Source organism: Leifsonia sp. PARNA 1/14, assembly GCF_055720965.1.
Genome location: NZ_JBVQSP010000001.1, coordinates 165,973 through 276,248 on the forward strand (window position 1 = coordinate 165,973; position 110,276 = coordinate 276,248).

General features: G+C 70.5%; 116 protein-coding genes, 2 tRNA genes and 1 riboswitch (1 of these 119 running past the window's edge). Of the genes, 60 read left to right on the top strand and 58 right to left on the bottom strand.

Annotated elements, in window-relative coordinates; genetic code table 11:
* Positions 1-180 precede the first annotated feature (180 nt).
* The 5 genes from AC0HS0_RS00850 to AC0HS0_RS00870 are packed head-to-tail and all read left to right on the top strand — an operon-like array spanning position 181 to position 5,323.
* Complete coding sequence (locus AC0HS0_RS00850; RefSeq protein ID WP_472960990.1) at positions 181-1,137, top strand: carbohydrate ABC transporter permease; 957 nt, start codon at positions 181-183, stop codon at positions 1,135-1,137.
* Positions 1,134-2,021 carry a carbohydrate ABC transporter permease gene (locus AC0HS0_RS00855; RefSeq protein WP_472960992.1) on the top strand — a complete coding sequence of 296 codons (888 nt, stop codon included), beginning with the start codon at positions 1,134-1,136 and terminating at the stop codon, positions 2,019-2,021. The genes AC0HS0_RS00850 and AC0HS0_RS00855 overlap by 4 nt, the downstream gene beginning before the upstream one ends.
* 5 nt (positions 2,022-2,026) lie before the next feature.
* Positions 2,027-3,646 carry a beta-N-acetylhexosaminidase gene (nagZ, locus tag AC0HS0_RS00860; protein ID WP_472960993.1) on the top strand — a complete coding sequence of 540 codons (1,620 nt, stop codon included), beginning with the start codon at positions 2,027-2,029 and terminating at the stop codon, positions 3,644-3,646.
* Positions 3,643-4,545: an ROK family protein gene (locus tag AC0HS0_RS00865; protein WP_472960994.1), complete on the top strand. Its 903-nt coding sequence runs from the start codon at positions 3,643-3,645 to the stop codon at positions 4,543-4,545. Before nagZ ends, AC0HS0_RS00865 begins: the two co-directional genes overlap by 4 nt.
* A complete protein-coding gene (locus tag AC0HS0_RS00870) occupies positions 4,538-5,323 on the top strand; it encodes a glucosamine-6-phosphate deaminase (RefSeq protein WP_472960995.1) in 786 nt (261 codons plus the stop codon). Before AC0HS0_RS00865 ends, AC0HS0_RS00870 begins: the two co-directional genes overlap by 8 nt.
* Before the next feature lie 90 nt (positions 5,324-5,413).
* Here AC0HS0_RS00870 and nagA (AC0HS0_RS00875) read toward each other — a convergent pair whose 3' ends face one another.
* The 3 genes from nagA (AC0HS0_RS00875) to purU are packed head-to-tail and all read right to left on the bottom strand — an operon-like array spanning position 5,414 to position 7,892.
* Positions 5,414-6,565 carry an N-acetylglucosamine-6-phosphate deacetylase gene (nagA, locus tag AC0HS0_RS00875; protein ID WP_472960996.1) on the bottom strand — a complete coding sequence of 384 codons (1,152 nt, stop codon included), beginning with the start codon at positions 6,563-6,565 and terminating at the stop codon, positions 5,414-5,416.
* On the bottom strand, positions 6,562-6,969 hold the full coding sequence (locus AC0HS0_RS00880; protein WP_472960997.1) for a YrdB family protein: 408 nt from the start codon (positions 6,967-6,969) through the stop codon (positions 6,562-6,564). The genes nagA (AC0HS0_RS00875) and AC0HS0_RS00880 overlap by 4 nt, the downstream gene beginning before the upstream one ends.
* Before the next feature lie 23 nt (positions 6,970-6,992).
* Positions 6,993-7,892, bottom strand: coding sequence for a formyltetrahydrofolate deformylase (gene purU, locus AC0HS0_RS00885; RefSeq protein ID WP_472960999.1), 900 nt, complete (start codon positions 7,890-7,892; stop codon positions 6,993-6,995).
* 70 nt (positions 7,893-7,962) lie between these two features.
* On the opposite strand from purU, the gene AC0HS0_RS00890 reads away from it, so the two are divergent.
* Together AC0HS0_RS00890 and AC0HS0_RS00895 are read left to right on the top strand one after the other, a co-directional pair.
* Complete coding sequence (locus tag AC0HS0_RS00890) at positions 7,963-9,432, top strand: purine-cytosine permease family protein (protein WP_472961000.1); 1,470 nt, start codon at positions 7,963-7,965, stop codon at positions 9,430-9,432.
* A complete protein-coding gene (locus AC0HS0_RS00895) occupies positions 9,429-9,971 on the top strand; it encodes a cysteine hydrolase family protein (RefSeq protein WP_472961002.1) in 543 nt (180 codons plus the stop codon). Before AC0HS0_RS00890 ends, AC0HS0_RS00895 begins: the two co-directional genes overlap by 4 nt.
* A 16-nt stretch (positions 9,972-9,987) precedes the next feature.
* Here AC0HS0_RS00895 and nagA (AC0HS0_RS00900) read toward each other — a convergent pair whose 3' ends face one another.
* From nagA (AC0HS0_RS00900) to AC0HS0_RS00920, 5 genes are read right to left on the bottom strand one after another with little or no spacing between them, the layout of a single operon-like run.
* A complete protein-coding gene (gene nagA / locus AC0HS0_RS00900; RefSeq protein ID WP_472961004.1) occupies positions 9,988-11,148 on the bottom strand; it encodes an N-acetylglucosamine-6-phosphate deacetylase in 1,161 nt (386 codons plus the stop codon).
* A gap of 10 nt (positions 11,149-11,158) precedes the next feature.
* Positions 11,159-11,944, bottom strand: a complete 786-nt coding sequence (locus AC0HS0_RS00905) for a DeoR/GlpR family DNA-binding transcription regulator (protein ID WP_472961005.1) — start codon at positions 11,942-11,944, stop codon at positions 11,159-11,161.
* Entirely contained in the window at positions 11,941-12,813 is an 873-nt protein-coding gene (locus tag AC0HS0_RS00910) for a class II fructose-bisphosphate aldolase (protein ID WP_472961006.1), read from the bottom strand. The genes AC0HS0_RS00905 and AC0HS0_RS00910 overlap by 4 nt, the downstream gene beginning before the upstream one ends.
* Positions 12,814-12,845: 32 nt before the next feature.
* Positions 12,846-13,754, bottom strand: coding sequence for a 1-phosphofructokinase family hexose kinase (locus tag AC0HS0_RS00915; protein WP_472961008.1), 909 nt, complete (start codon positions 13,752-13,754; stop codon positions 12,846-12,848).
* The gene (locus AC0HS0_RS00920; protein ID WP_472961010.1) at positions 13,751-14,749 is read right to left on the bottom strand and encodes an ROK family protein; all 999 of its coding nucleotides are present in this window, start codon (positions 14,747-14,749) and stop codon (positions 13,751-13,753) included. The genes AC0HS0_RS00915 and AC0HS0_RS00920 overlap by 4 nt, the downstream gene beginning before the upstream one ends.
* Before the next feature lie 313 nt (positions 14,750-15,062).
* Between AC0HS0_RS00920 and AC0HS0_RS00925 the strand changes: the two genes are divergently transcribed.
* The 4 genes from AC0HS0_RS00925 to AC0HS0_RS00940 all read left to right on the top strand — a co-directional run bounded on the left by AC0HS0_RS00925 (position 15,063) and on the right by AC0HS0_RS00940 (position 19,505).
* On the top strand, positions 15,063-16,304 hold the full coding sequence (locus AC0HS0_RS00925) for an extracellular solute-binding protein (RefSeq protein WP_472961011.1): 1,242 nt from the start codon (positions 15,063-15,065) through the stop codon (positions 16,302-16,304).
* 7 nt (positions 16,305-16,311) lie between these two features.
* Positions 16,312-17,268: a carbohydrate ABC transporter permease gene (locus AC0HS0_RS00930; protein WP_472961012.1), complete on the top strand. Its 957-nt coding sequence runs from the start codon at positions 16,312-16,314 to the stop codon at positions 17,266-17,268.
* Entirely contained in the window at positions 17,265-18,164 is a 900-nt protein-coding gene (locus AC0HS0_RS00935) for a carbohydrate ABC transporter permease (RefSeq protein WP_472961013.1), read from the top strand. Before AC0HS0_RS00930 ends, AC0HS0_RS00935 begins: the two co-directional genes overlap by 4 nt.
* 96 nt (positions 18,165-18,260) lie before the next feature.
* A complete protein-coding gene (locus AC0HS0_RS00940) occupies positions 18,261-19,505 on the top strand; it encodes a hypothetical protein (RefSeq protein ID WP_472961014.1) in 1,245 nt (414 codons plus the stop codon).
* Positions 19,506-19,523: 18 nt separating this feature from the next.
* Here the strand turns inward: AC0HS0_RS00940 and AC0HS0_RS00945 are convergent, their stop codons facing one another.
* A complete protein-coding gene (locus AC0HS0_RS00945; protein WP_472961016.1) occupies positions 19,524-21,035 on the bottom strand; it encodes a family 20 glycosylhydrolase in 1,512 nt (503 codons plus the stop codon).
* Between the two features lie 152 nt (positions 21,036-21,187).
* Positions 21,188-21,286, top strand: a riboswitch (ZMP/ZTP riboswitch).
* 30 nt (positions 21,287-21,316) lie between these two features.
* Between AC0HS0_RS00945 and glyA the strand changes: the two genes are divergently transcribed.
* The 3 genes from glyA (at position 21,317) to AC0HS0_RS00960 (ending at position 24,106) form a co-directional block, all read left to right on the top strand.
* Entirely contained in the window at positions 21,317-22,642 is a 1,326-nt protein-coding gene (glyA, locus tag AC0HS0_RS00950) for a serine hydroxymethyltransferase (protein ID WP_472961018.1), read from the top strand.
* Between the two features lie 100 nt (positions 22,643-22,742).
* Positions 22,743-23,624, top strand: a complete 882-nt coding sequence (locus AC0HS0_RS00955) for a bifunctional methylenetetrahydrofolate dehydrogenase/methenyltetrahydrofolate cyclohydrolase (protein WP_472961020.1) — start codon at positions 22,743-22,745, stop codon at positions 23,622-23,624.
* Entirely contained in the window at positions 23,621-24,106 is a 486-nt protein-coding gene (locus tag AC0HS0_RS00960) for a YbaK/EbsC family protein (RefSeq protein ID WP_472961023.1), read from the top strand. The genes AC0HS0_RS00955 and AC0HS0_RS00960 overlap by 4 nt, the downstream gene beginning before the upstream one ends.
* 29 nt (positions 24,107-24,135) lie before the next feature.
* On the opposite strand, the gene AC0HS0_RS00965 is transcribed toward AC0HS0_RS00960, so the two are convergent.
* From AC0HS0_RS00965 to galT, 4 genes are read right to left on the bottom strand one after another with little or no spacing between them, the layout of a single operon-like run.
* Entirely contained in the window at positions 24,136-24,651 is a 516-nt protein-coding gene (locus tag AC0HS0_RS00965) for a gamma carbonic anhydrase family protein (RefSeq protein WP_472961025.1), read from the bottom strand.
* A gap of 43 nt (positions 24,652-24,694) precedes the next feature.
* Positions 24,695-25,483, bottom strand: coding sequence for an MBL fold metallo-hydrolase (locus tag AC0HS0_RS00970; RefSeq protein ID WP_472961026.1), 789 nt, complete (start codon positions 25,481-25,483; stop codon positions 24,695-24,697).
* 44 nt (positions 25,484-25,527) lie between these two features.
* Positions 25,528-26,688: a galactokinase gene (galK, locus tag AC0HS0_RS00975; protein ID WP_472961028.1), complete on the bottom strand. Its 1,161-nt coding sequence runs from the start codon at positions 26,686-26,688 to the stop codon at positions 25,528-25,530.
* The gene (gene galT / locus AC0HS0_RS00980; protein ID WP_472961029.1) at positions 26,685-27,896 is read right to left on the bottom strand and encodes a galactose-1-phosphate uridylyltransferase; all 1,212 of its coding nucleotides are present in this window, start codon (positions 27,894-27,896) and stop codon (positions 26,685-26,687) included. Before galT ends, galK begins: the two co-directional genes overlap by 4 nt.
* 82 nt (positions 27,897-27,978) lie before the next feature.
* Between galT and AC0HS0_RS00985 the strand changes: the two genes are divergently transcribed.
* A complete protein-coding gene (locus AC0HS0_RS00985; RefSeq protein WP_472961030.1) occupies positions 27,979-28,764 on the top strand; it encodes a DeoR/GlpR family DNA-binding transcription regulator in 786 nt (261 codons plus the stop codon).
* A 16-nt stretch (positions 28,765-28,780) separates the two neighbouring features.
* Positions 28,781-29,716 (top strand): aldose 1-epimerase family protein, encoded by a 936-nt coding sequence (locus AC0HS0_RS00990; protein ID WP_472961031.1) that lies wholly within the window; start codon positions 28,781-28,783, stop codon positions 29,714-29,716.
* On the opposite strand, the gene AC0HS0_RS00995 is transcribed toward AC0HS0_RS00990, so the two are convergent.
* Complete coding sequence (locus AC0HS0_RS00995) at positions 29,695-30,399, bottom strand: SDR family oxidoreductase (protein ID WP_472961032.1); 705 nt, start codon at positions 30,397-30,399, stop codon at positions 29,695-29,697. The two genes, AC0HS0_RS00990 and AC0HS0_RS00995, sit on opposite strands and share 22 nt — an antisense overlap.
* 87 nt (positions 30,400-30,486) lie before the next feature.
* Between AC0HS0_RS00995 and AC0HS0_RS01000 the strand changes: the two genes are divergently transcribed.
* Positions 30,487-31,083, top strand: coding sequence for a TetR/AcrR family transcriptional regulator (locus AC0HS0_RS01000; protein WP_472961033.1), 597 nt, complete (start codon positions 30,487-30,489; stop codon positions 31,081-31,083).
* Here AC0HS0_RS01000 and AC0HS0_RS01005 read toward each other — a convergent pair.
* The gene (locus tag AC0HS0_RS01005) at positions 31,067-31,459 is read right to left on the bottom strand and encodes a DUF1801 domain-containing protein (protein WP_472961034.1); all 393 of its coding nucleotides are present in this window, start codon (positions 31,457-31,459) and stop codon (positions 31,067-31,069) included. The genes AC0HS0_RS01000 and AC0HS0_RS01005 overlap by 17 nt on opposite strands.
* Positions 31,460-31,497: 38 nt before the next feature.
* Entirely contained in the window at positions 31,498-32,601 is a 1,104-nt protein-coding gene (locus tag AC0HS0_RS01010; protein WP_472961036.1) for a calcium:cation antiporter, read from the bottom strand.
* A gap of 81 nt (positions 32,602-32,682) precedes the next feature.
* Between AC0HS0_RS01010 and AC0HS0_RS01015 the strand changes: the two genes are divergently transcribed.
* The 10 genes from AC0HS0_RS01015 to AC0HS0_RS01060 all read left to right on the top strand — a co-directional run bounded on the left by AC0HS0_RS01015 (position 32,683) and on the right by AC0HS0_RS01060 (position 41,017).
* The gene (locus AC0HS0_RS01015; RefSeq protein ID WP_472961037.1) at positions 32,683-33,303 is read left to right on the top strand and encodes a DUF4232 domain-containing protein; all 621 of its coding nucleotides are present in this window, start codon (positions 32,683-32,685) and stop codon (positions 33,301-33,303) included.
* Between the two features lie 32 nt (positions 33,304-33,335).
* Positions 33,336-34,613, top strand: coding sequence for a chloride channel protein (locus AC0HS0_RS01020; protein ID WP_472961038.1), 1,278 nt, complete (start codon positions 33,336-33,338; stop codon positions 34,611-34,613).
* A 119-nt stretch (positions 34,614-34,732) separates the two neighbouring features.
* Complete coding sequence (locus AC0HS0_RS01025; protein WP_472961039.1) at positions 34,733-35,089, top strand: VOC family protein; 357 nt, start codon at positions 34,733-34,735, stop codon at positions 35,087-35,089.
* A gap of 57 nt (positions 35,090-35,146) precedes the next feature.
* The gene (locus tag AC0HS0_RS01030) at positions 35,147-35,755 is read left to right on the top strand and encodes an SRPBCC family protein (RefSeq protein WP_472961041.1); all 609 of its coding nucleotides are present in this window, start codon (positions 35,147-35,149) and stop codon (positions 35,753-35,755) included.
* On the top strand, positions 35,752-36,423 hold the full coding sequence (locus tag AC0HS0_RS01035; RefSeq protein WP_472961043.1) for a DUF4166 domain-containing protein: 672 nt from the start codon (positions 35,752-35,754) through the stop codon (positions 36,421-36,423). Before AC0HS0_RS01030 ends, AC0HS0_RS01035 begins: the two co-directional genes overlap by 4 nt.
* Positions 36,420-37,205: a DUF4166 domain-containing protein gene (locus AC0HS0_RS01040; protein WP_472961044.1), complete on the top strand. Its 786-nt coding sequence runs from the start codon at positions 36,420-36,422 to the stop codon at positions 37,203-37,205. Before AC0HS0_RS01035 ends, AC0HS0_RS01040 begins: the two co-directional genes overlap by 4 nt.
* Before the next feature lie 191 nt (positions 37,206-37,396).
* Positions 37,397-38,641, top strand: a complete 1,245-nt coding sequence (locus tag AC0HS0_RS01045; RefSeq protein WP_472961046.1) for a S1C family serine protease — start codon at positions 37,397-37,399, stop codon at positions 38,639-38,641.
* A gap of 189 nt (positions 38,642-38,830) precedes the next feature.
* A complete protein-coding gene (locus AC0HS0_RS01050) occupies positions 38,831-40,051 on the top strand; it encodes an MFS transporter (protein ID WP_472961047.1) in 1,221 nt (406 codons plus the stop codon).
* Positions 40,052-40,233: 182 nt separating this feature from the next.
* Positions 40,234-40,551: a DUF4190 domain-containing protein gene (locus AC0HS0_RS01055; protein WP_472961049.1), complete on the top strand. Its 318-nt coding sequence runs from the start codon at positions 40,234-40,236 to the stop codon at positions 40,549-40,551.
* A gap of 43 nt (positions 40,552-40,594) precedes the next feature.
* The gene (locus AC0HS0_RS01060) at positions 40,595-41,017 is read left to right on the top strand and encodes a hypothetical protein (protein ID WP_472961051.1); all 423 of its coding nucleotides are present in this window, start codon (positions 40,595-40,597) and stop codon (positions 41,015-41,017) included.
* 45 nt (positions 41,018-41,062) lie between these two features.
* On the opposite strand, the gene AC0HS0_RS01065 is transcribed toward AC0HS0_RS01060, so the two are convergent.
* Positions 41,063-41,135, bottom strand: a tRNA-Lys gene (locus AC0HS0_RS01065).
* A gap of 57 nt (positions 41,136-41,192) precedes the next feature.
* Between AC0HS0_RS01065 and AC0HS0_RS01070 the strand changes: the two genes are divergently transcribed.
* From AC0HS0_RS01070 to AC0HS0_RS01080, 3 genes are all read left to right on the top strand, one after another.
* Positions 41,193-41,822, top strand: coding sequence for a hypothetical protein (locus AC0HS0_RS01070; RefSeq protein WP_055914306.1), 630 nt, complete (start codon positions 41,193-41,195; stop codon positions 41,820-41,822).
* Between the two features lie 259 nt (positions 41,823-42,081).
* Positions 42,082-42,654, top strand: a complete 573-nt coding sequence (sigK, locus tag AC0HS0_RS01075; RefSeq protein ID WP_472961052.1) for an ECF RNA polymerase sigma factor SigK — start codon at positions 42,082-42,084, stop codon at positions 42,652-42,654.
* Positions 42,651-43,406, top strand: a complete 756-nt coding sequence (locus AC0HS0_RS01080) for an anti-sigma factor (protein ID WP_472961053.1) — start codon at positions 42,651-42,653, stop codon at positions 43,404-43,406. The genes sigK and AC0HS0_RS01080 overlap by 4 nt, the downstream gene beginning before the upstream one ends.
* A 71-nt stretch (positions 43,407-43,477) precedes the next feature.
* Here the strand turns inward: AC0HS0_RS01080 and pstB are convergent, their stop codons facing one another.
* The 9 genes from pstB to AC0HS0_RS01125 form a co-directional block, all read right to left on the bottom strand.
* The gene (gene pstB, locus AC0HS0_RS01085) at positions 43,478-44,257 is read right to left on the bottom strand and encodes a phosphate ABC transporter ATP-binding protein PstB (protein WP_472961054.1); all 780 of its coding nucleotides are present in this window, start codon (positions 44,255-44,257) and stop codon (positions 43,478-43,480) included.
* A 46-nt stretch (positions 44,258-44,303) separates the two neighbouring features.
* Complete coding sequence (gene pstA, locus AC0HS0_RS01090) at positions 44,304-45,398, bottom strand: phosphate ABC transporter permease PstA (RefSeq protein ID WP_472961055.1); 1,095 nt, start codon at positions 45,396-45,398, stop codon at positions 44,304-44,306.
* On the bottom strand, positions 45,398-46,345 hold the full coding sequence (pstC, locus tag AC0HS0_RS01095; protein WP_472961057.1) for a phosphate ABC transporter permease subunit PstC: 948 nt from the start codon (positions 46,343-46,345) through the stop codon (positions 45,398-45,400). The genes pstA and pstC overlap by 1 nt, the downstream gene beginning before the upstream one ends.
* Before the next feature lie 93 nt (positions 46,346-46,438).
* Entirely contained in the window at positions 46,439-47,533 is a 1,095-nt protein-coding gene (gene pstS / locus AC0HS0_RS01100; protein ID WP_472961058.1) for a phosphate ABC transporter substrate-binding protein PstS, read from the bottom strand.
* A 164-nt stretch (positions 47,534-47,697) separates the two neighbouring features.
* Positions 47,698-48,585 (bottom strand): L,D-transpeptidase family protein, encoded by an 888-nt coding sequence (locus tag AC0HS0_RS01105; RefSeq protein ID WP_472961059.1) that lies wholly within the window; start codon positions 48,583-48,585, stop codon positions 47,698-47,700.
* Positions 48,586-48,649: 64 nt separating this feature from the next.
* The gene (locus AC0HS0_RS01110; protein WP_472961060.1) at positions 48,650-49,435 is read right to left on the bottom strand and encodes a hypothetical protein; all 786 of its coding nucleotides are present in this window, start codon (positions 49,433-49,435) and stop codon (positions 48,650-48,652) included.
* Between the two features lie 104 nt (positions 49,436-49,539).
* Complete coding sequence (locus AC0HS0_RS01115) at positions 49,540-50,478, bottom strand: NUDIX hydrolase (RefSeq protein WP_472961062.1); 939 nt, start codon at positions 50,476-50,478, stop codon at positions 49,540-49,542.
* Positions 50,475-52,688 carry an RNA degradosome polyphosphate kinase gene (locus AC0HS0_RS01120; RefSeq protein WP_472961063.1) on the bottom strand — a complete coding sequence of 738 codons (2,214 nt, stop codon included), beginning with the start codon at positions 52,686-52,688 and terminating at the stop codon, positions 50,475-50,477. Before AC0HS0_RS01120 ends, AC0HS0_RS01115 begins: the two co-directional genes overlap by 4 nt.
* Before the next feature lie 91 nt (positions 52,689-52,779).
* Positions 52,780-53,472: a response regulator transcription factor gene (locus tag AC0HS0_RS01125; RefSeq protein ID WP_472961065.1), complete on the bottom strand. Its 693-nt coding sequence runs from the start codon at positions 53,470-53,472 to the stop codon at positions 52,780-52,782.
* A gap of 131 nt (positions 53,473-53,603) precedes the next feature.
* Here AC0HS0_RS01125 and AC0HS0_RS01130 point away from each other — a divergent pair, with 131 nt between their 5' ends.
* From AC0HS0_RS01130 to ygfZ, 3 genes are all read left to right on the top strand, one after another.
* A complete protein-coding gene (locus AC0HS0_RS01130; RefSeq protein ID WP_472961067.1) occupies positions 53,604-53,945 on the top strand; it encodes a hypothetical protein in 342 nt (113 codons plus the stop codon).
* A 126-nt stretch (positions 53,946-54,071) separates the two neighbouring features.
* Positions 54,072-54,671 (top strand): heme-binding beta-barrel domain-containing protein, encoded by a 600-nt coding sequence (locus tag AC0HS0_RS01135; RefSeq protein WP_472961068.1) that lies wholly within the window; start codon positions 54,072-54,074, stop codon positions 54,669-54,671.
* A 1-nt stretch (position 54,672) separates the two neighbouring features.
* Positions 54,673-55,785: a CAF17-like 4Fe-4S cluster assembly/insertion protein YgfZ gene (gene ygfZ, locus AC0HS0_RS01140; protein ID WP_472961070.1), complete on the top strand. Its 1,113-nt coding sequence runs from the start codon at positions 54,673-54,675 to the stop codon at positions 55,783-55,785.
* Between the two features lie 28 nt (positions 55,786-55,813).
* Here the strand turns inward: ygfZ and AC0HS0_RS01145 are convergent, their stop codons facing one another.
* Positions 55,814-56,641, bottom strand: a complete 828-nt coding sequence (locus tag AC0HS0_RS01145) for a class I SAM-dependent methyltransferase (RefSeq protein ID WP_472961071.1) — start codon at positions 56,639-56,641, stop codon at positions 55,814-55,816.
* A gap of 17 nt (positions 56,642-56,658) precedes the next feature.
* Here AC0HS0_RS01145 and AC0HS0_RS01150 point away from each other — a divergent pair, with 17 nt between their 5' ends.
* Both AC0HS0_RS01150 and AC0HS0_RS01155 read left to right on the top strand, forming a co-directional pair.
* Positions 56,659-57,408 (top strand): phosphoglyceromutase, encoded by a 750-nt coding sequence (locus tag AC0HS0_RS01150; protein ID WP_472961073.1) that lies wholly within the window; start codon positions 56,659-56,661, stop codon positions 57,406-57,408.
* 98 nt (positions 57,409-57,506) lie between these two features.
* Complete coding sequence (locus AC0HS0_RS01155) at positions 57,507-57,887, top strand: 2'-5' RNA ligase family protein (protein ID WP_472961074.1); 381 nt, start codon at positions 57,507-57,509, stop codon at positions 57,885-57,887.
* A 92-nt stretch (positions 57,888-57,979) separates the two neighbouring features.
* Here AC0HS0_RS01155 and phoU read toward each other — a convergent pair whose 3' ends face one another.
* Positions 57,980-58,636 carry a phosphate signaling complex protein PhoU gene (phoU, locus tag AC0HS0_RS01160; RefSeq protein ID WP_472961075.1) on the bottom strand — a complete coding sequence of 219 codons (657 nt, stop codon included), beginning with the start codon at positions 58,634-58,636 and terminating at the stop codon, positions 57,980-57,982.
* Between the two features lie 191 nt (positions 58,637-58,827).
* Between phoU and AC0HS0_RS01165 the strand changes: the two genes are divergently transcribed.
* Both AC0HS0_RS01165 and AC0HS0_RS01170 read left to right on the top strand, forming a co-directional pair.
* Positions 58,828-59,979 (top strand): sensor histidine kinase, encoded by a 1,152-nt coding sequence (locus AC0HS0_RS01165; RefSeq protein WP_472961077.1) that lies wholly within the window; start codon positions 58,828-58,830, stop codon positions 59,977-59,979.
* Positions 59,976-60,659, top strand: a complete 684-nt coding sequence (locus AC0HS0_RS01170; RefSeq protein WP_472961078.1) for a response regulator — start codon at positions 59,976-59,978, stop codon at positions 60,657-60,659. The genes AC0HS0_RS01165 and AC0HS0_RS01170 overlap by 4 nt, the downstream gene beginning before the upstream one ends.
* Positions 60,660-60,751: 92 nt before the next feature.
* Here the strand turns inward: AC0HS0_RS01170 and AC0HS0_RS01175 are convergent, their stop codons facing one another.
* Positions 60,752-61,255 carry a hypothetical protein gene (locus AC0HS0_RS01175; RefSeq protein WP_472961079.1) on the bottom strand — a complete coding sequence of 168 codons (504 nt, stop codon included), beginning with the start codon at positions 61,253-61,255 and terminating at the stop codon, positions 60,752-60,754.
* Between the two features lie 179 nt (positions 61,256-61,434).
* Here AC0HS0_RS01175 and AC0HS0_RS01180 point away from each other — a divergent pair, with 179 nt between their 5' ends.
* The 5 genes from AC0HS0_RS01180 (at position 61,435) to rlmB (ending at position 66,084) form a co-directional block, all read left to right on the top strand.
* A complete protein-coding gene (locus tag AC0HS0_RS01180) occupies positions 61,435-61,917 on the top strand; it encodes a CarD family transcriptional regulator (RefSeq protein WP_021763858.1) in 483 nt (160 codons plus the stop codon).
* A gap of 99 nt (positions 61,918-62,016) precedes the next feature.
* A complete protein-coding gene (gene ispD / locus AC0HS0_RS01185) occupies positions 62,017-63,198 on the top strand; it encodes a 2-C-methyl-D-erythritol 4-phosphate cytidylyltransferase (RefSeq protein WP_472961081.1) in 1,182 nt (393 codons plus the stop codon).
* 40 nt (positions 63,199-63,238) lie between these two features.
* The gene (locus AC0HS0_RS01190) at positions 63,239-63,622 is read left to right on the top strand and encodes a nuclear transport factor 2 family protein (RefSeq protein ID WP_472961082.1); all 384 of its coding nucleotides are present in this window, start codon (positions 63,239-63,241) and stop codon (positions 63,620-63,622) included.
* Between the two features lie 9 nt (positions 63,623-63,631).
* A complete protein-coding gene (gene cysS / locus AC0HS0_RS01195) occupies positions 63,632-65,065 on the top strand; it encodes a cysteine--tRNA ligase (RefSeq protein ID WP_472961084.1) in 1,434 nt (477 codons plus the stop codon).
* Positions 65,062-66,084 carry a 23S rRNA (guanosine(2251)-2'-O)-methyltransferase RlmB gene (rlmB, locus tag AC0HS0_RS01200; RefSeq protein WP_472961085.1) on the top strand — a complete coding sequence of 341 codons (1,023 nt, stop codon included), beginning with the start codon at positions 65,062-65,064 and terminating at the stop codon, positions 66,082-66,084. Before cysS ends, rlmB begins: the two co-directional genes overlap by 4 nt.
* A 250-nt stretch (positions 66,085-66,334) precedes the next feature.
* Here the strand turns inward: rlmB and AC0HS0_RS01205 are convergent, their stop codons facing one another.
* From AC0HS0_RS01205 to AC0HS0_RS01215, 3 genes are all read right to left on the bottom strand, one after another.
* Positions 66,335-66,736 (bottom strand): DUF4190 domain-containing protein, encoded by a 402-nt coding sequence (locus AC0HS0_RS01205; protein ID WP_472961086.1) that lies wholly within the window; start codon positions 66,734-66,736, stop codon positions 66,335-66,337.
* Positions 66,737-66,822: 86 nt separating this feature from the next.
* On the bottom strand, positions 66,823-68,121 hold the full coding sequence (locus AC0HS0_RS01210) for a DUF4032 domain-containing protein (protein ID WP_472961087.1): 1,299 nt from the start codon (positions 68,119-68,121) through the stop codon (positions 66,823-66,825).
* Positions 68,122-68,214: 93 nt separating this feature from the next.
* On the bottom strand, positions 68,215-69,309 hold the full coding sequence (locus tag AC0HS0_RS01215) for an ABC transporter ATP-binding protein (RefSeq protein WP_472961089.1): 1,095 nt from the start codon (positions 69,307-69,309) through the stop codon (positions 68,215-68,217).
* Positions 69,310-69,647: 338 nt separating this feature from the next.
* Here AC0HS0_RS01215 and AC0HS0_RS01220 point away from each other — a divergent pair, with 338 nt between their 5' ends.
* Both AC0HS0_RS01220 and AC0HS0_RS01225 read left to right on the top strand, forming a co-directional pair.
* Positions 69,648-70,544 (top strand): DsbA family protein, encoded by an 897-nt coding sequence (locus tag AC0HS0_RS01220; RefSeq protein WP_472961090.1) that lies wholly within the window; start codon positions 69,648-69,650, stop codon positions 70,542-70,544.
* Positions 70,545-70,585: 41 nt separating this feature from the next.
* Positions 70,586-70,658 (top strand) — tRNA-Thr (locus AC0HS0_RS01225).
* A 79-nt stretch (positions 70,659-70,737) separates the two neighbouring features.
* On the opposite strand, the gene AC0HS0_RS01230 is transcribed toward AC0HS0_RS01225, so the two are convergent.
* Both AC0HS0_RS01230 and AC0HS0_RS01235 read right to left on the bottom strand, forming a co-directional pair.
* On the bottom strand, positions 70,738-72,744 hold the full coding sequence (locus AC0HS0_RS01230) for a cellulose binding domain-containing protein (protein WP_472961091.1): 2,007 nt from the start codon (positions 72,742-72,744) through the stop codon (positions 70,738-70,740).
* Positions 72,745-72,835: 91 nt separating this feature from the next.
* A complete protein-coding gene (locus AC0HS0_RS01235; RefSeq protein WP_472961092.1) occupies positions 72,836-74,488 on the bottom strand; it encodes a thiamine pyrophosphate-binding protein in 1,653 nt (550 codons plus the stop codon).
* Positions 74,489-74,697: 209 nt separating this feature from the next.
* Here AC0HS0_RS01235 and AC0HS0_RS01240 point away from each other — a divergent pair, with 209 nt between their 5' ends.
* Positions 74,698-75,054, top strand: a complete 357-nt coding sequence (locus AC0HS0_RS01240) for a YciI family protein (protein WP_472961093.1) — start codon at positions 74,698-74,700, stop codon at positions 75,052-75,054.
* Between the two features lie 92 nt (positions 75,055-75,146).
* Positions 75,147-75,524: a VOC family protein gene (locus AC0HS0_RS01245; RefSeq protein WP_472961094.1), complete on the top strand. Its 378-nt coding sequence runs from the start codon at positions 75,147-75,149 to the stop codon at positions 75,522-75,524.
* A 28-nt stretch (positions 75,525-75,552) separates the two neighbouring features.
* On the opposite strand, the gene AC0HS0_RS01250 is transcribed toward AC0HS0_RS01245, so the two are convergent.
* A complete protein-coding gene (locus AC0HS0_RS01250; protein WP_472961095.1) occupies positions 75,553-76,602 on the bottom strand; it encodes a LacI family DNA-binding transcriptional regulator in 1,050 nt (349 codons plus the stop codon).
* A 149-nt stretch (positions 76,603-76,751) separates the two neighbouring features.
* Between AC0HS0_RS01250 and AC0HS0_RS01255 the strand changes: the two genes are divergently transcribed.
* The 4 genes from AC0HS0_RS01255 to AC0HS0_RS01270 all read left to right on the top strand — a co-directional run bounded on the left by AC0HS0_RS01255 (position 76,752) and on the right by AC0HS0_RS01270 (position 81,863).
* Positions 76,752-77,681 carry a carbohydrate ABC transporter permease gene (locus AC0HS0_RS01255; protein WP_472961096.1) on the top strand — a complete coding sequence of 310 codons (930 nt, stop codon included), beginning with the start codon at positions 76,752-76,754 and terminating at the stop codon, positions 77,679-77,681.
* Positions 77,681-78,619: a carbohydrate ABC transporter permease gene (locus AC0HS0_RS01260; RefSeq protein ID WP_472961097.1), complete on the top strand. Its 939-nt coding sequence runs from the start codon at positions 77,681-77,683 to the stop codon at positions 78,617-78,619. The genes AC0HS0_RS01255 and AC0HS0_RS01260 overlap by 1 nt, the downstream gene beginning before the upstream one ends.
* A 54-nt stretch (positions 78,620-78,673) precedes the next feature.
* A complete protein-coding gene (locus AC0HS0_RS01265) occupies positions 78,674-80,023 on the top strand; it encodes an ABC transporter substrate-binding protein (RefSeq protein ID WP_472961098.1) in 1,350 nt (449 codons plus the stop codon).
* 67 nt (positions 80,024-80,090) lie between these two features.
* Positions 80,091-81,863, top strand: a complete 1,773-nt coding sequence (locus AC0HS0_RS01270; RefSeq protein ID WP_472961099.1) for a glycoside hydrolase family 35 protein — start codon at positions 80,091-80,093, stop codon at positions 81,861-81,863.
* A 24-nt stretch (positions 81,864-81,887) separates the two neighbouring features.
* On the opposite strand, the gene AC0HS0_RS01275 is transcribed toward AC0HS0_RS01270, so the two are convergent.
* The 3 genes from AC0HS0_RS01275 to AC0HS0_RS01285 form a co-directional block, all read right to left on the bottom strand.
* Positions 81,888-83,405 (bottom strand): carboxylesterase/lipase family protein, encoded by a 1,518-nt coding sequence (locus tag AC0HS0_RS01275; RefSeq protein ID WP_472961100.1) that lies wholly within the window; start codon positions 83,403-83,405, stop codon positions 81,888-81,890.
* A gap of 62 nt (positions 83,406-83,467) precedes the next feature.
* Entirely contained in the window at positions 83,468-83,797 is a 330-nt protein-coding gene (locus AC0HS0_RS01280) for a YciI family protein (RefSeq protein WP_472961101.1), read from the bottom strand.
* Positions 83,798-83,828: 31 nt separating this feature from the next.
* Positions 83,829-84,293, bottom strand: coding sequence for a hypothetical protein (locus tag AC0HS0_RS01285; RefSeq protein WP_472961102.1), 465 nt, complete (start codon positions 84,291-84,293; stop codon positions 83,829-83,831).
* 205 nt (positions 84,294-84,498) lie between these two features.
* On the opposite strand from AC0HS0_RS01285, the gene AC0HS0_RS01290 reads away from it, so the two are divergent.
* Complete coding sequence (locus tag AC0HS0_RS01290) at positions 84,499-85,359, top strand: siderophore-interacting protein (RefSeq protein ID WP_472961103.1); 861 nt, start codon at positions 84,499-84,501, stop codon at positions 85,357-85,359.
* A gap of 29 nt (positions 85,360-85,388) precedes the next feature.
* On the opposite strand, the gene lepB is transcribed toward AC0HS0_RS01290, so the two are convergent.
* On the bottom strand, positions 85,389-86,120 hold the full coding sequence (gene lepB, locus AC0HS0_RS01295; RefSeq protein ID WP_472961104.1) for a signal peptidase I: 732 nt from the start codon (positions 86,118-86,120) through the stop codon (positions 85,389-85,391).
* 207 nt (positions 86,121-86,327) lie between these two features.
* Entirely contained in the window at positions 86,328-86,783 is a 456-nt protein-coding gene (locus AC0HS0_RS01300; RefSeq protein ID WP_472961105.1) for a hypothetical protein, read from the bottom strand.
* Positions 86,784-86,847: 64 nt separating this feature from the next.
* Between AC0HS0_RS01300 and AC0HS0_RS01305 the strand changes: the two genes are divergently transcribed.
* Together AC0HS0_RS01305 and AC0HS0_RS01310 are read left to right on the top strand one after the other, a co-directional pair.
* Positions 86,848-87,855 (top strand): M23 family metallopeptidase, encoded by a 1,008-nt coding sequence (locus tag AC0HS0_RS01305; RefSeq protein WP_472961106.1) that lies wholly within the window; start codon positions 86,848-86,850, stop codon positions 87,853-87,855.
* 18 nt (positions 87,856-87,873) lie between these two features.
* Positions 87,874-89,262: a maltokinase N-terminal cap-like domain-containing protein gene (locus tag AC0HS0_RS01310; protein WP_472961107.1), complete on the top strand. Its 1,389-nt coding sequence runs from the start codon at positions 87,874-87,876 to the stop codon at positions 89,260-89,262.
* Between the two features lie 261 nt (positions 89,263-89,523).
* Here AC0HS0_RS01310 and AC0HS0_RS01315 read toward each other — a convergent pair whose 3' ends face one another.
* From AC0HS0_RS01315 to paaA, 8 genes are all read right to left on the bottom strand, one after another.
* Entirely contained in the window at positions 89,524-90,906 is a 1,383-nt protein-coding gene (locus AC0HS0_RS01315; protein WP_472961108.1) for an LLM class flavin-dependent oxidoreductase, read from the bottom strand.
* Positions 90,907-90,970: 64 nt separating this feature from the next.
* Positions 90,971-91,825 (bottom strand): phosphatase PAP2 family protein, encoded by an 855-nt coding sequence (locus tag AC0HS0_RS01320; protein WP_472961109.1) that lies wholly within the window; start codon positions 91,823-91,825, stop codon positions 90,971-90,973.
* A gap of 82 nt (positions 91,826-91,907) precedes the next feature.
* Complete coding sequence (locus tag AC0HS0_RS01325; RefSeq protein ID WP_472961111.1) at positions 91,908-92,678, bottom strand: enoyl-CoA hydratase/isomerase family protein; 771 nt, start codon at positions 92,676-92,678, stop codon at positions 91,908-91,910.
* An 8-nt stretch (positions 92,679-92,686) separates the two neighbouring features.
* Positions 92,687-93,775 (bottom strand): 1,2-phenylacetyl-CoA epoxidase subunit PaaE, encoded by a 1,089-nt coding sequence (gene paaE / locus AC0HS0_RS01330; RefSeq protein WP_472961112.1) that lies wholly within the window; start codon positions 93,773-93,775, stop codon positions 92,687-92,689.
* A gap of 10 nt (positions 93,776-93,785) precedes the next feature.
* Complete coding sequence (paaD, locus tag AC0HS0_RS01335; protein ID WP_472961113.1) at positions 93,786-94,268, bottom strand: 1,2-phenylacetyl-CoA epoxidase subunit PaaD; 483 nt, start codon at positions 94,266-94,268, stop codon at positions 93,786-93,788.
* A complete protein-coding gene (gene paaC / locus AC0HS0_RS01340; protein WP_472961114.1) occupies positions 94,265-95,122 on the bottom strand; it encodes a 1,2-phenylacetyl-CoA epoxidase subunit PaaC in 858 nt (285 codons plus the stop codon). The genes paaD and paaC overlap by 4 nt, the downstream gene beginning before the upstream one ends.
* Entirely contained in the window at positions 95,119-95,412 is a 294-nt protein-coding gene (paaB, locus tag AC0HS0_RS01345) for a 1,2-phenylacetyl-CoA epoxidase subunit PaaB (RefSeq protein ID WP_472961115.1), read from the bottom strand. Before paaB ends, paaC begins: the two co-directional genes overlap by 4 nt.
* A complete protein-coding gene (gene paaA, locus AC0HS0_RS01350; protein WP_472961116.1) occupies positions 95,409-96,386 on the bottom strand; it encodes a 1,2-phenylacetyl-CoA epoxidase subunit PaaA in 978 nt (325 codons plus the stop codon). Before paaA ends, paaB begins: the two co-directional genes overlap by 4 nt.
* Before the next feature lie 81 nt (positions 96,387-96,467).
* On the opposite strand from paaA, the gene AC0HS0_RS01355 reads away from it, so the two are divergent.
* Positions 96,468-97,070 (top strand): TetR/AcrR family transcriptional regulator, encoded by a 603-nt coding sequence (locus AC0HS0_RS01355; protein WP_472961118.1) that lies wholly within the window; start codon positions 96,468-96,470, stop codon positions 97,068-97,070.
* A gap of 39 nt (positions 97,071-97,109) precedes the next feature.
* Here AC0HS0_RS01355 and paaZ read toward each other — a convergent pair whose 3' ends face one another.
* Positions 97,110-99,161, bottom strand: a complete 2,052-nt coding sequence (gene paaZ / locus AC0HS0_RS01360) for a phenylacetic acid degradation bifunctional protein PaaZ (RefSeq protein WP_472961119.1) — start codon at positions 99,159-99,161, stop codon at positions 97,110-97,112.
* Positions 99,162-99,209: 48 nt separating this feature from the next.
* Between paaZ and AC0HS0_RS01365 the strand changes: the two genes are divergently transcribed.
* Positions 99,210-99,614, top strand: coding sequence for a PaaI family thioesterase (locus AC0HS0_RS01365; protein ID WP_472961120.1), 405 nt, complete (start codon positions 99,210-99,212; stop codon positions 99,612-99,614).
* Here AC0HS0_RS01365 and AC0HS0_RS01370 read toward each other — a convergent pair.
* The 7 genes from AC0HS0_RS01370 to AC0HS0_RS01400 all read right to left on the bottom strand — a co-directional run bounded on the left by AC0HS0_RS01370 (position 99,586) and on the right by AC0HS0_RS01400 (position 104,896).
* A complete protein-coding gene (locus tag AC0HS0_RS01370; protein ID WP_472961122.1) occupies positions 99,586-100,497 on the bottom strand; it encodes a 3-hydroxyacyl-CoA dehydrogenase family protein in 912 nt (303 codons plus the stop codon). The two genes, AC0HS0_RS01365 and AC0HS0_RS01370, sit on opposite strands and share 29 nt — an antisense overlap.
* Positions 100,494-101,234 (bottom strand): enoyl-CoA hydratase/isomerase family protein, encoded by a 741-nt coding sequence (locus tag AC0HS0_RS01375; RefSeq protein WP_472961124.1) that lies wholly within the window; start codon positions 101,232-101,234, stop codon positions 100,494-100,496. Before AC0HS0_RS01375 ends, AC0HS0_RS01370 begins: the two co-directional genes overlap by 4 nt.
* Positions 101,235-101,266: 32 nt before the next feature.
* The gene (locus AC0HS0_RS01380; RefSeq protein WP_472961125.1) at positions 101,267-102,451 is read right to left on the bottom strand and encodes a thiolase family protein; all 1,185 of its coding nucleotides are present in this window, start codon (positions 102,449-102,451) and stop codon (positions 101,267-101,269) included.
* Positions 102,452-102,491: 40 nt separating this feature from the next.
* Positions 102,492-103,688 (bottom strand): low temperature requirement protein A, encoded by a 1,197-nt coding sequence (locus AC0HS0_RS01385; protein ID WP_472961126.1) that lies wholly within the window; start codon positions 103,686-103,688, stop codon positions 102,492-102,494.
* Positions 103,685-103,924, bottom strand: coding sequence for a hypothetical protein (locus tag AC0HS0_RS01390; protein ID WP_472961128.1), 240 nt, complete (start codon positions 103,922-103,924; stop codon positions 103,685-103,687). Before AC0HS0_RS01390 ends, AC0HS0_RS01385 begins: the two co-directional genes overlap by 4 nt.
* On the bottom strand, positions 103,921-104,343 hold the full coding sequence (locus AC0HS0_RS01395) for a hypothetical protein (protein WP_472961130.1): 423 nt from the start codon (positions 104,341-104,343) through the stop codon (positions 103,921-103,923). Before AC0HS0_RS01395 ends, AC0HS0_RS01390 begins: the two co-directional genes overlap by 4 nt.
* A 124-nt stretch (positions 104,344-104,467) precedes the next feature.
* Positions 104,468-104,896, bottom strand: a complete 429-nt coding sequence (locus AC0HS0_RS01400; protein ID WP_472961132.1) for an Lrp/AsnC family transcriptional regulator — start codon at positions 104,894-104,896, stop codon at positions 104,468-104,470.
* A 127-nt stretch (positions 104,897-105,023) separates the two neighbouring features.
* Between AC0HS0_RS01400 and AC0HS0_RS01405 the strand changes: the two genes are divergently transcribed.
* Genes AC0HS0_RS01405 through AC0HS0_RS01425 form a run of 5 tightly spaced genes read left to right on the top strand, consistent with a single transcriptional unit; the run spans position 105,024 to position 109,697 of the window.
* Positions 105,024-106,124, top strand: coding sequence for a thiamine pyrophosphate-dependent dehydrogenase E1 component subunit alpha (locus AC0HS0_RS01405; protein ID WP_472961133.1), 1,101 nt, complete (start codon positions 105,024-105,026; stop codon positions 106,122-106,124).
* Positions 106,121-107,179: an alpha-ketoacid dehydrogenase subunit beta gene (locus AC0HS0_RS01410; RefSeq protein ID WP_472961134.1), complete on the top strand. Its 1,059-nt coding sequence runs from the start codon at positions 106,121-106,123 to the stop codon at positions 107,177-107,179. Before AC0HS0_RS01405 ends, AC0HS0_RS01410 begins: the two co-directional genes overlap by 4 nt.
* Positions 107,176-108,531, top strand: coding sequence for a dihydrolipoamide acetyltransferase family protein (locus AC0HS0_RS01415; RefSeq protein WP_472961136.1), 1,356 nt, complete (start codon positions 107,176-107,178; stop codon positions 108,529-108,531). The genes AC0HS0_RS01410 and AC0HS0_RS01415 overlap by 4 nt, the downstream gene beginning before the upstream one ends.
* Positions 108,528-108,701: a hypothetical protein gene (locus tag AC0HS0_RS01420; protein WP_472961137.1), complete on the top strand. Its 174-nt coding sequence runs from the start codon at positions 108,528-108,530 to the stop codon at positions 108,699-108,701. Before AC0HS0_RS01415 ends, AC0HS0_RS01420 begins: the two co-directional genes overlap by 4 nt.
* Before the next feature lie 30 nt (positions 108,702-108,731).
* Complete coding sequence (locus AC0HS0_RS01425; RefSeq protein ID WP_472961139.1) at positions 108,732-109,697, top strand: DMT family transporter; 966 nt, start codon at positions 108,732-108,734, stop codon at positions 109,695-109,697.
* A gap of 4 nt (positions 109,698-109,701) precedes the next feature.
* On the opposite strand, the gene AC0HS0_RS01430 is transcribed toward AC0HS0_RS01425, so the two are convergent.
* Positions 109,702-110,274 (bottom strand): nitroreductase family protein, encoded by a 573-nt coding sequence (locus AC0HS0_RS01430; RefSeq protein ID WP_472961141.1) that lies wholly within the window; start codon positions 110,272-110,274, stop codon positions 109,702-109,704.
* Positions 110,271-110,276, bottom strand: partial view of a peptide-methionine (R)-S-oxide reductase MsrB gene (msrB, locus tag AC0HS0_RS01435; protein WP_472961142.1) — the final stretch only. 429 nt of this gene lie beyond the right edge of the window; the window shows 6 of its 435 coding nt (coding positions 430-435); the start codon falls outside the window, past its right edge — the gene reads right to left on this strand; its stop codon occupies positions 110,271-110,273. The genes AC0HS0_RS01430 and msrB overlap by 4 nt, the downstream gene beginning before the upstream one ends.

Here is a 110,276-nt window from a genome sequence, read left to right on the forward strand (position 1 = left end):
CGTACGACACCAAGATCGACGCTCTCCTCAACGTGAAGAACGGCTGATCGGCTCCACCTAGCACCAACCGCAGGCGAGGGCGCGGAAGCAGCACCACCCCTTCCGCGCCCTCCCTCCTGCCTCCAGACTCTTTCCTATACCGCCCCCGGCTTTCCCAACACCACCGGAAGGAGGACCGCCGTGACCACCACCAGCGAAACCGTGACCGCCTCGCCCACCGCGAGCGCACCGAGGCCGAGCGCCCCCCGCAAGCGCAAAGCCCGGCTCACGCCCTACACCCTGCTGCTACCGGCCATCCTCATCCTGCTGCTCGCGCTCGGCTACCCGATCGTCTGGCAGCTCGTCACCTCCATGCAGCACTTCGGGCTCGCCCAGCAGTTCGGCCAGCCCGCCCCGTTCGTCTGGTTCGACAACTACGTCACCCTCTTCTCCGACTCGTACATGTGGGTCGTCGTCGCGCGCTCGATCGTCTTCTGCCTGACGACCGCGGCCGTGACGGTCGTGATCGGAGTCGGTCTCGCCCTGCTGATGACCGGCATCTCGCGCTTTCCCCGCATCTTCCTGCAGATCACGCTGCTGCTCGCCTGGGCGATGCCGGTCGTGGCCGCCATGACGGTCTGGAACTGGCTGTTCGACTGGCGCCGCGGCGTCATCAACAACGTGCTGACCTCGTGGGGCCTGGAATTCCAGAACCACAACTGGCTGCAGAACCCGCTCTCGTTCTTCTTCGTCGCCGGCGTCATCGTGACCTGGATGAGCGTGCCGTTCGTCGCATTCTCCGTCTACGCCGGGCTCACGCAGGTCTCCACCGAGGTGCTGGAGGCCGCCCAGATGGACGGCGCCAAGGGTCCGCAGCGCTTGCGCTACATCATCCTGCCGATGATCCGGCCGGTGCTCGGCATCGTGCTGCTGCTCCAGATCATCTGGGACCTCCGGGTCTTCACCCAGATCAAGCTGTTGCAGGACAAGGGCTCCATCGCCAGCGAGACCAACCTGCTCGGCACCTACATCTACCAGCTCGGCGTCGGGTCGAGCGACTTCGCGATGGCCAGCGCCGTCTCGGTGTTCGTGCTCGTCCTGACCATCGCCCTCAGTTGGTTCTACGTCCGCCACCTGCTCAAGGAGGACCAGTCGTGACCGCCGCCACCGCCACCGGCACCGTCGCCGCCGACCGCAAGCTCAAGCAGAAGGTCCGCCCCGGCCGCATCCTCCTCGGGGCGCTCGCCGTGGTGCTCGGGCTGATCTGGGTGTTCCCCGTCTATTGGATGATCAACTCCTCTCTGCTGCCGAACGTCGTGCTCCAGAGCTCGACGCCCACCTGGCTGCCGTTCGGCGGCTCGTTCGACAACTTCACCGCCGTCGTCCAGGGCGGCACGTTCTTTCCCGCGCTCGGAATGAGCCTGGTCATCGCCCTCGTCACGGTCGTGTTCTGCCTGGCGTTCGCCTTCCTGGCCGCTCTCGCGATCAGCCGGTTCAAGTTCCGCGGCCGCACGTCGTTCGTCCTCGCCGTGCTTCTCATCCAGATGCTCCCCGCCGAGGGCCTGTTCATCGCCCAGTACAAGCTGATGGGCTCGCTCGGCCTCCTGAACACGGTCGTCGGCGTCAGCATCATCTACATCGCCGCCGTCGTGCCGTTCACCATCTGGATGCTGCGCGGCTTCGTCGCCGGCATCCCGGCGGACCTCGAGGAGGCCGCGATGGTAGACGGCCTGAGCCGAACCCAGGCCTTCCTGCGCATCACCTTCCCGCTGCTGGCGCCCGGCCTGGTCGCCTCGGGTGTCTACGCCTTCCTCCAGGCCTGGAACGAGTTCACCGTGGCCCTGGTCATCCTGCAGGACAACAGCAGCCAGACCCTCCCGCTGTGGCTGCGCGGCTTCATCCAGCAGTCCGCGTCGCGCGCGACGGACTGGGGACAAGTGATGGCGGCCTCCACCCTCGTGGCCGTGCCGGTCATCGTCTTCTTCCTCATCGTCCAGGGACGCATGACCAGCGGCCTGGTCAGCGGGGCGGTCAAGGGGTGAGCGGGATGTCGGTCACCCGTCCCGATCCGACCACCACGGCCGACGCGATCGAGACGCCCCGCCCGACCGACACCGACCTCCGCCACCGCATCGCGGCCGCCCTCCTCCCCGGCTTCGTGGGCACCACCCTGCCCGCGTGGCTGGAGGAACGCCTGCGGAACGGTCTCGGTGGGGTGTGCCTCTTCGGTCAGAACGTCGAGTCGGTCGCGCAGCTGCGCTCACTGACGGACGCGATCTACGCGGCCAACCCGGACGCGATCGTCGCGATCGACGAGGAGGGGGGCGACGTCACCCGCCTCTACTACGACAGCGGTTCGCCGTTCCCCGGCAACGCCGTCCTCGGGCGCCTCGGCGACGCCGCCTACACCGAGGCGGTGGCGCGCCGCGTCGGTGAAGAGCTCCACGCCGTCGGGGTGAACCTCGACCTGGCCCCCGACGTCGACATCAACTCCAACGCCGACAACCCGGTCATCGGGGTGCGCAGCTTCGGCTCGACGCCCGAGGTGGTCGCCGAGCAGGGCGCCGCGTGGACGCGCGGCCTGCAGTCCGTCGGCGTCGCCGTCTGCGCCAAGCACTTCCCCGGGCACGGCGACACCGCCCAGGACTCCCATCTGGAACTGCCGGAGGTCGACCTCACCTCCGACCAGCTGCGCGAACGCGAGCTGCTGCCGTTCCGTGCGGTCGTGGAGGCCGGAGCCCGCACGGTGATGACCTCGCACATCCTGCTCCCTCGCATCGACCCCGATCTCCCCGCCACCTTCAGTCAGGTGGTGGTCGAGGGCATGCTGCGCGGCGAGCTGGGCTTCACCGGCGTGGTCGTCACCGACGCGCTCGACATGCACGGCGCGAGCGGTGAGCGCGGCATCCCGGAGGCCGCTGTGCTGGCGCTCGCCGCCGGCTGCGACCTCCTGTGCATCGGCACCGAGAACACCGACGCCCAACTCGGCGAGATCGAAGACGCCGTCGCCGCCGCGATCACCGCGGGACGACTCGCGGTGAGCCGCGTCGAGGAGGCGGGCGCGCGGGTACTCGCGCTCGCGGAGGCCGTGCGTGCCGACGCGGCCGCCCACGGCGCGTCGTCTTCGACCGCCGGCGCGCGCAGCCGGGCGGGCGACATCGACGAGGCGGACGTGCGCCGTGCGATCGAGGCCTTCGACGTGTCGCAGCGTGCCGCCGCGTGGCTCCGCGACCACCACGGACGGTACTCGATCGTGCGCGTCGACACCGTCGCCAACATCGCCATCGGCCAGGCGCCGTGGGGGCCCTTCGCTGACGTCGCCGCGGCCTCCGGCGCTCGCGAGGCCGGTGCGTCTGGGGCGACCTCCGGCTTCGCCGCCAACCCGCTGGTGGTCTTCACGGAAGGCGACCACCCGGATCTGGTGCTCGCAGCCTCCTCGCCCGTGCTCGTGGTCGGCAAGGACAACCACCGGCACGCCTTCGCCCGCGCGGCGATCGACCGGCTGCGGGCTGAGCGCGACAGCGTGCTCGTGGTCGACATGGGCTGGCCGAGCGACGACCGCTCCTACGCGGACATCGCGACGTTCGGCGCCTCCCGGCTGATCGGCCGCGCGCTCATCGAGCTCCTCGACCGCGACCCGGCGGCGAACGCGGGGGAGGCCCCGTGAGGCTCGGCATCGACATCGGCGGCACGAAGACCGACGCGGTCGCCGTCGACGACGGCGGAGCCCTCGCGCAGCGCGTCCGCCTGGCCACCGGGTTCGGGCACGCCGCCGTCGTCGAGACGGCCGTCACCGCCGTCGCCCGCATCGGCGAGCTGACCGGGCTCGCGGCCGGCGGCTTCTCCTCGATCGGCATCGGCATCCCCGGAATGGTCGACAGCGACTCCGGGCAGGTCGCCCACGCCGTCAACCTCGGCGTGGAGAGCCTCGCTCTGGGCGGCGAGCTGGCCGGGAGGCTCGGTGTCGGCGTGCGCGTCGAGAACGACGTGAAGGCGGCGGCGATCGGCGCGTTCCACCTGCTCGGGCTGGACGGGTCCATGGCCTACCTCAACCTCGGCACCGGGATGGCGGCCGGCATCGTCGTGGACGGCCGGCTCTGGCGCGGCGCGAGCGGCGTCGCCGGCGAGATCGGGCACCTCCCCGTCGACCCGGCAGGCGCGCTCTGCCGGTGCGGCCAGCGCGGCTGCCTGGAGACCGTGGCCAGCGGGTCCGGCATCGCCCGGCAGTGGCGGACCGACGACCCGCTGCCGGCCCGTGCGCTGTTCGCGGCAGCCGCCGACGGCGACCGCGAGGCGCGCGCGATCGCCGCTAGGCTTGCCGAGGGCATCGCCGCAGCGGTGCGGGTCCTCGTGCTGACCGTCGACGTCGACACCGTGGTGATCGGCGGCGGCCTCCGTCATCTCGGGGACCGGCTGTTGAGCGATGTCCACGAGGTGCTCGACGGGTGGGCGCGGACGTCCCCGTTCCTCGCGTCGCTCGCGCTGTCACAGCGGGTGCGCCTCGTCCCGGAAGGAACGCCCGTCGCCGCGCTCGGAGCGGCACTCGTAGGAGGAACGCATGGCTGAAGTCGTCGTCGTCGCAGACAAGGATGCAGCGGGCGAGCTCGCGGCGGAGTCGATCCAGCGGCTGATCGCCGCCAAACCCGACGCGGTGCTCGGGCTCGCCACCGGATCCACCCCGCTGCCCGTGTACCGGGCGCTGGCCCGGCGGATCTCCGAGAGCGGTCTCGACGTCTCGCACGTGCGCGGCTACGCGCTCGACGAGTACGTCGGCCTGCCGGCGGGACACCCCGAGTCGTACCGCGCGGTCATCACGCGGGAGGTCGTCGAGCCGCTCGGGCTCACACCGTCGCTCATCCACACCCCGAACGGCGCGCGCGAGACCATCGAGCACGCCGGCGCCGACTACGAGAAGGCGATCGCCGAGTCCGGCGGTGTCGACGTGCAGCTCCTCGGCATCGGCACGGACGGCCACATCGGCTTCAACGAGCCCGGCTCGTCGTTCGCGTCGGTCACGCGCGTGAAGACGCTGACCGAGCAGACCCGCAAAGACAACGCACGCTTCTTCGACAGCGAAGACGACGTGCCCATGCACTGCATCACCCAGGGCCTCTCGACCATCCTCCGTGCGCGGCACCTGCTGCTGCTCGCCTTCGGCGAGGGCAAGGCGGAGGCGCTCGCCGGGGCCGTGGAGGGGCCGGTGTCGGCCTCCAACCCCGGCTCGGCCATCCAGCTGCACCCGCACGTCACGGTGCTGGTCGACGAGGCCGCAGCCTCCCGGCTCCGCAACATCGACTACTACCGTTACGCCTACGACCACAAGCCGGCCTGGCAGAAGCTGTAGGCGCGGCTGCACGTGATCGCGCGAGGGGCACGTAAGTGCCCCTAAAGCGCGGTTTTAGGGGCACTTACGTGCCCCTCGAGACCGATGCTGCTAGAGGAGGCGGCCGTCGGCGAGGACGCGCTGCACGCGCCACTCGTGGTCGAGCAGGACGGCGTCGGCGGCGTAGCCGGTGTGGAGGCGGCCGAAGCGGTGACCCTCGCCGAGAGCCTTCGCCGGCGTGTGCGTCAGCGCGGTGACGGCGGTCACCGGGTCGAGGCCGACGAGCGTGATCGCATTGCGGAGGGCCGCATCCTGCGTGAGGGTCGAGCCGGCGATGGTCGTGGTGCCGGAGAGCACCGCGAGCCCGTTGCGCACGCTGACGTTCAGCCCGCCCAGCCGGTAGTCGCCGTCGGAGGCGCCTGCCGCCGCCATCGCGTCGGTGACCAGCGCGACCCGGCCCGGAGCCTCCCGGAACAGCAGCGCCGCCACCGAGGGGTGCACGTGCAGGCCGTCGAGGATGAGCTCGAGCGTGACCTCCGGGTTCTCGATCGCCGCCATCACCGGGCCCGGTGCACGGTGGTGGATTCCATTCATGGCGTTGAAGGCGTGCACCAGGAGGCGCGCGCCGACCTCGAACGCCCGGCGCGCCTGCTCGTAGTCGGCCGCCGTGTGGCCGATGCCGACGACCACTCCGGCCTCGATGAGCACGCCGATGGCCTCCAGCGCGTTCGGCAGCTCCGGGGCGATCGTCGCCGTGCGCAGGGTGCCGCGCGCCGCGCCGATCAGCTCCTCCACCATCTCCGGCCCCGGCTCGCGCAGGAAGGCGTCGTCGTGCGCCCCGCGTCGCTCACGGGCCAGGAACGGGCCTTCGAGGTGCGAGCCGAGGACCATCGGGTCGACGGCGGTCAGGTCGGCGACGACGCCGAGGCTCTCGCGCAGCGAGGCCAGCGGGTTCGCGACGTGCGAGACGAGTGCACGCGTGGTGCCGTGCGCACGATGCGTGGCCAGCGCCGCCAGCATCTCGTCCGGGCCGTCGTCGTACGGGTGACCGCCGCCGCCGTGGCAGTGCAGGTCGATGAAGCCCGGCGTCAGCCAGTGGCCTCCGGCGTCGACGACCTCGACGCCCGGCGCGCGCGCCGCTTCGTGCCAGCCCGTTCCGGAGCCGGTCGCGACGATGCGCTCGCCGTCGGTGACGATCCAGAACTCGTCGACCAGTCCGCTCGTATCCACTTTGCGGGCGTCATGGACGACGACGCCGGTCATGCGAACTCGCGCCGTCCGTTGATCACGCCGCTCACCGTGGCGACGACGGCGAAGACGAGCGCCACGATCGGCTGACCGAGGTTCCACCACGCGAACGCGGCGGAGCCCATCACCACGATCTCGACGATCGCCTTCACGAACGGGTCGACGTGCAGCACGGCCTTCGGCGAACGGAACAGGGCCCACAGCAGGATGGCCAGGGCGGGCGCGCCGATTCCGACGACGATGTTCCACGGCAGCGGCCAGGCGATGAATCCCCAGATGCCCAGCGAGACGATCGCGAAGAGCTCGAGCAGGAAGCGCAGGATGTCGTTGGCCCGCAGGGCGTCGGCCCGCAGGGCGTCGGCCCGATGGGCGTCGGGGCGCTCTGCGGCGGGGGTGTCCGGGTCGTGCGTGGAGGTCACCGCACCAGTGTAGCGGCGCGGTCTCAGCGGAAGATGATGGTGCGGGCGCCGTCGAGCAGCACCCGATCCTCCGCGAACCACTTGACCGCCTGCGTGAGGGTGCGGCTCTCCTCGTCCTGGCCGATCGCGACCAGCTCCTGCACGCTGCGGGTGTGGTCGACGCGCACCACGTTCTGCTCGATGATCGGGCCCTCGTCGAGGTCGCTGGTCACGAAGTGGGCCGTCGCGCCGATGAGCTTCACCCCGCGCGCGTGCGCCTGACGGTAGGGGTTGGCGCCCTTGAAACCGGGCAGGAAGGAGTGGTGGATGTTGATGGCGCGGCCCGCGAGCTTCTCGCAGAGCCCGGGGGAGAGGATCTGCATGTAGCGCGCGAGCACGACCAGCTCGATGTCGTGCTCCTCCACGGCCTCCAGGATGCGCGCCTCGAACGCGGCTTTCGACTCCGGGTCGGTGACCGGCCGTGACTCGAAGGGCACGCCGTAGAAGCCGGCCAGGTCTCGCAGTGCGCCGTGGTTCGACAGCACGAGGGGGATCGTCACCGGCAGCTGCCCCGCACGCTGCCGGAACAGCAGGTCGTTGACGCAGTGTGCCGCGGTGGAGGCCAGTACGAGCGTACGCAGGGGCCGGCCGACGTTGTCGACGTTGTGAGTCATGCCGAAGCGCTCGACCACCGGAGCCAGTGCGCGCTCGAACTCGGCTCGGTCGGCCTCCGACTGCACCTGCAGGCGCATGAAGAACCGGCCGGTGTCGGTGCTCGCGAACTGCTGGCTCTCGGTGATGTTGCCGCGAGCCGAGACGATCGCGCCCGAGACGGCGTGCACGATGCCGGGCCGGTCGGCGCAGCTGAAGGTCAGCACCCAGTGGTTCGCGGAGCCGGTGGGATTGGCGGAGCCGGTGGGGTTGGCGGTGCCGGTGGAATCCATCCGTCCAGGGTATCGGCCCGCGAACGCGCGATCGGTTGACGACCGGTGGCCGGTGCACTTGGATCGGTTCATGACGAACGGTGAAGACCGGCCCGACCGCGCCCGGGGCGCGGCGACGACGTTCGGCGTGGAGCTCAACGGGCTCAACACCATCCACGAGAGCGAACGGAAGGGGCGGGCGCGCGACCTGTTCTGGCCCTGGTTCGGCGCGAACGTGTCCGTGTTCGGCCTCAGCTACGGCTCGTTCCTGCTCGGCTTCGGCATCTCGTTCTGGCAGGCGACCATCGTGGGTGTCATCGGAATCGTGGCGTCGTTCCTGCTCTGCGGCGTGATCGCGCTGGCGGGAAAGCGGGGCTCCGCCCCGACGATGGTCCTCAGTCGCGCGGTGTTCGGCGTCGAGGGCAACCGGGTGCCGTCCGCCCTGTCGTGGCTGCTCACCGTAGGGTGGGAGACCGTGCTCACGGCGCTCGCAGTGCTCGCGACGGCGACGGTCTTCACCCGGCTGGGCTGGGAGGGCGGGACGGCGACCAAGGTCGTCGCTCTGATCGTCGTGGTCGCCCTGGTCGTCGCGGGTGGCGTGATCGGCTTCCACCTCATCATGCGCATGCAGATCGTGATCACGATCGTCACCGGCATCCTCACGGTCTTCTACATCGCGCTGGTGCTCGGCCATATCGACCTCGGTGCGGTCGCCGCGCTGCCGGCCGGCGACGTGCCGCACGTGGTGGGCGGCTTCGTCTTCATGCTCACCGGCTTCGGCCTGGGCTGGGTGAACGCGGCCGCCGACTACTCCCGCTACCTCCCGCGTTCGACGCGGAGCGGAGGCGTCGTCGGCTGGACGACGTTCGGCTCCTCGCTCGCGCCCGTCCTCCTGCTGATCTTCGGGATCCTGCTCGCCGGGTCGTCCGAGTCGCTCTCGAAGGCGATCGCGGCGGACCCGATCGGCGCGCTGGCCTCCCTGCTTCCGACCTGGTTCCTGGTGCCGTTCGTGATCGTCGCCGTGCTCGGGCTGGTCGGCGGCGCCGTGCTCGACATCTACTCGTCCGGGCTCGCGCTGCTGAGCGTCGGTGTGCGGGTGCCGCGCTACGTCGCCGCGGGGATCGACGGTGTGATCATGACGGCCGGCGCCGTCTACGTCGTGTTCTTCGCGAGCGACTTCCTCGGCCCGTTCCAGGGGTTCCTGATCACGCTCGGTGTGCCGATCGCCGCGTGGTGCGGCATCTTCGTCGCCGACATCGCGCTGCGCAGACGCGACTACGCGGAGGCCGAGCTCTACGAACGGCGAGGGCGCTACGGCTCTGTGCGCTGGCTCCCGATCGCCCTGATCGTGGTCGGGACCGCGGTGGGCTGGGGCCTGGTCACCAACGGCTCCGCCGCGTGGCTGAGCTGGCAGGGCTACCTGCTCGGGCCGCTGGGACTCGGCGGCACGACCGGCGACTGGGCGTACGCCAACCTCGGCGTGCTGGTGTCGCTGGCGATCGGCTTCCTCGGCATCGTCGTCTTCGGTCGCGGGGTCATCCGACGTCAGGAGGAGCGGTGACCGATCGGGCGCTCGTCGTCGTCGACATGCAGCAGGTGTTCGGCGACCCCGCGAGCCCCTGGTTCACGCCCCGGTTCACGGAGGCGGAGGCGGTGATCGCCGGCATGCTGCGGGGCTTCGGGCCGCGGGTGGTCTTCACTCGGTTCATCGCCCCGGAGCGCCCCGAGGGCGCGTGGATCCCGTACTACGAGCAGTGGCCGTTCGCCCGGGTGCCCGCCGACGACCCGCTCTACGACCAGGTGCTGGCGTTCCGGGACACCGGCCATCCCGTCGTGACGATGCCGACGTTCGGCAAGTGGGGGCCGCGGCTGCAGGAGGCCGTCGGCGACGCCGACGAGATCGTGCTGACGGGCGTCTCCACCGACTGCTGCGTGCTGTCGACGGCGCTCGCCGCGGCCGATGCGGGCGTGCACGTGCTGGTCGTCGCGGACGCGTGCGCCGGGGCGAGCGACGCGGATCACCAGCGAGCGCTCGATGCGATGGCCCTCTACGCCCCGCTCATCGAGATCGTGGGCAGCGCCGACGTAGTCGGCGCCTGAGCGCGCTCGGGCCGTCTCACCGCGGGATCGGCGCCCCGCTCGACCACACCTGCAGCACGCGGAAGTCGTCATCGAGCAGCACTGCGTCGGCGGCGTAGCCGGGCGCCAGCCTGCCCAGGTCGCCTGCCCGCCCGATCGCGGCGGCAGGTGTCTCGGTGAGGGCGAGCACGGCCTCCTCGACACTCACGCCGACCTCGTGGACCGCGCGCCGCAGCGCGTCATCAAGGGTGAGCGTCGAACCCGCGATCGAGCCGCCGCCGGCGAGCCGGGCGACACCGTCGCGCACCTCCACCTGCAGGGCCCCCAGGAGGTAGTCGCCGTCGGCTTCGCCCGCCGCCGCCATCGCGTCGGTGATCAGCGCCACCCGCCCGGGAGCCGCGGCGAACGCCACCCGCACCACCTCCGGATGCACGTGGATGCCGTCGTTGATGATCTCCACGGTGACGCCAGGGGTGCGCGTCGCAGCCGCGACCGGGCCGGGGGCCCGATGGTGGATACCGTCCATGCCGTTGAAGGCATGCGTCAGGATCGTGGCTCCGGCGCCGAACGCCGCCCGGGTCTGTTCATAGTCCGCGGCGGTGTGGCCGACCGCGACGACGACGCCCGCGTCGACGAACGCGCGCACGGCCTCCATGCCGCCGGGGAGTTCGGGAGCGAGGGTGACCTGGCGCAGCGTGCCGCGGGCGCGCTCGAGCAGCAGCTCGATGTCGGCCGGTGTCGCGGCCCGCAGCAGCGCAGGGTCGTGCGCGCCCTTGTGCCCGACGTCGAGGAATGGACCCTCCAGGTGCGAGCCGAGCACACGCGGGTCCTCGGCGGCCAGGGAGGCGACCATGCCGACGCGCTCCGCGAGCTCGGGCACCGTCGCCGTCACGAGTGACACGACGAACCGCGTCGTGCCGTGCCGCTGGTGCAGCTCGATCGCCGTGCGGATCGCGTCGGGGCCGTCGTCGAATGCGGCGCCGCCTCCACCGTGGTTGTGGAGGTCGATGAAGCCGGGCGCCAGCCACCCGCCGTCGGCGTCGGTGACGACGGAATCCGGCGCGCCGGCGACGGCGGCGAGCCAGTCGTCGCCGGTGCCGACGGCACCGATGCGGTCGCCGTCGAACAGCACCCAGGCGTTGCGGGCGACGCGGCCCTCGCTGACGAGACGGGCGGAATGGATCACATGCACGGTCATCACCTCCAACCTACGCGACGATGACCTCGATGCCCCGCTCGATGAAGGCGGCCCGCTGCTCGGCCGTGATGCCGTCGTCGGTGATCAGCGTGGTCAGGATCTTCGGGCCGCCCAGGGTGGCGAAGGCCTTGCGCCCGATCTTGCTGGAGTCGGCGACGACGACCGCCCGGGTGGCGCGGCGGGCCATCAGCGAATTGACGCTGGCCTCGCCCTCGTCGTGGACCGTGGCACCGATCAGCGGGTCGATGCCGTTGACCCCGATGAAGGCGATGTCCATCGTGATCTTCTCGAGCACGACGTCGCTGTACGGCCCGACGAGCTCGTAGGACCGCGCGTGCACGACGCCGCCGGTGACCACGGTCTTGATCTGCGGCCGCATCACGAGCTGGGCGGCGATGTTGATGGCATTGGTGACGACCGTGAGGTTCGGGTGGGGCGACGGCTCCATGAGGTCGGGGCGCGAGCCGAGGACGCTCGCCACCGCGGTGCTGGTCGTGCCGCCGCACAGACCGACGACGGCCCCGCGCGGAACGAGTGCGCTCGCCGCCTGCGCGATGCGGAGCTTCTCGGGCGCGTGCTGCTCGCGCTTGTAGCGGATCGGGAGGTCGTACGCCACCGACTGCCCGACCGCGCCGCCCCGGGTGCGGGTCAAGAGCTGCTGCGAGGCGAGGGCGTCCAGGTCGCGTCGCGCCGTCGCCGCGGACACGTCGAGCTTCGCGACGATGTCCTCCACCTCGATCCGGCCCGTCTCCGCGAGGAGGTCGAGGACCGCGTTGAGGCGTTCGGCTCTGTTCATGGCTGTGCGTTCTCCGTCTCGTCGGGTGTGCGCGCCGCGACGTCGAACAGGGTCAACAGGCGGGCAGCCTCCGCCGCGACCGCGGCGCGTCCCTCGCGCACGTAGCGGCGCGAGTCGACGACGTCGGGATTCGCGCCGAGGTAGGCGCGGATCGCGTCGGTGAAGAACCGGTTGAGGTGGGTGGAGACGTTGACCTTGGTGATGCCGGCGCGGATCGCCGCCTCGATCGTCTCATCCGCGACCCCGGAGGAGCCGTGCAGCACGAGCGGAACGGGCACGGCGTGTCGCAGCGAGGTGATCAGGCCGAGGTCGAGCTGGGCCGTGCGCTCGGTCATCGCGTGCGAGCTGCCGACGGCGACCGCCAGAGCGTCGACGCCGGTCTCGCCGACGAACCGGCGTGCCTCGGCCGGGTCGGTGCGGACTCCCGGCGCGTGGGCGCCGTCCTTGCCGCCGATCTCACCGAGCTCGGCCTCGACCGAGACGTCGTTGGCGTGCGCGTACTCGACGACCCGCACAGTGGCCTCCACGTTGGCGTCGTACGGCCGTGTCGAGCCGTCGAACATGACGGACCCGAAGCCGAGGTCGATCGCGCGTCGCGAAAGTTCTTCGTCCTCCGCGTGATCGAGGTGCACGGCGACGTGCGCCGACGACTCGGACGCGAGGGCGATGGCGCCGCGGGCGATGGGCTCGAGGGCGCCGTGGTACTGCACGCAGTTCTGCGAGATCTGCAGGATGACCGGGCGGCGCGATTCCTCGGCTGCTGCGACGAGTGCCTCCGCCGTCTCGAGATGGATGACGTTGAACGCGGCGACGCCGGTGCGCGCGGCGACCGCTCCGTGCAGGAGGTCGAGAGTGGGGACGAGGGGCATGGGGGATCTCCGGTGGGTCGGCGGTCGGCTGGTCAGGAGAGTACGAGGCGGGCGTCGTACTCCGGGTAGGAGGGGTCGAGCTCGCCCGCGAGCGGGGCGAGGACTGCGGCGGCCGACCAGGCGGTGGCGCGGCGCACGAGCGTGGCGGGATCGGCGACGCCGGAGGCGAGGGCGGAGGCGACGGCCGCGACGGCGGCGTCGCCGGCTCCGGTGGCGTTGCCGGAGAGCGGCTGCGGCAGGCGGGCGGAGGCGACGCTCGTGTCGGTCACCGCCAGCATCCCGTCGGCGCCGAGGGAGACCAGGACGAGCCGTGCGCCGGCGGCGATCAGGGCGCGCGCGCCCTCGACGGGGTCGTCGATGCCGATGGTGTCGGCCAGCTCGCGGCGATTCGGTTTGAGCACGTCGGCTCCGGCCTCGGCGGCGGCGAGCAGCGGGAGGCCTGTCGCGTCGATGACGCTGGGGATGCCGCGCCGTCGGGCGACCTCCACCAGTTCGGCGTAGAAGGCGTCCGGGGCGCCGGGCGGGAGGCTGCCGGAGCCGACGATCACTGTCGCCGGCACGGCGAGGCGCTGGACCGCGTCGCGGAACGCCGTCCACTCGGACGGCGACAGCGCGCCGCCCGCTTCGTTGAAGATCGTGGTCACGCCGGATCCCTCGTCGACGATCGCGACGCTGCTGCGGGTCGGGGAGGCGACGGGCACCAGCTCCGACGGTAGGCCGGCGGCCTCGAGATCGTCGGCGAGCCGCAGCCCGGGCGCCCCGCCCGCGGTCGTCAGCGCGAACGCGGCGCCGCCGGTCTGCGCGACGACGCGGGCCACGTTGAGGCCCTTGCCTCCCGCGCGCGCGGCCGGCGCGGCGACCCGATGGGTCTCGCCGGGCTCGAGGGCAGCGACACGGTACGTCAGGTCGATGGCGGGGTTGGGCGTGACGGTGAGGATCATCGAGCTCTCTCGCTGAGGTGGGAAGGCGTGAAGGCAGGGGCGGGACCGGGTGCGGCGAGGCGTTCCCGGGCACGCAGCGCGGCGCCGATCACTCCTGCGTTCTCGCCGATGCGAGCGGCCAACAGCACCGGGCGCCGATGGAAGGTCAGGATGCCGTCGAGGCGCTCGGCGAGCGGAACGAAGAGGGCGTCGCCCGCCTGGGCGAGGCCGCCGCCGATCACGACGGCCTCCGGGGCGAGCAGCGCGACGGTGTGGGAGAGGTCGAGTGCGAGCGCGTCGAGCGCAGAGTCCCAGATCCGCTGCGCCGCGGGGTCGCCTGCGGTCGCGCGTTCCAGCACCTCGCGCGAACCGGCCACCGGGACGCCGCTGAGCGCGGTGTAGCGGCGCGCGATGGCGGCCGCGGAGGCCACGGCCTCCAGGCAGCCGCGGCCGCCGCAGGCGCATTCCGGGCCGTCCGCGACCCGGGAGTGGCCGATCTCGCCGGCCATGCCGCCGCCGGTGAACAGCGTGCCGTCGATGAAGATCGCGCCGGCGATGCCCGTGCCGATCGCCATCACGACGACATCGCGGAAGTCCTTCGCGGCCCCGAGCCGGTACTCCGCCTCGCCCGCTGCCCGCACGTCGTGGCTGAACGAGACCGGGAGGCCGAGCGCCTGCGACGCGCGCTCCCGGAACGGGTACTCGCGCCAGCCCAGGTTCTCGGCGAGCACGCCGACGCCCCGCACCTCGTCCACATGGCCCGGCACGACGAGACCGGCCGCCGCGGGCTCGATCTCGGGATGCGTGCGGCGGAACTCGTCGAGCAGCGCGGCGGTCGCGGCGACGACGGCGTCGCCGGTGCGCTCGCCGTCGAGCGGCGTGGGCCGGCGGAGGAGCTCCACGATGCGGCCGGAGGAGTCGACCAGAGCGGCTTTGAGGTCCGTGCCTCCGACGTCGAAGGCGAGCACCGGGTGCCCGGCGCCCAGCCGGTCGTCGAGTCGGGTGTCGGACGCCACTGCTCACTCCTCTGCGACGACGATTCGGTCGCGTCAATGATCGCTTATGAGCGTAACGCTTGTCTACTAATCATTTTCGATCGCCGCACCGGGAGGACCGGGCGACAGGGGACGGGAGTGTTACGGATATGTAAAGAAGTTGAACAAATTCCTTGACGTGGCCTCCGTGATGCGTAAGTATTCGAGCAACGAATGAGTGCATCTGATTGTTTTTGCTCAAAACAAATCACGAAGCATCATCCATGAGCGCATCGTCGCGCACCGCACCACGTTCGGCGACGGTCGCTATCCAGAGCGAGAGTGAGGAAAGTCGATGAAGAAGTCTGTGCGGTGGGGGGCCACCGTCGCCACGGCGGCGGTTGCCACTCTGACGCTCGCGTCCTGCGGCTTCAGCGGGGGATCGGGCGACTCGGCCGGCGGCGCCAACGACCTCAACCTGATGGTCGCCAGCTACTCGGACAACACGAAGGCCGAATGGCAGCAGATCATCAAGGACTTCGAGGCCAAGAACAAGGGCATCACGGTCAACCTCGACGTCGAGTCGTGGACCGACATCAACAACGTCATCAAGACGCGCATCCAGGCGGGCAAGCAGCCCGACATCCTGAACATCGACGCGTTCGCGGGCTTCGCCGCCGACGATCTGCTCTACCCGGCGAAGGACATCGTGTCGTCGCAGACGCTCGACGACTTCCAGACGGCCTTCAAAGACAACGCCAGCATCGACGGGACGCAGTGGGGCCTGCCCTTCATCGCGTCCGCCCGCGCGCTGTTCTACAACAAGGACGACTTCAGCAAGGCCGGCATCGCCGAGCCCCCGAAGACCTGGGCCGACTTCGAGGCCGACGCCGCGAAGCTCAAGGCCGCCGGTGTCACGCCCTACGGCATGCCCCTCGGCTCCGAGGAGGCCCAGGCCGAGACCGCCGTCTGGTTCTACGGTGCAGGTGGAGGCTATGGCGACGCCAAGACGCTGACCATCGACAGCGCAGAGAACACCACCGGCGCCACCGAGATGCAGAAGATCATCAACCAGGGCTTCACGGAGGCGAACCCCGGTTCGACCAACCGCACCCCGCTGATGAACGTCTTCATCCAGGGCCAGCTCGGCATGCAGGTCGGCCTCCCGCCGACAGTCGGCCAGATCAAGGACAAGAACCCGTCGCTGAAGTACGGCATCGCACCGATCCCGACGAAGGACGGTTCGGCCTTCACCCTCGGCGTCGCCGACCACCTGATGGCGTTCAAGAACAAGACCGACCGCAAGCCGGCGATCAAGAAGTTCCTCGACTACTTCTACTCGCCCGCGGTCTACACGAAGTGGGTCGGCGCGGAGGGCTTCCTGCCCACCACCAAGACCGGCGCGGACTCGATGGGCTCCAACGCCGACATCAAGCCGTTCCTCGACCTGCTGCCCAACGCGAAGTTCTACCCGTCCACCAACAAGGACTGGTCGGCCGCGCAGGGCGCCATCCAGAGCCAGATCGGCCAGCTCGGTCAGGGCACCGACCCGGCGACACTGCTCAAGTCCATCCAGTCGAAGGCCACAGGCCAGTAGAACCGGCATGAGCTCGACCATCGAGACGACCACGACGGGGGCGGCCACCGGCCGTCCCCGCCGCGGGGCGCCGCCCGCGCGGCACGGCAACGCGACCACGCTGTGGAACGCCGTGCCCTGGACGCTCCCCGCGCTCATCCTCATCTTCGGCGTCGTGCTGTTCCCCGCCGGCTACATGATCTACAACTCGACGCGCAAGATCTCGGTCGCCGGCGTCGACCACGGGTCGGTCGGCCTGCAGAACTACATCACCGTGCTCTCGCGCCCGGAGATCCCCGGCATCCTGTTCAACACGCTGCTCTGGGTCGTCTCGGTCGTGGTCATCACGGTCGTGATCTCCCTGGCGCTGGCGCAGTTCCTCGACAAGAACTTCCCAGGCCGCCGCTGGGTGCGGATGGCGATCATCGTGCCGTGGGCGGCGAGTGTGGTCATGACCACGACGGTCTTCGTCTACGGCCTCGACCCGTTCTACGGGATCATCAACAAATTCCTCGTCGACATCCACGTGCTGGCTCAGCCGTTCGGCTTCACCAAGGAACCGGTACCGGCCTTCCTGTCATCGATCGCGATCGCCGTGTTCGTGTCGCTGCCGTTCACCACCTACACGATCCTCGCCGGGCTCGCGGGCATCCCCGGTGACATGCTGGAGGCGGCCAAGGTCGACGGGGCGGGGCCCGCACGCTCGTACTTCGGCGTCACCCTCCCGAACCTGCGCCCCGCCATCGCGCTCGCCACGCTGATCAACATCATCAACGTCTTCAACTCCCTGCCGATCCTGAAGCTAATGACGGGGTCGATCCCAGGCTACAAGGCGGACACCACGACGACCTACGTCTTCAAGCTGCTGCAGAACGAACAGCGCATCGACCTGTCGAGCGCGCTCAGCGTGATCAACTTCCTGATCGTGCTCGTCGTCGTGGCGCTCTATCTCTGGATCGTCAAGCCGATGAAGGAGGTCTCGTGACCGCACCGGCACCTGTCGCGCTCGCCGGAGCAGGCGTCTCGCCCGCGCCGCGCCGCCGATCCCGCTCGCGCTTCTCGTGGCGCGTCGCCGGCAAGGTGATCGCCGGCATCGTGATCGCCCTCGTGTTCATCGCGCCCTACCTCATCATGCTGGTCGGGTCGTTCAAGAGCCGGGACAACATCCTCGCCGTCCCGCCGACCTACCTGCCGACGCAATGGCACCCCGAGAACTACCTCACGATGTGGTCGACGCCCGAGACGCCGCTGCCGCTCAACCTGATCTCCACGATCGTGATCTCGCTGTTCGCGACGGTGCTGGTGCTCCTGGTCTGCGTCCCCGCGGCCTACTACACGGCGCGGTTCCGCTTCCCCGGGCGAGGCGTCTTCCTCTTCCTCGTCATCGTGACGCAGATGCTGCAGCCGACGGTCCTGGCGACCGGGCTCTTCAAAGAGATGGTCGCCCTCGGGATCAACGACACCTGGCTCGCGATGATCCTGGTCAACGCCGCATTCAACCTGGCGTTCGCCATCTGGATCATGCACACCTTCTTCGCCGGTGTGCCCAAGGAGGTCGACGAAGCCGCCCAGCTCGACGGGGCCGGCAAATGGACGGTGCTCCTGCGAGTGCAGCTGCCGCTGGTGTGGCCGGGCATCGTGACCGCCATCATCTACACGTTCGTCGCCTCCTGGAACGAGTTCGCGGCGAGCCTCGTGATCCTGTCGACCGACGCCAACCAGCCGCTGTCTGTCGCGCTGACCAAGTTCGTCGGCCAGTACGACGCCGCCTGGCAGTACGTCTTCGCGGTGTCCATCGTCGCGGTGATCCCGGTCGTCATCCTGTTCGCGCTCATCGAGAAGCGGCTCGTCGGCGGCCTCACCGCGGGCAGCGTCAAGTAGCGTTCCGGGTCGAGGTGTTCGGCGCCTGCCTACCCCTGCCGGAAGGAGGATGTCCAGTGCTCCGGACGGGGGAATCCCAGGGGTAGCATCGAAGCGATGACGGCCGGTACCTCCAGTTCGCTGCGCCCGGCGGATCCCGCTGGGCCCTCGGTCGAAGTCGGCCATCTGCGGCTGTTCGGCCGCGACGTGCCGTGGTGGGCAGGCATCCTCGGACTGTATGCGGCGTCGCGTGTCGTCACGACGCTCTTCATGCTCACGCTCTACCTCGTCGCCGGGGTGTTCCACTGGGAGGGCGGCAGCCCGCAATCCCACCCGACCTTCCTCGGTTTCGCGGGCACTTGGGACGCCTCGTACTACCGCCGCATCGTGGAGCACGGCTACCCGGCGACCCTGCCCACCGACGCGGCCGGTGACGTCGAGCAGAACGAGTGGGCGTTCCTGCCCGTGTATCCACTGGTGGTCCGCGCCCTGATGGCGGCCACCGGACTCGGCTTCGCGCCCGCGGGCGTCCTGATCGCCGTGCTGTGCGGTGCGGGGGCGGCACTCGTGCTGTACCGTCTCGTCGCCTCCCGCGTCGGCGCGGTGAGCGGGCTCTGGGCCGCCGTGTTCTTCTGCTTCGGGCCGCTGTCGTTCGTACTTCAGATCGCGTACGCGGAGAGCATGTTCTTCGTCCTCCTGTTCGCCGCGCTGTGGGCGATTATGGCGCGGAGGTACTGGACGGTGATCCCGCTCGGCGTGGCCGCGGCCTTCACCCGCCCGGGCGAGCTCGCGCTACCGCTGACGGTCGGGATCATGTTCGCGATCCGCGCCGTGGGTGCGCGTCGAGGGCGCGAGGCGTTCGGGATCCGCGACCGCGTGTCGATGATCATCGCGGGAGCGGTGACAGCGGTCGCCGGTCTGGCGTGGCCCCTGGTGGCCGCGACCGTGACCGGCACCCCTGGTGCCTATGTCGAGACGGAGCTCTCGTGGTGGACCGGGTTCATCGGCCGGGTCGCCTTCGTGCCGCTCACCCCGTGGTTCCTCTTCACCTGGCGGTACGCGAGCGTCGCCGGCGCCCTCCTGGTCGTCGCGGTCATCGCGGGCTACGCCTGGCTGCTCAACCGCCCGAGCATCCGCGCGCTCGGAACCGAGGTCGTCGCCTACGCCTCCAGCTACGCGCTGTATCTGTTCGCGGTGTTCCTCCCGCAGCAGAGCCTCTTCCGCCTCCTGATGCCGCTCGCCCCGCTGGCGGGCGCGCCGGGGCTCACGCACAACGTGCGCGCCCGGCGGATCGTGTTCGTGGCCGGCATCGCTCTGCAGCCGGTCGCGCTCGTGCTGCTGTGGTTCATCGGCTATCCGTAGAGGTGGCCGTCACTGCGATCAGCCGGCGACGGCCTCCGGCCACGGCACGTCGGCGACGCGGCGGTAGGCGGTGCCCAGCGCATCCCAGTGCTCGGCGAGGAGCGCGAGACGCGCCGCGAAATCATCGAAGTCGCGCGCGGTCTCGACGTCTGCCGTGTCTGCGGGCGCAGCCGACCAGCCGATCTCCGCGACGGCGGCGAGGCGCGGGAAGACCATGTCTTCCAACTCCTCGATCGTCGCGATCGTCTCGGTCCAGACGGGCGCCTCGACGCCCAGGATGTGGGCGTCCCCGAGTCCGGGGACGATGCGGGCCGGATCCCACTCGTACGAACTGCGGAGGTCCGTCGCGCCGTCGGCCCAGTCCTGGCCGATCGGGTCGCCCTCTTCGTAGACGATGTCGAGATAGGCGACGTCTGCAGGCGACATGATCACGGCCCCGCCGGCCCGGACGAACGACAGCGTCTCGTCCGCCGCGCCCTCCCGCGGCGTGCGGAAGGACCAGTACTGGCCGACCGTGCCCGCCGGGAGGTTCGAGCTGCGCCCCATCTCGTGCCAGCCGACCGGGATCTTGCCCGCGTCCGTCACGGCGTGCGCCGCGTGGTCGATGAAGGCCACGAAGTCTTCCGCCGGCGTGCTCAGACATTCGTCTCCGCCGATGTGGAGGAAGGGGCCGGGGGTCAGCGCGGCGACCTCTTCGATGACGTCGCGGACGAAGCCGTCGGTCACTGCGTCGCCGGTCAGCAGGGTGCTGAACCCGACCTCCGAGCCGGTGTACAGCGCCGGCGCGACGCCGTCGGGGTTCAGCTCGGGGTAGGACGCCAGCGCCGCATTCGTGTGGCCGGGCATGTCGATCTCGGGGACGATCGTGACGCAGCGCTCCGCGGCATATGCGACCAGCTCGCGGTACTGGTCTGCGGTGTAGAAGCCACCGGAACTGCCGTCGCTGCCGGTCGACCCGCCGTGACGGGTCAGCTCGGGCCAGGACGCGATTTCGATCCGCCAGCCCTGATCGTCCGTCAGATGGAGGTGGAGGTGGTTGACCTTGAGCAGGACGATGGCGTCGATGAATCGCTTGACGTCCGCAGGCGGGAAGAAGTGCCGGGCTACGTCGAGCATCGCACCGCGGTACGCGAAGCGGGGGTGGTCGCTGATCCGCACGGCCTCCACCGTCAGGGGATCGCCGTCGCAGACCGCGGGCACGAGTTGACGCAGCGTCTGCACGCCCCAGAAGGCGCCGGCGGCGGTCGCTGCGCCGATGCGGACGCCCTCGGCCGAGATCTCCAGCGTGTAGCCCTCTGCCGCGTGGCCGACGGGGCCCTCGTCGTCGGCGATCACGATGGCGATGTCGCCGAACGCGGGAGGCTCGTGCACGACGATCAGATCGCGCCGGCAGTCGGTCGCCAGCTCGTCGCGCAGCAGTCGACCGACGGTCTCTGCTCCGGCTCCGGCGACGATGATCCGTGCACCGGGCAACAGGGTGAAGGGCGCATCGCCCGTATTCTCGAGCCGGGCGGGACGAGGCACGACCACGGAAGCTCCTAACGCCTTCGGGGATACTCGGGATCTCGGCCGGCACTGCCCGCCCGCGGGACGACCACCAGCGAGTATTGCAGGGCTCCTAACTAATCAGCAAGGCCTCCCACTGATGAGCACGGGCTCGAGGCGTGCGGTTTTGCTATGCTTGCTCACGTCGCGACTGGCGCTCAGATGGTCACCATCGGGGAGCGACGACGGTACCTCGAACGAACGGATGGATTCGGCCGCGCGCCTGGGTCGATGCAGTATTCATCCCTGTTTTGAAGGAGCCGATTGTGACCGACACCCTCCCGTCCACTTTCACCGCGCCGCTGGCGGAGGTCGATCCGGAGATCGCGGAGGTGCTGGCTCTCGAGCTCGGCCGCCAGCGCGACTACCTCGAGATGATCGCGTCCGAGAACTTCGTGCCGCGCGCCGTGCTCGAGTCGGTCGGCTCCGTCCTGACCAACAAGTACGCCGAGGGCTATCCCGGCCGCCGCTACTACGGCGGCTGCGAGTACGTCGACATCGCCGAGCAGCTGGCGATCGACCGGGCGAAGAGCCTGTTCGGCGCCGAGTACGCCAACGTCCAGCCGCACTCCGGTGCGTCCGCCAACGCCGCCGTCCTCTCGGCGATCGCCACTCCGGGCGACACCATCCTCGGCCTCGAGCTGGCACACGGCGGCCACCTGACCCACGGCATGAAGCTCAACTTCTCGGGCAAGCTCTACAACGCCGTCGCGTATGGTGTCGACCCCGAGTCGTTCCTGGTCGACATGAACGTGGTCCGCGACAAGGCGCTCGAGCACAAGCCGCAGGTCATCATCGCCGGCTGGTCGGCCTACCCGCGCCAGCTCGACTTCGCCGCGTTCCGCGAGATCGCCGACGAGGTCGGCGCCAAGCTCTGGGTCGACATGGCGCACTTCGCCGGTCTTGTCGCCGCTGGGCTGCACCCGTCGCCCGTGCCCTACGCCGACGTCGTCAGCTCGACCGTGCACAAGACCATCGGCGGACCGCGCTCCGGCTTCATCGTCAGCCGCGACATGGAGCTCGCCAAGAAGCTCAACTCGAACGTGTTCCCCGGTCAGCAGGGTGGCCCGCTCATGCACGTCATCGCCGCCAAGGCGACGGCGTTCAAGCTCGCCGCGACCGACGAGTTCAAGGACCGCCAGGAGCGCACCATCCGCGGCGCCAAGCTGCTCGCAGAGCGTCTGACCGCCGATGATTCGCGCGCAGCGGGCGTCGACGTGCTCACCGGCGGCACCGACGTGCACCTGGTGCTCGCCGACCTGCGCACCTCCGAGCTCGACGGCCAGCAGGCGGAGGACGTCCTCCACGAGGTCGGCATCACGGTCAACCGCAATGCGGTGCCGTTCGACCCGCGCCCGCCGATGGTGACGTCGGGCCTCCGCATCGGAACGCCGGCACTCGCGACCCGCGGCTTCGGCGACACCGAGTTCACCGAGGTGGCCGACATCATCGCCCTCGCATTGCGCCCCGGCGCCGACACCAAGGCGCTCCGCGCCCGCGTCGACGCGCTCACCGCGGCCTTCCCGCTCTACCCCGGACTGACCCCGTCGGGTCAGGACGCGTTCCCGGTCGAGCTCCCGTCCTCGATCTGACCATCCGGCACCAGCCGAGTACGCGAAAAATCAGCGAGAAACCGTCGAGTACGCGGACCATCCGCGTACTCGGCGGTTCGTAACGAGTGTGGAGGCCGGCGTGACGGCGAAGATTCTGGACGGCAAGGCGACCGCGGCCGAGATCAAGGCGGAGCTGAAGGAGCGCGTGAGCGCGCTGCGCGAGCAGGGCGTGGTTCCCGGACTCGGCACGATCCTGGTCGGCGACGACCCCGGCTCGCAGTGGTATGTCGCGGGCAAGCACCGCGACTGCGCCGAGGTGGGCATCGCCTCGATCCGCCGCGATCTGCCCACAGACATCTCGCAGGCCGAGCTGGAGGCCGTGGTCGAGGAGTTGAACGACGACCCCGACTGCACGGGTTTCATCGTGCAGCTCCCGCTGCCGCCGCACATCGACACGGACGCGATCCTGGAGCTCGTCGACCCCGCCAAGGACGCCGACGGCCTCCACCCCACGAACCTCGGGCGGCTCGTGCTCAATGTCAACCGCCCGATCACGACACCGCTGCCGTGCACACCGCGTGGCGTGATCGACCTGATGCTGCGCCACGACATCGACCTGAGGGGCAAGGACGTCGTGGTGGTCGGGCGCGGAGTGACCGTCGGCCGGGCGATCGGCTCGCTGCTCACCCGTCGTGAGTTCAATGCCACGGTCACCCTCACCCACACCGGCACGGTGGACCTCGACGCGCACCTGCGCCGCGCCGACATCATCGTCGCCGCCGCCGGGGTCGCGGGCCTGGTCACCGCCGACAACGTCAAGCCGGGCGCTGTGGTGCTCGACGTGGGCGTCAGCCGAGTGGAGGACCCGGTGACCGGTAAGAGCGTCGTCGCCGGGGATGTTGCGGCCGATGTCGCCGAGGTGGCCTCCTGGGTCTCGCCCAACCCCGGGGGTGTCGGTCCGATGACCCGCGCGCTGTTGCTGCAGAACGTCGTCGAGTCGGCGGAGCGGGCACTGGCATGAGCGACGCCGAGCGTACGCACCCTGCCGTCGAGCGGGTCGAGGCCGCGCTCCTGGAGGCCGGGATCGAGCCGCGCGTGCGCTGGTTCGAGTCCGCGACGCCGACGGCGGTCTCCGCCGCGGCCGAGCTCGGCGTGGAGGTCGGTGCGATCGCCAACTCCCTGGTCTTCACGATCGACGGCGAACCCCTGCTCGTCATGACCTCCGGTGCCCACCGGGTCGATACGGCGTTCCTGGGCGACCGGCTCGGCGGCCGCATCCGCCGTGCCGACGCGGACACGGTGAAGGCCGCGACCGGCCAGACGATCGGCGGAGTCGCGCCGCTGGGCCACCCCGAGCCGCTGCGAACCGTCGTCGACGTGGCCCTGGCCGGCTACCCGGAGGTCTGGGCCGCAGCGGGCCACGCGCACACGGTTTTCCCGACGACCTTCGACGAACTCGTCCGCATCACCGGCGGCGAGGCGGGCCCGGTCGAGCCCTCCTGACTGCTGCCGAAGCGCAGCTCGCGGGCTCGCTAGAGGTCGTGCGGGTGCTCGGTGACGTGCACCAGGTACGCTTCGGCATTGCGGAGGATGCCGGCGCGTTCCTCGTCGGTGAGGTCGCGGCGCACCTTGCCGGGGACCCCGGCGACGAGCGATCCGGGCGGGATGACCGCGCCCTCCAGCACGACCGTTCCGGCCGCCAGCAACGAACCCGCTCCGACGACCGCGCCGTTCAGCACAGTGGCGTGCATGCCCACGAGCACGCCATCCTCGATCGTGCAGCCGTGCAGCACCGCGTTGTGGCCGACGGAGACGTCGGCGCCGATGGTCAGCGGAAATCCGTGATCGACGTGGCACGACACGTTGTCCTGGAGGTTGCTGCGCTCGCCCACGACGATGTCCTCGGCCTCCGCCCTCAGCACGGCGTTGTACCAGACGCTCGACCCGGGCAGCAGGCGCACGCGCCCGGCGAGCACGGCGCCGGCGGCGACGAAAGCGTCGTCGGCGACGGTGGGGGCGGAGCCGTCGGTGAGGGTGATGATCGTCATGTCTTCACCCTACGGCGCAGCCCATCACCCTGCGGTGCCGCACTCATTCGTTCGCGATCACGAACCGCCTGCGAACGACCCGCTCGCCGGGCTCGCCGCGGAGGTCGTCGAGTGCCGAACGAACCCGGTCGAGGATCCGCGGCGGCAGCGCGAGCGGCAGCTCGTCCGGCTGGTCGAGCGTTCCGGGCGGGTAGATCACTCCCGGCGTCGCCGACATCTCGACGTGCGCGCCGCGCAGCTCCCGCACCGGTGCGGTCGGCGCGTCGCGGAAGCGCTGCAGGCGCTCGATCGTCGCGACGTACTGCGGGCGGTCGCGCACGTAGAGATGGCCGGGGAGGACGGTGTCGCCGGTGAGGAGGATGCCGGTCTCGCGGTCGAAGAAGGCGACGGCCGAGGGCTCGTGGCCGGGGCCTCCGATGACGTCGATGATTCGCCGGCCCAGGTCGAACTCCACGGTCTCGTCGGGCCAGGACCGGAAGCCGAAGAAGGCGATCACCTGCGCGGGCGTCGTTCCGACGACGGTGGCGCCCGGCCGGGCGGCGATGAGGGCGTCTCCCGCGATGTGGTCGCGGTGGGCGTGGCTGTGCGCGACGACGAGCGGGTAGGGGCGCGTGAAGACGACCGGATTGCGACGCAGCCAGGTGTCGATGAGGGAATCGACCGTGCCGCGGAGCGGGAAGACCTCCTCGTCGCCGGTCGCGCCGGTGTCGATCAGGAGCGCCCGCTCCCGTCCGAAGAGCAGGAACAGGAACGGGGCCTCCCAGTGGGACGACTTGGGCTGACGGATCTGAACCGTGTCAGGACTCAGCCAGGTGATCTCCGCATCGGTCATCGTCCCATTCTGGCGAACGACCGTGACCAATGCATGAACGCGGCTCAGCTCTCGCGGAGCGCGCCCTGCGACGCGGTGACCGTGAACAGCTCCGGCTGACCGAAGCCGTGCTCCGCGAACGCGCCGTCGAGCGCGACCTGCACCCGACTGAGCGAATCCAGCGGCACGAGCGCGATCGCCGAGCCGCCGAAGCCGCCCCCGGTCATGCGGGCGCCGATGGCGCCGTTCGCCTGCGCGGTCTCGACGGCCAAGTCGAGTTCGGGCACGGAGATCTCGAAGTCGTCGCGCATGGAGACGTGGGAGGCGTCGAGCAGATCGCCGATGGCGGAGGGGCCGCTCTCGCGGAGTGTGCGCACCGTGTCGAGCACGCGCTGATCCTCGGTGACGACGTGCCGCACCCGGCGGAACGTCACGTCGTCGAGGATCTCGCGGGCGCGGGGGAGGTCGTCGACGCCCACGTCGCGCAGCGACTCGACCCCGAGCGCGCGGGCGCCCGCTTCGCACGATGCGCGCCGCTCGGCGTAGCCGCCGGTGGCGTGGGCGTGCGTGACGCCGGTGTCGACGATGAGGACGGCCAGCCCGGCCTCCTCGAGCCCGAGCGGGACGATCTGCGCGTCCAGCGAGCGGCAGTCGAGGAAGACCGCGGCGTCCTGCTCGCCGAGCAGGGAGGCCGACTGGTCCATGATGCCGGTCGGGGCGCCCACCACGATGTTCTCGCTGCGCTGGCCGACGCGCGCGAGCGTGCGGCGGTCGAGCCCGAGCCTCCACACGTCGTTGAGCGCGAGCGCGGTCGCCCCTTCGATCGCGGCGGACGAGGAGAGGCCGGCGCCGACCGGGACGTTGGAGTCGAGCAGCAGGTCGAAGCCGGGCACGGCGGCGAGGTCGGCGCCGAACTCGCCGAGGGCCCAGGCGACGCCGAGCGGGTAGGCCGACCAGCCGTCGAGCGTCTCGGGGGAGAGTCGGTCGAGGTCGATCTCGACCAGCTCGTCGGCGAAGGTGCTGCCGACGCGCACGGTGCGATCGTCGCGGAGGCCGAGCGCCGCGACGGTACGACGGTTGATCGCGAACGGCAGCACGAAGCCGAGGTTGTAGTCGGTGTGCTCGCCGATGAGGTTGACCCGTCCGGGGCTCGACCAGACTCCATCGGGCTCGCGGCCGAAGATCGAGACGAAGTCGTCGCGGACGCCGGTGCGCAGGTCGGTCATGCGGAGATCTTTCCTTCGGGGGTGGGGGAGGGCTCGGGGGTTCCGGGGGTGGCGGTGACCAGCCCGCCGATGCCGGCCGGCAGCTCGCCCACCGGGTTCTCGCGGTCGGCCCTGGCCACGGCCTCCCGGAGCGCGGCGGCGGCCTGCTCGGGCGGGATGTCGCCGATCCAGGCGCCCATGGCCGACTCCGAGCCGGCCAGGAACTTCAGCTTATCCGCGCCGCGACGGGGGGAGGTCAGCTGCAGCATGAGGCGGATCTCGTCGCGGTGCGAGCGCACCGGGGCCTGGTGCCAGGCCGCGATGTACGGCGTGGGGGAGTCGTAGAGCGCGTCGACGCCGCGCAGCACGCGCAGGTAGAGGGTGGCGAGCTCGTCGCGCTCGGCGTCGGAGGTCGCGGCCAGGTCGGGGACATGACGATGCGGCAGCACGTGGATCTCGATCGGCCAGCGCGCGGCGAACGGCACGAACGCCGTCCAGTGCTCGCCCGCGAGGATCACCCGCTCGGAGGCGCGCTCGCGGTCCAGGATGTCGGCGAAGAGCGTCGGGCCGTAGTTCTCGAGCGACCGGATCAGGGCGCTCGTGCGCGGGGTGATGTACGGGTAGGCGTAGATCTGGCCGTGCGGGTGGTGCAGGGTGACGCCGATGGCCTCCCCTCGGTTCTCGAACGGGAACACCTGCTGCACGTTCGGGAGGGCGGAGAGCGCGGCGGTGCGGTCGGCCCAGGCCTCGATGACCGTGCGCGCCCTGGTCGGCGTGAGGCTGCCGAACGAGCCGGACGTCGCCGGGCTGAAGCAGACCACCTCGCAGCGGCCGACGGAGGTGCGGGTGCGGTCGAGGCCGATGGCCGCGAGGTCGTCGAGGCCCTCCTGCTGGTTGGCGTCGTCGAGCAGAGGGCCGAAGGAGGGCGACTTGTTCTCGAAGACCGCGACGTCGTAGAGGCTCGGGATCTCGGACGGGTTGCCGGGAGTGGCGGGTGCCAGCGGGTCGAGCTCGGCCGGCGGCAGCATCACGCGGTTCTGCCGTGCCGCGGCGATCGAGACCCACTCGCCGGTGAGTGGGTCCTGGCGCATGGTGGCGGTGGCCGGGCGGGCGGCCGACTGGCGGAGGTCGGGGGCGCGCTCCGGGTCGAGCGCGGAGTCTGCGTCGTCGTAGTAGATCAGGTCGCGACCGTCGGAGAGGCGGTGCGGGCGCTTTGTGATGGCGGCCATGAGTACCTTTCGTTTCCGAAAGCAAATGTACTCAATCGCTTGCGGATTGACAAGAAAACGCAAGCGCAGGAGCATTGCCGGTATGACCGAACCGTTGCCGGCCGCCCTCCGTCGCGAGCGGATGCTCGAACTGATCGGGCGGGCCGGCTTCGTCCGTGTCGCCGAGCTGAGCGAGGAGTTCCAGGTCTCCGACGTGACGGTTCGCACCGACCTCGACGCTCTCGACGCTCAGCAGAGCATCCGGCGGGTGCACGGCGGTGCGGTGCTCCGCACGACGGCGACGCGCGAGGCGAGCTTCGAGGAGGCCCTCGAGTCGTCGGCGGAGGAGAAGCGCCGCATCGGGGCGGCGGCGGCCGCGCTGGTCGAATCGGGCAGCAGCGTCCTCCTCGACGTCGGTACCACCACGGCGGCCATCGCCCGGGCGCTGGCCGACCGCGACGACCTGGAGGACGTCACCGTCATCACCAACGGCCTCACGATCGCGCTCGAGCTGGAGCGCGCGATCCCGCGCTTCCAGGTCGTGGTAACGGGAGGCACGCTACGGCGGCTGCAGCACTCGCTGGTCGAGCCGCTGGCCTCCACCTTGCTGGAGCGCGTGCACGCCGACCTGGCGTTCATCGGCTGCACGGGCGTGCATCCCACGGGCGGCATCACGAACGTGAACCTGCCGGAGGCGGACCTGAAGCGCGTGATGGTCGCCACCTCGGGCCGGGCGCTCGTCGTCGCCGACGGCTCCAAGCTCGGCCGCACGCACGTCGGCCGCATCGCCGCGATCGACGAGGTCGCCGGGCTGCTCACGGGCGAATCGGCCGACGCAACCCAGGTGCGAGCCCTCCGGGCCGCAGGCCTGCCCGTGACCATCGCCTGAGGAATACGCTGTCACCATGCGAGCACCGACCGGAGAACAGTACGAGCTCGAGTTCGGCGATCTGACCGCCACGATCACCCAGGTCGCGGCCGGGATCCGGACCCTCCGCTACGGGGGCGCGGATCTCATCGAGCCGTTCCCGGAGGACTCCACGCCGCCGTCGGCCGACGGCATCGTGCTGGTGCCGTGGCCGAACCGGGTGAAGGACGCCGTGTGGCAGCTGGACGGAGTCCCGCAGCGGCTGGCGATCACCGAGCCGGCGCTCGGCAACGCCTCGCACGGTCTGCTGCGGTTCCGCCCGTACACGCTGGTCGAACGCTCCGACTCCACCGTCACGCAGGCCGCGACGATCTACCCCGAGTCGGGCTACCCGTTCGTGCTCGACACCACGGTCACGCACGAGCTCGACACAGAGGGACTGACCGTGACCCACACGGTCACCAACCGCGGCGGTCGCAGCGCGCCCGTCGCCATCGGCGCGCATCCCTATCTGCGCATCGGCGAGGTTCCGCCCACGCAACTGACATTGACGGTTCACGCGAGGAGGCGGTTCGAGACGGATGACCGCCTGAACGTCGTCGGCGAGACGCCCGTCGCCGGTACCCCGTACGACCTCTCGGAAGGCCGGATCGTCGCCGAGCTCGACCTGAACGACGGCTTCGGCGACCTCCGCTCGCCCGTCGAGCACACCCTGGCATCGGCCGACGGCCGCACGGTCACGCTGTGGGGCGACGAGTCCTTCGCGTACGTGCAGCTGTTCACCCACCGGGCCTTCGCCACGAAGGAGGCGGGGGAGGTCGCGCTCGCCGTGGAGCCGATGACGGCCCCCGCGAACGCGCTCAACACCGGTCAGGGCCTGCACTGGCTGGAGCCCGACGAGACCTGGACGGCGCAGTGGGGCATCCGCCCGCAAGGCTTCGCGGGCGACTCCTACCTGGCCAGCTGGGGGTAGAGGGCGCGCACGTCCTCGTGCAGCACGGACTTCACACGCTGCGCGGTCTCGCCGACGATCGCCTCGGCAGCTCCTGCGACGACCGTATCGAGGGCCTGGGCGACGACCTGCGCCGGGGGGACCTTGTACCCGTCGGCGTCCGCCGCCATCTCGGTGTCGACGTAGCCGACGTGGACGCCCACGACCTGGATGCCCTGAGGCGCCAGCTCGACGCGCGCCGAGTTGCTCGCCGACCAGAGCGCCGCCTTGGTCGCGCTGTAGGAGCCGATCGCATACCAGCTGAGCGCCGAGTGCATGTTGACGATCGCGCCGCCGCCGTTGCCGGCGATCGCCGGCGCGAAGGCGCGGGTCACCAGCACCGGTCCCCAGAAATTGGTGTCGAACTCGCGGTGGATCTGCTCGAGGTCACCGGTCACGAGCGACTGGTTCACGCCGATTCCCGCGTTGTTGACCAGCACGGTCACATCGCCTGCGGACTCGGCGGCCCGCCGGATGCTGTCGGCGTCGGTCACGTCCAGTTCGAGCGGTACGACGCGGGGGTCGATGACCGTGACCGATTCGGGGCGGCGGGCGGCGGCGTACACCTTCGCGACGCCGCGCTCGAGGAGTTCGGAGACGAACGCGGCGCCGAGGCCGCGGTTGGCTCCGGTGACGAGGGCGACGCGGCCGGTGAGATCTGTCATGGGGTCCTCCAAAAGTAAACCGATCTGTTTCCGACAATGTACACAGATCGGTTTACTTTGTGCAACCGCACCCGTAGAATCGACCGCATGACCTCGACGACCCCTGCGCGCCCGCGACCGCGGGAGCGGGTGCTCGACGCCGCCGCGAGGCTCTTCATCCGCGAGGGCGTGAACGCGGTCGGTGTCGACCGCCTCGCCCAGGAGGCCCACGTCTCCAAGCGCTCCATCTACCAGCACTTCGAGAGCAAGGACGCGATCGTCGCCGACATGCTCCGGGAGTACGGGCCGCGCGTCGTCGCAGGCTATTTCAGCGCCGAGGACGACGAACGGTCGCCGCGCGAGCGCGTGCTGCACGTGTACGACGCCCTCCACAGCGCCGCGGAGGCCGGCGACTTCTTCGGCTGCCCCTTCGTCAACGTCGCGACCGAGCTGCGAGACCGCGACCACCCCGCCGCGCTGGTGGCGCAGCATTTCAAGGGGGAGCTGACCGCGTACTTCCAGCGCCAGGCCGAAGCGGCGGGCGTGGCCTCGCCGCATGTGCTCGCGGTGCAGCTGACACTCCTGTTCGACGGTGCCTCGGCGAGCGCCGCCCTGTGCGGCGGGACCCCCCTCGCCGCACGACTCGCGGCCGAGCAGCTGTGGGACGCGGCAGTCGCGGACGCGGTGGTCAGCGCCGCCCGGTGAGCTTCCTCCAGCCGCCGGCGCGGTTGTCGGCGATGAGCCGCCGGAGGAACAGCAGAAGCGCCTCGCGATCGATCGTGCCGCCCTCCCGGAAACCGATCGTCCGTGCGGTCGTGTTGTCGTGGCCCGCGGTGATCAGCCCGTTCGGATCGGGCACGATGCCGCCGTCGTAGACGAACAGGTTGACGTGGTCCTTCGCGGCGAGGAACGCCGCGACGTTGCCGTCGAGCACGAAGTAGGGCTGCACCGAGCGCTTGATCGTCTCCTGCATCTCAGGGTCGGCCTCGTGGAGCAGTTCGCGCAGTTCGCCGAAGACCTGCTGCTGCCACGCGGGCAATCCGGACAGGTAGGCGTCCACCCGCGGGTCGCGCTCGCTCATGGCCTCACCCTATGTCGGCGACACCGCGGTGGACAGGGTCACGGCACGATCGACAGGAAGATGAACGCCCCGAAGACGATGAGGTGGATGCCGCCCTTGATGCGTGCGGCCTGGCCCGGCATGATCGTGAGGATGCTGATCACGACGGTCAGCATCAGCAGCACGATCTGACTGGAGCCGAGCCCCAGGTGCAGCGGGCCGGGGAGCCAGATCGAGGCGACCGCGATCGCCGGGATCGTGAGACCGATGCTCGCGATCGCGGACCCCAGGGCGAGATTCAGGCTGGTCTGCATGCGGTTGCGGCGGGCCGCCTTGGAGGCGGCGATGGCCTCCGGGAGCAGCACGAGCAGCGCGATGATCACGCCGACGAACGACTGCGGGAGGCCGATCCCGGTCACGGCGCGCTCGATCGGGGTCGACTCCAGTTTTGCGAGCCCGACGACGGCGACGAGCGCGACGAGGAGCAGGCCGACGCTGATGAGCGCCGTGCGGGTCGATGGGGCGTCGGCGTGGCTGTCCTCGTCGTCGGTGAGCGGTGTGCCCTTGCGCGACACCGGCAGGAAGAAGTCGCGGTGCGCGAACGTCTGCGTGAACACGAACATCCCGTAGAGCAGCACCGACGCGATCGCCGCGAAGGTGAGCTGGCTGGGCGAGAACTCGGGGCCGGGCGTCGCCTCGGTGAACGTCGGCAGCACCAGGGTGAGCGTCGCCATCGCGGTCACGGTGCCGAGGGCCGCTCCGCTGCCCTGCGCGTTGAACGTCGTGGTCTCGCGACGCGACGCGCTCAGCAGCAGGCTGAGGCCCACGATGCCGTTCATCGTGATCATCACCGCGGAGAAGACCGTGTCGCGGGCCAGCGTCGCGCTGTCTTTGCCCGTCGTCATGAGGGTGACGATGAGCGCGACCTCGATGATCGTGACGGCCACAGCGAGCACGAGCGACCCGAAGGGCTCGCCGACCCGGTGGGCCACGACCTCCGCGTGCTGCACCGCCGCGAGCACCGTTCCCGCGAGCACGACCGCGATCAGCGCCACAGCGACCGGCTGCAGCTCGACCGTCCAGAACGCGACGAGCACGATGATGCCGACGACCGGGACGAAGACCGTCCACCAACGGGCGAGCCACTGTCCGAGCGCTTTCATGGGTCCATCCTGCCAGGGCAACTGCCCGGAGGGCGGCGCGCCGTCGTGCGGGCCGCGGGTGCGGCGTGCTGAGAATAGGGCATGTCCGCGACCACCAGACCCGTTCTCGCCCGAACCGTCGTCATGCTCGCGCTTGCCGCAGGGCTCGCTGTCGGCGTCGCAGGCTGTGCCGCCGGCGGAGGTCCGTCCGCGTCGCCCGCGTCGTCGGACTCGCCCACGGGCACCGGATCGTCCACTCCCCGCCCGACGGGCACCAGCACCTCGCAGCCCATCGAGGGCCAGTGCGCGACCTCCGATCTGGCCGGCTCCATCGGCCAGGGTGGAGGCGGTGCTGCGGGCAGCGTGGAGGTCACCCTCGTTCTCACGAACAACGGCTCGGGCCAGTGCTCGCTGCAGGGCTGGCCGGGCGTCTCGTTCGTCGGCGACGGCAACGGCACGCAGCTCGGCAATCCGGCCGAGTTCGACCGGAGCACCCCGCACCCGACGGTCGTGCTCCAGCCGGGCGGCACCGCGCAGGCGCCGTTGAAGATCGTCCAGGCCATGAACTATCCGGACGCCGACTGCAAACCGCAGAAGGCCGACGGGTTCCGCGTCTACCCGCCCGGGTCGACAGAGTCGCTGTTCGTCAAGGACGACGACGTGACGGCGTGCACGACGACGACGGTGAAACTGCTGACGGTCGGCGCACTCGCTGCCCCGTGACGTTCTGCTGCGGCGGACGATAGCCTGATCGCGTGCCCACCGCCCGCCGCCAGCCCGGCCCCACCACGCCCGGTTGGCTGATCCGGCTCGTCGTCGTGACGGCGCTCGTCGGCGTCGGTGCGGGTGTCGGCGGAGGCCTCGTCTATCTGGGCCTCCACACCATCCAGCACCTGGCGTTCGGCTACTCGGAGGGCACGTTCCTCGAGGGGCTGCTCGAGGCGCCTCCGGTGAACCGTGTCGTCGCACTGGTCGTGGCGGGCCTCGTCGGCGGCGTCGGCTGGTACTTCCTGCGCGCCTGGGGGCGCCGGCGCGCCGACCACGCGGTGGTGTCGGTGGAGGCCGCGGTCGGCGGCAAGCGGATGCCCGCCCTCGTCACGTTGCTGAACGCCGGCCTCCAGGTGGTCATCGTCGGCCTCGGGGCCTCCATCGGCCGCGAGGTCGCTCCGCGCGAGGTCGCGGCGTGGTGGGCGTCGTGGCTCTCCGAGCGCGCGGGCGTGAGTGCACGCGAGCGGCGCATCCTGGTCGCCTGCGGCGCGGGCGCGGGTCTCGCCGCCGTCTACAACGTCCCGTTCGGCGGCGCGGTCTTCGCGATCGAGATCCTGCTCGCCGAGATCAGCTTCGCAACGGTCCTCCCTGCGCTCGCCACCTCGGCCATCGCCGCGCTCGTGGCCCGACTGGTGGTGCCGGCGAATCCGCTCTACCTCGTGGAGCAGGTGCCGCTGCACCCGCAGATCGTCGTCTGGGCGATCGTGGCAGGGCCGATCATCGGGTTGGCCGCCGTCGGTTTCGTGCGGCTGACCCGGCTGGCCCAGAACCATCGTCCGAAGTCGTGGGGCATTCTGATCGTGATGCCGCTGGTGTTCGCGGCGGTCGGAGTCGCCTCCCTGCGGTTGCCCGCGATTCTGGGCAACGGGCGGTCGCTCGGGCAGCTCGCGCTGTCGGCATCGTTGCCCGTCGTGGTCATCCTGGTGATGACGCTCGTGAAGACGGCGGCGACCGTGGGGACCATCGGCGGGGGCGCCGCCGGAGGGACGCTCACGCCGTCGCTCGCCATCGGTGCCGGCCTCGGCCTCACGCTGGGCGGGGTCTGGCAGTTCGTCTGGCCGGGCGAGCCGCTCGCCGCGTTCGCCCTCCTCGGGTCGGCGGCGTTCCTGGCCGTGACGATGCGGGCGCCGCTCACGGCGCTGCTGCTGGTGATGGAGTTCACCGATCAGGGGCCTGACATGCTCGCGCCGATCATGCTGTGCATCGCCGGCGCCGTCGCGGTGGGCTATGTGCTCGAGCGGGGGCGCGTGACGGGGGTCGCCTGAGCGGTGACGCCGATCAGTCGCAGACGTCGACGATGGACGGGAGCATGTGATCCCCCGATCGTCCGACGATGTCGGCTCAGCCTAGCGGCCCGTCGCGCGCAGACGAGTAGGGTGCCGCCATGAAGCTCGCGCGCGCCGTCCCCATCCTGACCGTCGCCGACCTCCCCGCTGCTGTCGCCGCCTACCGTGCGGCGCTGGGGCTCGACGTCCTGATGGACCTCGGCTGGGTCGTCACCCTCGGTTCGTCCGGCTCCCAGGGAGCCGCGCAGTTCAGCCTCATGACGCGCGACCAGACCGCTCCTGTGAACCCCGCGATGTCGCTGGAGGTCGAGGACGTCGACGTCGCGTACGCGAACGCGGTCGAGGACGGACTCGAGATCGTCCACCCCCTCACGGATGAGGACTGGGGGGTCCGCCGGTTCTTCGTCCGGGACCCGGCGGGGAACGTCGTCAACGTGCTGGCCCACCGCTCGTGAGGGTGGCCTCCGATCGGGGGCCTGTGTGAGTGCGGCGCTCTTGGCCAGGATGAGGGGATGCGGACTGGCCGTGTCTACGTCGAGATCGACATCCGCTGCGCCGTCGATGAGCTCTGGGAGCTGACCCAGGACCCGTCGCTGCACCCGCGCTGGGATCTGCGGTTCAGCTCGATCGTCCCCACTGATGAGCTGGCGAGCGGAGGCTACCGGTTCCGGTACGAGCGGAGGCTGCCCCTCCACACGATCGTCGGCACCGGCACCTCCCTCGGCGAGCGCAGCCGACCGGACGGCACGCGCACCTCCGCGCTGCGGTTCACGACGCGCGATCGGCTTTCGCCGCTGGGGGAGGGGCGCGGCTACTGGCGCTACCTCCCCACCGAATCTGGCACCACCTTCATCACCGGTTACGACTACGAGCCCGGCTGGGGGAGACCCCTGGACGCTGTCCTGCTACGCCCGCTGATCGGGTGGATGACCGCGTGGAGCTTCGACCGGCTGCGGATCTGGGCCGAGACCGGCATGCCGCCGGAGCGGTGGCCGCTCTGGTCGGTGCTGGCGTTCTGGCGCCGGGGACGTCCGCGTGCCTCCCGGTGCCTGCGCGCCCCGCGGTACGCGCGTGGCGCAGATCGTGCGCCTTCCACCCTCGAGACTCTGGAGGCGCCGTGACCTCGATCTTCGCCGAGGCCCTGGGGGAGGACTTCGCCCGGTTGTCGCCGATGATGCAGAAGCGGTTCGGCGTCGGCCTGGACGCGGGCTACGCCTGTGTGGGGACCGGCGTGATGTCGCGCATCCGGCGCGGGCCGTGGTGGGTGGTGCCGTTCCTCCAGATCGGGCGGCTCCGCAACATCCTGATCGCCGACGTCGGCGAGGACGTGCCGTTCACCATCGAGAACTTCCCCTACCGCGATCCGCTCGGGCGCGAGACCGTGACGTTCGTGCGCGAATACCGCGTTCGCCGCCGGCCCAGCCGTTTCGACGCGACCATGATCCTCCACGACGGCCGCGTGGTCGACTATCTCGGCACGCACCAGCACCTGGCGGTCGACCTCGACTTGCACGTCGGCGACGACGGCTCCCTGCACCTGGAGTCGGGGGCGCAGCGGTTCTACGAAGGGCCGTGGGTCGCGTTCCGGTTCCCGATGCTCTTCAGCGGGCGGGCCCGGCTGCACGAGTGGTTCGACGAGGAGGCAGACGTGTACCGGATCCGCATGGAGGTGCACAACGTCGTCTTCGGCTTCCTGTTCGGCTACGAGGGGGAGTTCCGCTGCACCTTCCCGGAGGCCGGCGACGCGCCGGACCGGCTGAAGCCGGTGCGCCACGAGAACCGAGTGTGAGCCGCTCGGTCTACGAGCGGGTCCTCGGCGACGAGTTCGACCGGCTGCCCCCGCTGCTGCGGGCAGGCTTCTCGGGCGGCCCGGACGGCGTGGGCGGTGCGGCGATCGGCGTCGGAGAGGGTGTGTTCACGTCGGCCGGCTGCACCCGGCGCGTGCTGCGGCCGCTGCTGCGGGTTCTCGCGCGTCAGCGCGTACTGTTCCCGGAGTTCGGGACAGACGTGCCGTTCCGGATCGTGAACACCCCATCGGCGGACGGCGGGTTGCACGCGGTCCGGACGTTCCGGTTCCCGTCCGGCGATCGTCCGCTGGAGGACACCCTCCGTGTCGTGGACGGCCACCTCCACGACGTCATGGGCCGCCGCGGCGGCTTCGAGGTGCGGATGCTCCTCGCGGTGGAGGGGGATCGCCTCCTGATGTGCTCGGAGCGGCAGTGGCTGCACGTGGGTCCGCTCCGGCTACGGCTGCCGCGGCTCGCCGGCGTCATCGTCGCGGAGTCGGTCGTGGAGGGACGTCGCGCGATCGACGTGCGCCTCCGGAGTCCACTGCTCGGCGAGTGGTTCCACTACGCGGGGGAGTTCGACTATTCGGTGGACGGCCCGATCGGAGGGACCCCGTCAGGCCGCCATGAACACGACAGGAGTGGCCGCGGCGAAGTACGCGAGGACGCACCACAGCCAGCTCAGGGCGGCGATGATCCCCACGCCGAGGCCGGTCCGGGCGCTGACCCCGACGACCCCAGCCGGCCGCGCGTTCGAGCCGTACCCCCATGGCTGCGAGCGTAGCGAGGGCTGGCGGTCGGCCGCTCGACCCCGTTGGGGTGGCCTCTTGGAGCCTCCCTCACGTTCACAGCGAACCCTGGGTTTCTCCCGGCCAGGGCATAGGTCGCGCATGAGGCTCTCTCACTCGGCTGCGGTGTGCTGTGGCCATCGAGCGAGACAGCCGAGCAGGACGCCCAGCCGAGAGGACACGAGCCATGGACACCGTTGACGGGGTTCCCACCGGTACGAACGACCAGGGCGCCGTGCCGCCCGCCGACGCCCGGACGAGTGCGCGTCGCACCCGGACCCGACGCGTGATCGCGCTGTCGACGGCGGTCGCCGCGACCGCAGCGGTCGGGGCGGCATTCGGGCTCGCGGCGAGCAGTGCGACTGCGGCGCCGGCCTCCACCGCCTCATCGACGAGCATCCACGCGGCGCTCGGACAGAACAGTTACGGGTACGGGTACGGCTCGGGTGGCTATGGAGGCTACGGTTCCGGCTTCGGCTCCGGCTCCGGCTCCGGCTCGACCGGGACCTCTTCCCTGGGGAGCGCGACCGCCGCTCAGGAGGTCGGCGTCGTCGACATCACCTCCCAGCTGACGTACGCGCAGGCGGAGAGCGCCGGCACCGGACTGGTCCTGACCTCCAGCGGCGAGATCCTCACCAACAACCACGTGGTCGAGGGTGCGACCAGTATCAGCGTCACGGTCGTGGCGACCGGCGCCCAGTACACCGCCGCCGTCGTCGGCACCGACGCCACGGACGACATCGCCGTGCTGCAGCTGAGCAACGCCTCTGGCCTCAGCACAGCGAACCTCGACACGGCGTCCGACGCGACCGTCGGCGAGTCGGTCACGGGCGTCGGCAACGCCGGCGGCACCGGGGGGACGCCGTCCGCGTCGCCAGGCACCATCACGGCCCTCGACCAGACCATCACGACCCAGGCCGAGCAGACCGCCGAATCCGAGACACTGAACGGCCTCATCGAGACGGACGCCGACATCCAAGCCGGAGACTCCGGCGGCCCGCTCTTCAACGCGTCCGACCAGGTGATCGGCATCGACACCGCCGCCGCGGAGGGCGGGACGACCACTGCGGGCTACGCCATCCCGATCGAGACGGCGCTGACCATCGCCGGCCAGATCGAGTCCGGCCAGGGTTCCTCGACCGTGACCATCGGCTATCCCGCCTTCCTCGGCGTGGAGGTCGACTCGGCGGGCGACGCGACCTCCGGCGCAGCGATCGCCGGCGTCGTCGACGGCAGCCCCGCCGCCACCGCCGGCTTGACCGCGGGCGACACGGTCACCGCTGTGGACGGCACTGCGATCGACTCGGCGTCGGCTCTGACGACCGTGCTCGGCGCCCACGCCCCCGGCGACACCGTCAGCGTCACCTGGACGGATGCCTCCGGCGCCTCCCACACCGCGAACGTGACGCTCGCCCCGGGCCCGGTGGCCTGAGCTCCCGGTCGCCGCACACTCACCCAGACCACCTGCCGTCACGGTCGAGGATTCCCCCGCTCGACAGACCGTGGCGGCAGGTTGCTGTGTTGCGTGGCCGCTCCTCCCGGACTAACATCGCAAAACCGACCATTTGATGGTTTTTCGATCGCGCGCTGTGCGATCCCGCTCGATGGGGACCCGACTTCGATGACCGACCAGCTCACCCGTGCGCCGTCCGCCGTCAGGGTCGTCCTCCGCAGCCCGCTCTACCGCGGGGCGACCATCGCGCTGTTCCTGTCCGGTCTCGGGTTCTCGGCGGCGGCGCCCCAGATCGCGCGGTTCCTGGTCGACGATCTGGGCAGCTCGCTCACCACAGCAGGGCTCTACTACCTCACCAATCTCACCGCGCCGATCGCCGGCTACCTGATCGGGCGTCGCTCCGACCACACCGGTCGCCGGCTCGGTCTGTTCCGGATCTGCGCCGCGGTCGGCTTCGTCGGCTGGCTCGGGATCGCCTTCTCGACCGAGCTGTGGATGCCGTTCGTGATCAGCGCTGTCGTGCTCGGCTTCGCGGGCGCCGCGACCTCCCAGCTGTTCGCGGCGATCCACGACGAGCTCGCCGTCTCGCCGACACCGGCAGCGGACGGCGTGGTGTCGATCGTCCGGATGGCGTTGACGTTCGGCTGGGTCATCGGACCCGTCGCGGGCGCCTACCTCGCGGCACAGGCAGGCGCTCGCGCGATGCTGGTCGCGACCGCCGTATGCACGCTCGCCCAGCTCTTCCCGCTCGGGACACTGCGGGAGCGCGCCGTGTCGGCGGCTCCGGTGGGCGACGACGTCGCCTCCCGTGCGCAGGTGCCGCTGCGGGCGATGGCTGCGCTCCTGGCCTTCACGGGGCTCTACATCCTCGTCTACGCCGGCGAGCCCATCAAGTATGCGTACCTCCCGATCTACATGGACGCCCAGCTGCACCTGCCCGCCGCGCTCAGCGGCGCGATCATCGGCATCCAGCCACTGGTCGAGCTCGCCCTGATGCCGGTCGCGGTGGTCGTCGCCCGCCGCACCGGGATGCTTCCACTCATGGTCGTCGGCGCCCTGTTCGGCGTCGGCGCGAACGTGCTCTTCGCGACCACCGGCACAGCCGCGGGGCTGTTCGCCGGGCAGATCCTGATGGGCGGCGTCTGGGGCGTCTTCGCGGGCCTCGGCATCATCGTCGCCCAGCGCCTCCTGCCGACGGCGATCGCGACGGCCTCCGCCATCTTCATCAGCGCCCCGGCCCTGAGCTCAGCGCTCGGAGGCCTCCTCGGCGGCCTCGGGGCCGGCGCGGTCGGCCTGCCCGCGGTGTTCGTGGTTCCTGCTGTGCTGGCGCTCGTCGCGGCCGCCGGTCTGCTGGTGTTGCAGAGGCGGGTGGGGGACCGCATCGCATAACGGGAGATTTCGTCCGACACGCCCGACGATCTCCTCCCTGACCGCCGAACAAGGGGAAATCGGCCCGATTCTCCTTTCTGGGGGCGGCCGTCCACGACACGACCGATTCCCGCGTGTGAAGGAGCCGATCGCCACTACAGTCGTGCCAGCCGCCCACGACGCCGCGGCGAGGAGGAGACGCGATGGACGACCGTGAACCGCCTGCGTACCAGCAGCCGAGCCAGCCGATTCAGCCGATCCCGCCGGGGCCGCCCGCGCCGCCGCAGGCTCGGCCGCTGCCGTTCAGCCAGCAGGCGATCTGGGGGTTCGTGATCTCGTGTGTGAGTCTCTTCGTGTTCGGCTTCATCGGAGCGCTCGGCGCCGTGATCTCCTCGCGAGGATTCCGGGCCGCGCGACTCGGTCAGGCTCGCGGCCGCGGTCTGGCCATCGCCGGCATGATCATCGGCACCGTCGGCTTCCTCTTCTACGCCGTCATCTTCATCAGCTCGCACCTGCCGTGACGGGCGGCGGAAATCCGTGGGACTGATAACGCAGTATTTCACCGTGCCCTCCGACACGGATGCCGCGGCCCTCCTCGACAGTGGCCCCGCACGACTTTCGACCGGCGGGAGGTCGGTCGACGGAATCGACGGGCGGGGAATCGAGCCGGTCGTCCAGCTCGGGCAGTTGGAGTCCATCTTGAGCGGTGCGTCGTTCGAAAGCGTGCTGGACGGAAGCGGCACGGAGATATCCGAACATAATGGCGGCCAGAGGCTGATCTGGCGGCTGAACGACACTCTCACCGACGCCCTGCTCGAGCGATCGCTCGACGACCTCGTGGAGGCCTCCGATATCTGGGCGGGCATCGAGGAGTTCTACGGGAGGGCCGACGCCGACGACCTCACTGAGTTCCTGTTCCTGCTGAGGAGCGTCGCAGCCACTGCCCGCGAGCGGGACCAGAAGGTCTACTGCTGGATCTCGGTGTGATGACGACCCACGATTGTGCGGCACAGACCCATGCGACTACTCGGGTGGGCCCCGTGGGGCTCGAACCCACGACCCGCGGATTAAAAGTCCGATGCTCTACCGACTGAGCTAGAGGCCCTCGCCCTCTAATCTAGCGTGGATTCCGAACCTCCCTGTGCCGGAGCAGAATAGGGGGATGCCTGATCGTTATCACAAGCCCACGCTGTTCCCCGGGCGCATCTTCGAGGCGTTCCTCGGTGGGGACGACCCGGCGCAGATCAGCAAGGTCGCGCACGAGACCGCGCAGGCCCTGCTCGCGCGGGTGCGGGAGGACCCCGACCCGGACATCGTGGATCGGCTTGTCGCCTACACCGACGAGCACGGCATCGACGCGATCGCCGAGCTCTGGTCGCGATCGAACGCCAAAAGCCTCCCTGGCGCACTTTGGCGCATCTACCTGCTGCGGTTGCTGATCCGGCAGGACGCCGACGGCACCGCTCTGTTGTACCAGCGCGGAACCGAGGTGATCGCGTCGATCGACCCGGTCGTGGCCGGGGCGCCGACGCCGGCGGGGCCGGGGGAGGTCACCGAACTCGCCGACCGCATCCTCCGCGGCGTGTTCGAAGGAGATTTCGCCGTCGCGCTCGACCGGGCCGCCGCGTTCTGCCGGGTGACGGCCGCGGGTTGCCTCTCCGTGGCCGACGATCGCGACCCGATCGACCCGGAGCGTGCGAGCGAGCTCACCACGCGCGCCCTGCGCTTCACCCGCACCGCGGAGGAGCTGACGGCGTGCGCCCGGCTCTGGCGCACCGACTCGCTCGACTGAGCCGGTATTCCCGGTTCTCGTTCTCGGGCGGCGAACGCCACGCCGTGAACGCATCCCGCGCCTCCTGTACTATGGACGAAGCCGGACCGCAGTAACCCCGGGCTCCAATACTTGCCGCTTCGAGCGGCCTCGCGCCGAGAGGCGTTCTGCGGTCCGGCTCTTTCGTACCTGGAGGGACGAGACTCCGCCAAGAGAGGTCTACTGTCGACTTTCGACAGCGGCCGACACCAACGCAGCACCGGGAGCGGAGAGACAGCACGTGGACGACACCTCCGGCGACGGCTCGCCTCCCGACCTCGACGCGCTCCTGCTCGCGACGGCCCGCGGCGACCAGCGCGCGTTCTCCGACTTCTACGACCTGACGGCCCCCCGTGTGCTGGGGCTCGTGCGCCGGCTCGTGGTCGACGCGGCGCAGTCCGAGGAGGTCGCCCAGGAGGTCTTCCTGGAGGCGTGGCAATCCGCCGCGCGGTTCGATCCGAATAAGGGGCGAGCACTCACCTGGATCCTCACCATGGCCCACCGCAGGGCGGTGGACCGCATCCGGGCGTCCCAGTCCGCCCACGACCGCGACACCGCGATCGGCATCCGCGACCTGCCGACGGACTTCGACGTGGTGGCCGAGACGGTCGAGGTGCGGGTGGAGCACGAGCGAGTGGAGGTGGCCATGGCGAGACTGAGCGACGCGCAACGTCGGGCCGTCTCACTCGCGTACTACGGAGGCCTGACCCAGAGCGAGATCGCTGCCGAGCTCGGCATCCCCCTCGGCACAGCCAAAACCCGGTTGCGGGATGCGATGATACGGCTGCGAGACGAGCTGGGGGTGACACGATGACCGACGACGAACGTGGAATCGCCGACCCCGGACGACTCGGTGCGCGACTCGGCGCTCAGAACGAGCAGGAGGCCCGCGACTTCGAGGATGTCGCGGCACAGCTCGCGGGCGCTGCGGAGCCGGTGCAACCTCCGGCTGCGCTGAAGGCGGCCCTCTTCGCCAAGCTCGACGCGACGCCCCAGCTGCCGGCAGGCACCGCACAGGAGGCCGCAGGCCTGCCCGAGCAGCCCGCGACACCTGCCGAGCACCCCGCTCAGACGCCCGCCGAACACCGCGCCGACCGTCGCTGGTTCCAGCGTCCCGGCGCCATCCTCGCCGCGGCGGCCGCTGCTGTCGTCCTGTTCGTCGCCGGCGCGTTCGTCGGCGTCAGCCTGGCGGGCACAGACTCCTACCAGCACGACCAGGCCACGGCGCTGGCCGCGATCAACGCTGCCCCGGACGCGCAGCGCGCGACCTCCGCCGTCAGCGGCGGCGGCACCGCGACCCTGGTCTGGTCGGCTCAGTTGGGCCGGTCCGCAGTGATCGCGACCGACCTCCCGAAACTCGCCGACGACAAGACCTACGAGCTCTGGTACATCAAGGGCGGCGCCGCCACCCCGGCAGGCACCATGGACTCGTCGGGCACCGTGGCCTCCTGGCGGGTGCTCAGCGGTGAGATGACCGCGGGAGTCACGGTGGGGATGACGGTCGAGCCTGACGGAGGCTCCCCGAAGCCGACGACCCAGCCGATCCTCGCCATCACCCCCGCCTGACCGACGGCATCCGGAGATGACGAGAGGCCCACGGGACATCCCGTGGGCCTCTCGTCATGCGGGGCGGTCGATCAACCGAAGCGGCCCGAGACGTAGTCCTCGGTGGCCTGCACCGTCGGGTTCGAGAAGATCATGTTGGTGTCGTTGTACTCGATGAGCTTGCCCGGCTTGCCCGTTCCCGCGATGTTGAAGAACGCGGTGCGGTCGGAGACACGGGAGGCCTGCTGCATGTTGTGCGTGACGATCACGATCGTGTAGTCGTTCTTGAGCTCCTCGATGAGGTCCTCGATCGCGAGGGTCGAGATCGGGTCGAGGGCCGAGCAGGGCTCGTCCATCAGGAGCACGTCGGGGGAGACGGCGATCGCGCGGGCGATGCACAGACGCTGCTGTTGGCCTCCAGACAGGCCCGAGCCGGGGAGGTTCAGGCGGTCCTTCACCTCGTTCCAGAGGTTGGCGCCCTGCAGCGACTTCTCCACCAGGTCGTCGCTCTCGCTCTTCGACATGCGGCGGTTGTTGAGCTTGACGCCGGCAAGCACGTTGTCGCGGATGCTCATCGTGGGGAACGGGTTCGGTCGCTGGAAAACCATGCCCACCTGACGGCGCACGAGCACCGGGTCGACGCCGACACCGTAGAGGTTGTTGCCGTCGATCAGCACCTCGCCCTCCACGTAGGCGCCAGGGATGACCTCGTGCATCCGGTTGAGCGTGCGGAGGAAGGTGGACTTGCCGCAGCCGGACGGCCCGATGAACGCGGTCACGGTGCGGGGCTCGATGGTGAGCGACACACCCTCCACGGCGCGGAACTTGCCGTAGTAGACGTTCAGGTCGTTGACTTCGATGCGCTTGGACACGTTTTTCCTTGTCTGCGTTCTTCGGGTGAGTCGGGGGAGGTCGGGGTCAGCGGCCGTACTTGGGCGCGAAGGCCTTGGCGATGATGCGGCCGATCAGGTTGAGCAGCATGACGGTGATGATCAGGGCGAGCGCGCCGGTCCAGGCCCGGTCGATGGAGGCCTGCGCGTGCAGGCCCGCCGCCTGCGTGTACTGCGTGTACACGAACACCGGGAGGGTCATCATGCGGTCGTTGAAGGGGTCGTAGTTCATGCTCGTCGTGAAGCCGGCCACGATGAGGAGCGGCGCGGTCTCGCCGATCACGCGGGCGATCGCGAGCATCACGCCGGTGACCAGACCGGCGAGCGACGTCGGCAGCACGACCTTGAGCACGGTCAGCCACTTCGGCACGCCCAGGGCGAGGGAGGCCTCGCGCAGCTCGTTCGGGACGATCCGCAGGATCTCCTCGCTCGAGCGGACGACGACGGGGATCATCAGCACCGACAGTGCGATCGCACCCATGAAGCCGTTGCGGATGGCCGGGCCGAAGATCAGCGCGAACAGCGCGTACGCGAACAGGCCGGCGACGATCGACGGGATGCCCGTCATCACGTCCACGAGGAAGGTGATGCCGCGGGCGAGAGCACCGCGTCCGTACTCCACGAGGTAGATCGAGGTGAGCAGGCCGATCGGCACGGAGATGATCGCGGTGAGCAACGTGATGATCAGGGTGCCCACGATGGCGTGCAGCGCACCGCCGCCCTCGCCGATCACGTTGCGCATCGACTCTGAGAAGAAGGCCAGATCGAAGCGTGCGAGGCCCTGGGTGACGACGGTCCAGCCGAGCGAGATCAGGGGCAGGAGCGCCACGATGAAGGCGGTCGCCACGAGCGAGGTGACCAGGCGGTCCTTCGCCTTGCGGCTGCCCTCCACCAGCAGGGAGGTCGTGTAGATGGCGACGTCGAAGAGCACCGTCCCGAAAAACACGGCGCCGACGATGTTGAAGCCCTTGGTGGCGCCGCTGGCGGCGAGCATCGCGAAGACCGCACCGAGGATCACCCAGGAGGCGACGAGCATCAGCCAGGGCGACCAGCGCGGGAGCTTGCCGGCGGTGTAGGAGTTGGCGAGCGGGCGGGGCGCCGTCGCGGTCGTGGTGGCGGCCATCAGTTCGCTCCAGAGAAGGCCGCACGGCGGCTGACGATATAGCGGGCGAGCACGTTGATCAGGAGGGTCACCACGAACAGCACGAGGCCGGAGGCGACGAGGGCGTTGACGCCGAGACCGGTGGCCTCCGGGAACTGCAGCGCGATGTTCGCGGCGATCGTGTTCGGGCTCTGCGCCTGCAGCACCGCGAACTTCACGATCAGCGCGGGCGAGAGCACCATCGCGATCGCCAGGGTCTCACCGAGCGCTCGGCCGAGGCCGAGCATGATCGCGGAGACGATGCCGCTGCGCGCGAAGGGCAGGACCGCCATCCGGACCATCTCCCACTTGGTCGCGCCGAGTGCGAGTGCGGCCTCCTCGTGGAGGCGCGGAGTCTGCAGGAAGATCTCGCGGCAGATCGCGGTCATGATCGGGATGACCATCACCGCGAGCACGATGGCGGCGGTCAGGATGGTCCGGCCGGTGCCGGAGACGGGCGGCGCGAAGAAGGGGATCCAGCCGAGGTACTGGCTGAGCCAGACGTAGAAGGGCTGGACGAACGATGAGAGCGTCGCGATGCCCCACAGGCCGAAGACGACCGACGGGACCGCGGCGAGCAGGTCGATGATGTAGCCGAGGGTCTGCGCCACGCGCCGGGGGGCGTAGTGGGAGATGAAGAGCGCGATGCCGATCGACAGCGGTGTCGCGATGAGGAGCGCGATGAGCGCCGCCCAGATGGTGCCGAAGACGAGCGGCCACACCCACGACCAGAAGTTGGTCGCGTTGTTCGGCAGTTCACCGGCTCCGGCGAACAGGGCCGGGATGCTCTGGATGATGAGGAACAGCGCGACGGCGGCGAGGGTGGCGAGGATCAGCGATCCGGCGACGACGGTGCTGGTGGAGAAGACGCGGTCGCCGAGGCGGACCTTCGCCTTCGGCCTGATGGCTCCTGCGGTTCCGGCGGTCATTCGTTGCTTTCTCTCATCGGGTTCCCCGAGGGGTGAGGGTGATGCGCCGCTCGGCCCGGACCGTCGTGCGGTCCAGGCCGAGCGGCCGGGGTGTTACTTGATGCTGGCGACGGCCTTGCTGACCTTGGAGGACAGGTCGTTCGACAGCGGGGCCGAGCCGGCCTGCTCCGAGGCGGCCTTCTGAGCGTCGCTGCTGATGACGTAGTCGACGTAGCCCTTCACGAGGTCCGCCTTGGCGGCGTCCTTGTACTGCTGGCAGGCGACGACGTACGAGACCAGGACCAGCGGCCAGGCACCCTTGGAGGTGTCCTTGCGGTTGATCTGGATGGCGAGGTCGTTGGTCTCGCGGCCCGAGGCGATCGGCGAGGCGGCGACCACGGAGGCCGCGCCGTCGGCGCTGATCTTGTTGTAGGTGTCGCCGACCTTCAGCTGCGCGATCGAGAGACCGGCGGAACCCGACTCGTCGATGTAGGTGATCGAGTTCTTCGCGTTCTTCGTGGCGTCCGCGACACCCGAGGTGCCCTTGGCGGCGTCACCGACCTGGAACGGGAAGGTCTGCGAGGCCGGAGCCGTCCAGACCGACGGAGCGTTCGCAGCGAGGTAGTCGGTGAAGTTCTGCGTGGTGCCCGAGTCGTCGGAGCGGTGCACGACCGTGATCGGGGCCGAAGGGAGCGTGGCGCCCGAGTTCTGGCTCTTGATCTTGGCGTCGTCCCAGGTGGTGATCTTGCCCGAGAAGATGCCGGCGATCGTGTCGGCGTCGAGCTTGAGGTCCTTCACGCCGTCGACGTTGTACGCGATGGCGATCGGGGAGATGTAGACCGGGAGGTCGATGCCCTTGGTGCCCGCGGCGCAGCCGGCGAACGTGCCGCCGAGCTCGGCGTCGTTGAGGGCCGCGTCGGAACCGGCGAAGTCGGCAGCGCCCGAGATGAAGCTCTTGCGGCCGGCGCCAGAGCCCTGCGGGTCGTAGTTGATGGTGACCTTGGGGTTGGCCTCCTGGAAGCCGGCGATCCAGACGGTCTGGGCGGCGCCCTGAGCGGACGATCCGATGCCGTTCAGCGTGCCGGACAGGTTCGACGGCTTGGCCGTGGTGGTCGCCGGGGTGCTGCCCTCGTTCGACGCACAAGCGGTGAGGGAGATGGCGGCGGCGGCGAGGAGTGCCACGGGAACGCCAAGACGCTTCAGTTTCACAGTTGTCCCTTCCGGGGATCAGTAACAACAGGACGGGGTCGGTGCGACCCGCGTGAGACGCTATTCCCGGTGTCTGTCCAGAGTCCCCCGCAGTGGTAAACGGAAGGTAAACAAGGGTTGGCTAGCTGGTAGGGGGGCCACTGGTGGACCAGTGGCCCACGCGATCACTCCTCGATGCTGATGGGGGTGCCCAGCGCGAGGCGGTCGACCGCCTCGATCGCTTCACGCCCGAGTCGGATGCACCCATGGGAGACCGCTCCGGAGGAGACATCCTGATAGTGCACTCCGATCAGGCCGCCGTCCGTGCCGCCGAACGGTTCGTCGGCGCCCGTGGCGTGCAGGGAGGTGAGCTGAATGCGATGGGTCGCCTGGCCCTGCTTCGGATCGAGGTACCGCGCCTGAAGGTAGCCGGTCGTACCGGTCGGCGTCGGGGTGTCCCGCGTCCCCACGCCGACGGTGAAGCTCGCAGGCTGCTTTCCCTCCGCGTCGGTGATCGTGAGGGTCTGGGCGGACACCGAGACGACGATGCGGTGCGTGAGTTCGCCGAGCGGCTTGAGTGCCGGAGTGGGCATCCATGCCGCTGTCTGGGCCGGTGCGGTCGTGCCGTCAGCCGCCTTCGACGGGAGCACGCTTCGGCTTGCCGTCAGGATCATCGACCAGTCGCCCTTCGTGGCGACCGGCACGACGACCGTGGGCTTGCCGAGGAAGTCCGTCGCGCGCACGCGCGCGACGGGAGTGCTGAAGTCGTCGCCGTAGACAGGCGTGTCGAACGCGACGGTCTTCGCTGCCGTGAACTTCGGCGCGTGGGGTTCCGGCAGCAGGCCGGCGATGACCGCGTCGTAATCGGTGGCGGGGAGTGCGGCGATCGCGGAGGGCGTGAGCTCGGGAGGAAGGGCAGGCCCGGCTTCCGCGGACGGGGTCGAGACGGGAGTCGGCGTGCGGGAGGCCTGTGGGACGGCTGGTGAGCAGGCGACGAGAGTGAGGACGGTGATGCCGACGACGATGCCGACGGCCACGCCACGCGATGGGGCGAGGAAATGCTGTTTCATCATGTGCTGCGACGACAGCGGGGTGGATGCTCATCGCACCCACCCCGCTACTCGTTCGTGTCCGGCGTCAGCCGCTCACCACGGGCAGGTTCTTGCCCGTTTCGGCCGGGGTGGTCTCAGCCGGAGCCGGAGCCGGAGCCGGCTCGGGGGCCGGACCCTCGATGTCGTCGCCGGTCACGGTGATGGTGATGGTGTTGACCACGCCCGACGTCACACCCGTGAAGGTGAAGTCGATCTGCCCGGCTTCGGCGCTGCCGTCGAAGTAGAGCTGCGCGTGGACCGTGCCGCTCCGGTCGGCGGTGTAGGTGAGCTCGGCCATGTCGGCGCCGTTGTAGACGGAGGTCACCGTCACGGTCTCGCCCGGCGTGTAGCCCGACGCGACGATCTGCACGCCCACGTTGGGGTCGATCAGGTCGTCGGTGGAGATGGTCTTGGTGTTGGCCTCGATGCCCTTGTCGGCGCGGATGTCGAGCGGGATCGAGTTCGACGTGTCGTCGGCGTCGGACGTGGCGCTCACGATGATGTCCGCGCCGTCGGCGGGCAGCGGGAGGCCGGACACGGGCGTGAAGGCCTCGTCGGCGAAGGCGCCCGTGGCATCGGCGGTGACATCGTGGCTGTCGAGGACGCTGGAGTCCTCGGTGTTGGTGACGAGGATCGTCACGACGGCGTCGGCTGTGAAGCCGGAGCCGGAGACGTCGAGACCGGTGGCCCAGTCGCCCGCTGTGAAGGTGGAGTTCGCGAGCGTAAGGGTGCCGGTGGCGGCGCTGGCCGGAGCCGCTGCCAGGAGGCTCCCGGTGACGACGGCAGCGGCGACGGCCGCAGCGGCCACTCGGGTGCGCGTAGTTGAGATCATGATTCCCTTTAGAACGGTTTGCCCGCGTCGATCGACACGGCTCCCCGAATCTAGCGTTCTTCGCACATCAATCTCAAATTGAAATTTCTAACGTCTTGGGCTGGCTAATCCACTGGGGGCGCGTAGGTCTCGATCGAGACGATGCCCGACGACGGGTTGGTCGCCGAGAGGTGCACGATCGAGAAGCCTCCCGTCTCGAGGTCGGCCGCGTCGTTGAGGTAGCCGCCGGGCATGGTGCCGGTGGCGAGGGCGATCTCGCGAAGGATCTCTGGCAGCACCGGCCCGTGGCTGCAGAGCACGGCGGTCTTTCGGGAGCGGACCCGCTTGCCGACCACCCCGCGGACATCGCCCTTGCCCTCCTCATAGGCGTCCTGGCTGATTCCGGGCTCCCGTCGTGGCTTGATACCGGTGGCGGCAGCCAGGGGAGCGACTGTCGCGACGCAGCGGACCGCGTCGCTGGTGATGATGCGTCGCGGCCGCCAGGCGCGCAGGGAGGGCACGTCGCCGGCCGCCTGCTTGACGCCGCGATCGGTGAGCGGGCGCGACGCGTCCGGGCCGTCCCAGCCCCCGCGTGGCTCCGCCTTGCCGTGACGGAGGGCGATGAGGGCGAAGGTGGAGGTGATGCCCTGCTTCACGAGCGCCTCGAAGGCATCGAGGATCTCGACGTCGCGATCGTAGGTGAGGTAGCCGCGCGCCTTCTTGAGAGTGACCCATTCGATCGCCGCGATCTCGGAATTGGGCACGAAGGTCGACTGCTCGATAGCCTGATCGGTGACCTCGGCCGCCCAGTAGTGCACGATCTTCTCGCGCCCGGAGGTCAGCGGGTACGCCGAGACGCCGAGTGGGACGCCCAGCGCCACGGCCAGCCCGGTCTCCTCCCGGATCTCGCGCACGGCGGTCTGCGGAAGAGTCTCGCCCGGATCGACCTTGCCCTTGGGGATCGTGACATCGCCGTACTTGGTGCGGTGCACAACGAGCATGACGATCTTGTCGTCCACGATGCGCCAGCACAGAGCGCCCGCGGCGTAGATGGCGAGGCTCACCGCCTCGTTCCCGTGCGGGTGCTGCGGGGACGATGGCTGGCCTGCTGCTGCAGCTTGGTCTGGAGGTCGGTGAGCGGTGCGCCGTTCTCGTCGAGGTGGTGCCGGGTCCACACGCCGTCCTCGGCGAGCGTCCAGGCGGCGGTGCGCTCGTCGAAGGCGAGGTCGAACAGACGGCCGAGCTCGGCGAGGTGGTCGGGGTCGGCCAGCCGCACCAGCGCCTCCACCCGGCGGTCGAGGTTGCGGTGCATCATGTCGGCGCTGCCGATGTAGACGTGCGGGTCCCCGTCGTTCACGAACGAGAAGACGCGGGAGTGCTCGAGGTACCGGCCGAGCACGGAGCGGACGCGGATGTTCTCGGACAGCCCTTCGCGCCCGGGCACCAGACCGCAGATGCCGCGCACCCACAGCTCGACCGGCACGCCGGCCCGGCTCGCGCGGTACAGCGCGTCGATGATCGCCTCGTCGACGATCGAGTTGAGCTTGATGCGGATTCCGGACGGGCGCCCGGCCGCCGCGTTGGCGGCCTCGGTGTCGATGCGCTTCAGGAGGCCCTTGCGCAGGTGAAGCGGGGCGACCAGGAGGCGCTTGAACTTCTTCTCGATCGCGTATCCCGAGAGCTCGTTGAAGAGCCGGGTGAGGTCTTTGCCGACCTGGTCGTCCGCCGTCAGCAGGCCCAGGTCTTCGTAGATGCGCGAGGTCTTCGGGTTGTAGTTGCCCGTGCCGATGTGGCTGTAGTGCTTGAGCACGCCCTTCTCTTCGCGGATGACCAGCGCGAGCTTGCAGTGCGTCTTGAGCCCGACCAGCCCATACACCACGTGGACTCCTGCCTTCTCGAGCTTGCGCGCCCAGGAGATGTTGTTCTGCTCGTCGAAGCGCGCCTTGATCTCGACCAGGGCCAGGACCTGCTTTCCGGCCTCCGCCGCGTCGATCAGGGCCTCCACGATAGGGCTGTCGCCCGACGTGCGGTAGAGGGTCTGCTTGATGGCCAGCACGTGCGGGTCGGCCGCCGCCTGCTCGAGGAAGGCCTGCACGCTCGTCGCGAACGACTCGTAGGGGTGGTGCAGCAGGATGTCCTGCCGCGCGACCGCGGCGAAGACGTCGGGCTTGGCGTTCGGCTCGCTCGGCATGAGCTGCGGGGCCGTGGTGGGCACGTGGTTGGGGTAGTGAAGATCGGGCCGATCGATGCGCGCGAGGTCGAACAGACCGCCGAGGTCGAGCGGGGCCGGGAGGCGATAGACCTCCTGCTCGGTCACGTCGAGCTCGCGCACCAGCAGACCCAGGGTGACGTCGTCCATGTCGTCGGTCACCTCGAGGCGGATCGGCGGCCCGAAGCGGCGCCGCAGGAGCTCGCGCTCCAGTGCCTGGATGAGGTTCTCGGTCTCGTCCTCGTCGATCTCGACGTCTTCGTTGCGCGTGACGCGGAAGACGTGGTGGTCGAGGATCTCCATGCCGGGGAAGAGGTCGCCCAGGTGGTTGGCGATGAGGTCCTCCAGGCGAAGGAAGCGCACCTGCCCGAGACCCTCGCGCGCGTCGATGCGCACGAACCGCGGCAGCATCTGCGGCACCTTGAGGCGGGCGAACTGCTCCTTGCCCGTTCGCGAGTTGCGCACGCGCACCGAGAGGTTGAGGGACAGTCCGGAGATATACGGGAACGGATGGGCCGGGTCGACGGCGAGCGGCATCAGCACGGGGAAGATCTGCTGCGAGAAGACCTCGCGCATCTGCACCTTGTCGGCGTCGTCGAGTTCGTCCCACGAAGAGACCGTGATGCCGGCCTCCTCCAGAGCGGGCAGCACCAGCTCGCGATAGGCCTTGGCGTGCCGCACCTGGAGGACGTGCGCCTTCTCCGAGATGTCGGCCAGCACGTCCTGCGGGGCGCGGCCGACGTTCGTGGGCACCGCGAGCCCCGTGGCGATGCGACGCTTGAGCCCCGCGACGCGGACCATGAAGAACTCATCCAGGTTGCTGGCGAAGATCGCGAGGAAGTTGGCGCGTTCCAACACGGGCAGCAGCGGGTCCTCCGCCAGCTCGAGCACGCGCTGATTGAACGCCAGCCAGCTCAGCTCGCGGTCAAGATAGCGGCCGTCCGGCAGCGACGGATCGGGCTCGTAGATGAAGGGGGCGAAGTCGTCGTCGAAGTCGCTGCCCAGGCTGCCGCTCAGCCCGTTGTCGAGTAGGCCGTTCTCCAGTGTGGTGCGCTCGCCGTCCATGCCCACCATCATGGCACCGGACGAGCGGGCGGCGTCACGGGTCTCGGTTAACTGTGGACAAACGCCGATGCCGGCGGGTTGTGCAGAACGATCAGGGGTGCACGGAGGACGGCAGCCGGTCGTTCTCGTCCTCGTAGACGTTGAAGCGGTAGCCGACGTTGCGCACCGTCCCGATCAGCGACTCCAGGTCGCCCAGCTTCGCGCGCAGCCGGCGCACGTGGACGTCGACCGTGCGCGTGCCCCCGAAGTAGTCGTAGCCCCACACCTCGCTGAGCAGCTGCTCGCGCGTGAACACCCGCGAGGGGTGGGTCGCAAAGAACCGCAACAGCTCGAACTCCTTGAAAGTGAGGTCGAGCGTGCGCCCGTGCGCCTTCGCCGAATAGCTGGCCTCATCGATCGTGACGCCCGATGCCTGGATCTTCGACTGCGAGTGCTCCTGGCTCTGGCGCCCGATCGCCAGGCGGATGCGCGCGTCGACCTCCGCCGGCCCCGCGCTGTCGAGGACCACGTCGTTGACGCCCCAGTCGGCGCTCACGGCCGTGAGACCGCCCTCGGTGAGCACGAGCAGCAGCGGCACGGTGATGCCGGTGGTCGTGAGGATCTTGCAGAGCGACTTGGCGCTGGCCAGGTCGCGCCGGGCGTCGACGAAGATCAGGTCGCACGCCGGAGCGTTGACCAGCGATGCCGGTTCGGCGGGGATCTGACGGGTGCGGTGGCTGAGGAGACCGAGAGCGGGCAGCACCTCTGCTTCTTGCGCAGACGTGAGGATCAACAACTGCGCCACCCAGTTCCTCCTCGCCTCTTCGTGCCGCAATGCTACCGGAAACGCTTGGGCCGCCGGACCGCGGAGGATCGCGGCCGCCGGGCAGTACGCGAGGGGAGGCGCCCGCCGTGACGGCAGGGCACAATGGTGGGATGAGCGAGACGCCGCAGGACCCGGGACCGCTTGGCCCCGCCGCAGCCGCGGGGCCACCCCCGGAGCGGCTGCCGCGAGCCGCCGTCGCCTGGAGCGTCGGGGCGGTCTGGGCGCTCGCGCTCGTGCTCGGCGTCCTGATCGCGCTGCTGTCCCACCCCATTCAGTACGCGTCGTGGATCTCGCTCGCGCTCGGCGTGTGCGTGATCGCCTCCTTCGGAGTACAACTCGCGACTCAGCAGAAGGACGGCTTCGTCAACCGGCTCGCGACCACACTGACCGGCAGCTTCGTGATCCTCGGCGTCATCGGCGCGATCCTCGGCCTCACCACGCTCGGGCACTGACTAGACTGGCCGTATGCTCGTCGCTCTCGAACTCTTCTTCATCGGCCTGCTGGGTCTGGCCACCCTCGCCATCCTCGGTGTCTCCGGCGTGGTCGTTTACAACCTCTTCCGCGGCCAGCGCTAGGCATGATCGAGCTCCCCACCGACCTTCCGGCCGAACTCGTTCCGCTCTCCTGGCTGATCGGGGTCTGGGAGGGCACGGGTGTCGTCGACTACGCCGTCGGCGAGGAGGAGCACACCCAGCTGGAGTTCGGCCAGCGCATCAGCTTCAGCCAGGACGGCGAGGCGTACCTCAACTACTCGTCCACATCGTGGGTGCTCGACGAGAGCCGCACCCCGCTCGCGGCCGAGAGCGGCTACTGGCGGCTCAGCCGCGCGCTGGTGGAAGGCGACCCGGGTCCGGCGATGCTGCCCGGCCAGGGCGCACGGCCCTTCGGGACTCCGCAGGCGGTCGAGACGCTCCGCGCGTCGAGCGGCGGCTTCGACATCGACGTCGCGATCATCCACCCCGACGGCGTCAGCGAGCTCTACATCGGACAGGTGAACGGGCCGCGCATCGACCTGGCGACCGACGCCGTCATGCGCACCGCCGGCGCCAAGGAGTACAGCGCGGCCACGCGGCTCTACGGGCTGGTGGAGGGGCACCTGCTCTGGGCCTGGGACATCGCGGCGCTGGGCCAGGATCTCCGCACGCACGCGTCGGCCCGGCTCGCCAAGGTCGAGTGACGTGACCGCTTCGCCCTTCCTCGGCCTCCCCGGCGCCGTCGACACGGCGCAGAGCGGGGTGCCGTCGCATTACGGCAGCCCGCTCGCCGAGCAACGCGCGCTCGTCGACGGCGCAGCCATCGTCGACCTCTCCGATCGCGCTGTCCTCTCGATCACCGGCCCCGACCGGCTGAGCTGGCTCAACTCGCTCACCAGTCAGTCGCTGCTCGGCCTCCAGCCCGGCGAGTCGTCCGAGACGCTGCTGCTCGACGTCACCGGTCGCGTGGAGCACGCCGTCAGGCTGATCGAGGACGGCACGGCGTTGTGGCTCCTCGTCGACCGCCCGGAAGCCGCGGGCCTCCTCTCGTGGCTCGACTCCATGCGGTTCATGCTGCGCGTCGAGCTCGCCGACCACACCGAGAACCTTGCGACGATCGGCACGCTCGGCGATCCGCCGCTGCCGCTCGCCGCGCCCCACGGCGTGCCGCTCGTGTGGCACGACCCGTGGCGCGCGGTGACGCCGGGAGGCCACCAGTACGCCACCGGCGAGCACCCCGGCGCAGGCTGGACCTGGAGCGAACGGGTGGTGCCGCGCGAGGCGCTGGCCTCCATCGCGTCGCGCGTCGAGTCGGGGGAGCTCGCCGTAGCGGGCACGCTCGCGGCCGACGCGCTCCGCATCGCCGCCTGGCGGCCCCGCTTCGCCACCGAGGTGGACGAACGCACGATCCCGCACGAGCTCGACTGGCTGCGCACCGCGGTGCACCTGACCAAGGGGTGCTACCGCGGGCAGGAGACGGTCGCGAAGGTGCACAACCTCGGCCACCCGCCGCGCCGTCTGGTGATGCTGCACCTCGACGGGTCAGAAGGAGTGCATCCCGTGGCCGGTGCCGAGGTCACGCTCGACGGCCGGGTGGTCGGAACCGTCACCTCGTCGGCGCTGCACTACGAGCTCGGCCCGATCGCGTTGGCGGTCGTCAAACGCGGCACCGACGCCACGGTCACGCTGACGGTCGACGCCGAGGGGAGCCTCATCGCCGCGGCGCAGGAGGTCGTGGTGCCTCCGGAGGCCGGGGCAGAGGCCCACGTGCCCCACCTTCCGCGGCTGGGCGCCGTAACGCGCACCCCGCGCGCCTGACGCGCCTGACGCCGGCCCGATTCGCCGCCTACACGGGCGCGACAGCGTCCCACGCGACGGTGAGCTCGCCGAGTCGCCAGCGGGACCGATCGCCGACGATGGGCCAGCCGGCGGCCCGCATCCCGTGGGCCACCGCGATCCAGCGCTGCTTCGGGCCGTACGCGGCGAGCGGTGCGTGGACGCGCCACAGCCGGTCGAGGTCCTGAAGGTACACGTGCACGCGTTCGCCGGGCACGTTCCGGTGGATGAGCGCCTTGGGCAGCCGCTCGGCCACGACGCTCGGCGCAGCCAGCCCGTGGAGTCGCAGCGAGATCGACAGCGTCTGCGGTCCCGTGGGGTCGAGGGTGACCCAGCTGGAGATCCGGCCGATCTCGTCGCAGGTGCCCTCGACGAGTGCTCCGCCCAGCTGCAGCCGGCCGAGCATGCGGCTCCACGCGGCGGCGACCTCCGACTCGTCGTACTGCCGCAGCACGTTGAAGGCGCGGATGACGGCGGCGTGCCGCCCCTCGGGCAACGGCACCTCGAAGCCACCGACGCGGAATCCCACCCGCGCCGCGGAGTCGAACGCGGTGCTGCCTGCGCGGACGGCCTCCAGCTGGGCCAGCGCGGTCCGTACCCGTCCCGGATCGATCTCGAGCCCGAGCACCTCCACGTCCGCGCGCACGCGCGCCAGCCGGTGCTGGAGCTCGAACGCCGTCACGCCGCTCGCCCCGTAGCCGAGGTCGACGACCAGGGGGTCGCCCGTCCGGCGCAGCGCGGGGAGGGAGGCGATCCAGCGGTCGACGCGGCGCAGCCGGTTCGTGTTGGTCGTACCGCGGGTGACCGTGCCGACGGCGCGGGAGGACGTGGGCGGCATATGACAAGATTAATCGCATGGCCGCTCCCTACACTCTGATCCTCCTCCGCCACGGCAACAGCGAGTGGAACCAGCAGAACCTGTTCACCGGCTGGGTCGACGTCCGGCTCAGCGAGCAGGGCGTCGCCGAGGCCAAGCGCGCGGGCGAACTGCTGGCCGAGTCGGGCCTCGAGCCCGACATCCTCTACACGTCGGTCCTCACCCGCGCCATCCAGACCGCCGACTACGCGCTCGACGTGGCCGACCGTCTCTGGATCCCCGTCGAGCGGTCGTGGCGTCTCAACGAGCGCCACTACGGCGCCCTCCAGGGCCTCGACAAGGCCGACACCCTCGAGAAGTACGGGCCGGAGCAGTTCCAGCTGTGGCGCCGGTCGTTCGACGTGCCGCCGCCGCCGCTGCCCGACGACAGCCAGTGGTCGCAGGCCCACGATCCGCGTTACGCGGGTCTCGGCGACGACCTCCCGCGCACCGAGTGCCTGAAGGACGTCATCGCGCGCATGCTGCCGTACTGGGAGACCGACATCACCGTCAGCCTCGCCGAGGGCAAGACGGTGCTGGTCACCGCGCACGGCAACTCGCTGCGCGCCCTGGTGAAGCACCTCGACGGCATCTCCGACGACGAGATCGCCGAGCTCAACATCCCCACCGGCATCCCGCTGGTCTACAAGCTCGACGAGACCTTCGCCCCGATCGAGCCCGCCGTCTACCTCGACCCCGAGGCCGCAGCGGCGGGTGCCGCCGCAGTCGCCGCCCAGGGCAAGAAGTAACGGTCACGACCGACCACTCGTACGTCGTCGTCGCGTTCCTGCCGGAGCGCGGCGGCGACGCCGTCGTTCCGGGCGAGTTCAGCGCGGGGGACTGGCCGTTGCACGTCACGATCGTGCCGCCCTTCGCGACGGGTCTCGACGCGGAGGCCGTGGCCGCGTTGTTGCCGCACGGTCCGCGCCTCCCGATCGTCGCGGGGGCGCGCGCGTCGTTCGGGCACCGTCGGACGGTGCCGGTCACGCTGGTGCGGCCGTCGCCGGCGCTGCTCGCGCTGCACCGCGCCTCTGTGAACGCCCTGGAGGCCGCGGGCGCGGTCATAGCGGACCAGCGGCACATCCGCTCGGGCTATCGCCCGCACGCCTCCGATCAGCGCGCCGGTGCACTCGCCCCCGGCGATCACGCCTCCCTCACCGAGATCGCACTCGTCGAGCGGACCCCGGGGTCCCGACGCCGCGTCGCCGCTCGCATCCCCCTCGCCTGAGCGCATCGAGACGGTGCGAACTCACGCGAAAACCGCCGAGGAGGCAGAGAATCTGCCGCCTCGGCGGTTTTGCGAGAGAAGGAAGGCGCGGCTCAGACGGCGACTTCGGGCGCCCAGTCACCCGTGGCGAGGTACTGCACCTTCTTGGCGATCGAGACCGCGTGGTCGGCGAAGCGCTCGTGGTAGCGGCTTGCGAGGGTCGCGTCGACGGTGTCGACGGCCTGCCCCTTCCACGTCTCGCCGAGGACCTTGTCGAACACGCTGGCGTGCAGTTCGTCGATGTCGTCGTCGTCGTTGCGGATCTCGTCGGCGAGGCGGATGTCCTGCGTGCGCAGCAGCTCGGCGAGCTTCTCGGCGATCTGCACGTCGAGGCGTCCCATCTCGGCGAAGGTCGAGCGGAGGCTCTTCGGCACGACCTTGTCGGGGAAACGGTAGCGCGCGAGCTGAGCGATGTGCTCGGCCATGTCGCCCATCCGCTCGAGCGACGCGCTGATGCGCAGCGCGCTGACGACGATGCGGAGGTCGCGGGCGACGGGCTGCTGACGGGCGAGGATCTGGATCGACAGTTCGTCCAGCACGACCGTGAGCTCGTCGATGCGGTGGTCGTTGGCGATCACCTCTTCGGCGAGGGTCACATCGGACTCGTTGAAGGCCTGGGTGGCACTGCGGATCGAGCGCACGACCAGCTCGGCGATCTCGACCAGCCGGTCCTGGACTTCGGCCAGCTCCTGCTGGAAAACTTCGCGCATGTGATGGGTCCTTCCTGGGCGTGCGCGCGCACGCGGAATACGGGGGTCGATCGACCCCGAGACGATGCTCGCGTCGGGAGGTTAACGGTTGGTGCCGTCCACCTGAACACTGTCTAACGTACCCGCGAAAACACGCGGCGCAGAGCCTGATCGGTCACGGCGCGTCCGACCGCATCGCCTACGATTTGGGTATGGACTCCGCCTGGTTGGTGCTGCTCTCGCTCGGGCTGGGGCTGGCTGTCGGCGCGGGGTTCGTCTGGATCCTCCACCTCGCCGCACGCCGTGGTGATCACGCGGCCGCGGTGTCCAACCCGGCTGTGCCCGACGGGGTCGATCAGGTGCTCGATGCGATGGAGTCGGCCGGCGTCGTCCTCGACCCGTCGAACAACGTGATCAAAGCCTCCCCGGGCGCGCACGCCATCGGCCTGGTCTGGAACGGGCTGCTCGTGCACCCGCACCTGGTGGACATCGTCGACCGTGTGCGCCGCACAGGCGAGCCGGTGACCGAGGAGTGCGAGCTCGCGCGCGGACCGTTCGGCGACGCCAACATCCATCTGAGCGTGCGCGCGGCGCGATTGGGCTCGCGCTACATCCTTCTGCTGGCGGAGGACCGCACCGAGTCGTTCCGGCTCGAGTCGGTGCGGCGCGACTTCGTCGCGAACATCAGTCACGAGCTGAAGACGCCGATCGGCGCGGTCAGCCTGCTCGCCGAGGCCCTGGACGACGCGTCGGACGACCCGGAGCAGGTGCGGCGGTTCGCGCTGCGCCTCAGCGAGGAGGCCTCCCGGCTGGCCCGCATCACGCAGGACATCATCGAGCTGAGCCGCCTCCAGGCCGCCGATGCCCTCGGTGACGCCGAGCAGCTCTCGGCCAAGAAGGTCGTCAGGGCAGCGATCGACCAGAACCGCGTCGCCGCCGAGGCCCGCCAGATCGAGATCGCGATGCGCGGCGAGAAGGACGCGAGCGTGATCGGCAACGAGGCACTCCTCGTCACCGCCGTGCACAACCTCATCTCGAACGCCATCCAGTACTCGCCGGAGGACTCCCGGGTCGGCATCGGCGTCCGGACGGTCGACGGCGTCGTCGAGATCGCCGTCACCGACCAAGGCGAGGGCATCCCGGAGGACGACCTCGACCGCGTCTTCGAACGGTTCTTCCGCGTGGACCAGGCCCGCTCCCGCAACACCGGCGGCACCGGGCTCGGCCTCGCGATCGTCAAGCACGCCGTGCAGAATCACGGCGGCGAGGTCCGGGTCTGGTCCCAGCCCGGACGCGGCTCCACCTTCACGATCCGGCTGCCGGAGGCGGCCACCGTGCGTCCCCCGATTGGAGAGAACCTGTGACAGCCATCCTGCTCGTCGAGGACGAGGCCGCCCTCAGCGAGCCCCTCGCGTACCTGCTCAAGCGCGAAGGATACGAGGTGACGGTCGCCGAGGACGGACCGACGGCCCTGGCCGAGTTCGACCGCGTCGGAGCCGACCTGATCCTGCTCGACCTCATGCTCCCCGGCATCCCCGGAACGGAGGTCTGCCGCGAGATCCGTACTCGGTCGACCGTGCCGATCATCATGCTGACGGCCAAGGACTCCGAGGTCGACATCGTCGTCGGGCTCGAGCTCGGCGCCGACGACTACGTGACCAAGCCGTACTCCTCACGCGAGCTCCTGGCGCGCATCCGCGCCGTGCTGCGTCGACGCGTCGACGAGGCCGAGCTGGAGGACGACGGCATCCTGGAGGCCGGCACGGTGCGCATGGACGTCGACCGCCACACGGTCGCGGTGAGCGGCGGCGAGATCTCCATGCCGCTGAAGGAATTCGAGCTGCTGGAGCTGCTGCTGCGCAACGCCGGACGTGTGCTCACGCGTGGTCAGCTCATCGACCGGGTGTGGGGGAGCGACTACTTCGGCGACACCAAGACGCTCGACGTTCACATCAAGCGCATCCGGTCGCGTATCGAGGAGAGCCCCTCCGACCCGCAGATGCTGGTCACGGTGCGCGGGCTCGGCTACCGCTTCAACGCCTGACCGTTCCCTGCCGTTCCCGGCGGGAGCAACGACGAAGCCGCCCTCGCGATCGCGGGGGCGGCTTCGTCGTGTGCGGGCCTCGCCCGCCGCGATCAGTTCTGCGCCGGCAGGATGGTCGGCGGAACCAGGTCTTTGTAGTCGGGGAGGCCGCCGTCGAGCACAGGGACGCTCAGCTTCACGCCGGTGGCGTCGCCGTACTGGAAGTAGACAGGGTAGAGGCTGCCGGGGAGGGCGTCGAACGGGGTCAGGAACACGTTGTTCTGCGTCGCCTCGTCGGGCTGTGTGCCGACCTTCTTCACCTGGCCGGCCTCGACGGTGATCTCGGCCGCAGCGCCGGAGGAGCCGGAGGTGATGGCGACCCGGTGGCTCTTGCTGTCGGTGTTGACCAGCGTGACCACGAGGTTGCCGACCTTGCCGCCGACGCCGTCGGTCACGATGAAGGCGTTGCGCACGTCGATCGCTCCGACGCTGCCGCCGACGCCGTCGCTCGGGTCGTAGTGCTTCGTTGTCGCCTGCGGTGCGATGAGACCGCACCCGGCCGTGCCGACTGCGACCGCCAGGGCGAGGACGATGGACGCCGCGACACGAGCTTTCACTGGAATGACCCTCCGAATCGTTCCGCTCGACGGCGCGCTGATGCCTTGTCAGGAAGCGGATTTCAGCACGAGTTTACCGTATGCCGACAGGCGTTCCCCGCGCCGGCGGGGGCGCGAGGGCGAACCTTAGCATGTGCCTCGTGTGGTATCCTATTCGTTGCTGAAGGGACAACATATCTATGCTTTTCGAGGTTGGCGAAACCGTCGTTTACCCCCATCACGGTGCTGCAACGATCACCGAGGTCAAGAAAAGAATCATCAAGGGTGAAGAGAAGCTGTACCTCAAGCTCAACGTCACGCAGGGCGATCTGACCATCGAGGTCCCCGCCGAGAACGTCGACCTCGTCGGCGTGCGCGACGTGATCGGCAAGGAGGGCCTCGACCGCGTGTTCGAGGTGCTGCGTGCTCCGTTCACCGAGGAGCCGACCAACTGGTCGCGCCGCTACAAGGCGAACCTCGAGAAGCTGGCGTCGGGCGACGTCATCAAGGTCTCCGAGGTCGTCCGCGACCTCTGGCGCCGCGACCAGGATCGAGGCCTTTCCGCCGGCGAGAAGCGCATGCTGGCCAAGGCGCGGCAGATTCTCATCTCCGAGCTCGCCCTGGCTGAGAAGACCGACGACGAGAAGGCGTCGAGCCTCCTCGACGAGGTGCTTGCCTCCTAACCCGCGATTCACCCGCTCCGCGATTCATTCGCGTTCGACGGCCCCGCTGCTCCGGCAGCGGGGCCGTCGGCGTTCCGGCCGGGCGGGTAGTCTCTGGGCATGAGCACCCACAGCGGGCCGCGCGTCGCGGTCATCGTCGTCGCCGCCGGTTCGGGTACGCGGCTCGGAGCCGAGCTGCCGAAGGCTTTCGTGCGGCTCGACGGTCCCACGCTGCTGGAGCGCTCGCTCTATGCCGTCCGCGGCATGGGTCACGCGGCGGAGCCCGTACTCGTCGTGCCGGCCGACCGCGTGGAGGAGGCGTCCGCGATCGCGGTTGCGGTCTTCGGCCGCGTCGCGCAGGTCGTGCCCGGCGGCGCCACGCGGCAGCAGTCGGTCGCAGCGGGCCTGGCGGTGCTCGCCGACGATGTGGAGGTCGTGCTCGTCCACGACGCGGCCCGCGCGCTCACCACCGCCCGGCTGTTCGACGCGGTCGTGGCGGCCGTGATCGAGACCGGGCACGGCGCGGTTCCCGGCCTCCCGGTCAGTGACACGATCAAGCGCGTCGCCTCCGACGGGTCGGTGCACGAGACGGTCGACCGCTCGGCGCTGGCGGCGGTGCAGACGCCGCAGGGCTTCCCACGCGATCACCTCCTGGCGGCATACGCCGCTGCCACGACCGACGAGACCGACGACGCCGGCGTGGTCGCCGCCGCCGGCTACGCCGTCACAGTGGTGCCTGGGGAGGCGCAGGCGTTCAAGATCACGACGCCGCACGACCTCCAGCGCGCCCACGACATGATCGCGCCGCAGTCCTCACATCAGTCGCAGACCGCAGCGCCGCTGCCGCGCATCGGGCTCGGCACCGACACGCACGCGTTCGATCCGTCGGCGGAGCTCTGGCTCGCGGGCCTGCACTGGCCCGACGAGCCAGGCCTCTCCGGCCACAGCGACGGGGATGCCGCCTGCCACGCCATCGTGGACGCTCTGCTCGGCGCCGCGGGCCTGGGCGACATCGGCGGCACATTCGGAACAGGCGATCCGAAGTTCGCCGGGGCGCACGGGGAGGTTTTCCTCACCGAGACGCGTCGCCTGATCGAGGAGGCCGGCCTGCGGATCGGGAACGTGTCCGTGCAGATCATCGGCCAGCGCCCCAAGTTCGCGCCGCGGAGGCGGGAGGCCGAGGAGCTGCTCTCCGGGATCCTCGGCGCACCCGTCTCGATCGCCGCGACGACCACCGACGGGCTGGGCTTCACCGGCCGGGGCGACGGGATCGCGGTCTTCGCGACCGCACTGCTGCGCTGACGCCGCCGACTCACTACCCTGGCGCGTGGAAGGGATCGCGATGCCTCAGCAGCAGAACAGCGCCGACCTTGCGCGGCGGTACATCGAAGCGGTCGGCGACCACGACCTCGAGACGGTCGGCCGCCTGCTCTCCGACGACCTGTCCGCCGTCTTCGCGGGAACGACGCTCGGCAGGGACGAGTGGCTGACCGCGTTGAACCGGCTCCTCCCAGCCCTGGTCCGCAACGACATCCGGGAGGTCTTCGCCGACGGCGATCGTGCCTGCGTCGTCTACGACTTCGTCACGGACACCCCGGCGGGCGCGGTGCCGTGCGTCGAGCTCGTGACGGTCGAGGGCGACCGCATCACGCAGATCGAGCTGATCTTCGATCGTGTGGCGTTCGCGCCGGTCAACGAAGCGCTCGCTCGCCGTGCGGCCCCGTAGGCTTAGGCCGTGACTCTGCGACTCTTCGACACCAAGGCCGGCGCCCTGCGCGACTTCGTGCCCCTGCGCCCCGGCGCGGTCGGCATGTATGTCTGCGGCCCGACGGTGCAGTCGTCGCCGCACATCGGGCATCTGCGCTCCGCCCTGGTCTACGATCAGCTGCGACGCTGGCTGGCCTACCGCGGGCTCGACGTGACGCTCGTGCGCAACGTGACCGACATCGACGACAAGATCCTCGTCAACGCGGTGACCGCACAGGCTCAGGGCGGCTCCGAGGAATGGTGGGCGCTGGCCTACCGCTTCGAGCTGGAGTTCACGGCCGGCTACACGGCGCTCGGCGTGCAGCCTCCGACCTACGAGCCACGGGCGACCGCGAGCATCCCGCAGATGCAGGAGCTGATCGGCCGGCTCGTCGAGCGCGGCCACGCCTACGTGGCGCCCGACGGCTCCGGCGACGTGTACTTCGACGTGAAGAGCTGGCCGACCTACGGCGCGCTGACCCGCCAGAGCATCGACAACATGGAGGCCGCGGCCGACGCCGACCCGCGCGCCAAGCGCGATCCGCGCGACTTCGCGCTCTGGAAGGGGCGCAAGAGCGACGAGCCCGACTCCGCTGCATTCCCGTCCCCGTGGGGCGACGGGCGACCGGGCTGGCACATCGAGTGCTCCGCCATGTCCCGGCGCTATCTGGGCCCGGAGTTCGACATCCACGGCGGCGGCCTCGATCTGCGCTTCCCGCACCACGAGAACGAACTCGCCCAGTCCACGGCGGCCGGCGACGGTTTCGCGTCGTACTGGGTGCACAACGGCCTCGTGCACGTCAACGGGCAGAAGATGAGCAAGTCGCTCGGCAACTCCGTCTACGCGGCCGACCTCCTGGGCGCGGCCCGCCCGCTGGTCGTGCGGTATTACCTCGGCTCGGCGCACTACCGGTCGACGATCGACTACCACGACGGGTCGCTCAGCGAGGCCGAAGCCGCGCTCGACCGCATCTCCGGCTTCTTCGAGCGCGTCGACCGACGGCTCGCCGGAACCCGGTTCGCCGGCAGCGGCGTGGAGATCGTGCCCGGCGCCTTCGCCGAGGCGATGGACGACGACCTCGCGGTGCCGCAGGCGCTCGGCGTCCTGCACGACACCGTACGTTCAGGAAACGCGGCGCTGGATGCGGAAGACTTGGAGGCCGCGGCGAACGCGCGCGGTCACGTGCTGGCGATGACCGAGGTGCTCGGCATCAACCCGCTGTCGCCCCAGTGGCACTCGGCGGGCTCGAGCGCGGCGGAGCACGCGCTCGGAACCCTCATCGGGCGGCTGCTCGACGACCGGCAGGAGGCGCGGCAGTCGCGCGACTTCGCCGCCGCAGACCGCATCCGCGACGAGCTGACCGCCGCGGGGATCAGTATCGAAGACACCCCGACGGGGTCGCATTGGAGTATCGAAGCATGAAGAACTCGGGTGGCAAGCCCCGCGCGGGCGCCGTGAGGAAGAGCAAGAAGGGCGCCCAGGTGGGCACCGGAGGCCACGGCCGCAAGGCCCTCGAGGGCCGCGGACCGACACCGAAGGCAGAGGACCGCGAGTACCACGTGGCCTACAAGAACAAGCAGCTGCGCGAGCGCTCTGCGGCCAAGGCGGAGCAGCGCGGCGGCCGCGACGGCGCGCCCCGCGGGGCCTCCGGAGCCGCCCGTCGCGCCAAGAGCGGTGACGAGAGCGAGATCGTCACCGGCCGCAATTCGGTGCTGGAGGCACTGCGGGCGGCGATCCCGGCCTCCACGCTCTACATCGCGGCACGCGTCGAGATGGACGACCGGGTGAAGGAGATCCTGTCGATCGCGACCGGCCGTGCCATCCCGGTGCTGGAGGTCATGCGCCCGGAGCTCGACCGCCTCGCCGGTCGCGACGCAGTGCACCAGGGCGTGGCGCTCAAGGTGCCGCCGTACGAGTACGCCCACCCCGGCGAGCTGCTCGATCTGACCCTCCGCACGGGCCAGACGCCGCTGTTCGTCGCGCTCGACGGGATCACCGACCCGCGCAACCTCGGAGCGATCATCCGCTCGACCGCCGCGTTCGGCGGGCAGGGCGTGATCGTCCCTCAGCGTCGCTCGGTCGGGATGACGGCAGCGGCGTGGAAGACGTCTGCCGGTGCCGCGGCACGCACGCCCGTCGCGATGGCCTCCAACCTCACGGCGACGCTCAAGGAGTTCAAGAAGGCGGGCGTCTTCGTGCTCGGCCTCGACGGCGGCGGCGACACGTCGCTGCCCGGGCTGTCGTTCGCCGACCGCCCGGTCGTGATCGTCGTCGGCAGCGAAGGCAAGGGCCTGTCGCGGCTGGTGACCGAGACCTGCGACGCCGTGGTGTCGATCCCGATCTCGGCCTCCACCGAGTCGCTGAACGCCGGTATCGCGGCGAGCGTCACGCTGTATGAGATCGCCAAACTGCGCGCGGAGGGCAAGGGCGCGCGGGCGTAGGCGCCTTGTTCGATAACCCGGCCGTTGGCGCATCCGGAGATCTCGGGCGAGACGCCGCCGCGTGTCTCTAAACCCGGAGATCGGCTCGGCCGCAGCCCCGATCTCCGGAGTTGCAGACACGGGCGGGCCGTGCCCGCCCGTCTGTACATCCGGAGAACTGCCGTAATCCCTGCCGGATATCCGGAGTTACGGAGCTTGCCCCGGCATGTCGCGTGCGACCTCCGGAGCTACCGACACCACACAACGCCCGCTAGCTGGAGGTCCCGGACACCGACATGCTGTGGCTCATGATCGAGAAGAAGACCACGAGCCACACGATGACGAGCACTGCGCCGAGGGCCACGCTCAGGTAACCGATGATGAGGCCGGCCAGCGCGAGACCGCGGCCGTTCTCGCCGGTGCGCTTGATCTGCGACAGGGCGATGTGGCCGGTGATGATCGCCACGATGCTGATGAAGAACGCCGAGACCAGAGAGACGATCGCCAGCACGTTGGTGCGCGGCTCGGGCGCGTACGCGTACGCATACGGGTACCCGGGCTGCCCCGGGTACGGCTGGGCGGGGTAGGACTGCGCGCCGTACGTCGGCTGCTGCGCAGCGTAGTGCCGCTCCGAGTACGGCGGCACGCCTCCAGGCTGTTCGGGGTTCGACATCGTGCTCCTCGCTCTGGTTACTCAGAGCGTAGCGGAGGAGCGCGGGGCCAGCGGCCCGGGCCCCCGCCCGACCTCGTCAGACCTCCTCAGACCTTGGAGCGCCAGTCCTCGTCGTCGTCTTCGTCGAGCCCGGCCCCGCGGCGGATCACCGGAATGCTCATCGTCTCGGTTGGCGGTCCGACGACGGTGGCCTCGTCGCGGCGGTGTCGGAGGATGTCGTTGATGTACGACGTCAGCGCCTCCGCCAGCGGCACGTCGCGACCCTCGTGCTGCGACATGAACCAACGGTGCTCCAGCAGCTGGTGGAAGACCTCTGCGGGCTCCAGCTTGCCCTTCAGATCGGCCGGGATCGCACGGACGACCGGCTCGAAGACGCGCAGGAGCCATTCGTGGGCCATGGCCTCCTCGTCGAGCCCGCGCTTGCCGAGAGTCGCCGAATACGAGTCCAGGTCGTTCAGGAGGCGCCGCGCCTGATTCTCGCCGGTGTCGAGGCCGGTCAGGCGCAGCAGGCGTCGCTGGTGGTGCCCCGCGTCGACGACCTTCGGCTGGATGCGGACGGTCGTGCCCTCGTCGGAGGTCTTGATCGCGAGTTCCTCGATGTCGAAGCCGAGCTCGTTGAGGCGCTCCACGCGCTGGCTGATCCGCCACCGCTCCGACGACGAGAAGGATTCGCTGCCGGTGAGCTCCTTCCAGAGCGACCGGTAGGCGGCGACGATCCCGTTCGACACCTTGATCGGGTCGAGTTCCTCGTCGACGCGGCCGCCGGCCTCCAGATCCATCAGCTCGCCGGCGATGTTGACCCGCGCGATCTCGAGGTCGTTCTCGCGCTGGCCGTTCGAGAGGCCGTCATAGAGTTGCCCGGTCTCCGCGTCGACCAGGTACGCGGCGAACGCGCCGGCGTCGCGCCGGAAGAGGGTGTTGGAAAGCGACACATCCCCCCAGAAGAAGCCGACGATGTGAAGGCGCACCAGCAGCACGGCGAGTGCGTCGACGAGCCGCGTCGCCGTGTCGGGCCTCAGCGTCTGCGAGAACAGCGCGCGGTAGGGGAGGGAGAATTTGAGGTGCCGGGTGACCAGCGCGGCGTTGAGGGCGTCGCCGTTGTCGTCGGTGCGGTTCTTGATGACCGCGACCGGGTCGACGCACGGCACGTCGAGACGCTGGAGGGTGCGCAGCATCTCGTACTCGCGCTGCGCCATCTCGGCGGTCGTCTCCTTGATGGCGATCACGTAGCCCGAGAGGTTCGCGAAGCGCACGAGGTGCCGGCTGATGCCCTTCGGCAGCAGCGCGATGTGCTCGTTCGACCACTGGTCCAGCGGGAGGTTCCAGGGAAGGTCGAGCAGTGCGGGATCGACGGTCGCCGCGGTGATGTTGACAGAGCCGGCCATGACAGAGAGCCTCCAGGAACGAGTGGTGCGGAAACCACTCTGCCGCAGCCCGAGAAACGGACTGCGGCAGAGTGAGGGATTGCTCCGTGGACCTTAGTCGACGACCGCGCCGCCGAGACGCTCGCCCGACTCCGCGTGGAACAGGTGGACGTGGCCCGGCTTCGGGGTGATGTAGACGGTGTCGCCCGCGTTCGGGTGCACGCGTCCGTCGACGCGGCCGACGATGTCGGTGCGCTTGCCGTCGACCTCCGAGTGGCCGTACAGGTAGCCGTCGGCGCCGAGCTCCTCGACGAGGTCGACCGCGACCTTCAGGCCGCCGCTCTCGGCGGTGGAGACGACGACGTCCTCCGGGCGGACACCGATCGTGACCGAGTTGCCGGCGTTGGCGAGCACCTCGCGCTCGATCGGGACGACCGAGTTGCCGAACTTGACGCCGCCGTCGGTGACGTCGGCGATGAACAGGTTCATGGCAGGGCTTCCGATGAAGCCGGCGACGAAGACGTTCTTCGGCTGGGCGTACAGGTCGCGCGGGGTGCCGACCTGCTGCAGCACGCCGTCCTTGAGGACCGCGATGCGGTCGCCCATGGTGAGCGCCTCGGTCTGGTCGTGGGTGACGTAGACCGTGGTGACGCCGAGGCGGCGGGTGAGCGAGGCGATCTGGGTGCGGGTCTGCACGCGGAGCTTGGCGTCGAGGTTCGACAGCGGCTCGTCCATGAGGAACACCTGAGGCGAACGGACGATCGCGCGGCCCATTGCGACACGCTGACGCTGACCACCCGAAAGGGCCTTCGGCTTGCGGCCGAGGTAAGGCTCCAGGTCGAGCAGCTTGGCAGCCTCGAGCACGCGGGAGGCGCGCTCCTCCTTGCCGACGCCGGCGATCTTGAGCGCGAAGCCCATGTTCTCTGCGACCGTCATGTGCGGGTAGAGCGCGTAGTTCTGGAACACCATCGCGATGTCGCGGTCTTTCGGCGGCACGTCGGTGACGTTGCGCTCGCCGATGAAGATGTTGCCGTCGTTGACCTCTTCGAGGCCCGCGAGCATGCGGAGCGAGGTGGACTTACCGCAGCCGGAGGGGCCGACCAGGACGAGGAACTCGCCGTCTGCGATATCGAGGTCGAGAGCGTCGACCGCGGGGCGGTTGGAACCCGGATAGAGCCGGGTCGCCTTGTCATAGGTGACAGTCGCCATTTTTCTTTTGTCTCCTTCACCGGCAGGTACGTGCCGGACGATCCGTTGTGAATGGAATAGACGTGGCGTCGACGTCCAGGGGCGTCGATGCCACGACCCCCATAGTAAGGCATCCGAAGCGCCTCATCGACCATTCGTCCGTGGAGGCCGCTGGCCCGCGCTCGGGGGGCACGTGGAGGTGGTGTTCGGAACTCGAACGGCGTATGTCTGGTCTATTCCCAGACAGCCGGATTACGATCGTCCGGTTGCGTCTAGCTCACGCACGTCCCCGCTGTTGCGTCCCCCCGCGCACAGCGCCGCCTACCCCGAGAGCCGATACGCCTGAAGATATGAGTTCCATGACCGACCCCGACGAGAGCCGCAGCGGCGACGTCCGCGCGGCAGCGCGGGAGAAAGCCCGACAGCTCCGCACGAGCCAGCAGCGCAAAGACCGCAGGAACAAGACCCTCCTGTCTGGCGGCATCGTGATCGGCGTCCTCGCCATCGCGGCCATCGTCGCCGTGGTCATCATGGGCGCCATCCGCCCGACCGTCCCCGGCCCGAAGAACATGGCCAGCGACGGCGTCGTCGTCGGCTCCGGGCTGAAGGTCAAGACCACGCCGGCGCTCGCCGCCGAAGCGAAGCCTGTGGCGACCGTCCCCGATTCGGCGAGCACCGTCGACATCCGCATCTACGCGGACTACCTGTGCAAGCTGTGCGGTCAGTTCCAGCGGACGAACCTGAAGCAGCTGCAGCCGCTGGTGAAGGACGGTGCGGTCACGGTGGAGATCCACCCCGTCGCCATCTACACCAGTCATTCGGCAGGCACCCGTTACTCACTGCGGGCCGCGAACGCGGCCGCCTGCGTCGCGAACTACTCACCGAAGGCGTTCTGGGCCTTCAACGAGTCCCTGTTCGCGAATCAGCCGGCCGAGGGCGGCCCTGGCCTCGCCGACCAAGAACTCAAGAAGCGCGCTGCCGCCTCCGGGGCCTCCGTTTCGGACGTGAACTCGTGCATCGACGACGGTCGCTTCAAGACCTGGGTCGGCACAGCGAGCGATCGTGCCCTCAGCGGTCCCATCCCGAATTCCGACGTGAAGAAGATGACGAACGCGTTGCTCGTTCTCGTGAACGGCAAGCCATACACCGGCTCGCTGACGGACGCAGACGATTTCAAGGCATTCGTGCTGCAGGCGCAGGGAGACCAGTACTCGTCGACGGCCACGCCCACCCCCTCGCCGAGCGCGGGCAGCTGACCCCCGTCCTCTAGGATGGTTCGCGACGGGCTCCCGTCGTCGCCGACTTAGCTCAGCTGGTAGAGCACTCGCCTTGTAAGCGAGCGGTCGCGGGTTCGAACCCCGCAGTCGGCTCTGTGTCTGTTCGTCGCGGCTTTGCTGCGGGGCTATTCATTCTGGCGCTTCGTCGTGTGTCAGATCGGGTGGATGCCGCTCACCTTGTGGCTGTGACGAACGCGCGGGAATAGGTCCAGCGGGGCTGGGTCGTTCCGGAGCACATGTAGGCAGCGATGCCCTGCGTGCAGGGCTGGTCGCGCGTCAGCTCCCACCAGGAGAGCCCGGCGAGGCCGTTCGCCGCGGCGTACCGGCCGACGGTCGTGGCATCGGCGACAGTGAAGATCTCACCGGTGTCGTTCAGGCCCGGCATCGGGGTGACGGCGATCAGCCCCAGACGCTGCGCGTCGGTCCACGAGGCGAAGGCCGAGACGGTCTTCAGCTGCCCGGCGACCGCGGTCGCCGCCGAGATCGCGGCGCTGCCCATGTTCGTGACGCCGGTGCCGTAGTCCATGGTCATCAGATTCACGGCCGAGAGCTGGACTCCGGCAGCGGAGAACTCCGCGACGGTGCGCACGCCGCTGGTGAGCAGCCCGTAAGGCATCACGGGCAGGGTCAGTGTGACCTGCAGCGGGTGGCCGGCGGCTGCGCGCTGCTTCTGGAGGGCGGCGACGGCCGCCGCCCTGCGCAGGTTCGACGCCGAGTCGGACACGTCGGCTTCCTCGATGTCGAAGTCGACGCGGTCGAGGCCGAACCGGGTCACGACCGCCGTGTAAGCCGCGAGCAGCTTGGCGGGGTCGGTGCACACGCGGGCGAGCTCGTCGTTGACCGCTCCGCCGAACGAGGCGATCACGCGACCTCCCGTCGCCTGGAAGGCATGAATGTTCGCCTGGAAGTCCTGCCCGCCCCCGACCGTGTACGCGGTGTAGCCGGCCCAGGTCGGGGAGCACGCGCTGCTGCGGTCGGCGACGATGAACGCCGCGGTGACCGCGCGAACCCCGGCGGAGGCGGCGAACGACGTCAGGTCGGCGGTCGGCCAGAGGCCCATGTCGACGTACGGCGCGACCAGGAGGCTGGAGGTACCGGGAGTCGGCGAGGGTGTGGGAGTCGGCGTGGGGGTGGGCGTCGGTTTGGGCGTGGGCGTGGGCGTCGGGGTGGGCGTCGATGCCGCGCCGCCGTTGATCGAGCACGGAAGGTCGGCGCCGACGACTCGGCAGGCTGTCGGCACGAGCGGCGCGCCCGCCGCCTTGGCGGAGGTCAGCCCGAAGGTCGCGGTGGCGCCCGGCGCGAGGGAGCGCGCGTACGAGGGGGCGCTCACGCTGAAGCCGTCGCTGGTGGTCGCGGCCGTGCCGTCCCAGAGGCTGACGACGCCGTCTGCGGTCGTGAACGCGACCTGCCACGGGGTGAGCGTGCGCGACGAGGAGTTGGAGACGGCGACGGACGACTGGAAGCCGGCGGTCCACTCCGACGTCACGGTCCAGGTGATGGCGAGACCGGAGGCCGGGGTCGGTGTCGGTGTCTGCGTGGGTGTCGGCTTGGGAGTGGGGGTCGGTATGGGCGTCGGCGTCGGCGTGGGCGTGGGTGTCGCCGTCGGCTTCGGTGTCGTGCCGGTGCCTCCGCCGTTCACCGAGCACGGGAGGCTCGCGCCCGCCGGCAGCCCCACGATCGTGCACGAGGTGGGAATGATCGCAGCCGTGCCCGCGCGGGTGGCGGTGAGCCCGAACTGGGCCGAGCCTCCCGGTGCGAGGGTCGTCGCCCACGACGGCGCCCCGACGGTGAGGGTGCCGGCGGGCGAGCCGACGGACACCGCCGACCAGATGCTGACGAGCGTGTGCGGGAAGTCGAAGCGAACCTGCCACGGTTTCAGGGTCGTCGTCGTCCCCGCGCCATTCGTGATCGTGACCGCCGACTGGAAGCCGGTCGTCCACGAGTTCGTGGTCGCCCACGTCACATCGACACGCGGGCTCGCCGCAGCGAGGGCGCCCGAAGTGACGACAGCGCCCGATCCGAGCAGGGCGGCGGTGACCAGCGCGGACGTGACCGCGAGCCTCCGCCGCGACCCCCCTGAGCGCCGACGGAGCCGAACGAGCAGTCGGCGGATGGACTCGGCGGGTCCTCGGCGACCGGACTCCCGGTGGCGAGCGGAACGGGGCGCGGACTCGGGCATGGCACTCCTCACGACTTGCAGCGGAAGAACGAAGGGAGGTACGTCACTCGCCACTATCGGCCGGAGGAGCGGATCGGTCAGGGCCGGCCCGTCACGAATTCACGCGGATGATCTCCTCCTGGTACGGCGCGATCACCGAGCCCGAGATCCGCAGGTCCAGCACCAGGAACGGCCGCTCGTCCGCCGGTCGAGCCGCCCACTCCGCGAGCGCATCCAGGTCGGCGAGCGTGCGAACGACCACGCCCTGCGCGCCGACGGCGGCTCCGAGTCCCGCGAAATCGACCTCCGGGATGCGCATGGGGCCCTGCGCCAGACCCTTCAAGCCGTACAGGTTCACTTCGGCGCCGTAGGCCGCGTCGTTCCAGACCACCGTCAGGCCACGGCCGCCGGCCACGCGCACGGCGGATTCCAGGTCGGCCAGCGCCATCAGCCCGCCGCCGTCGCCGGTCGTCAGCACCACCGTCGACTCGGGATGCGCCAGCGCGGCACCGGCCACGCTGGGGAAGCCGAGGCCGATCGACTGATAGGCCGTGCCGACCATGATCATGCGGTCGGGCGACGCGACGGGCCAGTACATGTTCGCCCAGCCGATGAAGTGGCCGCCGTCGGAGACGACGACCCGGTCTGCGGGAAGCAGCGCGCCGATCCGCGCGGCGGCCGAGCGCGGGTCGAGGCGGCCGTCGGCGGCGAGGCCGTCGCCGATCGGGCGCGCGACGAGACCGGCGATGTCGACGGACTCGCGCCAGCCGGACGGCGCCGCACCGAGCGCGCGCAGCTCCGCCACCAGCGCCTCTGCGACGAGGCGGGCGTCGCCGCGCAGGTACGCGCCGACGTGCGGGTGGGTGGCCGCCGGGGCGATGTCCACCTGGATGACCCGCGTCCCCGGAGCCAGCAGGTCGCCGAACCGCATCGTGAACTGGTTGAGGGAGGCGCCGAAGACCACGGCGACGTCGCACGTGCGTACGGCCTCCATCGCCCCCTCGGCCCCGAATCCGCCGGTGACGCCGAGGTCGTACCGGGCGTCGGGGAACACCCCGCGGCCGAGGGCGGTGCCGGCGGTGAGCGCGCCGGTCGCGTCGGCGAGAGCGCCGAGGGCGGCGCCGGCGCCCGAGATCCAGGCGCCGCGGCCGGCGAGGAGGAACGGGCGCTCGGCCGACGCGAGCGCGGCAGCGGCGTCCGCGAGGGCGCCGGCGGCGAACGGGCCGGCGGGTGCTAGGGGCGCCGGCGCGGCGGGGGAAGGCGCCTCCGGCACCGGGCCGGCCTCCCGCGTGGCCACGTCGTAGGGAATGGCGAGAACGGTCGGCACCCTGTAGGTGAGCGCGTGCTCGACGGCGATGACCGTCGTGGCGGCGGCGTCGGTGCGGCCGACCGTGTAGGTGCGCGCGCCGACCGCGCTGGCGAGAGCGATCTGGTCGACGCCCCAGGGGCGTGGGCCGGAGGTCGGCTCATCGCCGACGACCAGGACGAGCGGGATGTGCGCCTGTCGTGCCTCCGCGAGCGCAGTCAGAGTGTTCGTGAAGCCGGCCCCGTAGGTCGCCGTCGCTGCGGCCAGCCTCCCGGAGGCCCGGTGATAGGCGTCGGCGGCTACGACGGCGCCGGCTTCGTGGCGCATCGCGGTGTACGGCACTGCTCCATCGCGCTCGAGCGCGTCGAGGAAGTGGGCGTTGCCGTTGCCCATGACGCCGAAGACCTGGTCGACGTGCTGGGCGAGGGCGGCGGCGACGTGAGCGGAGACAGAGGGCATGCTGGTGCCTTTCGAGACGGGAACGGAGGTGCGATGATCCGTATGTGTCTCGCGCGCTGCTGTCGGCGGAGCGCGGCTTCGTGCCCTTTTTTCGAGCACCGGGCCGGATGAACGGCCGGACGTCAGCAGTATAGCCGGGAGGTCGGTGTCGAAAACGGTCTCCGCTGTTCGACGTGAGGGTGTTCAGGACATTCGACGAAGGGGAAGACATGACCGAGTACCTGATCCTCATCCACGGCGACGAGGGCCGCTGGGACGCGCTGAGCGACGACGAGCGCGCCGCGGTCGACGAGGCGCACCGGGCATTCAACGAGAAGGCGGCGGGCCGGGTGCGCGCTGCGGGGGAGTTGCAGACGACGCCCCACGGTGCGGCGGTGCGCACGGGAGCGGATGGGGAGCCGCAGTCCACCGACGGGCCGTTCTCGGAGTCGAAGGAGGTCGTCGGCGGGTTCTACCTGATCGAGGGGGACGACCAGGACGAGGTGGTCGCGCTCGCGGCCTCCCTCGCCGAGGCGCGCCAGGGGCACGGGGGCATCGAGGTGCGGCCGCTGGTCGGCCGGGGCTGATCACGAGGGGCACGTCGTTGTCGCTTCCGACCTCCGAAAGTGACGACGACGTGCCCCTCGAGCAAGGAAACGACACGAAAGGAAGGATGCGCATGACGGAGACAGGGATCGTGGGGGTGAACACGATCGGAATCCCGGTCGGCGACCAGGATGTCGCGCTGGCGTTCTATCGCGACGCGCTCGGTTTCGCGGTGCTCGTGGACGCGCCGCTGCCGACAGGCGCCCGCTGGATCATGCTGGCGCCTCCCGGGTCGGCGGTGTCGGTGTCGCTCGTGGTCGCGAGCGATGAGGCACCGGCGGGGGTCGAGACGGGCATCCGGTTCGAGAGTCTCGACGCGGGGAGCACCCACGAGGAGCTGAGCAGGCGTGGGGTCGCGGTCGGGGAGTTGCTGCGCTGGCCCGGCGTTCCGCCGATGTTCCAGGCGACCGACCCCGACGGCAACCGGTTCGAGGTCGTCGAGCGGGGCTGAGCGGCCCGGAGCGTCCCCTCGGCGCGGATCAGGCGGGCGCCGGGCCGCTGCTCGCGCGCACGACGAGCCGTGTCGGGAGGACGGACGACCGCACAGGCTCCGGCCGGCCCTCGATCTCGGCGACCAGCAGCTCGACCGCCCGGCGGCCGGTGGCCTCGAACTCCTGGTGGATGGTCGTCAGTGGAGGCCAGAACGAGTCGGCCTCCGCCATGTCGTCGAACCCGACGACGCTCACGTCCTCCGGCACCCGCCGGCCCGCCTCGTGCAGCGCGCGCAGCACACCCAGCGCCATCTGGTCGTTGGCGGCGAACACCGCCGTGATCTCCGGGCGCGCGGCGATCTCGCGGCCGAAGCCGTACCCGGCGCTCGTCGACCAGTCGCCGCGGAACACCTCGGGGACGTCCGCCCGCGCGGCCTCCAGCGTCTCGCGCCAGGCCTGCTCGCGCCGTGCGGCCGAGTACGACTCGGCCGGACCCGAGATGTGCCAGACAGTGCGGTGGCCGAGCGACAGCAGATGCTCGGTCGCCTGCCGGGCGCCCTCCGCCTGGTCGGTGTCGACCTGCGGGTAGTCGGGGCGCTCGGTGGAGTCGATGACGACGACCGAGAGGCCCGGCGGGAGTTCGACGTCGGCGCGGTCGACGATGTGCGCTTCGATGACGATGATGATGCCGTCGACCGCCTGCTCGAGCAGCCGCGTGAAGGCGATGCTGACGTCCTGCTGCGTGGGCCGCTCGACGGGCACGACGGTGATCGAGTAGCCGGCGGTGGCCGCCGACACGGCGATCGCGTCGAGCGTGCGCATGTTGCCGTACGACGACAGGGTGAACATGACGACGCCGAGATTGCGGAACAGCCCTGAGCGCAGCGCGCGGGCAGCGCGGTTAGGCCGGTAGCCCAGCGCCTGCATGGAGGCCAGCACGCGGTCGCGCGTCGCGGCCTCCACGTTGGTGAGACCGTTGGCGACCCGCGAGACGGTCTGCGTCGACACTCCGGCGTGCGCGGCGACGTCGCCGAGTGACGGGCCGCGGGTGCGGCCGCCGCGGCGTGCGGGCGCCGGATCGGCGATCGGCTCGGTCATGGTTCCTCATTCTGGTGCTCACTGCAGGCCCGACGGAGGCCGACACGGGCTTGCATCATGTTGACGTCAACATGCTATGGTAGCGAACCAGATGTTGACGTAAACATCGCCGCAACACCGAACCACGCTCCGAACACCCGAGGAAGGCCATGACAACGACGTCCCTCACGCCGACGGCTCCGCCGGCGTCGCCGCCGCAGCGGCAGCTCCGGCGCCAGCGCCGCGACTGGCGCGGTTGGGCCTTCGTGGCCCCGTTCATGGTGGTGTTCGCCCTCATGATCATCGCCCCTGTCGTCTACGCGCTCTATCTGAGCCTCTTCCGTCAGCAGCTCATCGGAGGCAACGCGTTCGTCGGCCTCGACAACTACATCGCGGTCCTCCAGGACGGAAAGTTCTGGGAGTCGTTCGGCCGCGTCGCACTGTTCCTCGTCGTGCAGGTGCCGATCATGCTCGCGCTCTCGCTCGTCGCGGCGCTCGCGCTCGACTCCGCGCGGCTGCACGGCGCCGGGTTCTTCCGCATCGCACTGTTCCTCCCGTACGCCGTCCCCGGCGTGGTCGCCGCGCTCATCTGGGGCTTCATCTACGGAGACCAGTTCGGCCTGACCGCGAGCGTCAACCACCTGCTGGGTACGCAGCTCGCGCCGCTCAGCGGCCAGTGGATCCTCGGCTCGATCGGCAACATCGTCACCTGGGAGTTCATGGGCTACAACATGCTCATCTTCTACGCGGCGCTGCGCGTCATCCCCGGCGAGCTCTACGAGGCGGCCGAGATCGACGGGGCCGGAGCCTTCCGCACCGTGTTCAGCATCAAGCTCCCCGCCGTTCGTGGCGCGATCGTCATCGCGACGATCTTCTCGATCATCGGCAGCTTCCAGCTCTTCAACGAGCCGAACCTGCTCAAGCAGCTGGCGCCCAACGCGATCAGCAGCTACTTCACGCCCAACATGTACGCCTACAACCTGTCGTTCGCCGGTCAGCAGTTCAACTACGCGGCCACGGTCGCGATCGTGATGGGGGTCGTCACCGCGGTGATCGCCTACGTCGTCCAGCTCCGGGGCTCGCGCAAGGAGGTCCGCTGATGACCGCGCTCACCGATCGACCGCGCAAGGCGCCCTCCCGAGCCGCCGCCCGCTCCAACCGTGCAGCGGCGCGGGCGGGGGAGACCTCCGGCCGCCGCCTCCGCAAGTCGCCCGTGCTGACGATCGTGATGATCATCTTCACGATCTACTCGTTCGTGCCGCTGATCTGGCTCATCGTCAACGCGACCAAGAGCCAGCCCGACCTCTACTCGTCGTTCGGGCTGTGGTTCGGCAAAGACTTCAACCTCTTCCAGAACATCGTCGAGCTGTTCACCTACCGCGGCGGCATCTTCCTGCAGTGGCTGGGCAACACCCTCCTCTATGTCGTCGTCGGCGCGGGAGGCGCGACCCTGCTCGCGACCGTGGCCGGTTACGGGCTGGCGAAGTACGACTTTCCCGGCAAGCGGGCCGTGTTCGCGGTCGTGCTCGGCGCGATCGCCGTCCCCGGCACCGCGCTGGCCGTCCCGACGTTCCTCATGTTCAGCCAGGCGGGGCTCACCAACACGCCGTGGGCGATCATCCTGCCGTCGCTGATCAGCCCGTTCGGTCTGTATCTCATCTGGACCTACGCGACGGAGGCTGTGCCGACCGAGCTGCTGGAGGCCGCCCGCATGGACGGCGCCGGCGAGTTCCGCACGTTCTTCACCATCTCGCTCCGCCTCCTCGCCCCCGGCGTCGTGACCGTCGCGCTCTTCGCGATCGTCGCCACCTGGAACAACTACTTCCTGCCGCTCATCATGCTGAGCGATCCGACCTGGTACCCCCTCACGGTCGGCCTCAGCCAGTGGAGCGCGCAGGCGACGGGGGTCGGCGCCCAGCCGATCTTCAACCTCGTGATCACCGGTTCGCTCATCACGATCATCCCGATCGTGGCCGCGTTCCTGGTGCTCCAGCGCTACTGGCAGTCGGGTCTGGCCGCCGGCAGCGTCAAGCAGTGAACAGCAACAGCACCAGTACCTCCCTCCCATTCCCAAGGAAGTGAAAGGAAAACCATGAAGCGCATCCTGCGTTCACGGAACCTGCGACGCGTGGCCACCGCCATCGTCGCCAGCGCCGTCATCGGCGCCTCGCTCGCCGCCTGCTCGTCGGGCTCCGGCTCCAGCGGCGGCGGCAGCTCCTCCGACGTCGAGTCGGCCCTCAAGCAGGGCGGCACCATCACCTACTGGTCGTGGACGCCGTCGGCCGAGGCCCAGGTCGCCGCGTTCGAGAAGGCGTACCCGAAGGTGCACGTCAAGCTCGTCAACGCCGGCACCAACACGACCGAGTACACCAAGCTGCAGAACGCGATCAAGGCCGGCTCGGGAGCGCCCGACGTCGCGCAGGTGGAGTACTACGCCATCCCGCAGTTCGCGCTGTCCGACTCCCTCGTCGACCTCAAGCAGTACGGCTTCGACTCGCTCAAGAGCGACTACACGCCCGGCCCCTGGGGTTCGGTGAACGTCGGCGGCAAGCTCGTCGGCCTCCCGCAGGACAGCGGCCCCATGGCGATGTTCTACAACAAGACCGTCTTCGACAAATACGGCATCGCCGTGCCGAAGACCTGGGACGAGTACGTCGCCGCAGCGCAGAAGCTGCACACGGCCGACCCGAACGCCTACATCACGAGCGACTCCGGCGACTCCGGCTTCACCACCTCGATGATCTGGCAGGCCGGCGGACGGCCGTTCCAGACCGACGGCACCAAGGTGTCGGTCAACCTCCAGGACGAGGGCACCAAGAAGTGGACCGGCACCTGGGACAAGCTGGTCGAGGGCAAGCTGCTCTCCACCGTCCCCGGCTGGAGCGACGACTGGTACAAGGCGCTCGGCAACGGCTCGATCGCGACCCTGATCACCGGTGCCTGGATGCCCGGCGTGCTCGAGTCGTCGGTGAAGGACGCCTCGGGGCAGTGGCGCGTCGCGCCGATCCCGACCTATGACGGCACCCCCGTCAACGCCGAGAACGGCGGCGGCGCGCAGGTCGTGCTCAAGCAGTCGAAGAACCAGGCGCTCGCGGCCGGCTTCCTCAAGTGGCTCAACAACGACCCGGCCTCGATCAAGGTCTTCCTGCAGTCCGGCGGCTTCCCGTCGACCACCAAGGACCTGAACTCGTCCGACTTCCTCGCCCAGGCTCCGGAGTACTTCGGTGGCCAGAAGATCAACGAGGTGCTCGTCGACGGCGCGAAGAACGTCGCCACCGGCTGGCAATACCTGCCCTTCCAGGTGTACGCGAACAGCATTTACGGCGACACCGTGGGTCAGGCGTACACCTCGAACTCCAGCCTGAACCCGGGCCTCCAGGCCTGGCAGAAGGCGCTGGTGACCTACGGGAACCAGCAGGGCTTCACGGTCACGAGCAAGTAACCCATCCCACCGACCCTCGGCCGCCCGCCGCCTCCGCGCGACGGGCGGCCGAGGGAGGAGAGCGCACATGAGCACCTTCGAGATCGCCGGGGACGACTTCCTCCTCGACGGCCGGCCCCACCGGATCCTGTCGGGGGCCATCCACTACTTCCGCGTGCACCCGGACGACTGGGCCGACCGCATCCGCAAGGCCCGCCTGATGGGCCTGAACACGGTCGAGACCTACGTGCCGTGGAACGCCCACGAGCCCCGCCCGGGCGAGTGGATCGCCGACGGCGCGCTCGACCTGGAGCGCTTCCTGCGCACCGTGCAGGCCGAGGGGATGCACGCGATCGTGCGCCCCGGCCCGTACATCTGCGCGGAGTGGGACAACGGCGGCCTCCCGGCCTGGCTGTTCACCGATCCCTCGGTCGGCATCCGCCGGTCGGAGCCGGTGTTCCTGGAGGCGGTCACGGCGTTCATGGAGCGGGTGCTCGCGATCGTCAGCCCGCTGCAGGTGACGGAGGGCGGCCCCGTTCTGCTCGTGCAGGTCGAGAACGAGTACGGCGCTTACGGCGACGACAAGGACTACCTGCGCCACCTCGTGGAGGTCTTCCAGGCCGCAGGGATCACCGTCCCGCTCACCACGGTCGACCAGCCGGAGCCCGCGATGCTCGAGAACGGCTCGCTGCCGGGGCTGCTCAAGACGGCCTCCTTCGGCTCGCGCTCGCGGGAGCGTCTCGCGACCCTGCGCGAGCACCAGCCGACCGGACCCCTGATGTGCTCCGAGTTCTGGGACGGCTGGTTCGACCACTGGGGCGCCCACCACCACACGACCTCCGTGGAGCAGTCGGCCGCCGACCTCGACGAGCTGCTGTCGCTGGGGGCGTCGGTCAACATCTACATGTTCCACGGCGGCACCAACTTCGGCTTCACCAACGGCGCCAACGACAAGGGCGTGTACCAGCCGATCGTCACCAGCTACGACTACGACGCCCCGCTCGACGAGGCGGGGGAGCCGACCGAGAAGTACTGGGCGTTCCGCGAGGTCATCGCCAAGCACGCGCCGGTGCCCGCCGAGGAGCCGGTCGTGGCGGCCGCCGCTCCGGCGTTCTCCGTGCCGTTCACCGACGCGATCCCGCTGTTCTCCGTCGCCCCGAAGCTCGGGGAGTGGCAGCACACCGACGACCTCCCGACCTTCGACGAGCTCGGCCACTACGCCGGCCTCGGGCTGTACCGCACCGAGATCGACACGACGGAGCCCGCCGTGCTGGAGTTCGGCGAGGTCCGCGACCGAGCGTACGTCTTCGTCGGCTCCACACGGGTCGGCGTGCTCGCCCGCGACCACCACGACAGCGCGATCACGCTGTCGCCGAGCCGAGGCACCCTCACGGTGCTGGTGGAGGACCAGGGACGTGTCGACTACGGCCCCCGGATCGGTGAGCCCAAGGGGCTGATCGGCCCGGTGCGGCTCAACGGCGACGGCGTGCGCCGCTGGAGCGTCCTCCCGCTGCGGCTGTCCGACCTGGAGGCCGTGCGCGCCGAGCTGGACGCCTCCGGCCCAGCGGTCGAGCAGGAGCCGGAGCGCCTGGCGGGGCCGGTCTTCGCGCGCGCGACGTTCGACCTCGACGATCAGGCGACGCTGTTCCTCGACACCACCGGCTGGGGCAAGGGCGTCGCCTGGATCAACGGCTTCAACCTCGGTCGCTACTGGACCCGCGGTCCGCAGGAGACCCTCCACGTGCCGGCGCCGGTCACGCGCGCAGGCCGCAATGAGCTGGTCGTCCTCGAGCTCGAGTCGGCTGCGGACGCCGTCGCCGCGTTCGTCTCCGAGCCGCGCCTGGGCCACACCGACTTCTGAGCCGCCCTTCGACGGTCGACACGGTCAGCGGAAGGACAGGACCGTGTCGCCCCAGCCGGTGCGGAGGTCCGCGTCCAGGTTCTCGCCGACGCGGTCCTTCGTGTCGATGACGAGGGAGGCGCGCGAGCGGGTGTCGTAGACCGGCCAGTCGCCGCCGGGAGGCCTCCCGTTCGCGAAGTCGGTCCAGCGGCGCTGCATCCGTTCCGAGATCCGCTCGGCCGTCCGGCGGCCGCCGAGGCGGAACGCGGGGCCGGATCCCGCATCGAGCGTGCCCCACACGTACGCCAGCTCGGCGCCGTGCGCCGCGCCGATCCCCGCGAGGGTCATCAGCGGTGTCGAGTGGTCGAAGCGGTACAGGTAGGTGGGGGCGACGGAGGAGTGGCCGGCCGCCAGCCAGACGGTCGGCATCCGGAAGCCGATGTCGCGGGCGATCCCGACCCCGAGAGCCTTGCGCTTCACCTTCGCGTACGCCGCCAGCACCTGTTGCCGATCCGGGGAGGGCAGTTCCGGCTGCTCTTCGCGCATGGTCGCGAACATCTGCTCGATCGCGTCGGCCCCGATCGGCATCAGCGGCGAGTTCATGTAACGGAACAGCGTCCCTTCGTCGCGGTTGGTGCCGATGATGAGGGGCACGGGCAGGCCGCGGCCCTCGCTCAGCACGGTGATCGGGTGCTCCGGCAGGAGATCGCCGTCGACCACCGGGGCGAACGCGAGGGTTCCCGGATGCTCGCGTGGCACGGCGTCGTACACCCGTGCCGCTGCCGCGACGATGGCCTCCACGGGGAGGGCCCGCAGCTCGTCGAAGGTGGAGGCCCCGACCTCGTCCGCGAACCGGGTGGCGACCGTCGCGGCGCGCGTGCCGCCGTACATGGAGCTCGCGGGCGAGCTCTCGGCGATCGCGCGGTGGAAGAGCCCCGCCGCGCTCGGCGTCGCCAGCAGTGCGGTGACGAGCCCGCCTCCCGCGGACTCGCCGAAGAGCGTCACCCGGTCGGGGTCGCCCCCGAAGGCGCGCACGTTGTCTTGCACCCAGCGCAGGGCGAGCAGCACGTCGCGGAGAGCCGGGTTGGGCTCCGCCTCCTCGCCGCCGGGCAGTGAACGGAGGTCCAGGAAACCCAGGGCGCCCAGCCGGTAGTTGATGGTGACCAGGACGACGTCGCCGTCGGTGACGAGCGAGGTTCCGTCGTAGACCGCCTGGCTCGCGGCGCCGAACGTGTAGGCGCCTCCGTGCAGCCAGACCATCACCGGCCGCGCCTCCGCCGCGTCGGAGCGGCGCCACACGTTGAGGAAGAGACAGTCCTCGTCGGTGCGGACGCCCTCGCCGAGCGGCATGACCTTGTTGGCCGGCTGCGGCGCCGCTGGGCCGAACGACGTCGCGCGGGCGACCCCGTCCCGGCCGTGCGCGGCGACGGGCGCCGCCCAGCGCAGCGCCCCGGTCGGCGCCTCGCCGTAGCGGATGCCCTTCCAGACGGTCACCCGACCGTCGTCGTCACCGACGACCTCCCCGGACGTGGTGGAGGCGACGGCGCCGGCGATCGTTGTCATGACGTCATCTTCGGCCACCGCCGCCTCCGGGTCCAGCGCCCAGGAGGGGGCACGCTACCGCATCACTCCCACACCATGAAGGGCCGCAGTTCGAGCTGGCCGTTGCGCGCCATCGGGTGGCGGGAGGCGATCTCGATCGCCTCGTCGAGGCCGTCGACGTCGAGGATGTCGAAGCCGCAGATGACTTCCGTGGTCTCGGTGAACGGCCCGTCGGTGACGTAGCGCTTGCCATCGCGCACACGCACGACGCGCGACTCCGTCTGCGGCTGCAGCACTTCGCCGATGATGCGCTTGCCCGACGCGTCGAGCTCGTCGACCCAGAGGTCGACGTCGGACTCGTCCGTCTGGGCGTCGGGCTGGGAGTCGGTGATCACGAACATCATGTACTTCATGAGTCTGTAGTCCTTTCGAATCGGTGTCGGTTCACTGGGACGTCGAACGGAGTCGCACGCTCTCGACATTACGAGTGGTGTGGATGAGTCGGACGAGCACGGTCTCCACCGTCGCCGCGATGATGACGGCTCCGAGCGGCTCGCTCAGGCGGCCGAGGTAGGTGGGGGGAGTGGTGATCCAGAGCAGGCTGTAGCCGCAGTATGCGACGACGAAGGCGCTCAGCGTTCCGAAGACGTGGCGCCACCAGTGCACGGCGCCGGGCCGCGCCCGGGTGAACCAGGCGTAGAGGGCGGCAGCGGCGACGAACCCGACACCGGCGGCGGCCGGCCCGTACAGGAAGAGCTGGGGGCTGAGCAGCTCGCGCTTGGTGTCGTTGCCCAGCTCGTAGTCGATGATGTGCAGGAAGCCGACGCCGGCGCCGGCGAGGACTCCGGTGATGAGGAGGATGAGGCGTGCGTCCCTGCCCAGGAGGGGGTGGATCGGCACGGTCGTCACGCGGCCGACGATACTGCGTGGGTCGCCGGGGGTCCAGCATCGACGCGAGGCGGGCGCCCGGCACGCTGCGGTCGCTGCCCAGGTCGCGCGAAGACGGTTAGTGTAGCCTTACCTTACTCACCCGCCCCCGCCCGAAAGGTTCGACGTGACCGTGCTCGCACCGCCTCTCACGGACCGTCCGGCATATCGGCCGTATCGAGCGGCGGTGTCGGCCATCCGCAGGCTGAGCCCGGGCTTCCTGCGTGTGAGCCTCACCTGCGACGAGTTCGAGACGTTCGGCACCGAGCGGCTCGACCAGCGCATCAAGCTGGTCTTCCCGTTGGAGGACGGCACCTTCAGCCCCCTCGACGCGGGCGACTGGTACGACCAGTGGCGCGCTCTCCCCGAGGATCGGCGCAACCCGTTCCGCACCTACACGGTCCGTGACGTCTCGCAGGAGGAATGCCGGGTCGACATCGACTTCGTCGTCCACGGCGACGGCGGCCCCGCCGCCGGCTGGCTGAGCGGTGCGGCCATCGGCGACGAGCTCGTGGTCATCGGCCCCGATGCCCTCAGCGCGTACTCCGGGGTGGGCATCGACTGGAGGCCGGGCACGGCGAGCGACCTCCTGCTCGTCGGCGACGAGACGGCCGCACCGGCCATCACCTCCATCCTCGAGACCCTGCCGCCGACCCGTCGTGCACACGCGTTCATCGAGGTCCCGGCCGAGGAGGACGCCCTCCCGTTCGCGGTCGGCCCGAACGTGGAGGTCACCTGGATCGCGCGCGACGGCGGCGAGCACGGCTGCCGGCTGCTGCCGGCCGTCGCCGCCTGGCTCGCCGAGCGTCCGGAGCTGGTCGCCGCGGCCGCGGCCGACCGAGTCCAGCAGCTGGACGAGGTCGACGTCGACCGCGACATCCTCTGGGAGCGTCCGGAGCAGGCCGCCGGAGGGTTCTACGCGTGGATCGCGGGGGAGTCCGGGGTCGTGAAGACACTGCGCCGCCTGCTCGTGCGCGGGCACGGCATCGACCGCGGCCGGGTCGCCTTCATGGGCTACTGGAGGCTGGGGCGCGCGGAGCGGGTCTGACGTGCAGCCGGCAAGCGCTCCGTGCGCGGTCAGTGCTCCTTGCGCTCGGTGCCCGCGAACGTCTGCGGATAGTTGTCGAGCCACGACCAATGGCTCACCGGCCAGCTGATCACGAACGCGCGGCCGACGACATCGCTGAGAGGGACGAATCCCTTGGTCGGGTCGTCCATGTGATAACGCGAATCGGCCGAGTTGTAGCGGTTGTCACCCATCACCCAGACCTTGCCCGCGGGAACCGTGACGTCGAACGGCTTGCCCGAGACGGCCTGCTGCCCGGCCGGGAGCAGCACGTACGGCTCCTTGAGGGGGACGCCGTTGACGCTCATCTGGCCGAGGGCGTTGCAGCAGGTCACGTGGTCGCCCGGCAGCCCGATCAAGCGCTTGACCAGGTGCTGATCGCTGTCGGAGGCTCCGAGGCCGACGAAGTCGAGCACGGCGCCGATGCCCTTCTGGATCGGGTTGCCCGTGCTCGGGGCGGCCGGCGGCAGCCAGCCTCCCGGGTCTTTGAAGACGACGACGTCGCCGCGTTGCAGCCCGAAGACCTTCGGCTGCAGCTCGTTGACGATGATGCGGTCGTTGATCTGCAGCGTGTTCTCCATCGACCCGGAGGGGATGTAGAACGACCGCGCAACGAACGTCTTGATCAGGAACGAGACCAGGACGGCGACGACGAAGATGATCACGACGTCCCGCAGGAGAGCCTTCCACCCGGTCGTGCGCGTCGAGCGGCGCGGTCGGACGGTCTCGGTGCTGTCGGTCACAAACGTTCACGCTAGCGTGCCGATGCTGTGAGACGCATCCGATCCCCCGCACGAGGGATTGTCCGCGGGCCGTGCGGATGACAGGATGCAAGAACGGGCCTCACCGGCGCCCGAACCGGGGGCTCGCGTGATCATGCGGGACGCGTTGGCACGCTTCAGAATGCAGACACGACGCGAACGTCCGCGCCGCGGCGATGGAGGTCGTGGTCAGCGCCCGGAGGCCTTCCTCCGCAATGGGCCATTGCTCGTACCCGGCACTCTCGGTGGCCGGCGCTCGGCACCCGGGCATGACGGCCAGGGGCCGCTCCGCCGGGGCTTGGCGTATGCGGCCGCAGTCGCGCTGGCGGTCGGTCTCGTGCTCACCCCACTGCCCGCGACGGCCGACGACTGCTCAGGAGGCGGGTGCACCAGCTCGACGCCGACACCCGACCCGACACCGACGCCCGGGCCGACCGAATCACCCTCGCCGACACCCGCGCCGAGCCCGACGCCGACTCCTCCGCCCACGCCGACCCCCACGCCGACGCCCACGCCGACCCCCACTCCGACTCCGACACCGTGCCCGACCTCCGCGCCGACCCCGAGCCCCGCACCCACGTCGACGCCGATCCCGGCACCGACATCCTGCCCGACGCCGACGCCGACGCCGACGCCGACTCCCACTCCGACTCCGACGCCCCCGCCGACCACGCAATCTCCCGCGCCCACCGACGACGTCCCGTTGCTGGTGCCCGACCTCCCCGACACCAGCGAGCAGATCGACACCGTGGACGCGGAGCAGGCCGCGCAGCTGGCCAGCCAGCTCGCCGAAGCGCAACAAGCGCTGGCCGACGCGACCGACGCAAACGTCGCCGCTCAGCGCGAGCAGCAGCAGGCCAAGGCCTCGGCGGACGCCCTCGCCGCCCAAGCAAAGGCCGTGAAGAAGCACGCGGCGGCGTCCGCGGCTTTCGCGACGGCCCTCATCCGTGCCGCCGGCTGGAAGGGCATCACCGACGACCCGCTCGCCGCGGTGCTCGGAACGCACGGCGACCTCCTCACCAAGCTCGGCGCCGTCCAGCGCCTCCGCTCGCTGAGCGACGATCGCGTGGCGGCCCTCCGTGCCGCGGCGGCGGACGCGGCCGCAGCGAAGTCGTTGAACAGCCAGGCGCAGCACGCCGCCGACGCGCTCGCCGGCATCGACGTCGACGCCAGTCAACAGGCGGTCTCCGACGCCCAGCTCCAGGTGGACACCGCGTCGGCGGCCCTGGATCAGCTGCCCACCCTGCTCACGGCCGGCACCGGCTGGCAGGCGCTCATCGTCGACCCAGGCGCCATCGCGACCGGCTGGACACTGCCCGTCCACGGCCCGATGACCGACCCGTTCGGGCCGCGGCCCTCCCGGCCGGCCGGCACGGCGCCCTTCCACCCCGGCGACGACATCGGCGCGGCGTGCGGCACCACGATCGTGGCCGCGTCCGCCGGAGTCGTGGTTCAGGCCGGGCCCAACGGCGGGTACGGCAACTTCGTGCTCATCGACCACGGAGGCGGCGTCGAGACGGCCTACGGGCACATCCGCGACGGGGGGATCGGCGTGACCGTCGGCGAGCAGGTGGTCGCCGGGCAGCCGATCGCGCAGGTCGGCTCCACCGGAGCCTCCACCGGCTGCCACCTCCACCTCGAAGTCCGGGTGAACGGCGTGCAAATAGATCCCTATCCGTTCCTCGCCGCACGCGGAGTCATCGTCGGAACGCGCTGACGGGCGTACGGTTCAGGCATGACGGAACTGACGGAGCTGGTGGGCTCGTGGATGCGCCGCCAACGCTGGTACTCGACCAAGGCCGTCGAACCGCGGCTGCGCCTGCTGGGCTCGTTCGAGCTCGACCGAGCCCCGGAGACGGCCGACGACGGTTCGCGCATCATCACCTATTTCTTCTGCGACGACGCCCCGCGCACCCCGCGGGTGTACCAGGTGCCGCTCGTCGCCCGGGTGCGGCGCGACGGCGATCCTGCGGGGTTCGTGGGCGAGGCCGGAGGCCGGTATCTGTACGACGGGCCCGTCGAGGAGGCATACGTCGCCGCGCTCGCCGCCCTGATGACGGGGGCTGGACGCGCCGACGGCGAGCACGCCAGGTCGACCGGTCACTCGCTGGGCGCCCGCATCCCGGTGCACTCGTCACGCCGGCTCTCGGCCGAGCAGTCGAACACCTCGATCGTCGCCGAGATCGACGACGGCGTGCTGACACTGGTGAAGGTCTTCCGGGTCGTGCAGGACGGCGAGAACCCGGACATCTCGACTCTCGCGGCCCTGACCGCCGGCGGATCGGAACGCACTCCCGCACTCCTCGGCTGGCTGTCCGGCTCATGGCCGGGCCCTGGCCCCGACGACGGCATGGCCACGGGTGAGTTGGCGCTCATGCAGGACTTCGTCCCCGGCGCCGAGGACGGCTGGGAGCTCGCGGTCAGCGCCGCGGAACGCGGAGAGGACTTCACCGAGCGCGCCTTCGCGCTCGGCGCGGGTACCGCCGAGCTGCATCGGCTGATGGCCGGCGTCCTCCCGACGCGGGCGGCGGAGGCCGAAGACGTCAGGGCCGCTCTCGACGGCATGTTCAGGAGGCTCACCATCACGACCACCGAGGTGCCGGAGGTCGACGAGCTGCGTGCGGGCATCGCCGCGGTGTACGAGGCGGCTGCGGCCGCACCACTTCCCGTGCTGCAGCGCATCCACGGCGACCTCCACCTCGGCCAGGTGCTCTTCTCGCCCGACCGCGGCTGGCAGTTCATCGACTTCGAGGGCGAGCCGTTGCGCCCCCTCGCCGAGCGTGCGCTGCCCGACGCGACGATGCGCGACGTCGCGGGCATGCTGCGCTCGTTCGACTACGTCTCCGGTTCGCTCGCCCGGCGCGAGCCTCCCGTCGATGCCCGGGCGTGGGCCGCAGACGCGCGGGAGGCGTACCTCGACGGCTACGCCTCCGTCGCAGGCGAAGTGCTGCACGAGTTCGCGGACCTGCTGACGGCGTTCGAGCTCGACAAAGCGGTCTACGAGATCACCTACGAGGCGCGCCACCGGCCGAGCTGGATCCCGATCCCGCGCACGGCCGTCGAACGGCTGCTCGACGACGCCCACGGGATCACACCGCGCGAGGCAGGGGCTTCGTCGCGATAGCCGGAGGGCGGCCTCCTCGCGCGTGCGGAACCCTGGGCGAGCGCGTCGTGGCGGCCGCGTGCGAACGTGCGTAGCCGAGCCGCGACGTCCGGCGTGTTACCCGCACGCCGGGCGCCGCGTGGAACGGACATCTTCGAAGCCCATGCCCGTCCTGGGCGAATTGTGCGGCGTACGGGAGGCCGTGGGCAGACAGAACGCCGGGTCTACCCCGACCTGCTGGAGGCGGGGAGCCCGGCGTCCTGTGCGCTGGTCTTCGCTCGGCTACGCCTCCGCAGTCGCCCCGATGCGGTATCGCGCGCCGCGGTGGTTCTCCGGCAGGCGGTCGCCGGCTCCGTGCAGCTTGTTGCGCAGCGTGCCCTCGACGTAGGCCTCCGGGTACGCCCCGCGCTTGCGCAGCTCGGGGATGACGAACTCGACGATGTCCTCGAACGTGCCCGGTGTGATCGCGTAGGCGAGGTTGAAGCCATCCACATCGGTCTCGTCGACCCACTGTTGCAGCTGGTCGGCGATGCTGACGGCGCCGCCGACGATGAACGGGCCGAGGCCGCCGATCACGCCGTTGCGGCCGATGTCGCGCACCGTCCACTCGCCGCCCTCGGCGTTCGGCCGCTGGAAGTTGGCGACCGCCGACTGGATGGCGTTGCTCTTGACGTTGCCGATCGGCTCGTCCAGGTCGTACTGCGACAGGTCCACGCCCATCCAGCCCGACATGAAGACCAGAGCGCCCTCGTCGTCCGTGTACTGCAGGAAGTCCTCGAACTTGGCCTGCGCCTTCTCGTCGGTCTCGTCGGTGATGATCGTGAGGAGGGTGTAGATGCGAGCGGAGTAGCGGTCGCGGCCCACGGCCTCCAGCGCGTCGCGGAGTTTCGCCACGGTCTCCTTCAGGCCCTCTTTGGTGGAGGCCGCCACGAAGATCGCCTCGGCGTTCTCTGCCGCGAAGCCGATGCCGCGTTTGGAGGCGCCCGCCTGGTAGATCACCGGGGTGCGCTGCGGGCTCGGCTCGGAGAGGTGGATGCCCGGTACGGTGAAGTGCTTGCCCTTGTGGCCGATCTCGTGCACCTTCGACGGGTCGGTGAACACGCCCGACTCCCGGTCGCGGATGACGGCGTCGTCCTCCCAGGAGCCCTCCCACAGCTTGTAGAGCACCTCCAGGTACTCGTCGGCGTGGTCGTAGCGGTCGTCGTGCTGCAGCTGGTCGTCGTGACCCATGTTGCGCGCGGCCGAGGGCAGGTAGCCAGTGACGACGTTCCAGCCGACCCGGCCGTTCGTCAGGTGGTCGAGCGTCGACATGCGGCGCGCGAACGGGTACGGGTGCTCGTAGGCGGTGCCCGCGGTGACGCCGAAGCCGAGGTTCTCGGTCACGAGCGCCATCGCCGAGACCAGGAGGAGCGGGTCGTTCACGGGGACCTGCGCGCCGTGGCGGATGGCGGCCTCGTTGCTGCCGCCGTAGACGTCGTAGGTGCCGAGGACGTCGGCGATGAAGATGCCGTCGAAGGTGCCGCGCTCGAGCAGCTTCGCGAGCTCCGTCCAGTAGGTGAGGTCCTTGTAGCGCCAAGCCTGGTCTTCGGGGTGCCGCCACATTCCGGACGACTGGTGGGCGACGCAGTTCATGTCGAACGCGTTGAAACGGATCTGCCGGGTCATGGGCTCCAGGATGCATGCGTTCGCGGACGCCCGCACGCCCGCTGTCACATCGCGTAACGCGTGCTCACGCGTTCTGGCGTCGCCGAGCCGCCGGGGCCTCGGGCTGCCGTGTTCGCCTGCGTCGCGGTGGAGCGGCGACGAAGGACGCGCGATGCTGCTCAGGCCGGTCATGACCGGGAGGTTCGAGTGGGCCGATTCGGTCGATGAACGGGACGGAGCGGAGGGCCCGGAGGCCGTAGGCGTTCCAGATCCCGGCCGCCACCAGGGCTGCCGTCAGAGCTGTGAGCGCACCGCCGATGACGTCGCTGGGGTAGTGCGCGCCTCCGTACACCCTGCTCGCCGCCACGGCCGCGACGAGCAGGCTCGCGAGCACGGCGACGATTCTCCGTCGTTCGGTCGCCAGGAGGATCCAGCCGATCGCGAGCGCCGTGGCGAAGGCGGTGTGACCGCTCGGAAAGCTGCTTTCGCCGACCCTCGCAAGCGTCGCGTCGTTCAGTATGTCGGCGGGTGGACGAGGCCTGGCGACCAGCATCTTCACCGCCTGAGTGCTGAGCCAGCCGACGCTGACGACGAAACAGACGCCGAACGCGTTGACCGGCGAGCGCTTGACCAGAAGGCCGAGGAAGGTCGCCCCGATGATCAGGAGGTTCGCTGTCGGAGCGAACCCAACGGCGATCGCCGAAGCGATGCCGTCGAGCACGTCGGATCGCGACGACCCGGCCAGGATGACGAGGTCGAGTTCGGCCGCCGAGAGTGCCGGAACGAGCGTGACCGTGAAACCGAGGAACACGACGATCAAGCCGGCATTGACGGCGAGCACGATCCAGTGGCGTGGAACGGGGATGACCGCCAGTCGGGTGGCATGCGCGTCGGTGCGTGCGATCCGTGTGCTGTCACGGGCGCGACGGGATGAAAGCATAGGGGTTGCGTGCCTTACGTTTGATGTTTCATCTGAGTATGTCAGATGTACGTCAAAGAAGGCTGGCGAAGAAGGTGACCCCTCACTCGCCGCGGAAGACCGGCGGACGCTTCTGCTGGAAGGCGGCGAAGCCCTCGCGGTAGTCGGCGGTGTCGCGGAGGACGGCCTGGGCCTCGCTCTCGGCGATGACCGACGACCAGAAGTCGAGGCTGCCGTCGCGCAGGCCCGCGACGATGCGCTTGCTCGCCAGGAACGCCTGGGTCGCGCCACGGGAGGCGCTCGCCGCGGCCTCCTCGACTGCCGCGTCGAGCTCGTCGGCGGGCAGCGCCCGGCTGAACAGGCCGCCGGCCACGGCTTCCGTGCCCGAGATCAGCCGCCCCGAGTAGATGAGCTCGAGGGCCCGGTGCGGGCCGAGGCGCGAGACCAGGAGCCAGTGGCCTCCCGAGTCGAGGGCGGCGCCGAGCGCGGCGAACGGCGAGCCGACCTTGGCGTTCTCGGCGACGAACACCACGTCGGTGGCGACGAGGAGGCCGAGGCCGACGCCGAGGGCGGCTCCCTGCGTTGCCGCGAAGGTCGGGGCGGGGAACGCGCTCATCCGCCGCAGCAGCGGCGTCACCAGGCCGTCGAGGTAGCCGGACACGTCGTCGGTGGCCGGGTCGACGCCCGCGATGTCGCGCCCTGCGCAGAAGGATCGGCCCTCCCCGCGCAGGATGAGAGCGCGGACGCCGGCGGCCTCGGCCTCCGCGTAGGCGGCGTCGAGCGCCCGGAGGTCGTCGGGACCGAGCGCGTTGAGCCGCTCCGGCGCGTTCAGTGTGACGCGGGCGATGCCGTCGTGGATGCTCAGGTCGATCACGGTTCCCCCTAGACGTCGTAGTCGACGGCGACGCGCTCGGTCAGCGGATGCGACTGGCAGGTGAGCACGTAGCCGGCTTCCAGCTCCTCCGGCTCGAGCGCGTAGTTCTCGGTCATCCGCACGTCGCCGACGAGCAGCCGCGCCCGGCAGGTGCCGCAGACGCCGCCTGTGCAGGCGAACGGCACGTCCGGCCGCACCCGCAGCGCGGCGTTGAGCACGGACTCGTTGGCGTCGACCGGCGTGGTCACCGTGGAGGTCTGACCGTCGAGGGTGAACTCGATCTCGGCCGTCTTCTCGCCGTCGTGCACGACCACCGGGTGCCCCACGTCGCCGCGCACCTCGCCCGGCTCGCCCGTCGTGAAGAGCTCGAAGTGGATGCGCGAGCGCGGCACCTCGTACGTCTCCAGCACGTCGCGGCAGAGCTGCACGAGCTCGAACGGCCCGCACAGGAACCACTCGTCGACCGTGCTCGGCGGCAGCAGCGCCTCCAGGATGGTGCGGAGTCGCTCGTCGTCGATCCTGCCGGACAGGAGCGGAGCGGTGCGCTGCTCGCGCGACAGCACGTGGTGAAGCGCGAGGCGCGACGGGTAGCGGTCCTTGAGATCGGCGAGCTCCTCGAGGAACATCACGTCGATCGCCGTGCGGTTCGTGTAGACGAGCGTGAACGAGCTGGTCGGGGAGGCCGCGAGCACGCTGGAGGCGAGCGCCATCAGCGGGGTGATGCCCGAGCCGGCCGCGATTGCGGCGACGTGCTTCCCGTCCAGGTCGCCGAGGTCGATCGTGAACGTGCCCTGCGGGCTCATCACGTCGATGCGGTCGCCGGCCCGCAGCTCGCTCGTGGCCCAGGTCGAGAACGCCCCGCCGAGGTCGCGCTTGATCGCCACGCTGATCCGGCCGCGCGACGGCGGCCGGCAGATCGAGTAGCTGCGCCGCAGCTCCCGGCCGTCGACGGTCGCGCGCAGGGCCACGTGCTGGCCCGGCAGGTAGTCGTACTCGCCGTGGAGGCTCTCGGGCACCGCGAAGGTCACCTCGACGCTCGCCGCGGTGAGCGGGCGCACCTCGGCGACCGCGAGCGTGTGGAATCGCGCACGCGCCATCAGCGGGACCTCATAGCGCCTTGAAGTGGTCGAACGGCTCGCCGCAGTCGTCGCAGACGAAGAGCGCCTTGCACGCGGTCGACCCGAAGTGCGACACCTCGTGCGTCTTCAGCGAGTCGCAGTGCGGGCACTTGACGCCGAGCGTCAGCCGCACCGGACCGGTGCCGGGAGGCGGTGCGATGCCGTAGTCGCGCAGAGCGGCGCGGCCGTGGTCGCTGATCCAGTCGGTCGTCCAGGCCGGCGCCAGCGCGAGGCTCACCCGCACCTCGTCGAAGCCCTGGGCCGCGAGCGCGCGCACGACGTCCTCGCGGATGGCGTCCATCGCCGGGCAGCCGGAGTAGGTCGGCGTGAGCACGACCTCCACCCCGGTGTCGGTCACCGTGACTGCCCGGAGCACACCGAGGTCGTCGATCGTCAGCACGGGCACCTCCGGGTCGAGCACCGCCGCCGCGGCCGCCCAGGCCCGGCCCGCCTCTGCGGCGTGCCGGGTCACCAGGTCGCTCCGGGGTGTGCGCGGGTCAGTACCTGCATCTCCGCGAGCAGCGGCGCGAGGTATTCGGAGTGCCGGCCCTGCCGGCCTCCGCCCGCCGCGGTGAACGTGCTCGGGAGGTCGAGTTCGGCCTCGTCGACGATCGGCGCGATCGCGGCGTCGAACGGCTCCCGCAGCGTCGAGGGCCGGGGCGCGACGTCCTCCAGCCGGTCGATCAGCGGCTCGTCGCGGAACAACTCGCCCACGTACGGCCAGAGGTCGGAGAACGCGACGAGTGTGCGTCGGCGCGACTCGTCGGTGCCGAGCGCGAGCCGGAGCACCCACCGGTCGGCGTGGTCGCAGTGGTAGGCGACCTCCTTGACGGCCTTCGCGGCGACCGCGGCGAGCACCGGATCGGCCGAGGCGCGCAGCCGGTCGTACAGCTCGAAGAGGTAGTGGGAGGCCGCGAACTGCCGCACGATCGTGTGCGCGAAGTCGCCGTTGGGCTGCTCGAACAGATGCGCCGAGCGGAAGTCCTGCTCGTCGCGCCAGTAGGCGAGGTCGTCCTCGGAGCGGTCGGAGGCCGTACCCGCGTAGCGCAGCAGCGAGCGCGCGTGTCCGAGCAGGTCGAGCGCGATGTTGGCCAGCGCCACGTCCTCCTCCAGCTCGGGCGCCCGCGAGATCCACCAGCCGAGCCGCTGGGCGAGCACGAGCGAGTCGTCGCCAAGCCACAGTGCGTACTCGGCGACGTCGGGGGAGGCCGCGGCCTCGGAGGCGACGAACTCTGCGGAGAGCGTCACCGCGCTGAGCTCGACGTGGCCGTGCTGTGCGAACTCGTCGTCGTGCGTCGCACCGGTCGTCGGCGTGGCGTCGGTCACAGGTGCTTCACCCCTTCGCTCTCGGTGTAATACGTGGCGTGCCGGAAGTTCTTGCCCTCCGGTGACGTGAAGAAGGCGTCCTTGGCGTCCGGGTCGCTCGCGGTGATCGCGTCGGAGCGGACCACCCAGATCGAGACGCCCTCACCACGCCGGGTGTAGAGGTCGCGGGCGTTGCGCACGGCCAGCTCCTCGTCGGGGGCGTGCAGCGACCCGACGTGCACGTGGCTGAGGCCGCGGGAGGCGCGCACGAAGACCTCCCAGAGCGGCCAGACCTCTGTGTGATCGGTCATGCCGCGACCTCCTGCGCTCGCGCAGCCTTCTTGGCTGCATACGCCGCAGCGGCCTCGCGCACCCAGGCGCCGTCCTCGTGCGCCTCGCGCCGGCGCTGCATGCGCTGCGCGTTGCAGGGGCCCTCTCCGGCGATCACCCGCTGCAGTTCGCTCCAGTCGATCGGGCCGAGGTCGTAGGCCTGTCGCTCCTCGTTCCAGCGGAGGTCGGGGTCGGGGAACGTCACGCCGAGCACCTCCGCCTGCGGCACGAGCATCCCGACGAACCGCTGACGCAGCTCGTCGTTCGAGAACCGTTTGATCTTCCACGCCATCGAGCGTGCTGAGTTGGGGGAGTCGCCGTCCGGAGGCCCGAACATCATCAGCGACGGCCAGTACCAGCGGTTCACGGCGTCCTGGGCCATCTGCTGCTGCTCCGGGGTGCCGCGCATCAGCGTGAGCAGGATCTCGAAGCCCTGGCGCTGGTGGAACGACTCCTCTTTGCAGATGCGCACCATCGCGCGTCCGTAGGGGGCGTACGAGCAGCGGCAGAGCGGGACCTGGTTGCAGATCGCCGCGCCGTCGACGAGCCAGCCGATCGCGCCGATGTCGGCCCAGCTGAGCGTCGGGTAGTTGAAGATCGAGGAGTACTTCGCCGCGCCGCTGATGAGCTGCTCCGTCATCTCGTCGCGCGTGATGCCGAGGGTCTGCGTCGCCGAGTAGAGGTACAGCCCGTGCCCCGCCTCGTCCTGCACCTTGGCCATCAGGATTGCCTTGCGCTTGAGGCTCGGGGCGCGGCTGATCCAGTTGGCCTCCGGCTGCATGCCGATGATCTCGGAGTGCGCGTGCTGCGACATCTGCCGGATGAGCGTGCGGCGGTAGGCGTCGGGCATCCAGTCGCGCGGCTCGATGCGCGAGTCGGACGCGATGAGCTGCTCGAAGAGGGCCTCGCCCGCGTCGGCTTCGGGCGTCGTGGTGCTTTCCGTGGTGTTCGTCATCGAACCGGGCGCTCCAATCAATACTGACTGATCGTTCGTTCAGTATATGCGAGACGGTCGGGTTCATGCCACACTGTCCAGGTGACCGACACCCGCACGGCCGAGCCCCTGCGCCGGGGCCGGCCCGGCTACGACCAGCGCGGCATCCTCGAGGTGGCCGTCGCGGCCTTCAACGAGCACGGCTACGACGCCACCTCCATCGGGATGCTCGCCGAGCGCCTCGGGCTGTCCAAGTCGGCGATCTACCACCATGTCGCGTCGAAGGACGAACTGCTCGCCCTCGCGCTCGACGAGGCCCTCGACGGGCTGGAGGGCGCCCTGCGGGCGGCGGAGGAGGCCTCCGGCACCGCTGCCGAACGGCTCGCGCTGGTGCTCCGCGAGGCCGTGCTGGTGCTGGCCGACCGCCTCCCGTACGTGACACTGCTGCTGCGCGTGCGCGGCAACACGGAGGTCGAGCGGGCCGCGCTGCAGCGGCGCCGCGCGTTCGACCACGCGGTCGCAGCGCTCGTTGCCGAGGCGCGAGCCGAGGGTGCGCTGCGTGCGGACGGCGATCCTGCAGTGGTCGCCCGGTTGCTCTTCGGGATGATCAACTCGCTCACCGAGTGGTACGACCCCGCTGGCGCGGTGACCCCCGACGACCTCGCCGCCACCATCCTCGCGCTGGCGCTCCGCACCCCCGCCTGAGCGTGCCGCGCCCCACCTCCGTGCCCTTCGGCGGGGGAATCACTCCTTCGCGACGAGGGTGAGCACGTCGTAGGACGCGACCAACTCGTCGCGCTGGTTGGTGATGCGCGCGTCCCAGCGCACCTCGCCGTAGTCGTCGGTCTCGCGGGGCGTGATCTGCTTGGCCGTGAGCGCGACCCGGATGCTGTCGCCCGGTGACACCGGCGTCAGGAACCGCAGGTTCTCGAGCCCGTAATTCGCGAGCACCGGCCCGGGCGCCGGGTCGACGAACAGGCCGGCCGCCCACGACACGAGCAGGTAGCCGTGGGCCACACGCCCGGGGAAGAACGGGTTCGCGGCGGCAGCTTCCTCGTCCATGTGCGCATAGAAGGTGTCGCCGGTGAACGTCGCGAACGTCTCGATGTCGTCGAGCGTGACGCGGCGGGCCTCCGAGCTCACCTGGTCGCCGATCCGGAGGGTCGCGAGCGACTTGCGGAACGGGTGCGGGCCGTCGGCGTCGGCCGCTGCTCCCGCGTGCCACACCCCGGTGACGGCGGTGAGGAGGTCGGGCGAGCCCTGGATCGCCGTGCGCTGCATATGGTTCAGCACCGCCCGGATGCCGCCGAGCTCCTCGCCGCCGCCCGCGCGGCCCGGTCCGCCGTGCACCAGGTGAGGCATCGGCGAGCCGTGACCGGTGGAGGTGCGGGCGTCGTCGCGGTCGAGCAGGAGGATGCGCCCGTTGTAGGCCGCCGTGCCGAGAACGAGGTCGCGCGCGAACTCCGGGTCGTGGGTGGCGGCGCTGGTGACGAGCGAGCCGCCGCCGAGCGCGACGAGCTGCGCGGCCTCCGCCCCGGTCGCGTACGGGAGCACGGCGGCGACCGGGCCGAACGCCTCCACCGTGTGCGCCTCCGGCGTTCGCGCGTCGGCGAAGCGCAGCACGATCGGCGCGACGAAGGCGCCCTCCGGCTCGGCGCCGACGCTGCCGTCCGCCCGCCGCACGCTCGGTTGGTCGAGCCCGCCGATCGCCAGTTCGCCGCCGGCCTCCACCAGCCGCGCGACTTGACGCAGCACCTCGGAGCGCTGCTCGCGCGAGGCGAGCGGACCCATGGTCACGCCCTCCGCCCTCGGGTCGCCCACGACGACGCGCTCGGCGATCCGGTTGCGCACGGCGGCGAGCACATCGTCGACGGCCGCCGCAGGCACGATCGCGCGGCGGATCGCCGTGCACTTCTGGCCGGCCTTGGCCGTCAGCTCGACGACGAGCTGCTTCACGTACGCGTCGAACTCCGGCGTTCCCGCCAGCGCGTCCGGCCCGAGCACCGACGCGTTGATCGAGTCGGTCTCGCTCGTGAACCGCACGCCGCCGGTCTGCACCGAGTCGTGCGCGCGCAGCCGTTCGGCGGTGGAGGCCGACCCGGTGAACGCGACCAGGTCGCCCAGCCGCAGGTGGTCGAACAGGCCGGGCACGCTGCCGGACACCAGTTGGAGAGTTCCGGCGGGGAGGAGGCCGGACTCGACCAGGATGCGCACCATCGCCTCCGCGACGTACGCGGTCGGCGTCGCGGGCTTGGCGAGCGTCGGCATACCGGCGAGGAACGACGGCGCGAACTTCTCCAGCAGCCCCCACACCGGGAAATTGAATGCGTTGATCTGCACAGCGACGCCCGGCAGCCGGGTGAAGATGTGCTCACCGAGGAACGACCCGTCCTTCGCCAGCGGCTCGGGCGCTCCGTCGATGACGACCTGGGCGTTCGGCAGCTCGCGGCGGCCCTTCGAGGAGTAGGTGAACAGCGCGCCGATTCCGCCGTCGACGTCGATCCAGGCGTCGGCCCTGGTCGCGCCGGAGCGCGCCGAGAGGTCGTACAGCTCCTGCTTGCGCTCGGTCAGCACCTGAGCCATCCGCTTGAGCAGCACGGCCCGCTGATGGAACGTCAGCTCCCCGAGGGAGGCCTGGCCCACGGTGCGGGCGTACTCGAGCGCACCGGCGAGGTCGGCGCCGGCCGCGCTGACGCGGGCGACGAGCTCGCCGGTGGAGGCGTCGCGCACCTCCGCGGCGCCGTCGTCGCTGTCGGGGCTCCACCACTGATCGCGCAGGTAGCTGGGCAGACTCATTCGGTACCTCCCGGGAGGACAGGGGCCGGTGGCACGTAGGCTGGTGCCGTGGCCGATGAAGACTGGACGATCGAGCTCGGCGAGCTCGACGAGAAGATGGGTGTTCGCATCCTGGAGCAGTCGGCGCAGCGCGTCGTCGCGACGATGCCGGTGGAGGGCAACCGCCAGTCGTTCGGGCTGCTGCACGGCGGCGCGTCGGTGGCGTTCGCGGAGGCGCTGGGTTCGTGGGCCGCGGTCATCCACGCCGGGCCGGGCCGCAGCGCCGTGGGGCTCGACATCAACGCCACGCACCACCGGTCGGCGCGCAGCGGGCTCGTGACCGGCGTCGCGACGGCGATCCGCCTCGGTCGCACAGTGACCTCGCACGAGGTCGTGGTGACCGACGAAGACGGCAACCGGCTCTGCACCGCTCGCATCACGAACCTCATCGTGGAGGCTCCGGAGCGCGGTTGACCCCGTCGCCGGCGCCCCCGCCGGCCTCGTCGCTCCAGTCGTAGAACCCGCGCCCCGACTTGCGGCCGAGCAGACCCTCGGCGACCATCCGCCGCAGCAGCTCTGGAGGCTCGAAGCGCGGCCCGAGCTCGCTCGCGAGGTACTCGGCGATGTCGAGCCGCACGTCCAGCCCGACGATGTCGGTCAGCCGCAGCGGGCCGACCGGGTGCTTGTAGCCGAGCGTCATCGCCGCGTCGATGGCCTCGGGGGAGGCGACGCCCTCCTCCACCATCCGCACGGCCTCCAGCCCGAGCAGCACGCCGAGGCGCGACGACGCGAAGCCGGGGGAGTCGCGCACGACGATCGGGGTCTTGCCGAGCGCGGCGACCCAGCCCGTGGCGAGTTCGACGGCGCTCGGCGCGGTCGCGGAACCGGCCACGACCTCCACGAGGGCGGAGGCGGGCACCGGGTTGAAGAAGTGCATGCCGAGGAAGCCGCCCGGCCGCTGCAGCCCGGCGGCGAGACCGTCGATCGACAGCGACGACGTGTTGCTGGCCAGCACGGCGAGGGGCCCGATGAGTTCTTCGGCGCGCTCCAGCGCCTCACGCTTGAGGTCGGGCAGCTCGGGCACGGCCTCCACGACCAGGTCGCAGCCGCGGAGGGCGTCCCAGTCGACCGTCGTGACGATCCGATCGGGTTCCGGCGCTACGGCGCCGCGGCGGACGCTGCCCTCCACTGCAGTGAGCACGCGGTCGCGCGCCGCGGAGGCCGACCCGGCGTCGCGCTCGACGACCGCGACGTTCGCGCCGGCCATCAGGAAGGCGTGTGCGATGCCCGCGCCCATCCGCCCGCCGCCGAGCACTCCGACTCGGCCCGGGAGGCTGCCGCCGCCGTCCGCGCTCATCGCTTCCTCCGCTCCAGGAACGCCGTCATCCGTCGGTGCTTCTCCTCCGATTCGAAGAGCACAGCCTGCGCCTCCTGCTCCGCGGCCGGATGCTCGGCGAGCGGCGCCCGCAGGACCCGCTTGGTGTACTGCGTCGCCAGCGGGTCGTTCGCGGCGATCCGGTCGGCCAGCGCGTGCGCGCCCGCGAGGAGCTCGTCCGGCTCGAACAGGTCGCTCACCAGGCCGGCGGCGAGCGCCTCCTCGCCGGTGAGCACGCGCCCGGCCATCGTCATCTCCGCCGCGAGCGGGAGGCCGACGAGCTGCGGGAGGCGCCAGAGCGCACCGGCCGCGGCGATGATCCCGAGCGAGGTCTCCGGGTTGCCGATGCGCAGGCGCGGGGTGCCGAGGCGGAAGTCGGCGGCGTACGCGAGTTCGGCTCCGCCGCCCAGTGCGTAGCCGTCGAGGGCCGCGATGACGGGCATCGGCAGCTCGGCGATGCGGGTGAACACCGTCGCGTTGATGCTGCGCCGGGCGTCGTCGGCGGTGCGCTCGCGCAGCTCGGCGATGTCGGCCCCGGAGGCGAAGACGCCCTCGGCGCCCGTGAGGATGAGGAGGCGCGGCTCGCGCTCGAGGCGTTCGCAGACCGCGTGGAGGTCGTCGACCATCCGCTGGTCGATGGCGTTCCGGCGCTCGGGGCGGTCGAGGGTCACGACCAGACGGTCGGCGAGCTCGGTCACGAGCAGGGTCTCGGTCGTCACGGCGTCTCCGTTCTCGGGGCTCCGGTCGGCGCTCACACGGCCTCCACGATCAGCGCGGCGCCCTGGCCGACCCCGACGCACATCGTCGCCAGCCCGTACCGCGACTGCTCGCGCTCCATCCGCCCGAGGAGGGTCACCAGGATGCGGGTGCCGCTCGACCCGAGCGCGTGGCCGAGGGCGATGGCGCCGCCGTCGGCGTTGACGCGCTCCTCGTCGAGACCGAGTCGGCGCACGCAGGCCAGCGCCTGGGAGGCGAACGCCTCGTTGAGCTCGATGCTGCCGAGGTCGCCGACCTCCAGCCCGGCGCGTTCGAGAGCCCGGTGCGTCGCGGGCACCGGCCCGAGTCCCATCAGTTCGGGGGCGACTCCCGCGCTCGCCGAGGAGACGATCCGGGCGCGCGGTCGCAGACCGAAGCGGCGGACGGCGTCGCCGCTCGCGACCACGATGGCCGATGCGCCGTCGTTCAGGGGTGACGCGTTGCCGGCCGTGACGACCGAGCCGCCGGCGACGACGGGACGCAGCGCGGCCAGCGCAGCGGCGTCCGTGTCGCGGCGGATGCTCTCGTCGGCGACGATGTCGCCGCGTGCGGTCGCGACGGGGATGATCTCGTCGGCGAACCGTCCCGCGTCGGTCGCGGCGGCGGCCAGGCGGTGGCTCCGGAGGGCGAACGCGTCGGCATCCTCGCGAGTGATGCCGTCGACGCGGGCGACCTCCTCGGCCGTCTCCGGCATGGTGAAGGTGGCCTTGTCGCGGTCGAGGAGTCTCGGGTTGGTGAAGCGCCAGCCGATGGAGGTGTCGAACTGGGCGCCCGGCTTCGCCCAGGGCCGCTCGGGCTTCGCCTGCACCCAGGGCGCCCGCGTCATCGACTCGACGCCGCCCGCGACGATCAGGTCGGCGTCGCCCGCGCGGATCGCCTGCCCCGCGAGCGTCACCGCGCTGAGACCCGACGCGCACAGCCGGTTGACCGTCACTCCGGGCACGCTGTCCGGCAGCCGGGCGAGCAGCACGGCCATCCGGGCGACGTTGCGGTTGTCCTCGCCGGCCTGGTTCGCGGCACCGAGGATCACGTCGTCGAGCGCGGCGCCGTCGACTCCGGCGCGTCGCACGGACTCTCCGACCACCAGCGCGGCCAGATCGTCGGGCCGGATGCCGGCGAGTGCGCCCCCGTAGCGACCGACCGCCGTGCGGACTCCGCCCACCAGGTAGGCCTCGGGCATCGCAGCTCCTTCGAATGCGAATTACCGAACGAACGTTCAGCTAGTAAATAGTTGCAGAACCCTGCCGGTCGGGCAAGCGACGCGCACGCGAAGCGAGCTCCGACGAGGTCACGACGAACGCCAGGATGACCACACCGCACCCGACGGAGGCCGCCGCAGGCAGCCACAGCGCGGCCACCGCCAGCAGCGCCGGGAGCGCAACAGCCGGGACCGCCCAGCGCAGCACCCGTGGCCACGGGTCGCCGTAGCGGCGGGCGATGATCGCGTTCGTCAGGTAGAAGAGGGCGATGCCGCCGCCGAGCGAGACCGCGAGCGCGGCGGGCAGGGCTTCGGCCGGGTGGGCGATCGCCTCGGCGAGGGCCCCGGAGAGCGCGGTGACGCCCGCGAGGAGGAGGAAGGGGAGGAAGCCGACCGTGTCGCGGATCCCGCGTGCGTCGCCGGCCTCCAGCAGCTTCTCGAGCCCGCTCGTCATGGCGTCGACGCCGTAGAGGAAGAACGACCACGCGAGACCGGCCGTCAGCAGCAGGGCCAGCACGCCGACGCCCCCTGCGGCGGGCGTCCACGCGTCGCTCACCGCCGCCACGATGCTCAGGACCGACTCGCCCAGCACGATGATGACGAGGAGGCCGAACCTCTCGGACAGGTGCTCGACGTTCATCCGGTCGAGAGCGAGGGAGGACCACGCGCCCGAGGTCACGGTGAGGAGGACGATCTCGATCACGATGGCCACCGCCCAGAGCACGTAGATCGCCGGGGCCGGCAGGGCGATCGAGACCAGCCAGATCACCGCGGTCACCCCGTTGTAGGCGACGATCCGCACGCGCGAGGCCGTGCCGTTCCCCCACGACATCCGCATCCACACCGCGAGCAGCAGGACCCGCAGCAGGGCGTTGCCGGCGGCGAACAGCCAGGCCCGATCGCCCACGGCCTCGGGAGCGGCGACCGCGAGTGCACCGACCGCGAACATCGCGACCAGCATCACGATCGAGAGCCGCCGCACGCTCAGCTGCGGCGAGACGTCCACGACGAAGGTCAGGTTGACCCACGACCACCAGACCGACGCGAACAGGGCCACGAAGATCGCGAGCGTCCCGAACGACGGCTGCACGTGGAGGCCATGCGCCAGCTGCCCGACGAGCGCGACGAAGACCAGGTCGAAGAACAGCTCCATCCAGTGCGCGCGCGACGGGTCGCGCTCGCCCGAGACGGGAGGCCGGGGCAGCGAGAGGGAGCTCATCGCGGCCGGCCGGCCGCGAGGAACCCGTCGACGGCGCTGCGCACCCGCTCGTCATCGGCGTAGCCGGAGAGCGAGATTCCGGCGAGGGCGCTCCACGCCGCGGGCGTCGTGAGCGCGGCGGCGCGGGCCCGGTCGTGCTGCAGCCGGGAGGCGCGCACGATCAGGGCGGCGAGGGCCAGCGAGAGCGCCAGCGCGACCACGAAGGAGGCGAGCACGACGACGATGGTGGTGCTCACGAGGGCTCCCCTGATGGGGGCGCCGCTTGCGGTCCTGCGGCAGGCGCCGAATGGAGTGCCAGCAATTCGGCGAGCAGCCCCTGTGCCAGCACGAAGGTGCGCTGCGCACGCCTCGCGAGCAGGTAGAAGACCCCGCCGCTGAGCATCGTGACCATCCCCGCCACGAGCACCCAGAGCCACGCGGCCACCGGCACCGGGTTCACCGCGGGGTTCGACTGCAGCACTGGCACGACCAGCGACAGGATGACACCGGATCCGGCGGCCGCGAGCGCCTTCGCGAGTGTCAACGTGTGCTCGTACCTCCACGTGAGCGCGACGGTGAGCCCGTCGACCGCGGCGCGCTCGTCCAGCCGCGCGAGCGCCAGCAGGTCGGCGATCGTGAGCTCCGACGTGAGCGTGCCCGCCCCAGGGTTCGCCATAGCGCGAGCGTACCGAGCGGGGCGGGGTCGCGCACCAGCGGCGCCGCCCCGCAGACCCGTGATGTGCGGCAAATGGTGCGTCTCGGGGCGCCTATCGCCACATCTGCCGCAAATCTCCGGCGCCCTACCGCAGGTCGTGGTCTTCGAACACCAGCGACGTCTTCGTGTCGCGCACCGACGGGATGCTCGTGAGCTCCTCCAGCACGACGCGGCGGAGGTCTTCGTTGTCGCGGGCGCGCACGAGCAGGATCACGTCGAAGTCGCCGCCGACCAGTGCGAAGTGCTCGACCTCCGGGATGCCGCGGAGCCTCTCGCGCAGGTCGTGCCAGTCGGCCTGCTCGACGCGCATCGTCACGTAGGCCGATGACGCGCGCCCCGAACGGCGGGGGTCGACCTTGGCGGTGAAGCCCGTGATGACTCCCTCCTCGACGAGGCGGGAGACCCGCGCGTAGGCGTTGGCGCGCGAGACGTGCGCGGCCTCCGCGACCGCGGTGATGGAGGCGCGGCCGTCCGCCCGCAGGGCGTCCACGATCCGCGAGTCGATGTCGTCCATGGTGGAAGACAGTTTGGCATCGAAAGCCAGCCCGCGCATCCATTCGTCTCGAAACCGTAGGACAGGTAGCGAATCGGGTCCAGCAAAGTCATTCTGATGATCAGCGACGTCTTTCGAAGGAGAACAGATGCACGCCGACGATCTGATGCCGGGCGACACCCCGCTGCGGCTCATCGACGAGCAGGGCTCGGGCCACCCGCGCGAGCACTACGCGTTCCCGTCCGCCGCGGTGCTCCGCGACGGCTATGCCCGCCTGGTGCTGGGCCGCCGGCTCAACGACCAGGCCGATGCGCTGGTGCGTCAGGGCAAACTGGCGGTGTACCCGTCGTCGCACGGCCAGGAGGCCTGCGAGGTCGCCGCGGCGATGGTCCTCGACGAGCGCGACTGGCTGTTCCCGACCTACCGCGACTCGGTCGCCGTGGTCACGCGCGGCGTGGATCCGTTCGAGGCGTTCCTGCTCCTCCGCGGCGACTGGCACTCCGGGTACGACCCGAAGCAGTACCGGGTCGCCCCGCAGGCGACGCCGCTCGCGACCCAGCTGCTGCACGCCGTCGGCTTCGCCCACGCGGCGCGGCTGCGCGGCGAGGACACCGTGGTCGTCGCGATGTGCGGCGACGGCGCGACGAGCGAAGGCGACTTCCACGAGGCCCTCAACTTCGCCGCCGTGTTCCACCTCCCCGTCGTCTTCCTGGTGCAGAACAACGGCTACGCCATCTCGGTGCCGCTCAGCCGGCAGACCGCGGCGCCGAGCCTCGCGCACAAGGGCATCGGCTACGGGATGCGCGGGCGCCTGGTCGACGGCAACGACCTCGCCGCGCTTCTCGCCGTGCTGGGGGAGGCCGTGACGGAGGCCCGGGAAGGAGGCGGCCCGACTCTGGTCGAGGCCCTCACCTACCGCATGAAGTCGCACACCAACGCCGACGACGCCACCCGCTATCGCAGCGCTGCGGACGTCGAGCCGTGGATCGCCCGCGACCCGCTGCTGCGGCTGCGCACCTGGCTGCAGGCGGAGGGCGCGCTCGACGACGACATCGACTCCGGTTTCCGCGCCGAGGCGGAGCGGGTCGCACTCGACCTGCGCACCCGCATCATGGCGGACGCCGAGCCGCAGCCGCTCGACCTGTTCGCCTACGTCTACGCCGAGCTGACCCCGCAACTGCGCGAGCAGGCCGACCTCCTGGCCGCCGAGCTCGCCGCCGAGACCCGCACCGAGGAGGTCGCCCGATGACGCTCATGCACGACGCCCCCGCCGACCACTCCGCCGACGGCGAGCCTCGCGAGGCTCAGCCGACCCCACCGGCCGTGACGACGATGACGATGGCGCAGGCGCTCAACCGCGCACTCGCCGACTCCCTCGCGCAAGACCCCGACGTGCTCGTCTTCGGCGAAGACGTCGGCACCCTCGGCGGCGTCTTCCGGATCACCGACGGCCTCGCCGCACGCTTCGGCGAGCAGCGCTGCTTCGACACCCCGCTGGCCGAGTCCGGCATCGTCGGCACGGCGGTCGGCATGGCGATGAACGGCCTCCGCCCCGTCGTCGAGATGCAGTTCGACGCGTTCGCGTACCCGGCGTTCGAGCAGATCGTCGACCACGTGGCCAAGATGGGCAACCGCACGCGTGGCGCCGTCCGCCTTCCGATGGTGATCCGCATCCCGTTCGCCGGCGGCATCGGCGGCGTCGAGCACCACTCCGACTCGTCGGAGGCGTACTACGTGCACACGCCCGGCCTCACCGTCGTCGCGCCCTCGACGCCGCAGGACGCCTACGGCCTCCTGCGCGCGGCGATCGCGCACCCCGACCCGGTCGTCTTCCTGGAGCCGAAGAAGCTGTACTGGTCGACCGGGGAGGTCGATGTCACCGCGCCTCTGCCGAAGCTCGGCAGCGCCCGGATCGCCCGCGAGGGCACCGACGCGACGCTGATCGCGTACGGGCCGACCGTGCCCGTCGCACTCGCCGCAGCGGAGGCCGCTGCCGAGGAGGGCCGCAGCCTCGCCGTCGTCGACGTGCGCACGCTCACACCGTTCGACGACGAGACGGTCTGCGCCGCCGTGCGCGCGACCGGTCGCGCCGTCGTCGTCGCCGAGGCCCCGGGCTTCGCGAGCGTCGCCTCCGAGATCGCGGCCCGCGTCTCCGAACGCTGCTTCCACTATCTGGAGGCGCCCGTGCGCCGCGTGACCGGCTTCGACATCCCGTTCGCACCGCCGAAGCTGGAACGGTTCTACCTGCCCGGCGTCGACCGGGTGCTCGACGCCGTCGACGACCTGCAGTGGGAGGACGCATGAACGTGTTCGCACTGCCCGATCTCGGCGAGGGCCTGACCGACGCCGAGCTGGTCCGCTGGCTGGTGGCGGTCGGCGACACCGTCGCCGTCGACCAGCCGATCGCGGAGGTGGAGACCGCCAAGTCGGTCGTGGAGGTGCCGTCGCCGTTCGCCGGTGTGGTCGCGGCCTGCCACGGCGCGGAGGGCGAGACCATCCTGGTCGGTTCGCCGCTCCTCGAGGTGGAGGAGGAAGTCGCGCCCGCGCCCGCGCCCGACCCCGGGACCGCCGCCGAGGCCGAGCCCGCCCTCGAACCCGTCGCCGCCGGCTCCGGCCAGGTACTCGTCGGATACGGCACGACCGATCACGCCACGGCACGCAGGCGCGGACGTGCCGCCGTGCGCGGCGGTTCCCCCACGGGTGCCCCGAGCCGCATCGTCCCGGTCGTCTCGCCGGTCGTGCGCGCGCTCGCCCACACTCACGGCATCGACCTGGCGTCCCTGTCGCCGACCGGCGCAGGTGGCGTGGTGACCCGGCGCGACGTGGAGGCCGCGCTCGCCGCGGCGAAGGCCACCGCTCCCGAAGCACCTCCCGCCCGAACCGTCGCCCCACCTGCCCCCGCCGGGCCGGCCGCCGCCTCCGACGTCGACCCCCGCACGGGCCTCCGCATCGCCGCGGTCACGCCGTTCTCGCGCCTGCGCCGCACCGTCGCCGAGACGATGACGCGCAGCCGCTCCGAGATCCCGGAGGCGACCGTCTGGGTCGACGTCGACGCGACCGAGCTGTGGGAGGCGCGGCGCGCCCTCGGCCGCGCGGGCCGGCCGCCGTCGATCCTCGCGTTCGTGTCGCGGTTCGCGCTGAGCGCGCTCGCCCGGCACCCCGAGCTCGCCGGACGCGTCACCGAGGCCGGCGACGCTATCGAGACCTTCGAGGGCGTCAACCTCGGCTTCGCCGCCGATACGCCGCGCGGGCTGCTGGTCCCGGTGATCCGCGGCGCGGGCACGCTGAGCGTCCGCGATCTCGACGCCGAGCTCGGCCGCCTGGCCGTCGCCGCGCGGGAGGGCGCACTGCCTCCCGCCGACCTGACCGGCTCCACCTTCACCGTTAACAACTACGGCAGCCTGGGCGTCGACGGCAGCGCGGCGATCATCAACCATCCGGAGGTCGCGATCCTCGGCATCGGTCGCGTCATCGAACGTCCCTGGGTCGTCGACGGCGCCGTCGTCGCGCGCCGGATCGTGCAGCTCAGCCTGGTCTTCGATCACCGGGTCACCGACGGCGGTGTCGCCGCGCGCTTCCTGCGCGAGATCGCCGACGCGATCGAGTCGCCCATCTCCTTCCTCGCCGGGGAAGCGCCGGGTACCGTGAGGGCATGACCGACAACACGCCTGACGACGAAGGACAGCCGAAGGACCCTGCGCGTCCGTTGCGCACCGACAAGACCGACGACTACGACCTCGACTTCGAGAAGGACGTCGCCCCCGAAGAGAACGATCCTTGGCTCCCGCACCCGGAGCCCACCGACGGCGAAGCCCCCGCGCCCTGAGCGACGAGGCGCCGCTCTAGGCTAGGGGGAGTGACCTCCCGCTCCTTCCCCCTCTGGCTCGCGCTCGTCTGCGCCATGATCTGCGGGGCCGGCATCGCCCTCCAGTCCCGCATCAACGGGGAGCTCGGCAGCCGCCTCGGCGACGGGGTCACCGCAGCCGTCATCTCGTTCGGCTCCGGCCTGCTGATCCTGATCGTCGCGATGGCGATCGCCCCCGCCGGCCGGCGCGGACTGCGTCGCGTGGTCGCAGCGATCCGCGGCCGGGAGCTGCCCTGGTGGTACGTCGCCGGGGGTGCGGCCGGGGCCTTCCTCGTGTTGTCGCAGGGCGTCGCCGCCGCGGTCCTCGGTGTCGCCCTGTTCACGGTGGCCGTCGTCGCCGGTCAGACGGTCAGCGGGCTCGTCCTCGACCGGATCGGCCTCGGGCCGGGTGGTCGGCGTCCGATCACCCCCGCCCGCCTCGCCGGCGCTCTCATCGCGCTGGGCGCCGTGACGTGGGCGGTGTCGTCGCAGTTCGGCGGCGGCGTGGCGGTGTGGCTCATGCTGCTGCCGCTGATCGCAGGTCTCGGCCTGGGGTGGCAGCAGGCCGTCAACGGCCAGGTGCGCGTGGTCGCCTCCAGTGCGCTCACGGCGACCTTCATCAACTTCACCGTCGGCACGACCGTGCTCCTGGTGCTGATGGCGATCGACTGGAGCATCCGCGGCCTCCCGAACCCGCTGCCCGCCGAGCCGTGGCTGTATGCCGGAGGCGCGATCGGCTGCGTCTTCATCGCCGCGGCCGCGCTGCTGGTCCGGGTGACCGGCGTCCTGCTCCTGGGACTCGCGACCGTGGCCGGGCAGCTCGTCACTGCGCTGCTCCTCGACGTCTTCGCGCCTACGTCGTCGCAGCCCGTCGCCGCCTCCACGATCGGAGGCACGCTTCTGGCGCTGGCCGCCGTCGCGGTGGCTAGTGTGCGCTGGGGGCGTCGCCGCCCGGCATCGGAGGTCGAGAAGAGCTAGGGGGTCAGTCGAGCACGCTGAGGAAGCGCTCGGGGTCGATCGACTTGCGATGCCCCTCCTTGCTCTCCTCCGGAACCCCGCCGACGTAGAGCCAGCCGAGCAGGCGCTCGTTCTTGGCCAGCCCGTGCATCCGGTGAACGGCCTTGGACCGCGTGTGGTGGCCGGTGCGCCAGATGACGCCCCAGCCGGCATCGTGGAGGAGCAGGCTCAGGACGTGCGCGACACCGGAGGCGACCGCGTCCTGCTCCCAGCCCGGCACCTTCTCGCTCTTCGTGCGCACCGAGACGATCGCCAGCAGGAGGGAGGAGCGCAGCGGCTTGGCGGCCAGCTTCTCGGCTGCCTCGCCCGTGAGCCTGGCGTCTTCGGCGAACGCGTTGCCCAGCCGCACCCGGGCGTCGCCGCGCAGTTCGATGAGCCGCCACGGGTGGAGAGCCGAGTGGTCGGCGACGCGTCCGGCCGCGGCGACCAGCGGCAGCAGCTCTTCGTGGCTGGGAGCCGCCGGCGTCACGCGCGAGTACGAGCGGCGCGCGGCGACCCGGTCGACGAGGTCGCTCGCGGCGCGTCCGCCTGCGCTCATTC

Coding starts and splice junctions, on each gene's coding strand:
- nagZ (WP_472960993.1), top strand. CDS start 2,027: ATGTCGGTCACCCGTCCCGATCCGACCACCACGGCCGACGCGATCGAG.
- AC0HS0_RS00870 (WP_472960995.1), top strand. CDS start 4,538: ATGGCTGAAGTCGTCGTCGTCGCAGACAAGGATGCAGCGGGCGAGCTC.
- nagA (WP_472960996.1), bottom strand. CDS start 6,565: ATGACCGGCGTCGTCGTCCATGACGCCCGCAAAGTGGATACGAGCGGA.
- purU (WP_472960999.1), bottom strand. CDS start 7,892: ATGGATTCCACCGGCACCGCCAACCCCACCGGCTCCGCCAATCCCACC.
- AC0HS0_RS00890 (WP_472961000.1), top strand. CDS start 7,963: ATGACGAACGGTGAAGACCGGCCCGACCGCGCCCGGGGCGCGGCGACG.
- nagA (WP_472961004.1), bottom strand. CDS start 11,148: ATGACCGTGCATGTGATCCATTCCGCCCGTCTCGTCAGCGAGGGCCGC.
- AC0HS0_RS00905 (WP_472961005.1), bottom strand. CDS start 11,944: ATGAACAGAGCCGAACGCCTCAACGCGGTCCTCGACCTCCTCGCGGAG.
- AC0HS0_RS00910 (WP_472961006.1), bottom strand. CDS start 12,813: ATGCCCCTCGTCCCCACTCTCGACCTCCTGCACGGAGCGGTCGCCGCG.
- AC0HS0_RS00915 (WP_472961008.1), bottom strand. CDS start 13,754: ATGATCCTCACCGTCACGCCCAACCCCGCCATCGACCTGACGTACCGT.
- AC0HS0_RS00925 (WP_472961011.1), top strand. CDS start 15,063: ATGAAGAAGTCTGTGCGGTGGGGGGCCACCGTCGCCACGGCGGCGGTT.
- AC0HS0_RS00930 (WP_472961012.1), top strand. CDS start 16,312: ATGAGCTCGACCATCGAGACGACCACGACGGGGGCGGCCACCGGCCGT.
- AC0HS0_RS00940 (WP_472961014.1), top strand. CDS start 18,261: ATGACGGCCGGTACCTCCAGTTCGCTGCGCCCGGCGGATCCCGCTGGG.
- AC0HS0_RS00960 (WP_472961023.1), top strand. CDS start 23,621: ATGAGCGACGCCGAGCGTACGCACCCTGCCGTCGAGCGGGTCGAGGCC.
- AC0HS0_RS00965 (WP_472961025.1), bottom strand. CDS start 24,651: ATGACGATCATCACCCTCACCGACGGCTCCGCCCCCACCGTCGCCGAC.
- AC0HS0_RS00970 (WP_472961026.1), bottom strand. CDS start 25,483: ATGACCGATGCGGAGATCACCTGGCTGAGTCCTGACACGGTTCAGATC.
- galK (WP_472961028.1), bottom strand. CDS start 26,688: ATGACCGACCTGCGCACCGGCGTCCGCGACGACTTCGTCTCGATCTTC.
- galT (WP_472961029.1), bottom strand. CDS start 27,896: ATGGCCGCCATCACAAAGCGCCCGCACCGCCTCTCCGACGGTCGCGAC.
- AC0HS0_RS00985 (WP_472961030.1), top strand. CDS start 27,979: ATGACCGAACCGTTGCCGGCCGCCCTCCGTCGCGAGCGGATGCTCGAA.
- AC0HS0_RS00990 (WP_472961031.1), top strand. CDS start 28,781: ATGCGAGCACCGACCGGAGAACAGTACGAGCTCGAGTTCGGCGATCTG.
- AC0HS0_RS00995 (WP_472961032.1), bottom strand. CDS start 30,399: ATGACAGATCTCACCGGCCGCGTCGCCCTCGTCACCGGAGCCAACCGC.
- AC0HS0_RS01000 (WP_472961033.1), top strand. CDS start 30,487: ATGACCTCGACGACCCCTGCGCGCCCGCGACCGCGGGAGCGGGTGCTC.
- AC0HS0_RS01005 (WP_472961034.1), bottom strand. CDS start 31,459: ATGAGCGAGCGCGACCCGCGGGTGGACGCCTACCTGTCCGGATTGCCC.
- AC0HS0_RS01010 (WP_472961036.1), bottom strand. CDS start 32,601: ATGAAAGCGCTCGGACAGTGGCTCGCCCGTTGGTGGACGGTCTTCGTC.
- AC0HS0_RS01015 (WP_472961037.1), top strand. CDS start 32,683: ATGTCCGCGACCACCAGACCCGTTCTCGCCCGAACCGTCGTCATGCTC.
- AC0HS0_RS01025 (WP_472961039.1), top strand. CDS start 34,733: ATGAAGCTCGCGCGCGCCGTCCCCATCCTGACCGTCGCCGACCTCCCC.
- AC0HS0_RS01030 (WP_472961041.1), top strand. CDS start 35,147: ATGCGGACTGGCCGTGTCTACGTCGAGATCGACATCCGCTGCGCCGTC.
- AC0HS0_RS01045 (WP_472961046.1), top strand. CDS start 37,397: ATGGACACCGTTGACGGGGTTCCCACCGGTACGAACGACCAGGGCGCC.
- AC0HS0_RS01050 (WP_472961047.1), top strand. CDS start 38,831: ATGACCGACCAGCTCACCCGTGCGCCGTCCGCCGTCAGGGTCGTCCTC.
- AC0HS0_RS01055 (WP_472961049.1), top strand. CDS start 40,234: ATGGACGACCGTGAACCGCCTGCGTACCAGCAGCCGAGCCAGCCGATT.
- AC0HS0_RS01070 (WP_055914306.1), top strand. CDS start 41,193: ATGCCTGATCGTTATCACAAGCCCACGCTGTTCCCCGGGCGCATCTTC.
- AC0HS0_RS01080 (WP_472961053.1), top strand. CDS start 42,651: ATGACCGACGACGAACGTGGAATCGCCGACCCCGGACGACTCGGTGCG.
- pstA (WP_472961055.1), bottom strand. CDS start 45,398: ATGGCCGCCACCACGACCGCGACGGCGCCCCGCCCGCTCGCCAACTCC.
- pstC (WP_472961057.1), bottom strand. CDS start 46,345: ATGACCGCCGGAACCGCAGGAGCCATCAGGCCGAAGGCGAAGGTCCGC.
- AC0HS0_RS01105 (WP_472961059.1), bottom strand. CDS start 48,585: ATGATGAAACAGCATTTCCTCGCCCCATCGCGTGGCGTGGCCGTCGGC.
- AC0HS0_RS01110 (WP_472961060.1), bottom strand. CDS start 49,435: ATGATCTCAACTACGCGCACCCGAGTGGCCGCTGCGGCCGTCGCCGCT.
- AC0HS0_RS01120 (WP_472961063.1), bottom strand. CDS start 52,688: ATGGACGGCGAGCGCACCACACTGGAGAACGGCCTACTCGACAACGGG.
- AC0HS0_RS01130 (WP_472961067.1), top strand. CDS start 53,604: ATGAGCGAGACGCCGCAGGACCCGGGACCGCTTGGCCCCGCCGCAGCC.
- AC0HS0_RS01135 (WP_472961068.1), top strand. CDS start 54,072: ATGATCGAGCTCCCCACCGACCTTCCGGCCGAACTCGTTCCGCTCTCC.
- AC0HS0_RS01145 (WP_472961071.1), bottom strand. CDS start 56,641: ATGCCGCCCACGTCCTCCCGCGCCGTCGGCACGGTCACCCGCGGTACG.
- AC0HS0_RS01150 (WP_472961073.1), top strand. CDS start 56,659: ATGGCCGCTCCCTACACTCTGATCCTCCTCCGCCACGGCAACAGCGAG.
- phoU (WP_472961075.1), bottom strand. CDS start 58,636: ATGCGCGAAGTTTTCCAGCAGGAGCTGGCCGAAGTCCAGGACCGGCTG.
- AC0HS0_RS01165 (WP_472961077.1), top strand. CDS start 58,828: ATGGACTCCGCCTGGTTGGTGCTGCTCTCGCTCGGGCTGGGGCTGGCT.
- AC0HS0_RS01180 (WP_021763858.1), top strand. CDS start 61,435: ATGCTTTTCGAGGTTGGCGAAACCGTCGTTTACCCCCATCACGGTGCT.
- ispD (WP_472961081.1), top strand. CDS start 62,017: ATGAGCACCCACAGCGGGCCGCGCGTCGCGGTCATCGTCGTCGCCGCC.
- AC0HS0_RS01190 (WP_472961082.1), top strand. CDS start 63,239: ATGCCTCAGCAGCAGAACAGCGCCGACCTTGCGCGGCGGTACATCGAA.
- rlmB (WP_472961085.1), top strand. CDS start 65,062: ATGAAGAACTCGGGTGGCAAGCCCCGCGCGGGCGCCGTGAGGAAGAGC.
- AC0HS0_RS01205 (WP_472961086.1), bottom strand. CDS start 66,736: ATGTCGAACCCCGAACAGCCTGGAGGCGTGCCGCCGTACTCGGAGCGG.
- AC0HS0_RS01210 (WP_472961087.1), bottom strand. CDS start 68,121: ATGGCCGGCTCTGTCAACATCACCGCGGCGACCGTCGATCCCGCACTG.
- AC0HS0_RS01215 (WP_472961089.1), bottom strand. CDS start 69,309: ATGGCGACTGTCACCTATGACAAGGCGACCCGGCTCTATCCGGGTTCC.
- AC0HS0_RS01220 (WP_472961090.1), top strand. CDS start 69,648: ATGACCGACCCCGACGAGAGCCGCAGCGGCGACGTCCGCGCGGCAGCG.
- AC0HS0_RS01230 (WP_472961091.1), bottom strand. CDS start 72,744: ATGCCCGAGTCCGCGCCCCGTTCCGCTCGCCACCGGGAGTCCGGTCGC.
- AC0HS0_RS01235 (WP_472961092.1), bottom strand. CDS start 74,488: ATGCCCTCTGTCTCCGCTCACGTCGCCGCCGCCCTCGCCCAGCACGTC.
- AC0HS0_RS01240 (WP_472961093.1), top strand. CDS start 74,698: ATGACCGAGTACCTGATCCTCATCCACGGCGACGAGGGCCGCTGGGAC.
- AC0HS0_RS01245 (WP_472961094.1), top strand. CDS start 75,147: ATGACGGAGACAGGGATCGTGGGGGTGAACACGATCGGAATCCCGGTC.
- AC0HS0_RS01250 (WP_472961095.1), bottom strand. CDS start 76,602: ATGACCGAGCCGATCGCCGATCCGGCGCCCGCACGCCGCGGCGGCCGC.
- AC0HS0_RS01255 (WP_472961096.1), top strand. CDS start 76,752: ATGACAACGACGTCCCTCACGCCGACGGCTCCGCCGGCGTCGCCGCCG.
- AC0HS0_RS01260 (WP_472961097.1), top strand. CDS start 77,681: ATGACCGCGCTCACCGATCGACCGCGCAAGGCGCCCTCCCGAGCCGCC.
- AC0HS0_RS01265 (WP_472961098.1), top strand. CDS start 78,674: ATGAAGCGCATCCTGCGTTCACGGAACCTGCGACGCGTGGCCACCGCC.
- AC0HS0_RS01270 (WP_472961099.1), top strand. CDS start 80,091: ATGAGCACCTTCGAGATCGCCGGGGACGACTTCCTCCTCGACGGCCGG.
- AC0HS0_RS01275 (WP_472961100.1), bottom strand. CDS start 83,405: ATGACAACGATCGCCGGCGCCGTCGCCTCCACCACGTCCGGGGAGGTC.
- AC0HS0_RS01280 (WP_472961101.1), bottom strand. CDS start 83,797: ATGAAGTACATGATGTTCGTGATCACCGACTCCCAGCCCGACGCCCAG.
- AC0HS0_RS01310 (WP_472961107.1), top strand. CDS start 87,874: ATGACGGAACTGACGGAGCTGGTGGGCTCGTGGATGCGCCGCCAACGC.
- AC0HS0_RS01315 (WP_472961108.1), bottom strand. CDS start 90,906: ATGACCCGGCAGATCCGTTTCAACGCGTTCGACATGAACTGCGTCGCC.
- AC0HS0_RS01320 (WP_472961109.1), bottom strand. CDS start 91,825: ATGCTTTCATCCCGTCGCGCCCGTGACAGCACACGGATCGCACGCACC.
- paaE (WP_472961112.1), bottom strand. CDS start 93,775: ATGGCGCGTGCGCGATTCCACACGCTCGCGGTCGCCGAGGTGCGCCCG.
- paaB (WP_472961115.1), bottom strand. CDS start 95,412: ATGACCGATCACACAGAGGTCTGGCCGCTCTGGGAGGTCTTCGTGCGC.
- paaA (WP_472961116.1), bottom strand. CDS start 96,386: ATGACGAACACCACGGAAAGCACCACGACGCCCGAAGCCGACGCGGGC.
- paaZ (WP_472961119.1), bottom strand. CDS start 99,161: ATGAGTCTGCCCAGCTACCTGCGCGATCAGTGGTGGAGCCCCGACAGC.
- AC0HS0_RS01370 (WP_472961122.1), bottom strand. CDS start 100,497: ATGAGCGCGGACGGCGGCGGCAGCCTCCCGGGCCGAGTCGGAGTGCTC.
- AC0HS0_RS01380 (WP_472961125.1), bottom strand. CDS start 102,451: ATGCCCGAGGCCTACCTGGTGGGCGGAGTCCGCACGGCGGTCGGTCGC.
- AC0HS0_RS01385 (WP_472961126.1), bottom strand. CDS start 103,688: ATGAGCTCCCTCTCGCTGCCCCGGCCTCCCGTCTCGGGCGAGCGCGAC.
- AC0HS0_RS01395 (WP_472961130.1), bottom strand. CDS start 104,343: ATGGCGAACCCTGGGGCGGGCACGCTCACGTCGGAGCTCACGATCGCC.
- AC0HS0_RS01400 (WP_472961132.1), bottom strand. CDS start 104,896: ATGGACGACATCGACTCGCGGATCGTGGACGCCCTGCGGGCGGACGGC.
- AC0HS0_RS01405 (WP_472961133.1), top strand. CDS start 105,024: ATGCACGCCGACGATCTGATGCCGGGCGACACCCCGCTGCGGCTCATC.
- AC0HS0_RS01410 (WP_472961134.1), top strand. CDS start 106,121: ATGACGCTCATGCACGACGCCCCCGCCGACCACTCCGCCGACGGCGAG.
- AC0HS0_RS01415 (WP_472961136.1), top strand. CDS start 107,176: ATGAACGTGTTCGCACTGCCCGATCTCGGCGAGGGCCTGACCGACGCC.
- AC0HS0_RS01420 (WP_472961137.1), top strand. CDS start 108,528: ATGACCGACAACACGCCTGACGACGAAGGACAGCCGAAGGACCCTGCG.
- AC0HS0_RS01430 (WP_472961141.1), bottom strand. CDS start 110,274: ATGAGCGCAGGCGGACGCGCCGCGAGCGACCTCGTCGACCGGGTCGCC.